91 protein-coding genes, 3 tRNA genes and 1 pseudogene (1 of these 95 running past the window's edge) are annotated in these 113,398 nt (G+C 53.6%); 37 read left to right on the top strand and 58 right to left on the bottom strand.

All coding sequences use genetic code 11. The features are described 5' to 3' along the window. Position 1 precedes the first annotated feature (1 nt). Positions 2–77: transfer RNA gene (locus C8D90_RS00720), tRNA-Asn, on the top strand. 63 nt (positions 78–140) lie between these two features. Here the strand turns inward: C8D90_RS00720 and C8D90_RS00715 are convergent. Both C8D90_RS00715 and C8D90_RS00710 read right to left on the bottom strand, forming a co-directional pair. Continuing rightward, on the bottom strand, positions 141–1,115 hold the full coding sequence (locus C8D90_RS00715; protein ID WP_115456510.1) for a cyclase family protein: 975 nt from the start codon (positions 1,113–1,115) through the stop codon (positions 141–143). A gap of 129 nt (positions 1,116–1,244) precedes the next feature. After that, the gene (locus C8D90_RS00710; protein ID WP_115456509.1) at positions 1,245–1,703 is read right to left on the bottom strand and encodes a GyrI-like domain-containing protein; all 459 of its coding nucleotides are present in this window, start codon (positions 1,701–1,703) and stop codon (positions 1,245–1,247) included. Positions 1,704–2,026: 323 nt separating this feature from the next. Here C8D90_RS00710 and C8D90_RS00705 point away from each other — a divergent pair. From C8D90_RS00705 to C8D90_RS00690, 3 genes and pseudogenes are all read left to right on the top strand, one after another. Next, positions 2,027–2,102 (top strand) — tRNA-Asn (locus C8D90_RS00705). Positions 2,103–2,267: 165 nt separating this feature from the next. Next, positions 2,268–2,360 (top strand): annotated as a pseudogene (locus tag C8D90_RS00695) (Arm DNA-binding domain-containing protein); the annotation flags it as partial. A gap of 385 nt (positions 2,361–2,745) precedes the next feature. After that, positions 2,746–3,159, top strand: a complete 414-nt coding sequence (locus C8D90_RS00690) for a lysozyme inhibitor LprI family protein (protein ID WP_115456508.1) — start codon at positions 2,746–2,748, stop codon at positions 3,157–3,159. A 158-nt stretch (positions 3,160–3,317) separates the two neighbouring features. Here the strand turns inward: C8D90_RS00690 and torD are convergent, their stop codons facing one another. The 3 genes from torD to torC are packed head-to-tail and all read right to left on the bottom strand — an operon-like array spanning position 3,318 to position 7,557. Beyond that, positions 3,318–3,920 (bottom strand): molecular chaperone TorD, encoded by a 603-nt coding sequence (gene torD / locus C8D90_RS00685; protein WP_115456507.1) that lies wholly within the window; start codon positions 3,918–3,920, stop codon positions 3,318–3,320. Further along, complete coding sequence (gene torA / locus C8D90_RS00680; RefSeq protein ID WP_115456506.1) at positions 3,910–6,414, bottom strand: trimethylamine-N-oxide reductase TorA; 2,505 nt, start codon at positions 6,412–6,414, stop codon at positions 3,910–3,912. The genes torD and torA overlap by 11 nt, the downstream gene beginning before the upstream one ends. Positions 6,415–6,420: 6 nt before the next feature. Beyond that, the gene (gene torC, locus C8D90_RS00675; protein WP_115456505.1) at positions 6,421–7,557 is read right to left on the bottom strand and encodes a pentaheme c-type cytochrome TorC; all 1,137 of its coding nucleotides are present in this window, start codon (positions 7,555–7,557) and stop codon (positions 6,421–6,423) included. A 174-nt stretch (positions 7,558–7,731) separates the two neighbouring features. On the opposite strand from torC, the gene pdxR reads away from it, so the two are divergent. Further along, positions 7,732–9,219 (top strand): MocR-like pyridoxine biosynthesis transcription factor PdxR, encoded by a 1,488-nt coding sequence (gene pdxR, locus C8D90_RS00670; RefSeq protein WP_115456504.1) that lies wholly within the window; start codon positions 7,732–7,734, stop codon positions 9,217–9,219. A gap of 146 nt (positions 9,220–9,365) precedes the next feature. On the opposite strand, the gene deoC is transcribed toward pdxR, so the two are convergent. Further along, a complete protein-coding gene (gene deoC, locus C8D90_RS00665; protein ID WP_221810630.1) occupies positions 9,366–10,100 on the bottom strand; it encodes a deoxyribose-phosphate aldolase in 735 nt (244 codons plus the stop codon). A 202-nt stretch (positions 10,101–10,302) separates the two neighbouring features. Next, positions 10,303–11,115, bottom strand: a complete 813-nt coding sequence (locus C8D90_RS00660; RefSeq protein ID WP_115456502.1) for a GntR family transcriptional regulator — start codon at positions 11,113–11,115, stop codon at positions 10,303–10,305. 167 nt (positions 11,116–11,282) lie between these two features. Between C8D90_RS00660 and C8D90_RS00655 the strand changes: the two genes are divergently transcribed. Continuing rightward, positions 11,283–12,131, top strand: a complete 849-nt coding sequence (locus tag C8D90_RS00655) for an HAD-IIB family hydrolase (protein WP_162844335.1) — start codon at positions 11,283–11,285, stop codon at positions 12,129–12,131. Positions 12,132–12,222: 91 nt separating this feature from the next. On the opposite strand, the gene tmaR is transcribed toward C8D90_RS00655, so the two are convergent. The 14 genes from tmaR to C8D90_RS00585 all read right to left on the bottom strand — a co-directional run bounded on the left by tmaR (position 12,223) and on the right by C8D90_RS00585 (position 27,905). Further along, positions 12,223–12,552, bottom strand: coding sequence for a PTS system regulator TmaR (gene tmaR / locus C8D90_RS00650; protein WP_115456500.1), 330 nt, complete (start codon positions 12,550–12,552; stop codon positions 12,223–12,225). 202 nt (positions 12,553–12,754) lie between these two features. Continuing rightward, complete coding sequence (gndA, locus tag C8D90_RS00645; RefSeq protein WP_115456499.1) at positions 12,755–14,167, bottom strand: NADP-dependent phosphogluconate dehydrogenase; 1,413 nt, start codon at positions 14,165–14,167, stop codon at positions 12,755–12,757. Positions 14,168–14,365: 198 nt separating this feature from the next. Then, entirely contained in the window at positions 14,366–15,532 is a 1,167-nt protein-coding gene (ugd, locus tag C8D90_RS00640; RefSeq protein ID WP_115456498.1) for a UDP-glucose 6-dehydrogenase, read from the bottom strand. Between the two features lie 179 nt (positions 15,533–15,711). Further along, positions 15,712–16,683 (bottom strand): acyltransferase family protein, encoded by a 972-nt coding sequence (locus C8D90_RS00635; protein WP_147291305.1) that lies wholly within the window; start codon positions 16,681–16,683, stop codon positions 15,712–15,714. 245 nt (positions 16,684–16,928) lie between these two features. Beyond that, positions 16,929–17,828 (bottom strand): sugar phosphate nucleotidyltransferase, encoded by a 900-nt coding sequence (locus C8D90_RS00630; RefSeq protein WP_115456496.1) that lies wholly within the window; start codon positions 17,826–17,828, stop codon positions 16,929–16,931. A gap of 7 nt (positions 17,829–17,835) precedes the next feature. Further along, complete coding sequence (gene cpsG, locus C8D90_RS00625) at positions 17,836–19,212, bottom strand: phosphomannomutase CpsG (protein ID WP_115456495.1); 1,377 nt, start codon at positions 19,210–19,212, stop codon at positions 17,836–17,838. Positions 19,213–19,214: 2 nt separating this feature from the next. Then, a complete protein-coding gene (locus C8D90_RS00620; protein WP_312026927.1) occupies positions 19,215–20,639 on the bottom strand; it encodes a mannose-1-phosphate guanylyltransferase/mannose-6-phosphate isomerase in 1,425 nt (474 codons plus the stop codon). 1 nt (position 20,640) lies between these two features. Next, on the bottom strand, positions 20,641–21,813 hold the full coding sequence (locus tag C8D90_RS00615) for a glycosyltransferase family 4 protein (RefSeq protein ID WP_147291304.1): 1,173 nt from the start codon (positions 21,811–21,813) through the stop codon (positions 20,641–20,643). Positions 21,814–21,825: 12 nt separating this feature from the next. After that, complete coding sequence (locus C8D90_RS00610) at positions 21,826–22,941, bottom strand: glycosyltransferase family 4 protein (protein WP_162844334.1); 1,116 nt, start codon at positions 22,939–22,941, stop codon at positions 21,826–21,828. Further along, a complete protein-coding gene (locus C8D90_RS00605) occupies positions 22,931–23,791 on the bottom strand; it encodes a glycosyltransferase family 2 protein (RefSeq protein WP_115456491.1) in 861 nt (286 codons plus the stop codon). The genes C8D90_RS00610 and C8D90_RS00605 overlap by 11 nt, the downstream gene beginning before the upstream one ends. Next, the gene (locus C8D90_RS00600; protein WP_115456490.1) at positions 23,791–25,014 is read right to left on the bottom strand and encodes a hypothetical protein; all 1,224 of its coding nucleotides are present in this window, start codon (positions 25,012–25,014) and stop codon (positions 23,791–23,793) included. Before C8D90_RS00600 ends, C8D90_RS00605 begins: the two co-directional genes overlap by 1 nt. A 2-nt stretch (positions 25,015–25,016) precedes the next feature. Continuing rightward, entirely contained in the window at positions 25,017–26,195 is a 1,179-nt protein-coding gene (locus C8D90_RS00595) for a CDP-glycerol glycerophosphotransferase family protein (protein ID WP_162844333.1), read from the bottom strand. Further along, positions 26,195–27,421 (bottom strand): oligosaccharide flippase family protein, encoded by a 1,227-nt coding sequence (locus tag C8D90_RS00590; RefSeq protein WP_115456488.1) that lies wholly within the window; start codon positions 27,419–27,421, stop codon positions 26,195–26,197. The genes C8D90_RS00595 and C8D90_RS00590 overlap by 1 nt, the downstream gene beginning before the upstream one ends. A 91-nt stretch (positions 27,422–27,512) precedes the next feature. Further along, positions 27,513–27,905, bottom strand: a complete 393-nt coding sequence (locus C8D90_RS00585) for an adenylyltransferase/cytidyltransferase family protein (RefSeq protein ID WP_115456487.1) — start codon at positions 27,903–27,905, stop codon at positions 27,513–27,515. Positions 27,906–28,427: 522 nt separating this feature from the next. On the opposite strand from C8D90_RS00585, the gene C8D90_RS00580 reads away from it, so the two are divergent. Continuing rightward, complete coding sequence (locus C8D90_RS00580) at positions 28,428–30,011, top strand: TerC family protein (protein ID WP_115456486.1); 1,584 nt, start codon at positions 28,428–28,430, stop codon at positions 30,009–30,011. Positions 30,012–30,065: 54 nt separating this feature from the next. Here the strand turns inward: C8D90_RS00580 and dcuC are convergent, their stop codons facing one another. From dcuC to apbC, 5 genes are all read right to left on the bottom strand, one after another. Then, positions 30,066–31,424, bottom strand: a complete 1,359-nt coding sequence (dcuC, locus tag C8D90_RS00575; RefSeq protein ID WP_115457211.1) for an anaerobic C4-dicarboxylate transporter DcuC — start codon at positions 31,422–31,424, stop codon at positions 30,066–30,068. A 298-nt stretch (positions 31,425–31,722) separates the two neighbouring features. Further along, positions 31,723–33,573, bottom strand: a complete 1,851-nt coding sequence (gene asmA, locus C8D90_RS00570; RefSeq protein ID WP_115456485.1) for an outer membrane assembly protein AsmA — start codon at positions 33,571–33,573, stop codon at positions 31,723–31,725. Between the two features lie 36 nt (positions 33,574–33,609). Further along, complete coding sequence (gene dcd / locus C8D90_RS00565) at positions 33,610–34,191, bottom strand: dCTP deaminase (RefSeq protein ID WP_115456484.1); 582 nt, start codon at positions 34,189–34,191, stop codon at positions 33,610–33,612. 222 nt (positions 34,192–34,413) lie between these two features. Further along, positions 34,414–35,055: a uridine kinase gene (udk, locus tag C8D90_RS00560; RefSeq protein WP_115456483.1), complete on the bottom strand. Its 642-nt coding sequence runs from the start codon at positions 35,053–35,055 to the stop codon at positions 34,414–34,416. Positions 35,056–35,181: 126 nt separating this feature from the next. Next, on the bottom strand, positions 35,182–36,294 hold the full coding sequence (gene apbC, locus C8D90_RS00555) for an iron-sulfur cluster carrier protein ApbC (protein WP_115456482.1): 1,113 nt from the start codon (positions 36,292–36,294) through the stop codon (positions 35,182–35,184). 157 nt (positions 36,295–36,451) lie between these two features. Between apbC and metG the strand changes: the two genes are divergently transcribed. Beyond that, on the top strand, positions 36,452–38,500 hold the full coding sequence (gene metG / locus C8D90_RS00550; protein ID WP_115456481.1) for a methionine--tRNA ligase: 2,049 nt from the start codon (positions 36,452–36,454) through the stop codon (positions 38,498–38,500). A 49-nt stretch (positions 38,501–38,549) separates the two neighbouring features. On the opposite strand, the gene C8D90_RS00545 is transcribed toward metG, so the two are convergent. Together C8D90_RS00545 and C8D90_RS00540 are read right to left on the bottom strand one after the other, a co-directional pair. Further along, positions 38,550–39,866, bottom strand: coding sequence for an MFS transporter (locus C8D90_RS00545; protein WP_115456480.1), 1,317 nt, complete (start codon positions 39,864–39,866; stop codon positions 38,550–38,552). Positions 39,867–39,928: 62 nt separating this feature from the next. Beyond that, complete coding sequence (locus C8D90_RS00540; protein WP_115456479.1) at positions 39,929–41,092, bottom strand: M20 aminoacylase family protein; 1,164 nt, start codon at positions 41,090–41,092, stop codon at positions 39,929–39,931. A gap of 550 nt (positions 41,093–41,642) precedes the next feature. On the opposite strand from C8D90_RS00540, the gene C8D90_RS00535 reads away from it, so the two are divergent. Next, the gene (locus C8D90_RS00535) at positions 41,643–43,628 is read left to right on the top strand and encodes a ligand-gated channel protein (protein ID WP_115456478.1); all 1,986 of its coding nucleotides are present in this window, start codon (positions 41,643–41,645) and stop codon (positions 43,626–43,628) included. A gap of 51 nt (positions 43,629–43,679) precedes the next feature. Here the strand turns inward: C8D90_RS00535 and bglX are convergent, their stop codons facing one another. The 8 genes from bglX to C8D90_RS00495 form a co-directional block, all read right to left on the bottom strand. Beyond that, a complete protein-coding gene (gene bglX / locus C8D90_RS00530) occupies positions 43,680–46,001 on the bottom strand; it encodes a beta-glucosidase BglX (RefSeq protein ID WP_115456477.1) in 2,322 nt (773 codons plus the stop codon). A gap of 160 nt (positions 46,002–46,161) precedes the next feature. Continuing rightward, on the bottom strand, positions 46,162–46,710 hold the full coding sequence (rimL, locus tag C8D90_RS00525) for a 50S ribosomal protein L7/L12-serine acetyltransferase (RefSeq protein WP_115456476.1): 549 nt from the start codon (positions 46,708–46,710) through the stop codon (positions 46,162–46,164). A gap of 304 nt (positions 46,711–47,014) precedes the next feature. Continuing rightward, complete coding sequence (locus C8D90_RS00520; RefSeq protein WP_115456475.1) at positions 47,015–47,803, bottom strand: ABC transporter ATP-binding protein; 789 nt, start codon at positions 47,801–47,803, stop codon at positions 47,015–47,017. Beyond that, entirely contained in the window at positions 47,800–48,882 is a 1,083-nt protein-coding gene (locus C8D90_RS00515; protein WP_115456474.1) for a FecCD family ABC transporter permease, read from the bottom strand. The genes C8D90_RS00520 and C8D90_RS00515 overlap by 4 nt, the downstream gene beginning before the upstream one ends. A 54-nt stretch (positions 48,883–48,936) precedes the next feature. Continuing rightward, complete coding sequence (locus C8D90_RS00510) at positions 48,937–50,007, bottom strand: ABC transporter substrate-binding protein (protein WP_115456473.1); 1,071 nt, start codon at positions 50,005–50,007, stop codon at positions 48,937–48,939. A 257-nt stretch (positions 50,008–50,264) separates the two neighbouring features. Next, positions 50,265–51,746 carry an amino acid permease gene (locus C8D90_RS00505; RefSeq protein ID WP_115456472.1) on the bottom strand — a complete coding sequence of 494 codons (1,482 nt, stop codon included), beginning with the start codon at positions 51,744–51,746 and terminating at the stop codon, positions 50,265–50,267. Between the two features lie 199 nt (positions 51,747–51,945). After that, positions 51,946–52,809: a DNA-binding transcriptional regulator YeiE gene (gene yieE, locus C8D90_RS00500; protein ID WP_115456471.1), complete on the bottom strand. Its 864-nt coding sequence runs from the start codon at positions 52,807–52,809 to the stop codon at positions 51,946–51,948. Between the two features lie 105 nt (positions 52,810–52,914). Continuing rightward, the gene (locus C8D90_RS00495; RefSeq protein WP_115456470.1) at positions 52,915–53,355 is read right to left on the bottom strand and encodes a universal stress protein; all 441 of its coding nucleotides are present in this window, start codon (positions 53,353–53,355) and stop codon (positions 52,915–52,917) included. Between the two features lie 271 nt (positions 53,356–53,626). On the opposite strand from C8D90_RS00495, the gene C8D90_RS00490 reads away from it, so the two are divergent. Both C8D90_RS00490 and nfo read left to right on the top strand, forming a co-directional pair. Next, positions 53,627–54,697, top strand: coding sequence for a YeiH family protein (locus C8D90_RS00490; RefSeq protein WP_115456469.1), 1,071 nt, complete (start codon positions 53,627–53,629; stop codon positions 54,695–54,697). A gap of 75 nt (positions 54,698–54,772) precedes the next feature. Continuing rightward, a complete protein-coding gene (gene nfo / locus C8D90_RS00485; RefSeq protein ID WP_115456468.1) occupies positions 54,773–55,630 on the top strand; it encodes a deoxyribonuclease IV in 858 nt (285 codons plus the stop codon). Between the two features lie 99 nt (positions 55,631–55,729). On the opposite strand, the gene fruA is transcribed toward nfo, so the two are convergent. From fruA to fruB, 3 genes are read right to left on the bottom strand one after another with little or no spacing between them, the layout of a single operon-like run. After that, positions 55,730–57,433, bottom strand: a complete 1,704-nt coding sequence (gene fruA, locus C8D90_RS00480) for a PTS fructose transporter subunit IIBC (RefSeq protein WP_115456467.1) — start codon at positions 57,431–57,433, stop codon at positions 55,730–55,732. 14 nt (positions 57,434–57,447) lie between these two features. Further along, positions 57,448–58,386 carry a 1-phosphofructokinase gene (gene fruK, locus C8D90_RS00475; protein ID WP_115456466.1) on the bottom strand — a complete coding sequence of 313 codons (939 nt, stop codon included), beginning with the start codon at positions 58,384–58,386 and terminating at the stop codon, positions 57,448–57,450. Then, positions 58,383–59,528 carry a fused PTS fructose transporter subunit IIA/HPr protein gene (gene fruB / locus C8D90_RS00470; RefSeq protein ID WP_115456465.1) on the bottom strand — a complete coding sequence of 382 codons (1,146 nt, stop codon included), beginning with the start codon at positions 59,526–59,528 and terminating at the stop codon, positions 58,383–58,385. The genes fruK and fruB overlap by 4 nt, the downstream gene beginning before the upstream one ends. 251 nt (positions 59,529–59,779) lie before the next feature. Between fruB and C8D90_RS00460 the strand changes: the two genes are divergently transcribed. The 4 genes from C8D90_RS00460 to glnQ all read left to right on the top strand — a co-directional run bounded on the left by C8D90_RS00460 (position 59,780) and on the right by glnQ (position 62,771). After that, positions 59,780–60,199, top strand: a complete 420-nt coding sequence (locus C8D90_RS00460) for a nucleotide triphosphate diphosphatase NUDT15 (protein WP_115456463.1) — start codon at positions 59,780–59,782, stop codon at positions 60,197–60,199. Between the two features lie 365 nt (positions 60,200–60,564). Beyond that, positions 60,565–61,311: a glutamine ABC transporter substrate-binding protein GlnH gene (gene glnH, locus C8D90_RS00455; protein ID WP_115456462.1), complete on the top strand. Its 747-nt coding sequence runs from the start codon at positions 60,565–60,567 to the stop codon at positions 61,309–61,311. A gap of 84 nt (positions 61,312–61,395) precedes the next feature. Next, entirely contained in the window at positions 61,396–62,052 is a 657-nt protein-coding gene (gene glnP, locus C8D90_RS00450; protein ID WP_115456461.1) for a glutamine ABC transporter permease GlnP, read from the top strand. Beyond that, a complete protein-coding gene (gene glnQ, locus C8D90_RS00445; protein WP_115456460.1) occupies positions 62,049–62,771 on the top strand; it encodes a glutamine ABC transporter ATP-binding protein GlnQ in 723 nt (240 codons plus the stop codon). Before glnP ends, glnQ begins: the two co-directional genes overlap by 4 nt. A gap of 44 nt (positions 62,772–62,815) precedes the next feature. Here the strand turns inward: glnQ and rlmF are convergent, their stop codons facing one another. Next, on the bottom strand, positions 62,816–63,760 hold the full coding sequence (gene rlmF, locus C8D90_RS00440; protein WP_115456459.1) for a 23S rRNA (adenine(1618)-N(6))-methyltransferase RlmF: 945 nt from the start codon (positions 63,758–63,760) through the stop codon (positions 62,816–62,818). A gap of 278 nt (positions 63,761–64,038) precedes the next feature. Between rlmF and C8D90_RS00435 the strand changes: the two genes are divergently transcribed. The 5 genes from C8D90_RS00435 to yejF all read left to right on the top strand — a co-directional run bounded on the left by C8D90_RS00435 (position 64,039) and on the right by yejF (position 71,368). After that, a complete protein-coding gene (locus C8D90_RS00435; protein ID WP_115456458.1) occupies positions 64,039–65,613 on the top strand; it encodes a cyclic di-GMP phosphodiesterase in 1,575 nt (524 codons plus the stop codon). 214 nt (positions 65,614–65,827) lie between these two features. Beyond that, entirely contained in the window at positions 65,828–67,639 is a 1,812-nt protein-coding gene (locus C8D90_RS00430; protein WP_115456457.1) for an extracellular solute-binding protein, read from the top strand. 15 nt (positions 67,640–67,654) lie between these two features. Further along, positions 67,655–68,755, top strand: a complete 1,101-nt coding sequence (locus C8D90_RS00425; protein WP_115456456.1) for a microcin C ABC transporter permease YejB — start codon at positions 67,655–67,657, stop codon at positions 68,753–68,755. Then, positions 68,752–69,777 carry an ABC transporter permease gene (locus C8D90_RS00420; RefSeq protein WP_230472944.1) on the top strand — a complete coding sequence of 342 codons (1,026 nt, stop codon included), beginning with the start codon at positions 68,752–68,754 and terminating at the stop codon, positions 69,775–69,777. Before C8D90_RS00425 ends, C8D90_RS00420 begins: the two co-directional genes overlap by 4 nt. A gap of 1 nt (position 69,778) precedes the next feature. Continuing rightward, entirely contained in the window at positions 69,779–71,368 is a 1,590-nt protein-coding gene (yejF, locus tag C8D90_RS00415) for a microcin C ABC transporter ATP-binding protein YejF (protein WP_115456454.1), read from the top strand. Between the two features lie 27 nt (positions 71,369–71,395). Here the strand turns inward: yejF and C8D90_RS00410 are convergent, their stop codons facing one another. The 3 genes from C8D90_RS00410 to rsuA all read right to left on the bottom strand — a co-directional run bounded on the left by C8D90_RS00410 (position 71,396) and on the right by rsuA (position 74,423). Further along, positions 71,396–71,743, bottom strand: coding sequence for a YejG family protein (locus C8D90_RS00410; protein ID WP_115456453.1), 348 nt, complete (start codon positions 71,741–71,743; stop codon positions 71,396–71,398). 754 nt (positions 71,744–72,497) lie between these two features. Further along, a complete protein-coding gene (locus C8D90_RS00405) occupies positions 72,498–73,703 on the bottom strand; it encodes a Bcr/CflA family multidrug efflux MFS transporter (RefSeq protein ID WP_115457210.1) in 1,206 nt (401 codons plus the stop codon). A 6-nt stretch (positions 73,704–73,709) separates the two neighbouring features. Further along, complete coding sequence (rsuA, locus tag C8D90_RS00400) at positions 73,710–74,423, bottom strand: 16S rRNA pseudouridine(516) synthase RsuA (protein ID WP_115456452.1); 714 nt, start codon at positions 74,421–74,423, stop codon at positions 73,710–73,712. 166 nt (positions 74,424–74,589) lie between these two features. Between rsuA and C8D90_RS00395 the strand changes: the two genes are divergently transcribed. Next, positions 74,590–76,350, top strand: a complete 1,761-nt coding sequence (locus C8D90_RS00395; protein WP_115456451.1) for a DEAD/DEAH box helicase — start codon at positions 74,590–74,592, stop codon at positions 76,348–76,350. A 137-nt stretch (positions 76,351–76,487) separates the two neighbouring features. Further along, positions 76,488–76,772 (top strand): 50S ribosomal protein L25, encoded by a 285-nt coding sequence (gene rplY / locus C8D90_RS00390; RefSeq protein WP_115456450.1) that lies wholly within the window; start codon positions 76,488–76,490, stop codon positions 76,770–76,772. Positions 76,773–76,834: 62 nt separating this feature from the next. On the opposite strand, the gene yejK is transcribed toward rplY, so the two are convergent. Next, a complete protein-coding gene (gene yejK, locus C8D90_RS00385) occupies positions 76,835–77,842 on the bottom strand; it encodes a nucleoid-associated protein YejK (RefSeq protein WP_115456449.1) in 1,008 nt (335 codons plus the stop codon). Between the two features lie 191 nt (positions 77,843–78,033). On the opposite strand from yejK, the gene C8D90_RS00380 reads away from it, so the two are divergent. The 3 genes from C8D90_RS00380 to C8D90_RS00370 all read left to right on the top strand — a co-directional run bounded on the left by C8D90_RS00380 (position 78,034) and on the right by C8D90_RS00370 (position 80,254). Next, entirely contained in the window at positions 78,034–78,261 is a 228-nt protein-coding gene (locus C8D90_RS00380; RefSeq protein WP_115456448.1) for a YejL family protein, read from the top strand. Between the two features lie 29 nt (positions 78,262–78,290). Beyond that, on the top strand, positions 78,291–80,069 hold the full coding sequence (gene yejM, locus C8D90_RS00375; RefSeq protein ID WP_115456447.1) for an LPS biosynthesis-modulating metalloenzyme YejM: 1,779 nt from the start codon (positions 78,291–78,293) through the stop codon (positions 80,067–80,069). Positions 80,070–80,177: 108 nt separating this feature from the next. Continuing rightward, positions 80,178–80,254: transfer RNA gene (locus C8D90_RS00370), tRNA-Pro, on the top strand. Between the two features lie 95 nt (positions 80,255–80,349). Here the strand turns inward: C8D90_RS00370 and C8D90_RS22355 are convergent. From C8D90_RS22355 to C8D90_RS00350, 5 genes are all read right to left on the bottom strand, one after another. After that, a complete protein-coding gene (locus C8D90_RS22355; RefSeq protein ID WP_268991098.1) occupies positions 80,350–80,478 on the bottom strand; it encodes a hypothetical protein in 129 nt (42 codons plus the stop codon). A 182-nt stretch (positions 80,479–80,660) separates the two neighbouring features. After that, positions 80,661–80,912, bottom strand: a complete 252-nt coding sequence (locus C8D90_RS00365) for a hypothetical protein (RefSeq protein WP_115456446.1) — start codon at positions 80,910–80,912, stop codon at positions 80,661–80,663. 532 nt (positions 80,913–81,444) lie between these two features. After that, positions 81,445–83,496: an AsmA family protein gene (locus C8D90_RS00360; protein ID WP_115456445.1), complete on the bottom strand. Its 2,052-nt coding sequence runs from the start codon at positions 83,494–83,496 to the stop codon at positions 81,445–81,447. 342 nt (positions 83,497–83,838) lie between these two features. Further along, a complete protein-coding gene (locus C8D90_RS00355; protein ID WP_115456444.1) occupies positions 83,839–84,396 on the bottom strand; it encodes a fimbrial protein in 558 nt (185 codons plus the stop codon). Positions 84,397–84,952: 556 nt separating this feature from the next. Next, entirely contained in the window at positions 84,953–85,408 is a 456-nt protein-coding gene (locus C8D90_RS00350) for a GyrI-like domain-containing protein (protein WP_115456443.1), read from the bottom strand. Between the two features lie 402 nt (positions 85,409–85,810). Here C8D90_RS00350 and rcsD point away from each other — a divergent pair, with 402 nt between their 5' ends. Both rcsD and rcsB read left to right on the top strand, forming a co-directional pair. Then, positions 85,811–88,501 carry a phosphotransferase RcsD gene (rcsD, locus tag C8D90_RS00345; RefSeq protein WP_115456442.1) on the top strand — a complete coding sequence of 897 codons (2,691 nt, stop codon included), beginning with the start codon at positions 85,811–85,813 and terminating at the stop codon, positions 88,499–88,501. Beyond that, entirely contained in the window at positions 88,494–89,147 is a 654-nt protein-coding gene (gene rcsB / locus C8D90_RS00340; RefSeq protein ID WP_115456441.1) for a response regulator transcription factor RcsB, read from the top strand. The genes rcsD and rcsB overlap by 8 nt, the downstream gene beginning before the upstream one ends. A gap of 47 nt (positions 89,148–89,194) precedes the next feature. Here the strand turns inward: rcsB and rcsC are convergent, their stop codons facing one another. Both rcsC and gyrA read right to left on the bottom strand, forming a co-directional pair. Then, positions 89,195–92,074 carry a two-component system sensor histidine kinase RcsC gene (gene rcsC, locus C8D90_RS00335; RefSeq protein ID WP_115456440.1) on the bottom strand — a complete coding sequence of 960 codons (2,880 nt, stop codon included), beginning with the start codon at positions 92,072–92,074 and terminating at the stop codon, positions 89,195–89,197. A gap of 134 nt (positions 92,075–92,208) precedes the next feature. Further along, positions 92,209–94,833, bottom strand: coding sequence for a DNA topoisomerase (ATP-hydrolyzing) subunit A (gene gyrA / locus C8D90_RS00330; protein WP_115456439.1), 2,625 nt, complete (start codon positions 94,831–94,833; stop codon positions 92,209–92,211). A gap of 279 nt (positions 94,834–95,112) precedes the next feature. Here gyrA and ubiG point away from each other — a divergent pair, with 279 nt between their 5' ends. The 4 genes from ubiG to yfaE all read left to right on the top strand — a co-directional run bounded on the left by ubiG (position 95,113) and on the right by yfaE (position 100,073). Further along, complete coding sequence (ubiG, locus tag C8D90_RS00325; RefSeq protein ID WP_115456438.1) at positions 95,113–95,844, top strand: bifunctional 2-polyprenyl-6-hydroxyphenol methylase/3-demethylubiquinol 3-O-methyltransferase UbiG; 732 nt, start codon at positions 95,113–95,115, stop codon at positions 95,842–95,844. Between the two features lie 495 nt (positions 95,845–96,339). Next, positions 96,340–98,625, top strand: a complete 2,286-nt coding sequence (gene nrdA, locus C8D90_RS00320) for a class 1a ribonucleoside-diphosphate reductase subunit alpha (protein ID WP_115456437.1) — start codon at positions 96,340–96,342, stop codon at positions 98,623–98,625. A gap of 51 nt (positions 98,626–98,676) precedes the next feature. After that, positions 98,677–99,807 (top strand): class Ia ribonucleoside-diphosphate reductase subunit beta, encoded by a 1,131-nt coding sequence (nrdB, locus tag C8D90_RS00315; RefSeq protein WP_115457209.1) that lies wholly within the window; start codon positions 98,677–98,679, stop codon positions 99,805–99,807. Positions 99,808–99,812: 5 nt separating this feature from the next. Then, positions 99,813–100,073 carry a class I ribonucleotide reductase maintenance protein YfaE gene (yfaE, locus tag C8D90_RS00310; RefSeq protein WP_115456436.1) on the top strand — a complete coding sequence of 87 codons (261 nt, stop codon included), beginning with the start codon at positions 99,813–99,815 and terminating at the stop codon, positions 100,071–100,073. Positions 100,074–101,075: 1,002 nt separating this feature from the next. Here the strand turns inward: yfaE and rhlE are convergent. Further along, a complete protein-coding gene (rhlE, locus tag C8D90_RS00305; protein ID WP_115456435.1) occupies positions 101,076–102,428 on the bottom strand; it encodes an ATP-dependent RNA helicase RhlE in 1,353 nt (450 codons plus the stop codon). A gap of 278 nt (positions 102,429–102,706) precedes the next feature. Here rhlE and cecR point away from each other — a divergent pair, with 278 nt between their 5' ends. The 6 genes from cecR (at position 102,707) to ampC (ending at position 109,629) form a co-directional block, all read left to right on the top strand. Continuing rightward, positions 102,707–103,429, top strand: a complete 723-nt coding sequence (cecR, locus tag C8D90_RS00300; protein WP_115456434.1) for a transcriptional regulator CecR — start codon at positions 102,707–102,709, stop codon at positions 103,427–103,429. Further along, complete coding sequence (gene hlyD / locus C8D90_RS00295) at positions 103,422–104,414, top strand: secretion protein HlyD (RefSeq protein WP_115456433.1); 993 nt, start codon at positions 103,422–103,424, stop codon at positions 104,412–104,414. The genes cecR and hlyD overlap by 8 nt, the downstream gene beginning before the upstream one ends. Positions 104,415–104,425: 11 nt before the next feature. Then, positions 104,426–106,165 (top strand): ATP-binding cassette domain-containing protein, encoded by a 1,740-nt coding sequence (locus C8D90_RS00290; RefSeq protein WP_115456432.1) that lies wholly within the window; start codon positions 104,426–104,428, stop codon positions 106,163–106,165. Next, positions 106,162–107,307 carry an ABC transporter permease gene (locus C8D90_RS00285; RefSeq protein WP_115456431.1) on the top strand — a complete coding sequence of 382 codons (1,146 nt, stop codon included), beginning with the start codon at positions 106,162–106,164 and terminating at the stop codon, positions 107,305–107,307. Before C8D90_RS00290 ends, C8D90_RS00285 begins: the two co-directional genes overlap by 4 nt. Positions 107,308–107,320: 13 nt before the next feature. Continuing rightward, the gene (locus C8D90_RS00280) at positions 107,321–108,427 is read left to right on the top strand and encodes an ABC transporter permease (protein ID WP_115456430.1); all 1,107 of its coding nucleotides are present in this window, start codon (positions 107,321–107,323) and stop codon (positions 108,425–108,427) included. Positions 108,428–108,492: 65 nt separating this feature from the next. Then, the gene (ampC, locus tag C8D90_RS00275; RefSeq protein WP_230472926.1) at positions 108,493–109,629 is read left to right on the top strand and encodes a class C beta-lactamase; all 1,137 of its coding nucleotides are present in this window, start codon (positions 108,493–108,495) and stop codon (positions 109,627–109,629) included. A gap of 48 nt (positions 109,630–109,677) precedes the next feature. Here ampC and C8D90_RS00270 read toward each other — a convergent pair whose 3' ends face one another. The 6 genes from C8D90_RS00270 to moaA form a co-directional block, all read right to left on the bottom strand. Continuing rightward, a complete protein-coding gene (locus C8D90_RS00270; protein ID WP_115457207.1) occupies positions 109,678–110,388 on the bottom strand; it encodes a Bax inhibitor-1/YccA family protein in 711 nt (236 codons plus the stop codon). 181 nt (positions 110,389–110,569) lie between these two features. After that, on the bottom strand, positions 110,570–111,145 hold the full coding sequence (locus C8D90_RS00265; protein ID WP_115456429.1) for a flavodoxin family protein: 576 nt from the start codon (positions 111,143–111,145) through the stop codon (positions 110,570–110,572). A gap of 182 nt (positions 111,146–111,327) precedes the next feature. Continuing rightward, positions 111,328–111,783, bottom strand: coding sequence for a molybdopterin synthase catalytic subunit MoaE (moaE, locus tag C8D90_RS00260; protein WP_115456428.1), 456 nt, complete (start codon positions 111,781–111,783; stop codon positions 111,328–111,330). 2 nt (positions 111,784–111,785) lie between these two features. Then, positions 111,786–112,028, bottom strand: coding sequence for a molybdopterin synthase sulfur carrier subunit (moaD, locus tag C8D90_RS00255; RefSeq protein WP_115456427.1), 243 nt, complete (start codon positions 112,026–112,028; stop codon positions 111,786–111,788). Further along, the gene (gene moaC / locus C8D90_RS00250) at positions 112,025–112,504 is read right to left on the bottom strand and encodes a cyclic pyranopterin monophosphate synthase MoaC (RefSeq protein WP_115456426.1); all 480 of its coding nucleotides are present in this window, start codon (positions 112,502–112,504) and stop codon (positions 112,025–112,027) included. Before moaC ends, moaD begins: the two co-directional genes overlap by 4 nt. Positions 112,505–112,558: 54 nt before the next feature. Continuing rightward, positions 112,559–113,398, bottom strand: partial view of a GTP 3',8-cyclase MoaA gene (gene moaA, locus C8D90_RS00245; protein WP_115456425.1) — the 3' portion only. Its footprint extends 147 nt past the window's final position; the window shows 840 of its 987 coding nt (coding positions 148–987); its start codon lies beyond the right edge, outside the window — the gene reads right to left on this strand; the stop codon is at positions 112,559–112,561.

Here is a 113,398-nt window from a genome sequence, read left to right as displayed (position 1 = left end):
CCCCTCTGTAGTTCAGTCGGTAGAACGGCGGACTGTTAATCCGTATGTCACTGGTTCGAGTCCAGTCAGAGGAGCCAAATTTTGAGAAGCCCGCCTTGTGCGGGCTTTTCGCTTTTCTGTATATCAATAATCCCCGCGCCTTACTTAATCACCAGCACATTCACCGGCGCGCCGCAGCCATCCACAATCTTCAATGGCGCGGCCGTATAGAGGAAATCCCACTGCCCGTCGTTGTGGCAATCCTCCGCAAGTTTTTCAAAGTTACACAGTTCATTGAAGCTGATGCCCAGGTTACGCAGCAGAGCGCCATGCAGCGGAATGCCCACCCCCACCGCGGGATCGTACTGTGTCTCATTAGAGATGGTGTCGGTGCACAATGCGGCGATTTCCATGTCGGAAAACCACTGCACCAGTTCCGGGCTGTAAGTCAGGCCCGGTTCGACAAAATCGCGGAAAAATTCCTCCGCCGGTTGGCGAAAGCGCAGTTGCAGAAAGCCAATTCGCAGGCACAGGATGTCACGCTTACGCAGCTCAACGCCCTGACGCTGTGCGGCGCCAAGGATATCGTCCAGGTGCAAGAGGTCGCCCTTTTCCAACGCGAACTTGCCTTTCCAGGCAGCCATGTCCAGCAATACGCCGCGCCCGGCGATGCCTTTCTCCGCGATAGGGAGAATCGAGCCGCGCCGCATTCCGCCGATGCTGTCGCCGGCCGGATAGCCGTTGTACATCTGATCGTCAAACCAGACGTGACCAATGGCATCGTATTGGGTCGAGCCCTGAAGGAACATGTCGATCTTGTCGTCGGAGAATTCCGCACCGCCCGCAAACGGCATCGCAGTGCCGGATTGGTAGTGGCTTTTGTCCTGGGTGTTGTAGCGGCGCGGTTGAGCGCGTCCCGGCCAGATTGGATCGCCCTCCGGGCTGCCAATCCGCTCGCCGCAGGTAATCACTTTGCCGCTGCGGATACAGGCGACGCCGGCCAGAACCTCCGCATTGCCCAGAAAGTTAAGCGCGCCAACCTCATCATCATCGCCCCAACGTCCCCAGTTACGGGGAGACGCCGCCAACAACGCGGCCATGCCAGACAAAGGGGACTTCGCGTGTTGCTGACACATGCATGAATCTCCTGAAAATAAGGGACAGATTCATTCAGCGTAGCGTTTTCTGCTAAATTGGCGAGAAAACCATCGGCATGGATTAATACATCCGGGAAAGCCCGGCTTGTGCGGGCTAACGCTATTCCGTCACTTCGCCTTCAGCGGCATATAGACGTCAAGCGCATCCTCCGGTTGCCAGCCGGTACGATACAACTCAATGCAGGCCTTTTTCTCGTCGAACGTATATTCATCCTGACTTTCCGGCCATCCACCATAGACATACATATAAACGTCCGCCAACTCATTCAGCGATGGCGCCGTGCATTTTGCATATTTGCCTGCCGGAATATCGATTCGCTCCATGCCCTCCGGCAGCGGAGACAGCGGCTCCCACTCAACGACGGCCCAATAGTAAAACTCTTCCTCATTAATCATCACGGAAACACCATAGCTTTCCCGGTTTCCTAACAGTTCACCGATGCGCGGCCCGAAATGCTGCCACAGCGCCGGGCAATCCTGATGCGAGTTTTTCATTGAGGTACGGACTTTCATACCGACTAACTGTTTGGATGGATAATCTGCTACGGTAACGTGATAGTTGCTCATCGTCGGCTCTCCATGTGACAAAGGGGGATTTATATGTATCCTAAATGATATATCCGGGAGCACTTATCTGAATTTCCTGCTTTTTGAGCAAGCATCATACTTTTTTCCTTCCCTGCATCCCGTTACCGGATTTACGGTAACAAATTTACTTTATGCAAGGTTACCCGCCTCAGATTTCCCTGGTGACTAAAAAAGTTGTTATAGGCGCTAATTTGCTAAAAAAATCAGCGGATTGATGTTTTGATAAGCAACCGATTCAATAATCAGATTTTGCTCTTTACAAGCCTGAGGCGCCCCGCTAATATTCGCCTCGTTCCAACGATTCCTCTGTAGTTCAGTCGGTAGAACGGCGGACTGTTAATCCGTATGTCACTGGTTCGAGTCCAGTCAGAGGAGCCAAATTTTAGTTTCGGGACATCCCAGCGAGTCCGGAGACGTTTAAAAAACAAGAAATTATCTTTACCCGGTTAGCCTGCGAAGGTCTACCGGGTTTATTGACATCCATAGTTTTTGGGGGATTACTCGGGAGCCTCACGGTTCGTTGAGAAAATAGAACCCCCACCTATGGCATTAACCGATACCGCTATCCGCAAGATCAAACCCACCGAGAAATCCTTCAAGATTACCGACAGTTCCGGACCCTACCTGCTGATCAAAACCCGGCCCTGCCCCTTGACGGAGTTTGTCCGATTGAATCGGGCGGGTATTGGGGAAATAACTGAACAGCAGCAGGCCGCACTGTTCAACCAAATCTACCCAGACTATGAAAGGCGCGCCGAAACTGTATACAACACACTGACGGCAAATATTCAAAATCGTACTGAGTGGGCATCACTGAATCCAGCTATCAGGGATATTGTGGTTGATATTATTTATAATGGCTTCCGGGGGCTTTCGACCATGCCGGCGGCGGCTGAAAATAATGTTGATAACTTCATAAACTATATTCAAAACAATGAAGAACTGAACCGAGGCGGGCAACGTGAGCGCTCCAGGCGCCGCGTGGAGTATTTGAACTCGAACAGGAACGGAAGATAACTAAATGAGAAAGATTCTTGCATTCGTTTTATTAGGGAATGCCTCGCTGGCTCTTGCTGCACCTGATGATATTCCAACAGTGAACTATCTGGAAAAGCTTCAGCCCACGGTGTGTGAGGGGATATCTTTGGAATATTGGGGGGCAAGTGAGTGCCTTAATAAGATGGTTGGGGACTCCGAGCAGCAGCTGAAGGTGCGGCTGATTGAAATCCGGAAAACCCTGGATGACTACGGCAGCAATTACAGGGCAGCTTTTGATGCTGAGCAAGCGTCTTGGGAGAAATACAAGAAAGACCACTGTGCCTACAAAGTCACGGAAATGGAACGGCAAGCATACTCAGATACATTAAGTTCGTGCCTGGCTACTGAGAACTATAGACGGCTCGATACTATCAGACATGAACCGTCTTTCCCTTGATGAATGGCCCCATAATGTGGGGCTTTTTAGTGGCAGCGAAAACAAGCCATGCGCAGATATGCGCAAATGAAAAGCCATTTTACATCATAACGTTATGTGACCTTATCCAAAAAACCCCAGCCAAACGAAAGCTGGCCCCCACCAGCCGGTTTATCCCTTTAATCGCCGCATACCAGCCACGCCTCATCCAGCGCAACAAAGCTCGTCATCAATTTCACTGCCGCAGCATAGAATCCCGTTTCATCACGCTCTGCACAGCAGTCACTGAACAGCGGTAGCCAGCTCATCAGATGTGCATGTACGAAGTGGTGCTGTGTTTCCCGGTCAGCGTTGTCCTCAATCAGCCGGGCCATCAGCGCCAACTGAATTGCCACATGGTCGGCTTCCTCATTGTTGCCTGGCGCCTGCTGACGCTGCGCCAGCAGGCGTCGCATATCCTGGCGCGCTCTGGCGGGCGAGGTATGCGGATAGTGCCCCTCATAAGGTGAGACGCCAGACGGCGGCCCGATCAGAAAAAGCGTGGCGTAATCCGCCGCCAGCTCCTGTTGACGCGCCTTACGGGCCAAAACGTACTCGCGACGGCGTTCAAACGTGGCGACGTTTTCAGGCAAACCGGGGAGCGCCGCCAGCGATGCCATCCACTGGCCGTGTTCCCGGTGACACAATGTCTGCAGTTGCTTATCGGTCAGCTCCCGGTAAAGCAACTGCGAGAACCACTGATACACCACAGCACGCTTATGTGACAAAGCGTCAGGCCGCATTATCCGCCTCCGCTTTCACTTCATGCGGGCCGCCAAACCCGGTAACGGCAGGCAACTCTCCCCGGTAACGTTCAACCTCCACCAGAACGCTGTGGGCTGATGGCCCCTGCGCCAGTTGCGATGTTCCGATATCCGCGCTCAAAACGTTAGGATCGCCATAGGTACACAGCGTTCCCGCTTTGCCCCCGTCTTTCGGGGAGTACCATGCGCCCTCATGAATTCGAATCACTCCCGGCGCATAGTCTGCGCTGATGACAACGCCCGCAAGGATCTGCCCGCGGGAATTGAATACCCGGGCGACATCCCCCGCTTTCAATCCACGCGCATCGGCATCTTTCTGACTCATATACAACGGCTCACGCTCAGCGACGGCATAGGTCTTGCGCCAGGCTTCACTGGAGCAAATTTGCGAGTGGAGGCGTTTATCCGGATGACATGACTGCAAATGCAGCGGATATTTCTGCGTCTTATCGTCCGTTTTTCTTAGCTCAAACGGTTCCATCCACACCGGATGTCCGGGGCAATCCTCATAGTTAAACCCCGCTATCGTTTTACTGTAAATTTCAATCAGCCCCGAAGGGGTCCCCAGCGGATTTAAATCAGGCTCCTCCCGGAAATCGCCGTGACGAACCCAGGGCTCGCCCGCCGGAAACTCAATGTACCCATCGCCATTCCAGAATGTGTCAAAGTCCGGCATGGCGACGCCATTCATTGCCCCCTGCTTCGCCCCCTCTTCATAAATTGCCCGGATCCACTGCATTTCATTGCGGCCTTCGCGGTACGCTTCCTCACGGCCAAAACGTTTACAAAGCCCGGCGAATACCTCGAAATCGTGACGCGCTTCAAATTGCGGAGGAACGATCTGACGAATCGCCATCAGCCCTTTATTGGAGTGTGTCCCAAACTGCTCTATATCATTGCGCTCGAAGCGGGTTGTGACCGGCAAGACAATATCCGCGAAGCGACAGGAGGCCGTCCACTGATGATCGAGGACAACAACCGTCTCCAGCTTCTTCCAGGCTTCAATCATCCGATTACGGTCTTGCTGGGCATGAAACGGATTCGCCGCGCTGAAAATCGCCATTTTGATATCCGGGAAGGTCAGCGTTTCCCCGTTAAAGGCAAGCTTTTTGCCCGGCGACAGCAGGCAGTCCACCATGCGGGAAACGGGGATATGCGCCGAAGCGCCGCGGAAATCCGCCGCATGGACAGGAGGCGGCGGGTTATTAATGCTGCCCAGCCCCGACAATACCGGTCCTTTAGACGTCACCGTACCGCCACCGTTATAGTGCCAGCCAAATCCTACGCCGCCGCCTGGCAGCCCGATCTGCCCAATCATGCTGGCCAGCACGACCAGCATCCAGGGGTACTGCTCACCGTGATGCATACGCTGTACGCACCAACCGCCCATAATCTGCGTGCGCCCTTTCACCAGCAAACGGGCAAACCCGCGGATCTGGTCAGCGCTCAAACCGCAAATCTCCGCCGCCCATTCGGCATTTTTCGGTTGCTTGTCCTTGTCGCCCAGCAGGTAAGGTAAAAATGCATCAAAACCGACGGTATAATCCCTGAGGAACGCCGTATCACAGAGCTTCTCTTCGTAAAGCGTATGAGCCAGCCCCAGCAGCAATGCCACGTCTGTCTGCGGGTGTAACGCCAACTGTTCGCCGTTGAGGTAGTTTTGTGTTTTACTGCGCACCGGATCGACGCTGATAATGCGTATTTTGCCCGCAGCGGCCTTCTCTTTTATCTGCTGCCAGTAACCGAAAGGCACGTGATCGGGAATGAGAAACTCAATCTGTAAGTTTTTAATCGGATCACAGCCCCACAGGACGATCGTATCCGTATGTTCTATCACCAGCGGTAACGATGTTTGCTGTTCATAGACTTCCAGCGAGCCGATCACGTGCGGCAACACAACCTGAGCCGCAGCCGCGGAATAATCGCCGACGGTTGTGACATAACTGCCGTGCAGCCCCAACCCTCTGTCCATTGCGCCGCCCGCTTTGTGATACTTGCCCACCATTTGCCAGTCGGCAAGACCCGTAAAGACGCCGGATGAACCATGCGTTTTCTGTACCCGCTCCAGCTCGGCATAAACGAGATCTAATGCCTGATCCCAACTGACACGCACAAAGCGGTTATCTCCCCGCTGGCTGCGGTCTGATTTTTCCCGCTTGCGCAACCAGTCGAGACGCACCATCGGATAGCGGGCGCGTGAAGGGTTATAGACGATTTCCCGTACGGCCTGCAGCATATCGCACGGGTATTTATCATGCCTGAAGGGACGGGTATCAACCCACTCACCGTTCACCACTTTCGCTTCAAACGCGCCAAAGTGAGAGCCGGACTGGACCCAACGTTCCGTACTTTCACCCGCAGCCCACACTTTCGGGATGAGAGGTCCGGGAGAAAGCATGCTGACGGTTCCCATCGCCATCATGCCGGTAACAAACCGTCGCCTGGAAAGGTTAATCTGCTGCTTATCCTTCATATTTCCTCACTTATTATTTTCTGTTTGCGGCACATCGCTGGCATGGGTCTGGAGGTACTTAAGCAAAATGCGTTCTTCTTCGTTGCTTAAGCGGTAGTAGGTCGACATCGCCTTCAGTCCGGCGATCCAACCATTTGCGCTATAACGGGTTGTCGCAGGCACACCGTGGCAGGCGCTGCAGGTGCTTTGCAGCATCTGCCCCGCGTATTGCCAGACAGGCCTGATGTCGCTGATAAAGCCGTCGCCGCGACTCCAGACCGGCACGCTTATCTGCTGCCACTCCTGGTGTGAATCCGGATCGACCTGAGTTTTCAGCACTTTTACCCCCTGCATCAGGGATTCATCCAGAACGGCGGAAAACACGCGTTTGCCGGGATACTGCGTAATGACCCGCCCACGCCCGGCACTCTCACGCCAGCCCACAATCTCCACCCGCACGTTATCTCCCTCCCGGCTCAGAACACGAACCTCCGTCGCCGGCATCAGCATGGCCCGGCCTTTAGCCCCGTCCGGCCCGGCATAAATCGATTTTTCCGTCAGCGTAAAGAGCGTTTTACCCACGACCGGCGGCGCGCTTTGCCTCACCAGTCTTTTGAATTCATCGCGAAAACCACTGCTCATATCGGGCATGCGATGCGCAATGCCTTTGTGACAATCAATGCAGTTGCTGTTTTTAGCCGCGGCCGCCGTCATCTGCGCCGCCGCATTGGGAGACTGCCTGGCATGATCCATCGCCTCATAGCGATGGCAGGATTTACACGTCGCCGATGCGCTGTCGCTCATGCGCTTCCATTCGCGCTGCGCCAGTTCGGCCCGTTTTTCTGCAAACTTTTCGGGGGTATCAATCGAAGGTGAAATAAACGTGCGGTACAGATCGTTAAGCGCCTGGGTTTTACGTACCAACATTGGAATGGCGCCGGGCGGAATGTGGCAATCACGGCACTCGGCGCGAACACCGGAGGCGTTTTTAAAATGGATACTTTGCTGGTATTCTTTTCCTGCGGTATTCATGGAATGACATGACAAACAAAATTCCGTGCTGCTGGTATAATGAACGCCCTGCCATGCGCCCAGAATGACTATAGCCGTAATTACCCCGCCGGCGACCGCCCACCATAATGCATGCCGTTTAATTAACGCCATTTTTTACTGTCCCATCCAATGCTAATCAACGCACATTAACCGATGCGTCTGAGTCACAATAGAGACACGCCTTTCGATTAATAGATACACCGGTTATCTATTGCGGGGAGTCAACGCCGGGGCATCCGACGTCCGGTATATTCGGTGAAAACAACGAATGAAAGGATAATGTTGATGGGAACGCTTCTCCTGAATAAACAGAGTGAAATACCCTTATACATTCAGATATTTCAACATTATTACCAGGCAATAGCGGAAGGCGATCTTCTTTGCGGCGATAAACTGCCGTCCATCCGCCAGCTTGCCCATCAGTTGCGGACAGCGCGGATTACCGTCGTCATGGCATATGAAAAACTTACCACCGGCGGATATATTAAAAGCCGCCCCGGCATAGGCTATGAGGTCATTTTCACCCGGCAGATAAAGCCTGTTGCCCGGCCTTTACTGCCAACCGAAGGGCCGGAGCCGCTCCGGGTCAGCCCGGCTGAACGCCCCGCGGATGTCTGGCGCGAGGCCGGCACAGAATATTACTGTTTGCTTGGCGTTCCCGACCCCCACGCTTTTCCCTGGTCAAGCTGGCGCAGATGGAATAATTCATCTTCCGTACTCAAAGAGCAATTAATAACGCGCTATCACTCGCCTTGCGGATTATTATCATTACGCAAAGAGCTGGCCCGCTATCTTCATTTCTCACGCGGGATCAATACTCCTGCGGAAAATATCATTATTACTAATGGCATTCAGGAAGGACTATCTTTATTAGGGCAACTATTTATATTGCACCGACAACATGCCTGTCAGCAAAAATGTCATATTGTTACGGAATCTCCCTGTTATTCCGGCGCATGGCATCTTTTTAATTATTATGGCGCGCAAATAACCGCCGTTGCGGTTGATAACCAGGGGCTGCGCGTTGATGACCTACCGGAAATGCCGGTTCAGCTCTGTTATGTTACTGCCGCCCATCAGTATCCGATGGGCAGTACGCTGTCGCTTGAGCGCCGTGAAGTTTTGTTGCAATGGGCGCAACGCGCCGGCTCTTATATTATTGAAGATGATTACGACGCCGTTTTTAACTACGCCGATAACCCCCTGCCTGCGCTTAAAGCCATGGACAGCCAGGACCGCGTTATTTATATGGGGACATTTTCCAAAAGCCTCGGTCCGGGGGCACGACTGGGTTACCTGATCTGCCCTGATGCGCTGCTGAGCGCCGTGCAAAACCTGAAAGCGCTCAGTAACAACGGCAGCCTGTGGCTATTGCAGCAGTTCCTTGCCGAACTGATGCAAAAGCAGCTTTTTTACGCTCATATCAGTAAGCTGACCTGCGAGTATGAGGCCCGCCAGCGGTTATTAGCGCAAGGCCTGGCTGCCATTTTCCCGGACAGTGAAATCTGGGGAACATCCGCCGGGCTACACCTGACGTTGCTCATGCCGCATTCTCACTCGGTCGTTGCGCAGTTTCGTCAGCGTTGCCTGCAGGCGGGGGTACGGTTTGACACGATGGCGGAACTGGCAAACGGTTCGGAAACCGCATGGAAAGCCGCCTTCAGCCGTTCAGCCCTGTTTTTTGGCTTCGGCGCCTTAAACATCTCTCAGTTGAAAACCGTACTCAACGTCATGCGCAAAACATGGGCGGAAATGCGCCATGCCGCGGTTTAAACACATCAGGCCGCAGCCGGTATTATGGCTGCCCTGCGGGCAAATTACCTGACAGATTCCATGTTGCCGGTATCGGCTGCAGCCGTCGCATATTTTCAGTTCGTCCAACCGGCTCATGATGTCATCCGGGCAAGAAGTTAATCAGGTCAGGAATCAGCAACGCGGCTTTGGGGGCTCAGGCCGAGCACTTCTGCGGTGGAGCGGTAGCCGATCCCCATGCGGTCGATACCCATGTCAATCAGTTGCAGGAAATGTTCGCGGGTACGGATGCAGCCGGAGCCTTTGACCTTACAGCGCCCTTGCGCCGCCGTCATCATTACGGCAATGATTTCAGGCGTTGCGCCCTTGCTCTCTGCGCCGGTAAAAAAGCCGGTTGAGGTCTTAACGAAGTCAACTCCGGCGCGGCAGGCATATTCCGTTGCCTGAGCAACCTGCTCCGTCGTCAGCGCATCGGTTTCAAAAATAACTTTAACCAACGAACCATAACGATGGGCAACATTGACCACCGCCCTGATATCCTGTTCAAACGCATCCCACAGGCCGCTGCGGATAAAGCCGTAGTTGGCGACGATATCCAGATCGTCTACATCGCCCTGGCTACAGATGATTTCTGCCTGCGCAACCTTAGACGCGGTTGACGACGTGCCAAAAGGGAAATCACACACCACGCAAATACCGGTGCCCGTTTCCTTGCACATCTCACGCGCAACGTCCAGATAGGCCGGGTTAATGCATACGGTTTTACATTGGTAATCAATCCCTTCCTGAATGTATTTACGTACCTCCTGTAACGTGAACCCCGGTTTCAGTACAGATTGATCGATGTATTGACCGAGCTCAGCGGGAGTCATTTCAGCGGCTTTTTTATTCGGTTTCATCATGTAATTCCTTTGACTTGTTAATTGTTATATTTGTATGATACATAATATGCAATGAAACGTGAGTCATCAGGGTTGATCCAGATCAGACGTTTTGCGCGATTGATACAGGAAATGAGTAACAATGCGGGTACGTCATTCAGCGTATAAATACGCGCTGAGGTGTTGCTGAAGTGAGTAACAACAAGAAAGGGCCTGGATGGCCCTAACGTTTTAACTGACGGGAAAAATCAATGCGCGATTTGAACTGATTGGTATTAAACAGATCGATCTTAAAGCTGCATTTATCCGCACGGGTCACGGAAGTTGTGTATTCAAAAACAAAACCGCTTTCGAGGAAGGAAACACGTTCTATCTGATACCCTGCCATGACTTTTTCAGGGCACTGTAAATGGTGAGCCGCCGACTTATTAATGATAATGGCATCAATACGTTCCGTGGCATGGGTGATATTCAGGCCGAACTGGTTTTTCAGCACATCGTACAACGACCTGACTTCAAAGTCGTACTGTTCTATGCCCTGGCAAAGGTTATAGGGGATCGCCGTGGTTTCAAGGAGTAAAGCCGTGTCATCGCCATAGCGCACGCGTTTAAGCAGAAATATTTTCCGTTGCCCTTCAGGGAGGTTCAGCTTTTGGGCCGCCATCTCATCCGCTTCAACAACGGCAGCCTGCAGCACCACCGAATGGGGTTTAATTCCCTGCTCGCGCATGCTGTCGGAAAAATTATACAGCGAGTTCAGCTTGCGGTTGATTTTCTTATCTGCGACAAACGAGCCTTTGCCCCGCTGGCGTACGATCAGTCCTTCTTCCAGAAGCTCATTCATGGCTAACCGGACGGTAGTTCTGCTGATTTTCAGAATGTCGCATAGCTCATTTTCAGTCACTATTTTGTCATTCACGTTGAATACGCCGAGCCGGACCTGATGCCGGATAAAGGAGGCCAGTTGAGAGTACATCGAAATACCGGTGTCATCATTAAAACGGAAGTTCTCTTTGATGTAGCGTCCTGTGTCCATAAGCGTCTTGTCAGATGAAAATACATATATGTATCATACAATACCTGACTCAGGCAGGAAACCGGGGCTACAGCGCTGAGAGGTTTGCAGGAGCAATAAAGGTGTATACATACAGCGGCGAAACTTGCCAAGACGGTTCTATCAATGATCAATGACGGATGACGCCGATGACTAAGATGAAAAGAACGCTTTATATCAGCGACCTGGACGGAACGCTGCTTAACAGCAAAGGCAAGATCTCGCCCTATTCCCTCGATGCGATTAATCGTTTCTCAGAGTCAGGGGTGTTGTTTACCTGCGCAACCGGCAGAACGTTAAGCTCCGTAAAAATGCTGCTTGGCGAAGCCAGGTTTACTTGCCCGGCCGTGTTGAGCGACGGGTTGTTAACGTTTGATATGATGAAAAATGAGGTGGTTAATGTTGTATCCCTGTCCAGGGATCTCATCATTCACGTTTCGGCGATTCTTGAAAATACCGATCAGGACGGCTTCCTCTACTGCATCAAAGGCAATGAATACGCGCTGTTCTATACCGCGGCGCGAAACGCACTGAGTCGGCGCTTTATTGAAAGAAAGAGGCCGTTTTTAAAGGATAATATCTTCAGGATTGATCATTTTTCGTGCCTGCCCGAAGGTTATCTTCCGCTTTACTATGTCCTGTACGATGAGGATGCCCGGCTAAAACAGTTACAGCAAACCATCAGCACGCTTCAGGGAGCACACTGCCTGTTGAACCGGGATGTTTATCATGACCGGGAGGACATTTACTTCATGAATATCCTCAGCGATACAACGTCCAAGCACTCGGCGATTAACACGCTCAGAGCCTGCCTCGATGTGGACGAAGTGGTTGCCTTCGGCGATAACTACAATGATTTGTCCATGCTGAAGCATGCCGATCGGAGCTATGTCCCCGAGCACGGCATCCGGGAAGCCAAACAGATTGCGACACAGGTCATTCCGTCCTGCGATCTGGATTCGGTCGTCAGATTCATCGAAGCGGATTCGGGCCGATAACGCGGCGTGGAGGGGGCTGAGACAGGATATACAAAACACGGCGGGCGCACATATCGCGTCCGCCGGTGTAACAATACTGCCTGAGAAGGGATTATTTGGCGGAGCTGTTGCTCTCGCCCATCGCTTTCAGCTTTTTGGACAGCTCGCGACGTTCCTTGGAGAGGTCGGCGTTCTTGATGATGTAATCATCCACGCGGTCCTCATAGTTGCCGCGCATGTCCGCAATAATGGCCTGAATGTCTTCAATGCTCATACCCGGCTTGATGTACTCACTCAGGTTGTCCAGCAGCAACACGCGCTTCTGGTTGTCACGGATTTTCTTCTCGTTATCCGTAATCTCACGTTGCAGTTTATTCTTCCGGCGGAACATACGCACAAACTCCAATACGTTCTGGAAAGTCGGCTTATTCACATTTTCCATATTGATACCTTTGCTGAAGTAAAAGATCCTGGATGTCGCTTCCCTTATCTTACCCAGTTTATCTGGCTGACAACATGACAAAAACGAGCTGAATCGTGAATAAGCGTGAGGATTCGCTGATAAATTGTGCAATTAGCGGCGCTACAGGCAAAAAAAATCCGGGCACGCATCACGTACCCGGAATTGTAGACCAAAAACAGGATTAGTCTTCCAGCCACTCGGTGTGGAACACGCCGTCCTTGTCAGTGCGCTTGTAGGTATGCGCGCCGAAGTAGTCACGCTGCGCCTGGATCAGGTTCGCCGGCAGCACCGCGGAGCGGTAGCTGTCGTAATAGGAGATCGCAGCCGAGAACGTCGGGGTCGGGATGCCGTTCTGTACGGCGTAGCTCACCACGTCACGCAGCGCCTGCTGGTAGTCGTCGGCAATCTTCTTGAAGTATGGCGCCAGCAGCAGGTTGGCGATATTCGCGTTTTCTGCATAAGCGTCGGTGATTTTTTGCAGGAACTGCGCGCGAATGATGCAACCGGCGCGGAAGATGCGCGCGATTTCACCGTACTGCAGATCCCAGTTGTACTCGTCAGAAGCGGACTTAAGCTGCTGGAAGCCCTGCGCATAAGAAACGATTTTGCCCAGGTACAGCGCGCGGCGGACTTTCTCGATGAACTCGGCTTTGTCGCCGCTGAAGGTTTTCACCTGCGGTCCGGTCAGCACTTTAGAAGCGGCAACGCGCTGATCTTTCAGTGAAGAAAGGTAGCGGGCGAAAACGGACTCGGTGATCAGCGTCAGCGGAATGCCGAGATCCAGCGAGCTTTGGCTGGTCCACTTGCCGGTGCCTTTGTTGGCGGCTTCGTCCAGAATGACGTCGACCAGATACTTACCGGCCTCATCTTTCTTCTTAAAGATGTCGGCGGTGATTTCAATCAGGTAGCTGCTCAGTTCGCCCTTGTTCCACTCGCCGAAGGTGCTGGCCAGCTCGTCGTTGCTCAGGTTCAGGGAGTGCTTCAGCAGAGAGTACGCTTCGGCAATCAGCTGCATATCGCCGTATTCAATGCCGTTATGCACCATCTTGACGTAATGGCCGGCGCCGTCCGGACCGATGTAGGTCACGCAGGCTTCGCCGTCTTCAGCCACAGCGGCGATTTTCTTCAGGATCGGCGCAACCAGCTCATAGGCGTGCTTCTGACCGCCAGGCATGATGGAAGGCCCTTTCAGCGCGCCCTCTTCGCCGCCGGAAACGCCGGTGCCGATAAAGTTAAAGCCTTCGGCAGAAAGTTCACGGTTGCGGCGGATGGTGTCCTGGAAGAAGGTGTTACCGCCGTCGATCAGGATATCGCCCTTCTCCAGATACGGCTTCAGGGATTCAATGGTCTTGTCCGTACCCTCACCCGCCTTCACCATCAGCAGGATGCGGCGCGGTTTCTCCAGCGACTCAACAAATTCCTGCACAGAGTAGTAAGGCACCAGTTTCTTGCCGGGATTCTCGGCAACCACTTCGTCGGTTTTGTCTTTGGAACGGTTAAAGATGGAAACGGTGTAACCGCGGCTTTCAATGTTCAGCGCCAGGTTGCGCCCCATCACAGCCATACCGACAACGCCGATCTGTTGTTTGGACATTAGAAACTCCTGTCTGAGGGATGATACATGCGGGCATTGAGTCGCCCACAGGACATGTGTGGCGACTATGTTAACTCAGCTTTACGGGAAGTGGATAGCGATTGATGCGATAGGCGGGAAGGAGAGGAATGTATTGCCTATTTTCAAGACAATAGCAGAAAGGCCCGCGAGCGGGCCTTATCTCATAACTGATATGAATCAGTCGCTGCCGAACAGGTCGCGGGTATAGACCTTGTCGATTACGTCGTCCAGCTCCGGCGACATGCGGTTAGAGACGATGACGTCAGAGACCTTTTTGAACTCTTCCAGGTCGCGCATTACCCGTGAATGGAAGAACTCATCCTCTTTCATCACCGGCTCATATATCACGACTTTGACACCCTTCGCCTTGATGCGCTTCATGATACCCTGAATGGAGGACGCACGGAAGTTGTCGGAACCGCTCTTCATGATCAGGCGGTACACGCCGACCACCTTCGGATTGCGGCTGAGGATGGAGTCCGCGATGAAATCTTTACGCGTGCGGTTGGTTTCAACGATGGCGGAAATCAGGTTATTCGGCACCGACTGGTAGTTCGCCAGCAGTTGCTTGGTGTCTTTGGGCAGGCAATAACCGCCGTAGCCGAATGACGGGTTGTTGTAATGATTGCCGATGCGCGGATCCAGGCAGACGCCGTCGATGATTTGACGCGTGTTCAGACCCAGCGCCTCAGCGTAGCTGTCCAGTTCGTTGAAATAGGCCACGCGCATCGCCAGGTAGGTGTTGGCGAACAGCTTGATGGCTTCGGCTTCGGTGGAGTCGGTGAACAGCACCGGGATGTCTTTTTTGATGGCGCCTTCGACCAGCAGGTCAGCAAAGACTTTGGCGCGCTCGGAGCGCTCGCCGATAACGATGCGGGAGGGGTGCAGGTTGTCGTACAACGCTCTGCCCTCGCGCAGGAACTCCGGTGAGAAGATGATGTTTTCGGAGCCGTATTTTTCCTTCACCTGCTGGGTGAAGCCAACCGGGATCGTGGACTTGATGACCATCACCGCGTTGGGGTTGATGGCGATGACGTCCTTAATGACTGATTCAACGGATGAGGTGTTGAAGTAGTTGGTTTTGGGATCGTAGTCGGTCGGGGTGGCGATGATGACGTAGTCGGCGCCGAGGTAGGCTTCTTGTTTGTTGGTGGTGGCTCGGAAGTTCAGTTGCTTGTTTTGCAGATAATCTTCAATTTCGGGATCGGAGATAGGAGAAACTTTCTTGTTCAGAAGATCAACTTTGTCCTGGATGATATCCAGTGCGACAACTTCATGATGTTGAGAAATCAAGATTCCGTTAGAAAGGCCGACATAGCCGGTTCCGCTAATTGCGATTTTCATAGTTTGCCTTTTTTAGGGGAAAGAACCAAATATTTTACTCATATAATAGTTAATTATACATGGTTATTTCAGCTTTTCATCCTATCTACAACATTGTTAGATAGTCCAAGAGAATGCTCAATAACTTCTCACTATGTGAGATTTTTTACTTTAAATCATCTAGTCGCATTTAACCTGAACTAATTCCATTTTGTCATTACTACATTTTTCACTATCCCCCTAGATACCATCCTTATAACACCATCAATATAATGACTTGATAGAACTTTCGTTATAATCAATGAAAATGCAATTACCACCAATAAAAACACAGCATCTCCATATCCAGAAAATAACTTATTAAGCATTTGCTGACCGCCTAGTTCTATTAGAAATGAATGAAGTAAATAAACTGACATACATCCAATCCCTATATCTGAAAGCAATGTCTTTTTATTCGGAATGATCATAATAAGGGTATAAACACAAATCGCACTTATAAAATAAAAAAATATCGATATTAATATATTACCATTCGAAATCTCAAAAAAATAGCTGCCAAAAAGAATATATTTATCGGCATGTAGATATAGAAACATTATTGACACCAAAATAACCGAAAAAATAAAAAACAAAGAGGATATTTTATATTTCGGAGTCCAATTCCTACCTAATTTATATCCTATTAAAAAAAATGGCAAAAAATGTATCGTCCGATGGAAACTAAAAATGCTGATATCACGAACAGAAAAATGTACTAACAATGCCATTATGACGGAAATTGTTATACATACATTCAGGTTAAATCGACATTTCTCGATAAAAAAAACTATTATATACCACCAAACAAGACTTACTAGAAACCATAATGTCCAGTATGGAAATAGCATTAATTTACCTACACCATAAAACAATGACATAGGGATTGTATGAAATAACTGGAATAAAATAAAAATCACAGCAACATTAATAATTTTATCAACAATATTCTTTGTAGAAAAAGTCATCCCAGCCAATAAAATAAAAGCGGGCATGTGAAAGGAGTAAATTACTGATAGTAATACTTTCCCAACACTACTATCCCACGTTAATGTTCTTTCTAATAGATGCCCAAATACAACAAAAAAGATAAGCAACCCTTTAGCATTATCTATAAAATAATTACGCCCCATAATGTTCATCTCATATTTATAAATAATAAAAGAGTTAAAATCAATCCATATTGACGCCAATAACTAGTGATTAGAACACATAATCAACACAAGCCTATCTACATTATATACATAATTATAATACTAGATTTAATAGAAAGTGAAACATGCGTACATGTTATAATACCATGCACGCAATTATAAAAACCAGAAATAGCCGTAAATACATAAGATATAAAACATTACTACATATACAGGATCACAGACTATAATGTTTTCTGTTTTTTAAGCAACCACTCCCTAAAAAATTTCCCTTGCACTGGGTGAGATACTCCTCCAGCTACAAATGCTTCAGCGTAACCTAATTTTTCACCACAATCATATGCAGTACCGACAAGATGATAAACTTCTACTGGCAAATGTTGCAATAATGTAGATATTGCATCAGAAAGTTGGATACGCTCCCAGGCCCCAAATCCTGTTGCAGCTAAAATAGGCCAAATTGATGCAGAAAGCATATAACGACCAACAGCTGAGAGATTAGAGCGATAAACCTTTGCATCATCGGGTTTTTCAATAATCGAAATCATTCGTGCTGTTTGTCCAGCCTTCAGATTTTCAACATCACAATTAACGACAGAATATTCGGAAAGATCTTCAATATTTTTAGGTTGTACCAAAACCTGACTACGACCATTCTCTCTAAAACGTTGAATCATCGCAGCCAGGTTCTGACTTCGAGAATCGTATGTTGAACTATCAAGTAAAATATCTGGCAACAAGACTACAAAAGGATTATCTCCAACTAGCGATTTTGCACATAAAATAGCGTGGCCTAGCCCCAATTGTTTATGCTGTCGAACACTCGTAATTGTTATGTTACGGGGACAAATAGATTGAATTTCTTCTAAAAGCTGTCTCTTAACTCTAGCCTCAAGTAGAGCCTCTAATTCATATGAAGTATCAAAATGGTTCTCAATAGTATTTTTAGATGAATTAGTAACCAAAATAATTTCTTTTATACCAGCATGAACACACTCATCAACTATTAATTGAATTAGCGGTTTATCTACTATTGGAAGCATTTCTTTAGGAATCGCCTTTGTAGCAGGTAACATTTTCATCCCTAACCCTGCCACAGGGATAATGGCTTTTAAATTGCTCATATATAAATCATTCCTGCCGTAATATATCTAATATCTCACGGGTTTTATCCTCCATTAATTTTCTATCTCCTTTTGTTTCTACATTTAAGCGGACTACAGGCTCTGTATTGGAAGTTCTCAAATTAAATCGCCATTTAGAAAATTCCAAACTAATTCCATCAGTAAAATCTTTTACTAAAGCATCTTCCTCATACATTTTAAGAATTTTACTAATAGACCGTGAAGGTTCAGTTAAATGACAATTAATCTCCCCTGACGAAGGATATGCGGCAATTCGATCATTCACCAATACACTCAACTTCTGCCTTTTTATGCTTAGTAACTCAGTGACAAGTAACCACGGAATCATACCACTATCGCAATAGAAGAAATCTCTAAAATAATGATGAGCACTCATCTCACCACCATATACAGCATCTTCTTGTCTCATTCTTTCCTTAATAAAGGCATGACCAGTCTTTGACTGTATAGCAACACCACCTGTATTCGAGACGATATCAACAGTATTCCAACAAAGCCTAGGGTCATGAATTATTTTAGAACCAGGATTTTTCTGTAAAAAAGATTCAGCAAGAAGCCCAACAATATAGTAACCCTCAATGAAATTACCATGCTCATCAAATAAAAAGCAACGGTCGAAATCTCCATCAAAGGCAATCCCCATATCGGCCTTATGCTCAATAACTGCATGTTGAGTATCAGAACGACATTCTGGTAACAGTGGGTTAGGAATCCCGTTGGGAAAGCTACCATCAGGGTTATTGTGGATCTTTATCAGTTCAATAGGAATATTTAATATCTTGAAACGACGCTCAATTTCATCAATAACATGACCAGCTGCACCATTACCACTATTAATAACCAACTTCAAAGGAGAAAGTCTAGGCAAAGAAATATAAGAGAGCAAATGATCCACATAAGGCTCTATTATAGATACCTCCTCATATTTCCCACGCAAATCTTCACAAGCAATAGGAGCGAAATTATTTTCCTCAGCAAGTCTCTGAATATCTCTTAATCCAGAGTCGCCACTGATTGGCTTGGAAGACTCCCGAACAAGTTTCATTCCATTGTAATTTATTGGGTTATGACTAGCAGTAACTTCAATACCACCATCACACATAAGATATGATGTAGCAAAATAAATTTCTTCAGTACCCGATAACCCTATATCTAATATATCAACACCAGCGTCGCGTAAACCATTACTTAAAGCTATCTTTAGTGCTTTGCTAGTAAGACGAACATCTCCTCCTACAACAACTTTTTCCGGTCTTATATACTCCCCAAAAGCTCTACCAATTCGATAAGCAATATCTTCATTTAGCTCTTCTCCCAATTTTCCACGGATATCATAAGCTTTAAAACAGGTTAATTTAGTCATTACTATCTTCCATAACGATCATTTAAGCGAATAACGTCATCATCTTGAATGTAAGACCCAGTTTGGATCTCGATCATTTCAAGCATAATTCTCCCTGGATTTTCTATTGTATGTGGGATACCAACGTCAATATTGATAGCATGATTTGTTGTTAAAAGTTTCTCCTCTCCACCAACAATCACACGAGCAGTACCAGACAGAACTATCCAATGCTCACTTCTATTATAATGAACTTGCATTGACATTCCCTCTCCAGGGCGAATGTGAAGTTTCTTAACGGAATAGCCATTACCATCTGATAACGCAGAAATTGTCCCCCAAGGTCTAAAAAGCGTCTTATGTGTTTTAAACTCACGCCTTTCATTGATCTTTAGTGTATTTACAATATCTTTCACTCGTTGTACATTGCTTTGCTCAGCAACAAGAACAGCATCTTCTGTTTGCACAATAACTAAATTCTCAACACCAATTGTTGTAACCAAAGCATTACTTGAAAAAATATAGTTATTGTTTGAATTTAAAGTAATTACATCACCATGGCGGACATTGTTATGTTCATCTTTATCTTGAATATCCCATAAAGATGACCAAGAACCAACATCGCTCCAACCAACACTCATAGGGATGACTAGACCATTTTTTGTTTTTTCCATAACAGCATAGTCAATAGATTCTGCAGGACAATGTAGAAACTCATCACAGCCAACGCGCAAAAAGTCAGAATCATTATTTGACGTTTCATATGCTTTTAAACAACAATCGTATATATCAGGCCGGTATTCTTTAAGCTCGTTTAAATAAGAAGATGCTTGAAATAAAAACATGCCACTGTTCCAATAGTAGCCGCCTTCATTCAAATAACACTCTGCACTTATTCGATTTGGTTTTTCAATAAAGCGCTCAATTTCAAAAACATTATCTCCTTTCGCCATTCCAGATTTAATGTATCCGTATCCAGTTTCAGGAGAATCGGGAACGATACCAAAAGTAACAAGATGTTTATCTGCAGCATATTTGGTACCCATCATGACAGCATCAAGAAAAATGTCTTCTTTGAGAATTACATGGTCTGCTGCCAAAACCAACATCAAAGGATCGTTACCATTACTAGTTTTCAGGCAATGGAGCGCGGCTAAAGCAACAGCAGGAGCTGTATTGCGTCCTGATGGTTCTAAAATAATATTTTGCTCTAATTTGTTCTTTTTTCTTAACTGCTCAGCCACAATAAATCGATGAGACTCATTGCATATAACAATTGGATTACTAATAGACTCAGAATGTAGTCTGTCTAGTGTATTTTCTAACATACTAGACCCAGAACCATCAATAGATAAAAACTGCTTTGGAAATGAGTCTCTTGATAAAGGCCACAAACGACTACCAGACCCACCGGCCATAATCACTGGTATAATATTCATTTTGTTCACTTTACTTAACGATTAACATATCAATTTTACTAAGGAACGGAGTTAAACTGGAAGACCAAGACTGATTGTTTTCTACAAATTTACGACCATTTTTAGATAGTGTATTAAATAACTCACTACTATCATTTAGCTTTATTATGCTATTCACATACTCGTCTGGAGTATCCACTACTATAAAATCTACTCCAGGTCGAGCTGGTATTCCTTCAGCCCCTACAGACGAGACAATAGCAGGAATACCTAAGGCCATATACTCCAGAACTTTATTCTGAACCCCAGCTCCTAATCTGACAGAACATATCCCTGCTAATGCTGGTTGGGCATGAGATGAAACACAGTCTACCTCCCCAGTAGCATATACACCCTTATAAGAATTGAATTTTAGTTTCATTGACTCAGAAATTCTTCCGATGATTTTAAATCGAAAGTCACCATGTTGCTCAAGTTTGGGCAATACATGATCAATAAACCATTGGGCCGCATCAATATTTTGAACAGACAGCATATTACCAATAAAGACTAAATCTTTAGATGGTACATTGGATACGGGAAATCTATCAAATTCAACACCATTGGATGCAATAACAACATTAGAGGGAGTATTATTCTCAAACAAATAATCACTATCTACTTGTGAAATCAGGCATACTACATCAAATTTTTTAGGCATCATTTTTTCATATTCATGAAGTTTTTTATACTCTAAGCTATATATATGATCAAGTAATCCCTTGTTTGACTTTAATTTTACTCGAGAGTAATTTAATGATATAGCATCAGTCATATCGATTATTTTTATTCCATCAAAATCTGGAATGCTATCACTTGTCCGGACTAGATGACAAAAGACCGCATCATAGTCGTTTATCATACGTCTTATTTTATTTTTATAATCAGATGATGAATAATAAGCTAATTGCATTGGTTTCTTAGAAAATGAAATTAGAGATAGTATAACATTCAGATAAGATTTCCACTTTGGCAAGTAAACAGTCTCAACGTGACTAAAGACCCTATCATTGTTATCAACACAATTTTTCTTACTGTCGCTTAAACTCAATAAATGTAGCTCATAATGTTCTGAGAGCGCTTTACACATTTGATATATACGAAGGCGATCACCACCAATAACAGGAAATGGAAATCTGGATGTTAATACAAGAATTTTCTTCAAAATAACGCCCTCTCAATCTTTCCCTGGTTCTAGCATAAACGACCAAAAATTTTCAATATCTTTTCTTACTTTCAACTCTTGAAAATCTAATGCCCTTTTAAATCCTTTATCCACCATTCTAACTTTTAGCTTCTCATCTAAATAAAATAGCTGCGATATAGCCTCGGCAATCGAAGGCATATCATAAGGATTGAAACTAATTCCGCAGTCTGCTGCAATTTCAGGTAGTGATGTAACATTACTAAATGCAACTGGCGTTCGCGACGCTAATGCTTCAATTAAAGGAATACCGAATCCTTCAAAAAGAGAGGCAAAAATAAATCCATAAGAATTCACATATAAACTTTTGAGTTCATTAGTTGAGATATAACCTAAAAACTCAACATAGCTATCTATCCCTAGTAACTTGCAATGCTGTAAATATTTGTGATGGTATTCACTTTTTACACCAGCAATCGTCAACTTAAGACCATGTATATTATATTTTGATAAAGCCAATGCAAAGGCATCCAGCAGTGTTGTCAAGTTTTTACTTGGAGCTTCACCTGCAACGGTAAATAGATATTTATCTGATACGGTATCTTTTGGCAGAGTTTGATACCAATGCTCAGGAAGTGAATTGGGTATCACTGTTATCTTACTTTCATTTAATCCATACTCTTTAATAAGCTCAGACTTTGTAAATTGGGATACAGTTACTATATAATCTGCATTTTTTATATTTATACCAAGAAAAAACTTACGATACAAGCGCCCAAGGTTTTGGTACATTGATGCTGAATATGGTAATTCCTTTTTGCTTTTTAAAAAAATCAAATCATGAATTATTGATATTCTTTTCCCTTCTACTTTTCTAAAAGCTCCTGTATTATACGGATAAATCATATATTCGACTTTATTTTTCTTAACAGCACAAGGGATTGATAGTTGCTCCCATAGTAAAAACATTTTTTTAGATAATTTTTGATATTTATTATTTACTATTTTTAGTTTCGATGAATTATCAGGAATAAAAACAGAACACTTATCCGCTAGAGGTTCAATGAGTTGCCATGCAAAACTTCCCATTCCCCTATAATCATCAATCATCCAATAACCATCAATTCCAACTTGAATATTACTTTCCATAATTAAAAAACCCTTGCCATCTTGAAGAGAAAACCCCATATGCTAGTCCAAGTTTTCTTTTATTGCATGTGATAGCAGCAATAGCAATCTTAGCTAATGGTGCAACAAGCATTAGCCTCATAAAAAACGCTAGGTAAATTAATGATATGCTAGCATGCTTTTTCACAAAAGCACCAACACCAGTATTATAGTAACACGTTCTATCTAATGAAATTTGGCTATCTTTATCAGGATGAAATATGAGCAAATCAGACACAACCATGCAAATTACATTTGTATTTTTTGATGATATTTGCCTAAATATAAAATCAGTTTCCTCAGTAGAACCAAATTTACTTCCAACACCTAACTCTTCATCGAAATAGCACTCAGTGCTATCTACTCTTTCTTTTTTCAAGAAAATAGTGTATGAAATTAAATTACCAAACATGTTTAGCATGTTAATAGATTTTATATTTTCACACACATGTTGATCACTAAATGATAGCTCGCTAATAGATTGACCACTAATTATGCCAACAGTGTTATTGCTCTTAAAATATGTAACAACCTTTTCTAAAGCATCTGCTGGATATATACAATCGTCATCAGGAAATGCAACAATATCTCCTGTTACTTCCTTCAATCCAAAATTCCTTGATTTAGACAATCCTTTAAACTGAACTCGATGATATTTTAGCGAACTTAGTTTATCGGTATATCTATTACAGATTTCCTCAATTTTTGAGTGACTATTTTGGTCTACAACTATTAGCTCATAGTTAACATATGACTGTTCGCATAATGAGCGAATAAATAACTCAACTTCTTCAAGTCTCCCCAAGGTACACATAATAAGCGATATTTTCATTATACTTTTCCACTAATAAATTTTGCCGTTGAGGAGTATTTAATTATGTGATAAAAAATGACTAATATAATAAAATACATAATATAGCTAAGCATATCAGAAATGATTGTACTTCCGATTTTCCCTAAAGAAAAACATAGTACAGGCAACATTGATAATAAATAGAAGAATGATCTTCTTATTGAGCTTCTTGTCGAATACATTTTTAGCAAAAGATATCCATTAAGCAGTCCCAGTAACAAGCTACCTAAAATGACGCCCAATGTACCAAAATTTAAATATAAATGAGCAGCCCCTGGCGAAACAATTTCAAACATATAGTCAGGATTATTATAATAATACCTGGCAACAAACATTCCTGTTGTTTCAGCACTTCCTTCGTATAAGCCTAGCTTACCTAGAGTGCCAGACATTTCATTCATAATTGTTGTTCCCCAATATAAGCCATGCCTAGGAACTATATCCTCATAAATTATTTGTAGGCCATCAATATGAGCAAAACGAAATACTATGTAAGAAGTAAAACTACCAAATTGTTCTCCGACCAAAATATGTATTAAAACAGCAACCCAAATAGCAACAAATACAAGAAGCAACTTATAATTTATCTCGATTTTTACATGATTAATTTTAACAAAAATTATGAAAACAATCATAAAGGTCATTGCTAACCCTTTATGGCCAACCAAAGCGACAAAAATAAGACATAATGTTATATAAAAATATAATCTAAATTTTCTTTGCTCAAGCAGAATAAAAGACAGCAATAGCAATGGAAGCATATATTTGATAAAACGAAGGAAAATGCCATGTTGCTCGCCAAAAGCAATTTTGGCCAAGTCAGGATTAGAACTTAATAGTGGCGTACCATATATCAAATAGAATAGAGATATTCCGGTCAGCATGGATAAAAAAAGAAATGAGATTGTTTTCTTTTCTAAGAATCGATAATATCCATTGTAGCTATCAAAAGAGCCATTAATTCTTTTTGTTTTTATTTGAAAAGCAAATACACAAAATCCAATTAAAAATGACATAATACTTAATGATAAAGATATAGCTATCGTATTATTATCTTTTTCAATTCCATAATATATGGAATTAAGATATACAGGGAGCCACCAAATTAATATAAATATACTTTGATTTATATAAGTCCCTGTTGATCTTTTATATATCAATACTAAAGCAAATATAAAAAACAGCATAAATATATATAGCATAATTATTTCCCGATTATCTTCTCTACTGCTAGCATTAATCGCCTACAACTATCGCCATCTTGATATTTATAAAATCTGTTTAATACGAAGCTTATTTCTGGCAAATTATAATATGTTTCAAAATTTTTAATTAACTCAGGCCAGTTCTTTGACAATGCATAAGGAAATAACTCTTCGATAGAAAAATATAGCTGTCGATCATTGCTTAAATATGATTCTAAACCAAAGGGAGCAATAATTGTTTTAATACCGACCGATATTGCATCAAAATATATACTGGAAAAGTCAGTTATTACATACTGGTATTGATTTAAAATCTCATATATATCTGGATAACTAACAACTTGAATTCGCTCAGTTTTATTTATTTTTTGTAAAAAATCGTTGGGTAATCTATTTGCTGGATGCAGTTGAATCTCTAGATAATAGTCTTTTCCTCTTAGCCATACATCTATATCATCAATTACAAATCCATATTCTACCAGGATATTACATTCACTATCATATTCGCCTCGATATGTTGGAGCATAAAAGATTTTAGCTTTCTTATTTTGATTGCTATTTCTTGTTTTTATCAAATGGTCCAACTTAGGATACCCAAGCGATAAAATATCTTGTTCTTCTTTTTTAAATGCTCCACACAGAATTTTCGATATTTCATCTGAAGGAGATAGTATATAAGTTTTTTTCTCTACAAACTTTTTCAATGGGCTATAGAAATATTGTCTTAACAATTTCTCCAATGCATTTTTATTATCTTTTAGCCCCATCGTAGATATTCCTACCCCCGAGGAAATACAATCAAACCCAATTTTTTTCATTGGGGTACCATGCCAAAGATTAAATACAATTGTTTTATTATTTAACGCTACTCCTAGTAAATCCTGTTTAGGTGAACAAGAACAAAAAACAGCGGAAGCTCGTAGATGCATTATGATAGATTTAATGCTATTACCATATAATACTGGAAGTCCTTCTAACCGCATTTCATTATAAAGTAGCCTATCTCTTGTATACCAGTAAATGGTTTTCTGTTCTTGACTATCAAGCACATATTTATAGAAATATTTAGGGTTATCAGAGAATTTCCTTCCAAACCATGAACCTGCTATATATAAATTTTTATTAACAGGCACAAAATATGATATGCATGTCAAAATTATTGATACTATATAATACACTATACCTGTCTCCTCATGCCTCTATAGAATCCTATGCACCGAATTGTGGCCACAAGCAGTTCACAAGCAACCACAGAATATGCTATTGTTTTACCTATGACAGTCATTCCAGAATAATATATCGAACATAAAACTATTATTTGGAACAATCCAGCAATGATAACACTATTATTGGCAATCTTCGATAATCCGATAGGAACTAAAGCAGGATACCCCATTAAACTTCCCAATGTATTTATTACAATTGCTATCATAAAAACAGAAAGAATATTACTCGCCGCAATAAACTCTTTGCCATATATTAGCTCCAGAATATCCGCCCCCCAAAAAACACCAAATAATGCTCCTAATACAGCAACAAGTAGGGCTACAAATATAACCTTATAAAATAATTTATAATTTTTTGTCCGTACCATATAAGGATAAATCGCCTGATTTATAGGCCAAAATACTTGCTGTCCCGCTTTGTAAAGCTGCTCAGCTGCATTATAGTATGCAACCTGTATTGGCGTTGAACAATAACCCAACATTATTAGGCAAAGAGACGAATATAAAGCCGCAGAAGCTCGGGAGAGAAAAAAAGTAGTTGATATTTTAAAAGTACATTTAACATCCTCAAATGCCACATAAACAATCTTTATATTGTATTTTTTCTTAGCCAAGAGCAATAATATTAAAAGAGATAAAATAGCTTGAATAATATATATATAGCCAAAAACATTCAAATCATCAACGGACTTTACAAAAAAATAAATAAGAATTAAGGATATTAGTTTAGTGGTGATAATTACACGACTATAATAATATAATTGCTCCATTCCAATAAAAAGCCATACGGGTATAAAACCATTAGCAATTATCACAAATGAAAAAAGCAAAAAGTAATGAGAATACCCTTTGTAATTTGAGTTAGTATAAATAATAGCGAAAAATATTAAGAGAGTAATAATAAGTAGAAAAAACTTGATTATTATACTTTCAGTAAAGATTCTTGATATTTTATATGTGGAGTTTTCCCCTGATGCAATTCTCTGTGGTAAATATAAATTAAGGCCATAATCAGTAATTATATTTGCCAACAACATCAAAGACAAAGAATATGCTATAACACCAAATATCTCTACTCCTAAAACTCTTGTCAGATACGGAAATTGCAGAAGAGGAACTACATATACACACAATTGAACAATTGTTAGTGAAACAACATTTTTCTTTAATGACGACATATTATTTTCACTGTGCCAAACCAACTTTATGATAGGCGTTGAGGATATTTTAATACTTAAACTCACCTTCAATATTCAGCAACATTAGTAATTATGTCATCTTTACAATTTCAATAATCTCTGTCGTCGAAATCGATGGTGTCCTAGGTAGATATATAACTTCACAAGCAGGCTTAACCCAATCAAAACGGCCAGCCCAATCATCCCCCATAACTAACACATCTGCATTATATTTTTTAATATAATCGAGTTTTAACTCCAAAGATTCCTCAACAAAAACCTCATTAACAAATTTTAATGAGGATATAATTTTCATCCGATCGCTTTGATTGTATATTGGATAACGTTTCTTTTTGCTAAAATTTAAAGCGTCAGAAGATACCCCAACTATCAGATACTCACCAAGCTCAGCAGCTCTCTCCAATATATTTATATGCCCAACATGAAACACATCAAAAGTTCCAAATGTTATTACTTTTTTCATAATTCCCTATCCATTAAAAAAACAACACACGCTACCGCCCTTGGCTCCCCAGCTACCAATGCACTGCCACATCCATGTTTTGCCTGCAGGGGATTACTTTTCTCTATCCATCCACCACAAATTTTCTAAAAAAACAATCAGCTAACTGCCAGTCCGATGAGTTTTTCAGATAAAAATGTCTATATAATACACATATACCTTAGTACTAACAGGTCACCGATTCTCATACTATTGGCATCAGGAAACAAGTGGAATAACCCGATAATGCGCCTGAATCGGTGGTTTCTGTGACATAGTCAGAATATACTCATATTTGTAACATTACGGAAAATATGCCAGGTTCATTTATTAGCATTTCTACAGCATTTGCCTGACGCCCTAATCTTTTTTGGCATATTTCGGAAAGCAATAATCGCTATACTAAACATTATCTGATTTTGTGCAATACTTGAATTTTCCACACGTTACGCTCATCATTTCCATGCGGGTTTCTCCGCGCAAATCAAGGGTAAAATGTAGCCTATGGAATGGATCGTTGATCCAACAATCTGGGTCGGACTGGCTACGCTGGTCGTGCTCGAAATCGTCCTCGGTATCGATAATCTCGTCTTCATCGCCATCCTGGCAGAGAAACTGCCCCGTCAGCAGCGCGACAGAGCGCGTGTCACCGGCCTGTTGCTGGCGCTCGTTATGCGTCTCATTCTGCTGGCGTCAATCTCCTGGCTGGTTACGTTAACCAAACCGCTGGTCACGCTTTACGGGCACCCTTTCAGCGCCCGTGATCTGATTATGCTAATGGGCGGGCTATTCCTGCTCTTTAAAGCCACGGTAGAACTTAACGAGCGTCTGGAAGGCAAAGACCACGAGAATAAAGAGCAGCGTAAAGGCGCGCGTTTCTGGCCCGTGGTTGCGCAAATCGTCGTACTCGACGCCATATTCTCTCTCGACTCCGTCATCACCGCCGTCGGCATGGTGGATCACCTGGCCGTCATGATGGCCGCCGTCTGTATCGCCATCGGGCTGATGCTGTTGGCCAGCAAACCGCTCACGCAGTTCGTCAACGCCCACCCGACCATCGTCATTCTCTGCCTCAGCTTCTTGCTGATGATTGGCTTCAGCCTGATCGCGGAAGGGTTCGGCTACCCGATCCCCAAAGGCTATCTGTATGCCGCAATCGGGTTCTCGGTCATGATTGAGTTCCTCAACCAGCTGGCGCAGTTTAACCGGCGGCGTTTTCTCACCGCGTCGCGTCCGCTGCGTGAACGCACCGCCGAAGCCGTATTGCGTCTGCTCAGCGGTAAGCATGAAGAAGCCGCGATGGATCACGACACCTCCGGACTGGTTTCTGATAACACCGCAGAAGAAGCCGTGTTCAACCCTCAGGAACGTATGATGATCGAACGGGTGCTGGGCATGGCGCAGCGTACCGTCAGCAGCATCATGACCTCACGGCATGATATCGAACAGTTGGACCTGAGCGAACCCGCGGAAAAAATCGACCTTCTGCTGCAAAAGAATCTGCATACCCGCATCGTGGTAACCGACAATAATGAAACCGACGAACCGCTCGGCGTCATTCACGTTATCGATCTGCTGCGTCAGCAGTTGCATAAAACGCCGCTTGATCTTAAAGCCCTGGTAAAGCAACCGCTCATCTTCCCGGAAGGATTATCGCTGTTGATGGCGCTGGAACAGTTTCGTCAGGCCCAAACGCATTTTGCCTTCGTGGTCGATGAGTTTGGTTCCGTAGAAGGCGTCGTCACACTGACGGACGTGATGGAAACCATCGCCGGGAATTTACCGGTCGCCGGTGAAGAACTGGACCCGCGCCACGATATTCAGCAAAACGACGACGGCAGTTGGATCGTCAACGGCTATATGCCGCTGGAAGACCTGGTGCTCTATTTACCGCTGAAGCTGGATGAAAAGCGGGAGTATCACACGCTGGCCGGATTGTTGATGGAAGAATTGCAAAGAATTCCGCGTGAAGGGGAGCATATCCGCATCGGCGATTATGTGTTTGAGCCACTGGAAATAAACAGTCACCGGATACAGAAAATAAAGATTACGCCGTTACAGGCGCCTGAAGATGATTATGAGGTGTAATTTTTAGTATCGGATAAAGAGAGGCGGTCTTAAAAGACCGCCTCTCCTGCTTTCTTATCTGTGCAACGGAACCAGAATCTCCGTTGCCACAATAACCACAACCAGTCCTACTAATACCGGAACTGACGTTCTCTTCACCACTTCAAACGGCGAAATCTTCGCCATACCAGCAACGGCCACGACCACGCCGGAAACCGGAGAAAGCGTACGGCCCAGGTTAGAGGCCTGAAGCATCGGAATCGTCAGGTACGCCGGGTTAATCCCCATCTGACCGGAAAGCTTGGGAATCAGCTCCACGAAGGCGTAGAACGGCGCGTTGCCGGAGCCCGTAGTCATCGCCGCCAGCATGGTGATAATTACCAGTACCATCATCATCACCAGGCCGCCGGTGCCGAAGGATTGCGCCAGGTCAATCAGGCCGCTGATAAAGCCGACCGTACTCAGCCCCTGCGCAAAAACACCCGCGGCCACCAACAGCATGACCACGCTGGCAAAGGCATCCGCCATCCCGCGATAGGCAACTTCCAGGCCGCTGAACACTTTCTGGGCGTCAAAGCAGCGAATAAACTCAATGATCGCGGCCAGCAGCATGCAGATAACCAGCACGGTAATGATGTGCAGTTCCGGCCCCCACTTACCGTCAAACACCAGCACCCCGAGAATCGGCGTAAACGGCAGAATCGCATAGTAAGCCGGCGCAGTGGTGGTGATTTCGCTAACATCCAGCATCTCGTGGGAAACGTTTTCTTTCTTGTCCAGATAGCGCTGCCAGAAGAAGTGCGCCACGGCCATACAAATAATCGCCGCGATGGAGATCGGCAACGTCGTTTTGAACGCGAAGTCAATCAGCGGCATTTCAGAAGCCTTCGCCGCCAGCACCACGTCGCCGGAGGTCGGCGCCAGAATAATCGCCGCCGGGGAAGCACAGATTGCCGCCGCCGCGCCGCGGCTGATGCCGACGTTAACCATCACCGGGAACAGCGTCGCCATCAGCAACACACCCAGGCCGGTCGCGGAGGACACCGCCAGCGACATCAGGCAGGCAACGAAATAGGCCGCAATCATCAACAGGTAGGGCGAGTTAATGTATTGCAGCGGGCGCGAGGCCAGTTTTACCACCATGTCGTTAGCGCCGATGTGGGTCATATAAGCAGCAAACCCGCACAGCACCATAATCATCATGCCCAGATCGCCGCCGCGGCTCATCAGCAGAACTTTGACGTATTCTACGATGTCCGTCGCGCTCCAGCCGGTAGGCTTGGCGCTGCCGGGCAGCAGTGAATGCCCCATAATTGCGCTGATGATCAGCAGCAGCAGCCCCCCCACCATCAGTACACCGGTAGCAGAATAGCCCTTAATAATGTAGCGACCGACGCCGGCAGCAACCACTATCCCTATAATTAGCTCAATCATATAATCCTCTGTGGTAACCATGCATTCCATCCTGCCTAACGCAGGAATTATGGCATTTCATCACACCATTACTTTCTTCCGGCACAGAAAATGCCATTAAACGAAACAACCGCACTCTGCCGAAATGGGGAAGGTTTTTTACTGATTTTGGTCAACGAATGGCGGAGTTTACGCTCCGGAGAACGAGATTGTGAGTTATGCGGGAACCGGCGGAAGCACGTTGTCATTCAAATAATTACTTAACTCAAATAAAAAGACCGGCCCTGAAGAAAGGCCGGTCCCAAATAATGCATATCAATCACAACCGATTAAGTAATTGCTCCAGCTTTTTCTTTCCTTTATCTTCCGGTTGCTTATTCAGCCAATTATTAATCGCGTCCTTCGCCCGCTGCTGCAACTGATCTTTCAGAATGTCATCGACACGCAACGTATAGTTCAGGTTATCCCAGGGGCCGTAAACCCGCAGCGGAATCACCGACTGCTGCAACGCCTTCACCACCTCCGTTTTGCCGTTCCAGCCCTGCAACACCCGCACGCGCAGGTTCATGTCACAGGTTTGCCGGTTCAGATCGGCATTGCCGGTGCCGCCGACCGTCAGTAAATCGGAGTCGCCATAAAGCTGGGTGATCTTCAGCGCGCCGTTTTTAAGCACCGTATCCGCCTTCAGGGTACGGATACGCGTGTAAGTGTCGTAATTATCCGCCCCATGCACATCTTTCTGGCTGCGCTCAACAGCCTGCTGAATCAATTGCTGAATGTTCAGGCCGTGCACTTTCATTTCATTCATCGCCACGTGCGCGCTGCCGCTCCAGTGGCGGGTAAAGTCGCTGCCGCCCAGGCCGCTGCCGTTGAAATTACCGCTCAGCGAAAGAATGCCCTCCAGAATCTGCGGCGCTTCCAGCGCGCGCATTACCGGCGCGACGGCAACGTGCTCAACCCGCGGCGTAATGCGGATTTTCGCCGCACCGGGTCCGGTCGCGTCGATGTCGCCGGTCAGCGCGAAAGTACCGCCGGAAACCTTACCGTTCAGAGTGCTAATCCGCGCCTTACCGCGCTGGTTATCGGCCTCCAGCGCAACGCCGCTCACTTCCAGGCCGTGATAGATGACTTTATCCGCCTGCAAATGCAGGCTCGCGATGAAATCACGCAAGTAAGCCATATCATCCGGCGGCGCTTCCGCGACTGGCTGCGACGTTACCGGCATCGGCACCGAAGGCGTATGCTGCGCCGCCGCTTTGCCCTGCCCTGGTTGCCAGCCGTTGAGGCTGTCAAGGTTCAGCACCGGCGATTTCAGGTCTGCGCTAAACTGCGGAACCGCTTCGCCCAGCACCGCACGCAGTTGCCCGGTCAGCTGGCTCTCATTGGCGCTGAACTGCAACTGGGTCAGATCGATCTGCTGGTTCTGAGACTGAAGCTCCAACGCCAGGCTCCCCTGCCCCTTCACGCCATTCCCCGGAACGCCGGCGCCGGTCAGTTGGTAATCAAAATTCGTTACCGTCGCACGGTACACGCGCGGGGAATCGCTCAGATCCGCCGTTCCCGACAGGCTGAAGGCTAAATCACGCTGATTACGGTTGATACGGCTGGAGAATTCCAGCGTCGCCTGACGTTTTTCATCCTGATCGACGGACAGATTAATATCGCGCATATTGATCTGATCGTCCGGCCCGCGTTGCCAGATCAGCAGGCTGTCCTGTACGCGCACCTTATTGATGTTCAGTTTCCACGGGACGTCTGCTACCGGTTCCTGCACGTCGCCCGGCGCTTCCGGCGTGCCCTGCTGACGCTGCACCGGATCGCTGCCCGGCGTCAGGCGGATAACCGCGCCTTTCAGCATCACCTGCTTCACGGAAAGCTGATGCGAAAACAGCGGCCACAGCCGCACGTCAAGACGCATATTGTCCGCCGAAATCACCGGCGCCTGCGCACCGGGCGCCGTCAGCGACATACGTCCGGCCAGAATGCTCAGCTGCGGCCAGACGTGCCAGCGTAAATCGCCGTCCAGCGTAAGCTGATAGCCCGTGCGCTGCTGAACCTGCTGGGTCATATAGCTGCGGAAGTCATTCGGGTTTATCAGCACCACCAGCGCCGTCATCCCCGCCGCCAGCACCACCAGTAAAATAACCAGCGTTGTCAGAAATCGTCTCATGCCATCCTCATATCAAACAGCATAACGTGTGGCCCGTCAGTCTTTGTCTATCCGGCTGGCGACCGCGCCCTGTTGATCTTTATATTTCGCATCTTCACGGCGATTGTAGGGCCGCGCCGCCGGGCCGGAAAGCGGCTCAAAGCTCAGCGCGCCGATCAGCATGCCGGGGCGCAACGCCAGCGGCAGCTTACCGGAATTATAAAACTCCAGCACAATTTTGCCCTGCCAGCCCGGATCAATGCGGTGCGCCGTCACGTGGACCATCAGCCCCAGGCGCGCCAGCGAAGAACGCCCGTCCAGCCAGCCCACCAGATCATCGGGCAGCTTCACCGACTCATAGGTCACCGCCAGCGCCAGTTCGCCGGGATGCAGAAAGAAAGCGTCTGGCTCGGCGATGATGATTTCATCGCTCATCACCCGCTCCAGCGCCGCCGTGACTTCGTCTTTGGGGCCGCTGAGGTCAATATAAGGCGCGGTATGATCGCGGAATACGCGGAATTTATTCCCCAGGCGAACGTCCACCGTCGCGCCGCTGATACGCTCAACCGGAGGGCGCGGTGAAATTTCCAGTTTGCCGGAATCCAGCCAGGCTTCTATGTCGCGATCGCACAGTCTCATTCTCATATTCTCCGTAAACAACATCAGCCACTCCGTATCCTGCGTGCTCCGGGCCGGGCCCGAACCCCGCGGATATCCACCTCCGGGTCGGTTCTCATACTACCTGAACATGGTTATTTCCCGAAATAATTCAGGAAGATTGTCCAGAATACCTGTGAATAAATAAAAAAGACGGGAGAATCCGGCGCTTTTGCCCCGTCACCCGTCATTAATCTGACGCAATCACTCAAAAAACTGACTGATCTTCGCTTTCAGAATATCAATGGCGATACGGTTCTTCCCGCCGCGCGGCACGATAATGTCGGCGTATTGTTTGGAAGGCTCGATAAATTGCAGGAACATCGGGCGCACGGTTTTCTGGTATTGCTCAATCACCGAGTCCAGGGAACGGCCGCGTTCGTTCACGTCGCGGCGGATACGGCGCATCAGGCAGATGTCCAGCGGCGTATCAACGAAGATAGAAAAATTCATCTCCGTGCGCAGGCGGGAGTCGGTCAGCAGCAGGATGCCTTCCAGAATGATGACCTTTTTCGGCTCCAGATGGATGGTCTCCTGCTTGCGCGTATGCTCAACGTAGCTGTACTGCGGCAGCTCAATGGCCTTACCGCCTTTCAGCATCTGAATATGCTGGAACAGCAGGTTATGGTCCATGGCGTTGGGATGGTCATAGTTGGTTTTAACCCGCTCTTCCATGGTCAGGTCGCTTTGGTCTTTATAGTAACAATCTTCCGGAATGACACCGATATGCGCCTCGCCCACCTGATCGCGCAGTTCACGATACAGGGTGCTGGCAATCAAACTTTTACCTGAGGCGGATGCGCCCGTAATGCCGATAATGACGCATTGGTGGGGGTTGTCAGTCATAGTGCGTAAGACCTGATTATAGAAATTGGACGGGAATAACGGCGCAATTATAGGGAGTTAACCGGCCTGATGCCAGCGCTTCCGGGGGGAGAAATACGGGCGCCGCAGCAGCGCCCGCAAAACAAATTAAACCGCGCGGAAGGCGATCTCGCCGGGAATGGTTTTCCCCTGCCAGTACAGACGTGCCGCCACGTCGGCCGCCAGCTGACGGTAGATGGCGGTGAATTCGCTGTCCGGGCGGCTGACGACGGTCGGCTCGCCGCGATCCAGATCTTCACGCAGGCTGATGTGCAGCGGCAGCTGGGCCAGCAGGCGGGTCTGGTATTTTTCCGCCAGTTTCTGCGCGCCACCGGTGCCGAAAATCGGCTCGTGGAATCCGCAGTTGCTGCAAATATGAATGCTCATATTTTCCACCACGCCCACCACCGGTACGTGTACCTTTTCAAACATGGTGATGCCTTTCATGGCGTCCAGCAGCGCGATGTCCTGCGGCGTAGTGACCACCAGCGCGCCGGTCACCGGAATATTTTGCGCCAGCGTCAGCTGAATGTCGCCGGTGCCGGGCGGCATGTCGAGCACCAGGTAGTCCAGATCCGGCCACAGGGTGTCCTGCAACAGTTGCAGCAGCGCTTTGCTGGCCATCGGCCCGCGCCACACCATGGCGTTGTCGTCGGTTACCAGGTAGCCGATGGAGTTGCTCGCCAGGCCGTGCGCCGCAATCGGCGCCATGTGCTCGCCGTCCGGCGAAGTCGGACGTTCCTGCTCCGTACCGAGCATCATGGGGACAGAGGGGCCGTAGATGTCCGCATCCAGAATACCAACCTTCGCCCCTTCGGCCGCCAGCGCCAGCGCCAGGTTCACCGCGGTGCTCGATTTCCCCACCCCGCCCTTGCCGGAACTGACGGCGATAATGTTCTTCACGCCCTTAACGCCCGCCTGGTCGTTGGCGCGCTTCAGCGTAGCGATCTGGCAGTTCAGCTTCCATTCAACCGCTTTCGCTCCCGTATCCCGCAGCAGTTGCGCCTCCGTCGCCGCTTTCAGGGCATCAAGCCCCGACCGCCAGGCGAACGGCATCGTCAGTTCCACATGCAGCACATTGTCGAGCAGCGCGCAGTGGTGCAGCGCCTTCAGCGTACTCAGGGGATTATCCAGCGTCGGATGGGTGAAGGTATCAAGAATCTCCGCCACCTGCGCCCGCAGGGCTTCAGGGGAAGCGTTTTCATGGGATTTGTTGCTCATCCCGGCTCCTTTCTTTTTTTCGTTATTGACACGTTAAGCATACCAGAACTCAAAAGCCGTCGCGCCGTCCGGCGTAAAAGAATCGGTTTGGCAGCGGCGCGCGCAATCGGGTAACATCCGTTAACCGTTCCATGTTAAATGAGAAAATAAATCCACTATGACTTCAGACACCTCCGCAGCAGGCGCTAGAAAAATCCTGGTAACGTGTGCACTTCCGTACGCCAACGGCTCAATCCATCTCGGTCATATGCTCGAGCATATTCAGGCGGATGTGTGGGTCCGCTACCAGCGAATGCGCGGCAACGAGGTGCATTTCATCTGCGCGGATGACGCCCACGGCACCCCGATCATGCTGAAAGCCCAGCAGATGGGCGTGGCGCCGGAGCAGATGATTGCCGAAGTCAGCCTGGAACACCAGAAAGACTTCGCTGATTTCAACATCAGCTTCGACAACTATCACTCTACGCACAGCGAAGAGAGCCGCGAGCTGTCCGAGCTGATTTACGACCGCCTGAAAGAGAACGGTTTTATCAAAAACCGCACCATCTCTCAGCTGTACGACCCGGAAAAAGGCATGTTCCTGCCTGACCGTTTCGTAAAGGGCACCTGCCCGCGCTGTAAATCCCCGGACCAGTACGGCGATAACTGCGAAGTCTGCGGCGCTACGTACAGCCCGACCGAGCTGATCAACCCGAAATCCGTGGTTTCCGGCGCGACGCCGATCATGCGCGAATCGGAGCACTTCTTCTTCGATCTGCCGTCATTCTCCGGAATGCTGCAGGCGTGGACCCGTTCCGGCGCATTGCAGGAGCAGGTCGCCAACAAGATGCAGGAGTGGTTCGACGCCGGTCTGCAACAGTGGGACATCACCCGCGACGCCCCCTATTTCGGTTTCGAAATCCCCAACGCGCCGGGCAAATATTTCTACGTCTGGCTCGACGCCCCCATCGGCTACATGAGTTCTTTCCAGAACCTGTGCGCCAAACGTCCGGGCCTGAGCTTCGACGAATACTGGCAGAAAGACTCAACCGCCGAGCTGTATCATTTCATCGGCAAGGACATCGTCTACTTCCACAGCCTGTTCTGGCCGGCCATGCTGGAAGGCAGCCAGTTCCGCAAACCGAGCAACATTTACGTTCACGGCTATGTAACGGTGAACGGCGCCAAAATGTCCAAATCGCGCGGCACCTTCATCCAGGCGCGTAACTACCTGGATCACCTGGACGCCGACTGCCTGCGCTACTACTACTCCGCCAAGCTGTCGTCGCGCATTGATGACATCGACCTGAACCTCGAAGACTTCGTTCAGCGCGTCAACGCCGACATCGTGAACAAAGTGGTTAACCTGGCGTCGCGTAACGCCGGCTTTATCAACAAACGTTTCGGCGGCAAGCTGGCCGACACGCTGGCCGATCCGGCGCTGTACCAGACCTTTACCGATGCCGCGCAGGAAATCGCGCAGGCTTACGAGCAGCGTGAATTCGGCAAGGCGATCCGTGAAATCATGGCGCTGGCCGATCTGGCTAACCGTTACGTTGACGAACAGGCGCCGTGGGTCGTGGCGAAAGAAGAAGGCCGCGACGCCGATCTTCAGGCTATCTGCTCAATGGGCATTAACCTGTTCCGCGTGCTGATGACCTACCTGAAGCCGGTATTGCCGTCGCTGACCGAACGCAGCGAAGCGTTCCTTAACACCACGCTGACCTGGGACGGCATCCAACAGCCGCTGCTCGGCCACGGCATCAGCGCCTTTAAAGCGCTGTTTAACCGCATCGAGATGGCGACGGTGGAAACCATGGTTGAAAAAGGCAAGCAGGCGATGGCCGCTGCGAGCGCCAAACCGGTCAGCGGCCCGCTGGCGGACGACCCGATTCAGGATGTCATCAGCTTTGACGACTTCGCCAAGGTGGACATGCGTATTGCGCTGATCAAGAGTGCGGAATTCGTCGAAGGCTCAGACAAGTTGCTGAAACTGCAACTCGACCTCGGCGGCGAAACCCGTCAGGTATTCTCCGGCATTCGCTCCGCCTATCCGGACCCGAAAGCGCTGGAAGGCCGCCTGACGGTGATGGTCGCTAACCTGGCGCCGCGTAAAATGCGCTTCGGCATGTCGGAAGGCATGGTGATGGCCGCCGGCCCGGGCGGGAAAGACATTTTCCTGCTCAGCCCGGACAGCGGCGCTCAGCCGGGCATGCAGGTGAAATAAAACGCACATCCCCCGCTTCATGCGGGGGATTTTTTATCCGTCGTTTGCGCTAACTCAGCGTTTCCTTACCGGTTTCACGCAGGTGCGGCATCGCCAGCAATGAAACCAGCGTCGCCAGAATCAGGTAGCCCGACGGCGCCAGCAGCGATCCGGTAAGCTCAATCGACTGCGACGCGAAATACTGCGCAAAGCCGCCGAAAATCGCCACGCCCAGGCTGTACACCACCGCAAACCCCACCGCGCGGATCCGCTTCGGAAACAGCTCGGAAATCACCAGCATCGTCGGCACCGACCCCAGCGTCGTCAGGCTGATCATCACCAGCACCACGGCCATCAGCAGATACGGATGCGGGAAATTGACCAACAGCCAGAAGGCCGGGAACGCCAGCACCAAAATAGCAATGCGTGACCAGAGGATCAGCGGCAAACGCCCGATGCGGTCACACCAGTGCCCCACCAGCAACGCGCCGCCGAAGGTCACCAGCCCGGCGATCAGCATGGCGGCATAAGCATAAGGCTGCGCCATGTTCAGGTATTTCACGCCGTATGTGCCGAGGTAGTACATCGAAATATAGGTCGCCACGGTGGAACCGACCGTCAGCAGCACACCGGTGGCAACCACGCGCCCGTGCCCGCGCAGGGAGTGCGACTGCGCCGCCTTCTGCGCTTTTGCCGGAGATGACGCCGGATGTTCGTTCTCCAGGCTGATGCGCAGCCAGCACCCCAGCGGCGCCAGCGCCACGCCGATAAAGAACGGCACGCGCCATCCCCAGTCAGACATCACGTCCGGATCGCCGCTGACAACCGGCAACAGCGCGCTCAGTGAAAGCGCCGTCACCCCGCCGAGAATGGTGGCGATCCCCTGCGTGGCCAGCGCCCAGCTGGAGTAAAAGCCGCGCCGGTTAGCCGGCGCCGATTCCACCAGCATTGACGCCCCGACTTCACCGCCCGCCGCCAGCCCCTGAATCAGGCGCGCCGCCACCAGCGTAATGGTTCCCCAATAACCGGCCGTGGCGTAGGTGGGCGCGAAACCGATCATTGCGGTTCCGAGGCTCATCAATGAGATGGTAAGAATCATCGCCGGCTTACGGCCGTGGCGATCGGCATAAGCGCCGATTAAAATACCGCCCAGCGGACGCATAAAGAAACTCACGCCAAATGTGGCGAACGCCAGCAGTAATCCCAGATGTGGATCGCTGGACGGCGGGAAGAACAATACGCCGATATAGATAACGAAAAAGTTATAAATACCGAAATCAAAAAATTCGAGCGCATTTCCGAACGATGCGGCAAAAATAACTTTCTTGCCGCTCTGGCGCTTTACCGGCGCTATTTCTCCGGCCATCGTAAGCTCTGCTTTAGACATATTTTCTCTCTGAATAAGGCCGGAATGAGGATATTTCCTGATACGGCTTATCAATTTCTGCGTTATTTAAGATAAGATTCAACCAGCGCACACCAATATTCACTGCCCGGCGCCAGACATTCATCATTAAAGTCATAACCGGGGTTATGCACCATGCAGCTTCCTTCCCCGTCTCCGTTGCCGATAATCAGGTAACATCCCTGCGGATGCGCATCGAGCATAAAGGCAAAGTCCTCGCTTCCCATCAGCGGCTGCGCGCCATAGTGCGCCCGCTCTGTGCCAAACTGGCGGCTGGCGACGTCACAGGCAAACCGGGTCATCGCTTCGTCATTCATCAGCACCGGCGTGCCGTTGACATGCACCACCCTGGCGCTGGCGCCGAAGCTTTCCGCCTGTGCCTGCGCCACTTCCGGGATACGTTTAAGCAGAACATCGCGCGCATCGCGGCTCAGCGCCCGCACGCTCAGCTTCATTTCCGCGATGTCCGGAATCACGTTGGGCGCCTCCCCGGCGCGGATGCTGCCAACGGTGATCACCGCTGCGTCCAGCGGGTTAATATTGCGCGACACGATGCTTTGCAACGCCACGGTGATATGGGAGGCCACCAGCACCGGGTCAACCGCCAGATGCGGGATCGCCCCGTGGCCGCCGCGCCCGTTGACCTCAATGGTGAATTGATCCATCGACGCCATAAACGCGCCGTGGCGGAAGAAAAAATGCCCGGTCGGCATGCCCGGCATGTTGTGCATGGCGAAAATGGCGTCACAGGGGAATTGCTCAAACAGCCCTTGCTCAACCATCACCGCGCCGCCGTTAAGCATCTCTTCCGCCGGCTGAAAAATCAGGTGTACGGTGCCGTTGAAGTTACGGGTTTGCGCCAGATAACGCGCTGCGCCCAGCAGCATCGTGGTATGGCCGTCATGACCACAGGCATGCATACGATGAGGAATGGCGCTTTGCCAGGGTTTGCCGTTATTTTCCTGAATCGGCAAGGCGTCCATGTCGGCACGCAGCCCGATGCGCCGGTTGCCGTTTCCCGCCCGCAGCGTTCCGACCACGCCAGTTCCGGCTAATCCGCAGTGAACCTCGTAGCCCCACTCCGTCAGTTTTTGCACCACTAAATCGCGGGTTCGCTGCTCTTCAAAACCCAATTCAGGATGGCGATGAATATCGTGACGAATGGCTTCCAACTGGGGTAAATACGTCGCAATCGTTTCTTTTATCATAATTATGTCCTTGTGGTTTTCTTCTCGCTCCGGCAATACCTGTATCAAAGCCGAACACAAGGATATAACATATTTAATACAACCAAACCCAGCCCTTATATCGCCGGCACGGAATTAAGCCCGAATATGTTCAGCCGCCACAGTTCAGCATTATAATTATCCGCGTGATTTTTATTTGGCAGTGAGTTTAATAGCAGACAATCAAAAAATACGGAATTATTTACCGGCCTGTGTGCGTTACGAACCAAACTAATAAAACACATTCCCGCCTTAGGATTATTCAGCGCTAATTATTCCCCGAGAATTTATTCACCATAAAGATATATCCCCCCTTTATCCCTTCTGTTTGTCTGGTTTAATACCAAAAAATCATCAAATGATACTCATTATCATTTACATTCATTTTCATTTCATTACAATGGCCCCCGTTGTAAGTGCAGACCTGGCTTACCGGGCCGGAGCGCTCACCTCACCTGCATGACGTCGTTACAACACTTAAGTGACTACAACACATTGAATTCCATCACTATCAATACCAATGGGAACGGGAATGTTCAATTACATCGCACGACAATACGTCGTACTCCACAAGAAAAAAACGACCCTCGCACTCATCCTTTCCGCCTCGCTTCCGTCTGCGTTCAGCCAGGCAGAAGAACAAAATACCATGGTGGTTACAGCCTCCGGTTTTCAGCAGAAAATCGAAGACTCGCCGGCCACTATCTCCGTCGTAACACGTAAGCAACTGGAGGAAAAAGCCTACCGGGATATTACCGACGCGCTGAAAGACGTCCCCGGCGTCGTGATTACCGGCGGCGGCAGTAAGAGCGACATCAGCATCCGCGGCATGGGGTCCAAATACACGCTGATCCTGGTCGACGGCAAGCGGGTTGATACCCGTGGCACCCGCCCCAACAGCGACAACTCAGGAATCGAGCAAGGCTGGTTGCCGCCGCTGGAAACGATCGAACGCATTGAAGTCGTACGCGGCCCCATGTCGTCGCTTTACGGCTCCGACGCCATGGGCGGCGTTATCAACGTCATCACGCGCAAAACGGGCAACAGCCAACCCTGGCAGGGATCGCTGCACGGCGACGCGACGTTCCAGGAGAACAGCAACTCCGGCGATCTGTTCCAGACCAACGCCTACGCCTCCGGCCCGCTTATCGAAGGCTTGCTCGGGCTGCGGCTCAGCGGCGTACTGTCGCGCCGGGCGGAAGATCAGATCGTCGGCGGTTATGCCAAGCAGGAAATCAAGAACGGCAGCGCCGTTTTCAGCCTGACGCCCGATGAAAGCAATGAGCTGGAGTTTGAAGCCGGCCGTTCGTTGCAGGATCGTGACACCACGCCGGGCAAATCAACGGAGCAAAGCAGTCAGCCAAGCAACAGCCGTTACGAACGGACCAACTACGCCATTACCCACAGCGGAAATTATGGCTTTGGCTCCAGCACCAGCTACATCCAGCGGGAAGAGAATAAAAACCCTGGCCGCAGCATGCAGATGAATAACACCATCGCCAACACCCAAACCCAGTTTGAATTCAGTGACCATCACCTGAGCGTAGGCGGTCAGTATCGCTATGAAGATCTGAAGGACAGCGGCAACCAGCTGGCAGGCAGCAACACCGATAACCTGACGCGCTGGAGCTGGGCGTTGTTTGCCGAAGACGAATGGTCCCTCACCAATGACGTCGCTCTGACGGGCGGCGTCCGGATGGATCGCGACGAAAACTTCGGCACTCACTGGACGCCGCGCCTGTACGCCGTATGGCATCCGGCGGAACAATGGACGCTGAAAGGCGGCGTCTCCACCGGTTACCGCTCGCCGGATCTGCGCCAGACCGCCGCCAATTGGGGCCAGGCCACCGGCGGCGGACGGAGCAACGGCATGATCGTCGGCAACCCGGACCTGAAGCCGGAAAAAAGCGTCAGTGAAGAGATCGGCGTCATGTGGGACAGCGGTAGCGGCATCACCGCCGGGCTGACGCTGTTCAATACTGATTTTAAAGACAAAATCACCGAGGTCAGACGCTGCAGCAGCGCCAGCGACCCGGCATGTACCCTGAACGGCGAAACGTACGACTTCATCAGCGATCGCATCAACGTCGACAAAGCCAACATGCGTGGCGTGGAAACCAACGTCGGCTGGGATATCACCAAAGACTGGTCGCTGACGGCCAACTATACCTACACCGAGTCCGAACAAAAGAGCGGCCCGCTGAGCGGGCAGCCGCTTAACCAGATGCCCAAACATATGGTAAATACCACGCTGGACTGGAAAGCCACCCAGGACGTCTCCCTGTGGTCGCGGCTGAACTTCCGCGGGCGCACCTCGGACTACCTGAGCCGCACCAGTATGGCAACGGGTACGCCGTCCTATACTTTTGTGGATGTCGGCGCGGTCTACCAGGCCAATAAACGGCTGGATATTACCGCGGGGGTTTATAACGTGTTTGATAAGCAGGTTAAGAACGACGTCTATGGAACAGTGCTGGACGGAAGGCGCTACACGGTAGGGATGACGTACAACTTCTGAGAAATACGGGAAGCGGCCGGCGCAGCGCCGCTTCCCTGTTGTAAACCGGCCTTACTGAAGCGTAAATTTGCCGTTTTTCACCCGTTGCGAGTCCAGCCCGATAAAGACGTTGAACTCACCCGGCTCAACCACCTGCTGCATGCCGGCATTCCAGAACGTCAGCTGACCGGCATCAATCGGGAAGCTGATCGTCTTATGCTCGCCCGCTTTCAGCATCACCTTCTCAAACCCTTTCAGTTCCTTGACCGGACGGCTGATGCTGGCGGTCACGTCCTGAATGTACATCTGCACCACCGTGGCGCCGTCGCGTTTTCCGGTGTTAGTGACGTCAACGCTGGCGGTGATTTTGCCGTCGCGCGCTAACGTGCCGGACGACAGTTTGACGTCGGAAACGCTGAACGTGGTGTAACTCAGCCCGTAACCGAAGGGATACAGCGGCCCGTTGGCGGCATCAAAGTAGTGCGAGGTGTATTTGCCCGGATTTTCCCAGGTGTAGGGACGTCCCGTATTCAGGTGATTGAAATAAATCGGGATCTGCCCAACCGAACGCGGAAACGACATCGGCAGCTTGCCGGACGGATTAGCGTCGCCGAACAGCACGTCGGCGATCGCGTTGCCGCCTTCGGTGCCGCTGAACCAGGTTTCCAGCATGGCATCCGCCTGCTGATCTTCCTGCACCAGCGCCAGCGGGCGGCCGTTCATCAGCACCAGCACCAGCGGCTTGCCGGTGGCCTTCAGCGCCTGAAGCAAATCGCGCTGACTCTGCGGCAGGGTGATGTCCGCGCGACTGGACGCTTCATGCGCCATCCCCTGTGCTTCGCCCACCACGGCAACCACCACATCGGCCTTACGCGCCGTCGCCACCGCTTCATCAATCATGGCCTGTGGCGAACGCGGATCGGTAATGACGGCTTTTTCATATTCGTTGAGGAAATCGATGATGCCCTTATCGTTGCTGACGTTAGCGCCTTTGGCATAAAGCAGGGTCGCCTTGCCTTCCAGCGCGCTGCGCATCCCCTCCAGCACCGTCACCGACTGCTGCGCCACGCCGGCGGCAGACCAGCTGCCCATAATGTCGCGTTTGCTGTCGGCCAACGGCCCGATAAGTGCAATTGTCCCCTGCTTTTTCAGCGGCAGCAGGTCCAGCCGGTTTTTCAGCAGAACCATACTTTGACGCGCTACCTCACGCGCATCCGCGCGGTGCAGGCGGCTTTCGGCATTGGTATCCTGCGGATCTGAACCGGCCGGACCGAGATGGCTGTAGGCATCGCGGAACAGCCCCATGTCATACTTCACGTTCAGCACGTGGCGGCAGGCATCGTCAATTTCCTGCTCGCTGAGCTTGCCGCTCTTCACCAACTGCGGCAGATACTGCATGAAGTATTCGTCGTTCATGCTCATATTGACGCCCGACTCCAGCGCAATGCGCACCGCGTCCTGCGGATCGGCGGCTACGCCGTGTTTCATCAGCTCTTTGATGGCGCCGTGATCGCTGATGGTAATGCCCTTAAAGCCCCATTGATCACGCAATACATCTTTCAGCAACCAACGGTCCGCCGTAGCGGGCGTGCCGTTGAGCGAATTGAGCGCTACCATCACGCCGCCGCTGCCCGCGTCCAGCGCGGCTTTAAACGGCGGAAGATAATCCTGGAACAAACGCTGCGGGCTCATATCCACGGTGTTGTAATCGCGCCCGCCCTCCACTGCGCCATAGGCGGCGAAATGCTTGACGCTGGTCATCAGCGCATGGCGCGCGGCCGGATCGTCGCCCTGCAAGGCCTTGACCAGCACCCGCCCCATTTCGGCGGTCAGGTACGTATCTTCGCCAAACCCTTCGGACACCCGGCCCCAGCGCGGGTCGCGGCTGACGTCCACCATCGGCGCCCAGGTCATGTTCAGGCCGTCTTCGCTGGCCTCGAAGGCGGAAACCTTGCCAACGCGGGCCAGCACGTTCCGATCCCAACTGGCGGCCAGCCCCAGCGGAATGGGGAACACGGTGCGCTGACCATGCACCACGTCGTAGGCGAAGAACAACGGTATTTTCAGCCGGCTGAGCTGCATCACCTGATCCTGCATCGCCCGGATGTCCGGCCGGGTAACGGTGTTGAAAATCGCCCCCACCTGACCGTGCTTAATCATCTCGCGGATCACTTCTTTCGGGGTTTCTGTTCCCACGGTAATCAGGCGCAGCTGACCAACCTTCTCCTCCAGCGTCATCTTTTGCAGCAAGTCGCTCACGTAAGCATCCCGCGCCTGCGTATCGGTCTTGACCACCGCCGGCGCCGTTTCCTGCACGGCAAATGCCGGATTCAGGGCTAACGTTACCGCGAGGCTGACCGCGCTCAGCCACTTTGTTGCGCCATGCTTTTTCATTATGTTTTCTCCGGGGAAACTTCCGCCCAATGCCGGGCGGCCTGAAATCGTCAGCACAGTTTGCCATAAGGCGATTGGCTGACAACCGGAAAAAAGAAAAAACGGGGAGGAATAGAAACCCGGCGGCAGTCCGCCGGGTAATAATAACGAAAAGGAATAATCAGGCCGGGGACGAAATCAGCGCATAGAGATTTTGGTCATGGTAGACCCCGTTAATGTATTCCGCGCTTTTCAATACACCTTCATGTTGAAAGCCTGCGCGCTTCGCCACTGCATTACTGTCCTGATTGGTGGTAATACATTTAATAACGAAGCGGCGGATCATACCGCTTTGCGCATAACGCTCCGTCAGACATTTCAGCGCACAGGAAATAATGCCTTTCTTCTGCATATCACGATCAAGCCAGTAGCCGACGGTCGCCGTCTTATTCAGCAGATCGATTTCATTGAATGACAATACCCCAACAGGCTCACCGCCATACAGGATAATATAGGTTTTACCCCTGTCTTCCCGATAAGCGAGATAACTGTCGGCCAAAAAGCTCATCGTATCCGCCGGGCAGAGTACGGCGGAAGGCCACGACATATATTGGCTCAGATACGCCCGGTTCCTGTCGATAACGTCATACAATGCCTCCGCATATTGCTGATAAGGCAGGCTGAGGCTGATTTTCTCGGAAACTGTAAGTTGTGTATGATCACTCACCATTCCTGTTCTCCGCGCAGGCAAATATATCGTGATGACACGCCCGGATGTCAGTTCAATACACGTAACGCAATGCGTGCCAGTCAAAAATTTATATTATTTGTTATAGGATAAACAAATATCAAAAAATACGGACGATTACTATGCCTATACAGAATTTACTACAAAAATAAGGGATATTCTTTATCAGGAATGAACGGCCCTCACATTATTAATACGATCGGATTTTCTCTCATAGACAACCTTAATACGAAAAGCCCCGGCTTATCCCGGGGCTTTTCATTCGTTTGTACACTCTGCAGACCGGTTACATGACCGGTTCAACCAGGCCGTCAATCACCACCTGCGGTGTACCGCGTGAGCAGCGCTCGATTCGCCCGCGTACGCCGTAAACCCGCGCCAGGCTATCGGGCGTAATAACCGCTTCGGGCGCGCCGTCGGCGATCAGCGAGCCGTTTTCCAGCATCAGAACGTGATCGCCGTGCCGCAGGGCGATGTTGATGTCATGCACCACCACCACGGTCACGATATTACGGCGGCGCGTTTCCCGGCGCACCAGATCCATCACATGAAACTGGTAGTTCAGGTCAAGCGCGCTGAGCGGTTCATCCAGCAACAATAAAGAGGGGTGCCGCACCAGCGACTGCGCCAGCCCGACCAACTGTTTCTGACCACCGGAGAGCTGATCCAGGTAGCTGAGCGCCAGGTGCGAAATGCCCAGTTGCTCCAGCAGATGCATCACCTCGTTCTCATCACCGTGAGCATGATACCGGCTTCCCGAGGCGCGCTGCGCCACGATGATGGACTCCAGCACGTGCAGATGCACCCCGGCCGGCAATGACTGCGGCAGGTACACCACCTGGCTGGCGCGTTGGGCGAACGGCAGACGCATCAGATCCTCGCCGTCGAGCAACAACTGCCCGGAGGCCTTATTCAGCCCGGCCAGCGAACGCAGCAACGTAGACTTACCGCAGCCGTTCGGCCCCAGCAGCACGGTGATTTTGCCGCGCGGCAGCATCGGCACGGAAAGGTTCTCGATAACCGGACGTTTGGGATAACCGGCGTCGAAATGTTTAATCTCCAGCCCCTGGCTCATACATTCCCCCTGTGGCGCAAAATAATGCTCAGGAAGAACGGCACGCCGACCAGCGAAGTGACGATCCCGACGGGAATGATCACGCCCGGAATCAGGTTTTTCGACGCGACGGAGGCCAGAGACAACACCAGTGCGCCGGTCAGCGCGCTGGCCGGCAGATAAAAGCGGTGATCCTCGCCAAACATCAGGCGCGCGATATGCGGCGCCACCAGCCCGATAAAGGCGATAGGCCCGACGAACGCCACTGCCAGCGCCGACAGAATACTGATGCGCAACAACGTACCCAGCCGCAGGCGGCGCACGTCAATGCCGAAGCTGACCGCACGGTCCTCCCCCAGACGCATCGCCGTCAGTTTCCAGGCGCTTTTCATCGAAACCGGCAGCAATACGGCAAACACCGCCAGCAGAATACCTAACTTCTCCCAGGAGGCGCGCGCCAGGCTGCCCATGGTCCAGAAAACCAGCCCTTGCAGGGTGTCTTCCGTCGCGATGAACTGCATCATAGAAACCAGCGCGTTAAAGGTGAACACCAGCGCGATGCCGAACAGCACCACCCCGGACGTCGCGACCCGCGTCCAGCGCGTGACCACGTCCAGCATCATCGCGGCCAGCAGGGCGAAGATGAACGCGTTGGCGGAGATAAACCACTGATCGGGTACGCCCGGAATACCAATTCCCAAAACGATAGCCAGCGCGGCGCCGAACGCCGCAGCGTTAGACACCCCCAGCGTAAACGGGCTGGCGAGCGGGTTGTTCAGGATAGTTTGCATCTCGGCCCCGGCCAGCCCCAGCGACAGGCCGACCACGATCGCCATCAGCGCATAAGGTAGGCGGATGTCCCAGACGATGACGCGCGTTCCGGCGTCGGCCAGTTCGGGCCGCCACAGCGTGTCCCATAATACAGAAAGCGAGAGACCGGACGGCCCCATCGTGAAGTCCAGCAGCAACGACGCCAGAATGGCGGCGACCAGCCCTGCCATCATCAGCAGACGCTGCCGGATAATACGCTGGTAATTCCCCCGTACGCCCGCGGCGTCGTAACGACCGGCGGAATTCAGCGGTTCGGTGGTCAAATTCATACTTTACCCGTTACGCGTCCCGCTGGCGGCGGCTGGCGGGACGAAGAGTGACGATTACTTAGCTTGTGCATCAACCCAATAGGTGCCGCTGGGTTCGATAGCCAGGAACTGACTGTACAGTTTATTCATTGTTTGCTGAGGATCCAAAGAGGCGAATTTCTCCGGATAGAACCATTTGGCGAAGGCCTGTACCGCCAGCACGTTATACGGGGAGTTGTAGTAGTTATGCCAGATGGCGTGCGTATTGCCGTTCTTCACCGCGCTCAGGCTGCTGATGCCTTTGCGCTGGGTGACGACGTTCAGGCTGTCACGCGCCTGCTGCTCCGTCACCAGTGCGCCCAGCTTCACGCCGCCGTCTTTGGCTTCCGGCGCCTTACCGCCGCTGGCGATGTACACCTGCGGATCGGCGGCCAGCACCTTCTCCAAGTTTACCGTGCCCAACGTGCCGGGCAGCAGCCCTTTCGCGATATTTTTACCGCCGGCCATGTCAATGAAGTCGCCCATGTTGCCGTTGCCCGCAGTGCCGCAACAGTCTTCGCTGCTGGCCGCGCGCAGTTCGATAAATACGCTGGTTTTCTGATCTTCCGGGATTTTATCCGCGATTTCCGTCACCAGACGGACATTTTCCTGATAAAAATTGGCGTAGTCTTCCGCCTGTTTTTCACGGTGCAGCACTTTCCCCAGCAGCTTCATGCTGGGCAGGGTGTTTTTCAGCGGATGGTTACGGAAGTCAACAAAAACGACCGGCACGCCCGCGCTTTCAAGCTGGCTCACCAGTTCGCTGTTGCGCCCCGGCCCGTGCCCGGACAAGCCGAAAATCGCGATGTCCGGATTCAGCGTCAGCACTTTTTCCGGGCTGATGCTGTCGGCCGTGGTATTGCCGATGAGCGGAATTTTATCGACTTCGGGGAATTTCGCCTGATAGCGGGAATAGGTTTGCGGGTCGAGCTTGCGCAGATCGCCCTGCCAGCCGACGATGCGATCGAACGGTTTCTGCCCTTCCAGCAGGGAAACCGCGAAGAACAAGCGCCCCTCACCCAACAAAATGCGATCGACCTTGGCCGGTACTTCTACACTGCGGCCGGCGATATCGGTTACCGTCTCAGCCCAGGCGCCCGCGCTCATCGTGAGCGTTGCGGCCGTAAGTAATGTGAGCCCCCAGCGGCGCACTTTCTTATTTGAGGATTGATTCACCTTAATATCCCTTCGTCATCCATTGTTATGGTGTGCAAAGAGTAAAGCAAATGATAATCCTTATCAATGCCATTATTAAGAATGCGTGGCGAATATCACTTGTGTTTGAACGGGATATACAACGGTATCCGTGCCGGAAAAAGCAAAGGGCGCCGTATATGGCGCCCTTTCGCTGCAGTTATCTGCGCTTAGTCGGTATGGGTTTTGGGAAACTCCATTTCCGCATAGCGCACAAAACGCGTACCTTTGGTGAGCTTGTAGCCGAACCAGATAATCAGGAACAGCGGCAGGCCGATGTAGGTTGCCGTTGCGCCGTACCAGTCAATGCGATCCTGCAGGAACGCCTCGTAGTTCTGCCCCAGCGTGATAATCAGGCACAGAATAAAGGCAAAAATCGGCCCGAGCGGGAAGAAGCTCGACTGGTAAGGCAGGTCATTCAGATCCAGCCCCGCTTTCACGTAGCCGCGGCGGAAGCGGTAATGGCTGATGGCAATGCCCAGCCAGGCGATAAAGCCCGTCATGCCGGAGGTGTTCAGCAGCCACAGATACACTTCCTGATTACCGAACATCGAGCTCAGGAAACACAGCGCGGCGATCACCGTAGTGGCATACAGCGCGTTACGCGGCACGCCGCCTTTGGACAGCTTCGCGAAAATACGCGGCGCCTTGCCCTCGCAGGCCAGGGTATACAGCATGCGGGTTGAGGCATACATACCGGAGTTACCGGCCGACAGCACCGCCGTCAGAATAACGGCGTTCATCACCGCCGCCGCAGACAGCAGGCCGGCGTGTTCAAACACCAGGGTGAACGGGCTGACGGAGATATCTTTTACGTCATTGCGCAGCAGGTTGGGATCGGTATACGGAATCAGCATGCTGATAACAAAGATGGCAAACACGTAAAACAGCAGGATACGCCAGAACACCTGACGCACCGCCATCGGAATGTTTTTACCCGGATCTTTGGATTCGCCCGCCGCGATGCCGATCAGTTCGGTTCCCTGGAACGAGAAGCCGACGATCATCGCGACGCCGATCATCGCCGCGAATCCGCCGGCGAACGGCGCCTCCCCGACGGTCCAGTTATGGAAACCGGCACCCTCTCCGCCTTTCATAATGCCGATGATCATCAGGATACCCACGGCGATAAAGATAATGATCGTCGTGACCTTAATCAGCGAGAACCAATACTCCGCTTCACCGAAGCCCTTCACCGAAATGTAGTTCAGCAGGAACATCAGGCCAAGGAACAGGGCGCTCCAGATCCAGCCCGGCGTATCCGGGAACCAATAGCCCATAACCAGCTGGGCGGCCACCAGGTCAACGGCGATGGTCACCGCCCAGTTGTACCAGTAGTTCCAGCCCAGCGCAAAGCCGAAGCCTTCTTCTACATAGCGCGAGCCGTAGGTGGAAAACGAGCCGGAAACCGGCATGAACGCCGCCAGTTCGCCCAGGCTGGTCATCAGAAAGTAGACCATCAGGCCGATTAGCATATAAGAAAGCAACGCGCCGCCGGGGCCGGCCTGCGAGATCGTCGCTCCCGACGCCACGAACAGCCCGGTACCGATAGAACCACCGATGGCAATCATCGACAGATGGCGCGCTTTCAGTTCCCTGCGCAGTGAAGTACCGCGCCCTGATTCGGCGCTGGTGGAATTAGTCTGAGCCATTATTAACCTATTGATTCTTTGCTCTTACAAAATAAGCGCGGATTGTAACAAATCCTGCACCATCATGAAGCATCTATCCGGTGATATAAGAGAGCTTCATGATGGCTGAGTGATTATTAGTTTCAGGCACACTTCCCCCGCTCCGGGGAGACGGAAAGTTCAGTGTAAGTGTAGCGGGGATCCGGCATCCTGCCGGATATCAGCGGCAATAGCTCAGAAAACGCGACAGCGCCTGCGAAATATGCTTCTGGCGGTGATGGATAAGGTACAGGGTGCGCATCAGCGGCGGCAGCGGCGTTACCACTTCACGCAGTATGCCGGCCTCTATCTGTTCCTCGACCACCCGGCGCGACAGGCAGCTGATGCCAATGCCGTAGCGCACCGCATGTTTGATGGCTTCGGAGTTGCCAAGCTCCATGATCAGGTTAAAGTGCGGCAGATGGGAAAACAGCAGGTGCTCCAGCACTTCCCGCGTTCCCGACCCTTTCTCACGCAGGATCCAGGGCGCCGCGGCCAGCGCTTCTAACGTGACCGGCGCCTGTAAAACCGGATGGTCCGGCGCGGCGAACACGATCAGCTCATCCTGCATCCAGGACTGCGTCAGCAGCTCAGGCATATAGCACGGCCCTTCAATCAGCCCCAGATCCACCCGGAAGTCCGCGACGGCGGCAATTACGTCGGCGCTGTTGCCGACGTTCAGGTCCAGCGGCATCTCCGGAAAGTCGCGGCGGTAAGCGGCGATCATGCGCGGCAGAATATAGTTGCCGATGGTGGTGCTGGCGGCGATGCGCAACGCCCCGGCGCCGTCGTGAAACAACTGCTCGATCTCACCCGCCTGTTCCAGCAGCGCCATGGCGCGCGGATACAGCAGCCGCCCGTGCTCATTGACCACCAACCGCTTACCGACCCGGTCAAACAGCTTCACCGCCAGCTGATTCTCCAGATCGGACAATGCCGCGCTGACCGCCGATTGTGAAAGCGCCAGCGTAGCTGACGCCTGCGTGGTGGAGCCGCTTTTCAGCACTTCGGTAAAGACTTCGAGTTGGCGCAGCGTGATATGCATGGCGATCGTCCGGATTCAGGCGTTATGGCGGGAAATTATAGGAAGTCCGGGGGGCGCTGACCAGCCTCCCGTAAAATGATGCCCGCCGGCGGCGGGCATCGGGCGTTATCTGACGACCAGTACGGACGTGGTGGCATGACGCACCACGCGCGAGGCGTTCGACCCCAGTAAATAGGTCGACATACTGGGGCGGCGCGAACCGACGACGATCAGGTCTGCCCGGCAGGTTTCCGCCTCTTTGAGGATTTCATCGTAAATCGTTCCCCAGAGCACCACGTACGAGGTTTTCTCCGCCGGTACATCCAGCGCCGCCGTCAGTTCCGCCAGTTGGGCCTCGACCTGATGGGTCACCTCATCCTTCATCTGGAAAATCTGTTGGGGGCGCTCTCCCATGAAAAAAGGAGGAACGGCCGTTTTAACGCTGACCACCCGGATCGCAGCGCCCGTGAGTTTTGCCAGATATTCAGCCTGCTTCAGCGCCGTTTCCGTCAGCTGAGGCTCTTCCGTATCTACCGGGACGAGAATCACTTTGTATCCGTTTTCCATCGTTCATTCTCCTTCGTCATGTAGAGAGAGGTTCACTATAAGATTAATACATTGTTTTAGTATGGATTATTTGTTTAAGACATGATCTGTGGCAATTAAGCGCCGGTTTGGTCAAAAAGGTCGTATGCGTTCGCGGCAGGGGTATTTTCTCTCACTTACCACTTATAGCGATTAATTATAAATATATAATCAATTTCTCTTTTATAGCGCGAGTCGTTAACGTATCCGCATGTTTTCAATACGTTCATTTACGACATCGTGGTACACACCTATGCAAACAATTGCGACTTCACAACCCGAACGCACTTCAGGCTTGCCGCTCGCCCTGCTGCCGGGACTGCTCCTGACCGGCGTGATTACCGCCGTCGCCATGTGGGCCGGCGCCATTCCTCAGGTAGAAGCGCTGGGCTTTGGCGCGCTGACGCTGGCTATCGTGTTCGGCATTTTGGTCGGCAACACGCTTTATCCGCGTTTGGCGGTCGCCTGCAACCCCGGCGTTAACCTGGCTAAACAGAAACTGCTGCGCCTGGGGATCATTCTCTACGGCTTCAGGTTGACGTTTCAGCAAATCGCGGACGTCGGCGTCAGCGGGATCGTGATTGACATGCTGACGCTGTCCTCCACGTTTCTGCTGGCGCTGTGGCTCGGCCGCAAGGTATTCGGGCTGGATGGGCAGACCGTGATGCTGATCGGCGCCGGCAGCAGCATCTGCGGCGCGGCGGCGGTGATGGCGACCGAGCCGGTAGTGCGGGCCGATGCCAGCAAAGTCGCGGTGGCGGTTTCCACCGTGGTGGTTTTCGGCACCCTCGCCATCTTTCTCTACCCCTGGCTGTATCAGCTAAACCTGCATCACCACTGGGTCACGCTTTCGGATCAGGGTTTCGGCGTTTATATCGGTTCTACCGTGCATGAAGTGGCGCAGGTCGTTGCCGCCGGCCGGGCAATCAGCGACGACGCCGGAAACGCGGCGGTGATCGCCAAGATGCTGCGCGTAATGATGCTGGCTCCGTTCCTGCTGATTTTGTCCGGCTTCCTGAGCCGCCGCGCACCGGCAGGCGCAGAGAAACAAAAATCACCGATTACCATTCCCTGGTTTGCGCTGATTTTCATTCTGGTCGCCGGCTTTAACTCCTTCAGCCTGTTGCCGGAAAGCGTCGTTCATCAATTGATCACGCTGGACACCGTTCTGCTGGCAATGGCCATGGCCGCGCTGGGGCTGACGACCCATATCAGCGCCGTACGGCAAGCGGGCCTGAAGCCTATCGTGCTGGCGGCATTGTTGTTCGTCTGGCTGATCGCCGGCGGCGGGTTGATCAATCATTTAATCAGCGCATGGCTGTAACGCCGGCGCGGTAATGAAAAAGCACGAACGCATTTTAAATGTCATAATGAGGGGCGATCACAGAGGAGAATGATAATGAAATATGTCGGAGCCCACGTCAGCGCCTCCGGAGGCGTTGACCAGGCGGTAATCCGGGCGCATGAGCTGAACGCCACCGCCTTTGCTCTGTTCACCAAGAACCAGCGTCAGTGGAAAGCCGCGCCGTTAACCGCCGACGTAACCGATAAGTTTAAGCGGGCATGCCAGGAATACGGCTACGGCCCGCAGCAGATCCTTCCCCATGACAGCTACCTGATTAACCTGGGCCACCCGGTCCCGGACGCGCTGGAAAAATCCCGCGAGGCGTTTATTGACGAAATGGAGCGCTGCGGGGAGCTGGGGCTGACGCTGCTGAACTTTCATCCCGGCAGCCATCTGATGCAAATAGAGGAAGAGCGCTGTTTAGCCCTGATCGCTGAATCCATTAATATCGCGCTCGACAAAACGCAGGGCGTCACGGCGGTTATCGAAAATACCGCCGGTCAGGGCAGCAACCTGGGTTTTCGTTTTGAGCACCTGGCGGCGATCATCGACGGCGTGGAGGATAAATCCCGCGTCGGCGTCTGCATCGACACCTGCCACGCCTTCGCCGCCGGTTACGACCTGCGCACGGAAGAAGAATGCGCCAAAACCTTCGCCGACTTTGAGCGCACCGTCGGTTTCAGCTACCTGCGCGGCATGCACCTCAACGACGCCAAAAGCGCCTTCAACAGCCACGTTGACCGCCACCACAGCCTGGGTGAAGGCAACATCGGCAAAACTGCGTTCAGCTGGATTATGCGCGACCCGCGCTTCGACGGCATTCCGCTGATTCTGGAGACCGTGAATCCGGATATCTGGGCCGAAGAGATCGCCTGGCTGAAGTCGCAGGAGCGGGCGGAAGAAGCAGCCTGACGCTGAGATAAAGAAAAAACCGGCAATACGCCGGTTTTTTTATTGAGTAAGTTACGCCCCGCATCCCTGATGAACCGGTTACGGGGCGCCTGCTTTATATTACGCAGCGTTACCTTGTTCTGCCGGCGCCGCGCCTTTCTCACTCCGCTTCAGCACGGCATACATTCCACCCGCCACAACGGTGCCGATCACGATCGCCAGCAGGTAATGCAGCACCGGCGTAATCGCACCGGGGATCAACAGCACGAACAACCCGCCGTGCGGCGCCATCAGCTTCGCTCCGAAGTACATCGACAGCGCGCCGGTCAGCGCCCCACCAATAATGCAGCTGGGCAGCACGCGCAACGGGTCGCGCGCGGCGAACGGAATCGCACCTTCGGAGATGAAGCACAGGCCCAGTACCAGCGCGGCCTTGCCCCCTTCCCGTTCACTCTGCTCGAACTTGCTGCGCGCCAGCAGCGTCGCCAGCCCCATCGCCAGCGGCGGAACCATCCCCGCAGCCATCACCGCCGCCATCGGCGCGTAAACCTGCGTACTCAGCAACGCCACGCCGAAAGAGTAAGCCGCTTTGTTCACCGGCCCGCCCATGTCGGTACACATCATGCCGCCGAGGATCGCCCCGAGGATAACCGCGTTGGCCGTGCCCATCGCCTGCAGCCAGTGCGTCAGCATTTCCATGATTTTCGCAACCGGCGTGCCCACCACGTAAATCATGATCAGGCCTGTCACCAGGCTGGCGAGCAGCGGGATAATCAGAATCGGCTTCAGCGATTCCATGCTTTGCGGCAGAGGAAACTTATTGCTGATAAATTTCGCGACATAGCCGGCCAGGAAACCGGCGATGATACCGCCGAGGAACCCCGCGCCGGTGCTGACCGCCAGCATCCCGCCGATCAGGCCAGGCGTCAGGCCGGGACGGTCAGCGATCGAGAAGGCGATATACCCCGCCAGCACCGGCACCATCAGCGCAAACGCGCTGCCGCCGCCGATAGTCATCAGCGCCGCCGCCAGCGTGCCTTCCTGTTTGAATGCTTCGATACCGAACACGAACGACAGCGCAATGCACAGGCCGCCCGCCACCACCATCGGCAGCATGTAGGAAACACCGGTCAGCAGGTGGCGATAGGCGCCCGCGCTTTCTTTCTTCTTCGCCGCGCCCGCGCCAGGCTTGGCCTGTGCCTGGGGCTGATACACTTCAGCTTCCGTCAGCGCCTTATCCAGTTCCTGCGCGGTTTTCTTCAGCGCCAGGCCGGTAGAGGTACGGTACATCGCCTTACCGGCGAATTTATTGAGATCGACTTCAATGTCCGCAGCCACGACAACCAGGTCCGCAGCGGCAACTTCTTCCGGCGTAATCGCGTTGCCAGCGCCAACCGAGCCACGGGTTTCTACCTTCACCCACCAGCCGCGTTTGCGCGCTTCGGCCTCAATGGCCTCCGCCGCCATAAACGTATGCGCCACGCCGGTCGGGCAGGCAGTGATCGCCACCACCCGCAGCGGGCCTTGCTCCCCCGCGGAGGAAAGCTGCGCCGGAGCCTGATAAGGCGTCGCATCTTCCCGGGCGCGGCTCAGGAAAAGTTCCGGCGCGCGAATGGCATCGTCAATGCTGCCGCGGAACAAACGCTTGCCGTTCAGTTCAGCATTATCAGGATCGACAGCGCCGGCCACCACGATCAGTTCAGCCTGCTGTACGGAATCCACCAGCTCCATCTGTTGTCCGGAAGCCGCGGCCTCCAGCATACGCCGGGCCAGGAAGCTGCGTGCCTGCCCCGTCGCGCCTTCTGTAATCAGTAGGGTTTTCATAGAACCGTCCTGTCTCAGTTAAAAGGTTTCAAATCAACGCGCGCCATCATGGAAGCCAGTTGAGTTCGATCGGTGATGCCCACGTTGCTCTGGCTGACGGCCAGCGCGGCTACCGCCGTCGCCAGGCGCAGGGTATGTTCGCTGGATTCGCGCATCATCAGGCCGTAAATCAGGCCGCCGACCATGGAATCCCCGGCGCCGACCGTACTGACCACGTCACAGGCCGGCGGCTTCGCCAGCCAGGCGCCCGATGCATTGACCCACAGCGCGCCCTCCGCGCCGAGTGAGATCACAACGTGCGCGATGCCCTGATCGCGCAGCGCGTGCGCTGCGCCGACCACGTCTTCCAGCGTCGGCAATTCGCGTCCGGCCCAGATCTCCAGCTCGCGGCGGTTCGGCTTCACCAGCCAGGGCGCGGCTTTCAGGCCCGCCACCAGCGCTTCGCGGCTGCTGTCGAAAATAATGCACGGGCACTGGGTACGCAGACGGCGCATCCAATCGGTAAAATCATCCGGATTCAGCCCGGCGGGCAGGCTGCCGCTGACGCATACCATGTCGAACTGGCCCAGCCAGCTCAGGGAATCGTTAACAAAACGCTCCCAGTCCTGACGGGTAACGTCAAAACCGGAGAAGTTGAAATCGGTAACCGCGCCGTCTTTCTCCGTCAGCTTGACGTTAATGCGCGTACGGCCGTTCACCACCTGAAAACGGTTGGCGATACCCAGCTCGCTGAACAGTTGCTGAAATCCCTCCTGGTTCTCTTTACCCAGAAAGCCGCCGACGGTGACGTCGATGCCCAGGTCCTTCAGCACCTTTGCAACGTTAATCCCTTTCCCCGCCGCGTGAAGACCCGCGGTCTGCACGCGGTTAACCTCTCCGCGCTCGATTTCAGCGCAGTACCCCACCAGGTCGTAAGCCGGGTTCAGTGTGATTGTTGCAACTCTTCTGCTCATGCTACCCCCTCGCCCAGACCTTCACTGATGGCCTGGCCAATTGTTTCTAATGCCTGTTTCGCATCACTGCCCTGAGCGGTAAACCGCAGGCGGTGACCTTTCTTAATCCCCAGCGCCACCACCTTCATCAGGCTGCGGCCGTTCGCGGGAACGCCGGTGCCGTCGAGGTTGGTGATGGTTATCTGGCTTTCAAACTGTTTAATCGTATTGACCAGAACGGTGCCGGGGCGGGCATGCAGCCCGTGCTCGTTACGCAGCACAAACTCCGCGCTCAGCACGCCGTCGTCCGCATCATCCGCGGCCGTTTCGCTGGTCAGCAGCGCCACGATCGCCGCGGCGTCCTGCGCCTTCAGCAAACGTTCAGCTTGCTGGTGCTGAAGCAAGTTACCGAGGTGCCCCAACAAGCCTTCCGGCTGTTCATCCGCCATAGCAACCGTCAGCAGCAGGCCGACCGGCTCCCCGTGGTACAAAAACGGCGTCTGCGGACGCGCCACTGCGGCGGCGCTGGCCTGATTGCCCAATGCGCTGTCGCTCAGCCAGATCCCCTGCCCCAGATTAAGCGGCTCGCGGGAAATCACGTCGCTGACGAACTCCGCATTAACTGCGCCGAACTGCTGTAAACGCCCGGCGTTCAGCGCCTGTAGCGTGACCAGATCGGCAGCGGGAACGTTCAGGGAAATCATGGTGGCGTCAAAGCGGAATTCTGCCACCAGACGCTCGCCCATCAGCAGGCTGCGCAGTTCTTCCGCCGACGTGGTATTCGCCATCAGGCCTGCGACGCTGTCATCGCCCAGCACGCGGGTCAGCTGACGCAGCAGCGCCAGATGCTCGTCCGAACGCGCCGCAATACCGATCACCACGTAAGCTTTTTGCCCGTCGCCCCACTCAATTCCCTGGGGGAACTGAAATACCTGTACCCCGGTGTTCAGCACCTGGTCGCGGGTTTCGGTCGTGCCGTGAGGAATGGCGATGCCGTTCCCCAGATAGGTGGACGTTTGCAGCTCCCGGTTCAGCATCCCCTGCACATACCCTTCGCCGACATAGCCAGCCTGAGTCAGCGCCGCGGCAACCTGCCGGATTGCATCGTCTTTATCCCCGGCGTTCGCCGCCAGATGGATATCCTGTAAGGAAAGATGAAACATATGTTCTCCTTGCCCAGTGAAATTGAATCGTTTCAGCTCAATGGGGAAAAATTGACGCTGTTTCGGGGAAAGACAAGATCCGCAACAGCGCTGAATCGTTTCGTGAGTTTGGTCTTCGTCTTTAAAATAAGCAAGGGGTACGGAAAAGCTGATAGCATTTTTTTGAGCGTCAGCACACTTTTCCTGCATACGCCCGTCCGTCATAATAGTGTTTACCATTATTTTGCTGAAGTTTGCTGACGGAGTTAATCATGCCAATTATGGTTGGTGTCGGAGTCATCATCGTTAACGATAAAAACCAAATCCTGATGGGAAAACGCTGCGGCGGCTATGCCCCCTATTGGTCCATTCCCGGCGGGCGCGTTGAAGAGGGAGAAACCTTTGAGCAAACCGCCGTACGCGAGACGGAAGAAGAAACCGGCCTGATCGTAAAAAATCCGCGCACGATCGGCGTGGTGAATAACCTGAAAACCTGGCTCAGCGAAGGCATTCACTCGATTTCACTGATCGTAGTAGCAGATTATGCCGGCGGCGAACCCCAGCGCCGCGAACCGGAAAAGTGCGAAGGCTGGGGTTGGTATTCCCCGCATGACATGCCCACGCCAACTTTTGAAGGCTGCCTGGAGGGCGTCGGGCTATGGCTCAACGGCCGCTTCTATCAGCCAAACTGAGTTTTCCACCCTCTCTTTTCTTCACACAACCTGCGGCTTTTGCACCAATTACGTGCAGAAGTCACCGCACCCCGTTAAAAAGTTAGATTCAGTTGGCATTTATGAAACACAAATGTTAACCAACGATTGTTTACCCGGTGTTTTTGGCTTAAACCTAAGAGGATGCACCACAAAAACCAATAAGCACCATTATTGGGCACCAAAATGGTGCATCAGGCCAGACAAATGTGGCCCTGCATCCAGACATTCAGTCTAATCCCTTGAATTTACTAAGAGGAGTAAACTGGCACGATTTTTTCATTCAGGATAAGGGTAGTTAATTACGGGTAGTAAAAACAGGTCATACACAGAAGGAAATTCTGCTCATGAAATCTATTTTAAAAGCATCCATTGCAGCACTGACTCTGGCGCTTTCCCTGAGCGCACAGGCGGCTGACAAACCGCTGATTGTGGCAACGGATACGGCGTTTGTTCCTTTCGAATTTAAGCAGGGTGATAAGTATGTCGGGTTTGACATCGATCTGTGGGATGCCATCGCCAAAGAGCTGAAGCTCGACTATACCCTGAAACCAATGGATTTCAGCGGCATCATCCCCGCTCTGCAAACCAAAAACATTGACCTGGCGCTGGCCGGCATCACCATCACCGACGAGCGTAAGAAAGCCATCGAGTTTTCCGACGGTTATTACAAAAGCGGTTTGCTGGTCATGGTGAAATCCAACAACGACGAAATCAAAGACGTTAAAGACCTTAACGGTAAAGTGCTGGCGGTGAAAAGCGGCACCGGCTCCGTAGACTATGCCAAGGCCAACATCAAAACCAAGGACCTGCGTCAGTTCCCCAATATCGATAACGCCTACATGGAATTGGGCACCGGCCGCGCCGACGCCGTGCTGCACGACACGCCCAACATCCTGTACTTCATCAAAACCGCCGGCAACGGTCAGTTCAAAGCCGTAGGGGATTCCCTCGAAGCACAGCAATACGGCGTCGCCTTCCCGAAAGGCAGCGACGAACTGCGTGAAAAAGTTAACGGCGCGCTGAAAACCCTGCGTGACAACGGCACCTATGCCGAAATTTATAAGAAGTGGTTCGGTACTGAACCCAAATAATCAACGCCAGTGCGCTTTTCATCCCGGCCGTGGCGTTTGCCGCGCCGGGATATTTATTTTCATTAAGTTTCCAGGAGATATTCCATGCAGTTTGAATGGAGCGCCGTTTGGTCCGCCCTCCCCATTCTGCTCGAAGGCGCCAAACTGACCCTGTGGATTTCCATCCTCGGGTTATGCGGCGGCCTGATTATCGGTGTGATTGCCGGCCTGGCCCGCGCAATCGGCGACTGGTTCAGCAGCCACGTCGCGCTGGTTTTCATCGAGTTAATCCGCGGCACGCCGATCGTCGTGCAGGTCATGTTCATCTACTTCGCGCTGCCGTTGATGGTTCCGGTGCGTATCGAACCGGTCACTGCCGCGGTAGTGACCATCATGATCAACTCCGGCGCCTACATCGCCGAAATCACCCGCGGCGCGGTGCAGTCAATTCACAGCGGTTTTCGCGAGGCCGGTCTGGCCCTTGGTCTGTCGCGCCGCGAAACCCTGCGCTACGTGATCATGCCGCTGGCCCTGCGCCGCATGCTGCCGCCGCTGGGCAACCAGTGGATTATCAGCATTAAAGATACCTCGCTGTTCATCGTTATCGGCGTGGCCGAGCTGACCCGCCAGGGGCAGGAGATCATCGCCGGTAACTTCCGCGCCATGGAAACCTGGACCGCGGTCGCCGTCGTGTATCTGGTCATCACCCAGGCGTTGAGCTTCGTGATGCGTCGCCTTGAGAAAAGAATGAAAATATTATGATTGAATTCAAACACGTTGATAAAAACTTCGGTCAGACGGAAGTCCTGCACGACATCAACCTGAAGATCAATCAGGGCGAGGTCGTGGTGATTATCGGGCCGTCCGGCTCCGGCAAATCCACGCTGTTACGCTGCATCAACAAGCTGGAAGAGATTACCCGCGGTGAGTTAATCGTCGATGGCCTGATGGTCAACGACCCGAAAGTGGACGAACGCCTGATCCGCCAGGAAGCCGGTATGGTGTTCCAGCAGTTTTACCTGTTCCCACACCTGACGGCGCTGGAAAACGTGATGTTCGGGCCGATCCGCGTACGCCACATGAGCAAGGCCGAGGCGGAAAAGCGCGCCCGGGCGCTGCTGGAGAAGGTCGGGCTTTCCGAACGCGCGCATCATTATCCGTCCGAACTTTCCGGCGGTCAGCAGCAGCGCGTGGCGATCGCCCGCGCCCTGGCGGTGAAACCGAAAATGATGCTGTTTGACGAGCCGACGTCCGCGCTCGACCCGGAACTGCGCCACGAAGTGCTGAAGGTCATGCAGGATCTGGCCGAAGAAGGCATGACGATGGTGATCGTCACGCACGAAATCGGCTTTGCGCAGAAGGTGGCGTCACGCCTGATTTTCGTTGATAAAGGACGGATTGCCGAGGACGGCGAGCCGGATGCGCTGATCACGGCGCCGCCGAGCGAACGGTTGAGGGAGTTCCTGCAACACGTTTCGTAATTGCCGCCCGCAGCCCCTTCACCGGGGCTGCGGCTTACCCGTTCTTATTTACGCTTTTCCGCCGGTAAAAACGTCCAGGCGATGAAGCGGCTGACTTTCTGGCCCTGCGCCATTTCCACCGTTTTGACTTCCCGCGCACCGACGTCCCTTAACGCCTGATAGAGCGGTTTCAGGTTTTCTTTACGCGACACCAGGCTGGTGAACCAGTTGACCTGGCTGGCGAATTCCGCGCTCTCTTTGATCATCCGGGTGATGAAGCCCGTCTCACCGCCTTCACACCATAACTCCCCGGCGGTGCCGCCGAAGTTCAGCGCCGGCTTATCCTCCAAACCGAGATTGCGGCGCTTACGCTGCGCGCCTTCGCCAGCCTGTTGCTCAGAGGCATGAAACGGCGGGTTGCACAGTGTCGCGGTGTAGCGTTCGCCTTTTTTGATCACGCCGCGGAAAATGTGCAGCGGATCTGGCTGGGTACGCAGGCGGATCGCGGTCGACAGCCCCGGATTGGCGCTGACGATCGCCGCCGCGGCTTTGACCGAGGCCGGATCGGTTTCCGTACCGGTAAAACGCCAACCGTATTCCGCCTGACCGATCAGCGGGTAAATGCAGCTCGCGCCCGTACCGATATCAAGTACGCTGACCTGCGGCCCGCGGGGAATAACGTTCTGGCCGTCGGCGGCCAACAAATCCGCCAGGTAATGAATATAATCCGCACGCCCCGGAACCGGCGGACATAACGCGCCCGGCGGTATCTGCCAGTGCGCCACGTTATAATGCTGGCTCAGCAAAGCCCGGTTAAGGCAAATTACCGCCCGGGGATCGGCGAAATCCACGCTCAAATCGCCCCATTCATTGCGCCGCACGAATTCGTTCAGTTCGGGCAACGCCGCGCACAACGCCGGAAAATCGTACCGCCCGCGATGGCGGCTGCGCGGGTGTAAATTATTTTTTACCGCCGGAGAAGCTCCGCCGGAAGATAAGGGCTTTTTCATAGTCATATCACACAAATTACAATAAAATTTCTGGCTGCTGTTCCGATATCCCCCAGTATACCCGCATCAGATTCGCCCCGCAGCGGAACTGAACAGGAGGCTTCGCGCTAACTGGCTGATTTAGGCTATAGTTGATTCAATTTCATCCGCCAAAACGTTCAACCGGATACCCACAATACAATTAATGAGAAAACCTGTATTTTTCATCCGAAATGTCTTACTTTCTGGCGCCTGAATATGTCATACGCCAATACAGCACCGACCGGGGCAATAATATAATGGGATTACAGGCAACGCTTTATAATAAAACAGCGCCTTCGCGTTTTCGTATTTTGCTCCCTACCCTGGTTGCCCTGCTTGTCACCTGCCTGTTTTTCTTCGTGGTCGGACATTCCCTGTACAACTACCGCAAAGTCCAGCAGCGGGACGTCGCGCGCAGCGACGTCGCTTACGCCGCCAGGTTTGCCGACGACATGCAAAAGCGCATAGAAAACCTGCTGCCGCTGTCGCGCCTGCCCTGCAAGGACGTTTACGACAATCTCTCCAGTTCGGCGGCGTTTGCCCCCGGTGTGCGGACATATCTGCTGGTTCGGCACGGCGTCGCCTACTGCTCCTCCGCCACGCGCACGATGTTTATTCCGGTCAAGCATATTTATCCGGAACTGAATTTGAGTCAGCCGTCGGATATCCGTTTACAGCAAGGTACGCCGATTATCCACGACAAACCCGTCCTGGCAGCCTGGATGGCGTCCGGGCCGGGAGCCGACACCGGCGTCATCATGACCCTGGATATCGACCCTGCGCCGTATATGCTGTTTTTCGCCCGCGAGCGCACCGCCTCCGGGCTGGCCCTGATTGTACAGGACAGAGCCATCAGCACCTTCGCCCCCGGCATCATCAAAGCATCGGCATTACCCAACAACCCGTCGGTTTCGCTCTCCGATCCCGAACGCAACCGCTTTTCTTTCCGGCTCTATGGACGTCCGCTGAGCAGCGGCGACATCAGCTGGCTGACCTCGCTGACCGCGCTGTTTTTCGCCCTGGCCTGGATGACCACCTATTACATCCTCTCCCAGCGCACCAGGGCCGACCGCGACATTCTGCGCGGCATCAAAAACCGTGAGTTTTTCCTGGTTTACCAACCGGTTATTCATGCTGATGACATGAGCATCGGCGGCATCGAAATCCTGATCCGCTGGAAGCACCCCCGCCTGGGGCTGATCCCGCCGGACCAGTTCATTCCTTACTGCGAAGCGCAGGGGCTTATCATCCCTCTCACCCGCTACATTCTGGCGCAGGTCGCGCGCGAAGCGCATCAGCTGACGTCGCTGCTGTCGGCCGACGTCAAGCTCGGCATCAATATCGCGCCGTCGCAGCTCACCGATCCCGACTTTCGCGGCGACGTCCTGGAATTTCTCTCTCAACTGCCGCCCGCGCACTTTCAGGCGGTGTTTGAAATCACCGAACGCAGCATGGTGCAACACGGCGATGCGGAGGAGATTTTCGACTGGCTGCACCAGCAAAACGTCGCCATTTCCATTGACGACTTCGGCACCGGGCACAGCGCGCTCATCTACCTGGAGCGCTACAAAATCGATTATCTGAAAATCGACCGGGGCTTCATTCACTCCATCGGCATGGACACCGTAACCGCGCCGGTACTGGACGCCGTGCTTTCGCTGGCGGAAAAACTTCAGCTCCGCGTAGTCGCGGAGGGCGTAGAGAACGAAGAGCAGGCGGAATACCTGCGTAAACGCGGCGTACACTATTTTCAGGGGTTTCTCTATTGCCGGCCGATTCCCCTGGCGCAACTGCAGGATTTCATACGTCACTGGCAGCGCCCCGCCGTGTAAATCGGATAAAAGAAAGGCAAAAAAACGTCACTTAATAAACTTTTATCCCGCAAAAGCCATTATATTGATATTATTGGTATATCCGCAGGAGTGCGGTGACGGGAGGCGTTTGGCCGGTCTTACCTTTCCGCAGGAAGCAAATGGTTCATGTGGGAACAACGCGGTGTGACGGCATCACCCTTTGTCTGTTTTCTGAGCGGGAGCTTATTGGTCTATGTATGCGCGCGTGTTGATCGCACTGTTTTTTTCGTTGCTGAGCCTGAACGTCCGGGCGGATACCATCAATGAGAGCTATGCCCTGTCCATCCTCGGCGAGCCTAAATACACCAGCGACTTTACGCACTTCGATTACGTAAACCCCGCCGCGCCCAAAGGCGGCGACATCACGCTTGCCGCCATCGGCACCTACGACAGCTTCAACCGTTACTCGATGCGCGGTAACCCGGCCGCCCGCAGCGGCGAAATGTACGATACCCTGTTTGCCTCCTCTGCCGATGAAATCGGCAGCTATTATCCGCTGATCGGCGAGTCCGTGCGTTACGACAGCCAGTATCGCTGGGCCGAAGTCAACCTGAACGCCAATGCCCGTTTTCAGGACAATACCCCGATCACCGCAAAAGACGTCGAGTTCAGTTTTAATAAATTCACGACCGAAGGGGTTCCCCAGTTCCGCAGCTTTTATCGCGGCGTAAAGGTGAAGGCCATTTCCCGCCTGACGGTCCGCTTCGAGCTTCCCGAACCGGACAAAGAGATGATGCTCAGCCTGATCGGCGGCCTGAAGATCATGCCCGCCAGTTACTGGCAGCACCACAAACTTTCCGATCCGCTGAGCACCCCGCCGCTGGGCAGCGGCCCGTACCGGGTTTCCGACTATCGTCTGGGGCAATACGTGACCTATGCGCGGGTGCGTGATTATTGGGCGGCAAACCTGCCGGTCAACCGCGGGCGCTTTAACTTCGACACCATCCGCTACGATTACTATCAGGACGACAAAGTCTCGCTGGAAGCCTTTAAGGCCGGCGCTTACGACTTCCGTATTGAAACGTCGCCGAAAAACTGGGCGACGCAGTATAAAGGCGGCAACTTTGCGCGCAAATACATCGTTACCCAGGATGACATCAACCAGGCAGCGCAGGACACCCGTTGGCTGGCCTTCAACATCAAACGCCCTATCTTCGCCGACCGGCGGGTGCGCGAAGCCATCACCCTGGCGTTTGATTTCAACTGGATGAACAAAGCGCTGTATTACGGTGCTTATCAGCGCACCGACAGCTACTTCCAGAATACCCCGTACGCCGCACGCAGCTACCCCGATGCGGCAGAACTGGGCTGGCTGGCGCCGCTGAAGGATAAAATTCCGGCGGAGACGCTCAGCCAAATCTATCAGCCGCCGCAGACCGACGGCAGCGGCAACGATCGGGAAAACCTGCTTAAAGCGGCCAGGCTGCTGGAAGAAGCCGGCTGGGAAGTGAAGGATCAGCGCCTGGTCAATAAGCAGACCGGCAAGCCGTTCGTTTTCGAACTTTTGCTGCTCTCCGGCAGTAATTTCCAGTACGTTCAGCCATTCCAGCACAATCTGGCGCGGCTGGGCATTACCATGGAAATCCGCCAGATCGACACGTCGCAGTACCTCAACCGCATGCGTAAGCGGGACTACGACATGATGCCGACGGTTTATCAGGGCATGAACTATCCGGAAACCTCGCTGAAAATCCTGTGGGACTCCCACTACCTGGATTCGTCGTGGAACGCACCCGGCGTGCAGGACCCCGCCGTTGATACGCTGGTGGCCGAAATCATCGCCAATCAGGGCAAACCTGATGCCCTGCGTGCGCTCGGACGGGCGTTGGACCGGGTGCTGACCTGGAACTACTACATGCTGCCGATGTGGTATTCCAATCACGACCGTCTGGCCTACTGGGATAAGTTCTCCATGCCCGCACTGCGCCCGACTTACAGCCTGGGCTTCGATACCTGGTGGTACGACGTGAACCGCGCGTCGCGCCTGCCTGAACAACGGCGTTGAAACTAAGGAGAATCCGTGACTGCCTACCTGATACGCCGTTTACTGCTGATTATTCCCACGCTGTGGGCAATTATTACCATTAACTTTTTTATCGTCCAAATCGCTCCCGGCGGGCCGGTCGATCAGGCCATCGCCGCCATCGAATTCGGTCGCGGCAGCGGGCTTAACGCGGGCGGCGGAGCTGAGTATTCCAGCGCGGCCTCCGCCGGTTTGGGTTCCGCGAACCTCGGCGACGGCCAGTACCGTGGCTCGCGCGGGCTTGACCCGGAAGTGATTGCCGAGATCAAACACCGTTTCGGCTTTGATAAACCGCTGCACGAGCGCTATTTCACCATGCTGTGGAACTACATCCGCTTCGATTTCGGCGACAGCCTGTTCCGCGGCGGTTCGGTAATGTCGCTGATCACAAGCAGCATGCCGGTTTCCATTTCCCTCGGCCTGTGGAGCACGCTGATTATTTACCTGGTGTCGATTCCGCTGGGCATCCGCAAGGCGGTGTATAACGGCAGCGCATTTGACACCTGGAGCAGTACGCTGATTATCATCGGCTACGCCATTCCTGCGTTTCTTTTCGCCATGGTGCTGATCGTGTTGTTTGCCGGCGGCAGCTACTGGGATCTCTTTCCGTTGCGCGGGCTGGTGTCCAGCAACTTCGATACCCTGCCCTGGTATCAGAAAGTGACCGATTACCTGTGGCATATCACGCTGCCGGTACTCGCAACGGTGATCGGCGGCTTCGCCACGCTGACCATGCTGACCAAAAACTCATTTCTCGACGAAGTGCGTAAGCAGTACGTCACCACCGCCCGCGCCAAAGGGCTGGATGATAAAAAAATCCTTTACCGCCACGTATTCCGCAACGCGATGCTACTGGTGATCGCCGGTTTCCCGGCCACGTTCATCAGCATGTTTTTTACCGGCTCGCTGCTGATTGAGGTCATCTTCTCCCTTAACGGCCTCGGCCTGTTGGGGTACGACGCCACGTTGCAACGCGATTACCCGGTAATGTTCGGCACGTTGTACATTTTCACGCTGATCGGCCTGTTGCTGAACATCGTCAGCGATATCACCTACACCCTCGTCGATCCCCGTATTGATTTCGAGGCGCGCAACTGATGAGACTCAATGCTATCAATCAGGCCCGCTGGGAAAGATTCAAGGCCAACCGCCGCGGTTACTGGTCACTGAAGTTATTCGTCGTTATTTTTATCCTCAGCTTGGCGGCGGAGCTCATCGCCAATGACAAGCCGCTGCTGGTCAGTTACCAAAATCAGCTGTACACGCCGTTTCTGGTGAACTACAGCGAAACCACCTTCGGCGGCGAGTTCCGCACCGCGGCGGATTATCAGGACCCGGTGCTGCTGAAAAATATCGAAGACAACGGCTGGGCCATCTGGGCGCCGGTTCGCTACAGCTATAACAGCATCAATTTCACTACCGACGTTCCTTTCCCCGCGCCCCCCTCCTTCCAGCACTGGCTGGGAACGGACGAAAACGGCAGCGACGTGCTTGCCCAGGTGCTGTACGGCCTGCGCATCTCCATCCTGTTCGGGCTGATGCTGACGCTTCTTGCCAGCATCATCGGTATTACCGTGGGCGCCACGCAGGGATATTACGGCGGCAAGGTCGACCTGATCGGCCAGCGCATTATTGAAGTGTGGTCGGGCATGCCGACGCTGTTTTTGATTATCCTGCTTTCCAGCGTGGTACAGCCCAACTTCTGGTGGCTGCTGGCGATTACCGTGACGTTCGGCTGGATGAGCCTGGTCGGCGTGGTGCGCGCTGAGTTCCTGCGTACGCGTAACTTCGACTATATCCGCGCAGCGCGGGCGATGGGCGTGCGCGACGGCACCATTATGCGCCGCCATATGCTGCCCAATGCGATGGTCGCGACGCTGACCTTCCTGCCGTTTATTCTGTGCGGTTCTATCACCACCCTGACGTCGCTGGACTTCCTCGGCTTCGGCCTGCCGATCGGTTCGCCTTCGCTGGGCAGCCTGCTGTTGCAGGGGAAAAATAACCTCCAGGCGCCCTGGCTGGGGATTACCGCCTTTCTCGTGCTGGCTTCCCTGCTGTCGCTGCTGATTTTCATCGGCGAAGCGGTACGCGACGCCTTCGACCCGTCAAAGGTATATTGATATGACGACGCCATTACTTTCCATCCGGGATCTCAGTATCGCCTTCCGCCGCGGCGAAGAGGTGCGTCAGGTCGTCGACGGGCTGTCGTTATCCGTAGCCGAAGGAGAAACCCTGGCGCTGGTGGGGGAGTCCGGCTCAGGCAAAAGCGTCACCGCGCTTTCCGTGCTGCGCCTGCTGCCCTCTCCGCCGGTAGTGTACCCTCAGGGCGAGATCCTGTTTGCCGGTAAATCCCTGCTGGATGCGCCGGAAAGCGCGCTGCGTAAAGTGCGTGGTAACGACATCGCCATGATTTTTCAGGAGCCGATGGTTTCCCTGAACCCGCTGCACACTATCGAAAAACAGCTGGCGGAAGTGCTGTCTTTGCATCGCGGCATGCGCAGCGAGCAGGCGCGCGGGGAAATCATCAGTTGTCTGGACCGCGTGGGCATCCGCAATGCCAAAAACCGCCTGCGCGACTACCCGCACCAGCTGTCCGGCGGAGAGCGCCAGCGCGTGATGATCGCCATGGCGTTGCTGACTCATCCGCGCCTGCTGATTGCCGATGAGCCGACCACCGCTCTGGACGTCTCCGTACAGGCCCAAATCCTGACGCTGCTGAAAGAGCTGCGCCAGGAGCTGAACATGGCGATGCTGTTTATCACCCACAACCTGAATATCGTGCGTCGTCTGGCAGACAATGTCGCCGTGATGCGGCAGGGCAAACGGGTTGAATACGCCCCCTGCGCAACCTTGTTCAGCACGCCGCAGCATGAATACACCCAGGCGCTGCTTAACGCAGAGCCGCATGGCCAGCCTGCCCCGTTGCCCCAGCCCGAGCAGGATCTGTTAAAGGTCAGGGAGCTCAACGTCAGCTTTGCGGTAAAAAAAGGCCTGCTACGCCGTACCACCGGCTACAACACCATTGTGAATAACGTCAGCTTTACCCTGCGCCGCGGGGAAAGCCTGGGGCTGGTCGGAGAGTCGGGTTCCGGCAAGAGCACCACCGGGCTGGCGCTGCTGCGCCTGCTGCCCTCGCAGGGTGAGATTTGGTTTGACGGCCAGCCCCTGCATCAGTTCAACAACAAGCAGCTGCTACCGTTTCGCAGCCGCATTCAGGTGGTATTCCAGGACCCGTTTTCCGCACTGAATCCGCGCCTTAACGTAGAGCAGATCATTGCCGAAGGGTTGCTGGTGCATCAAAAGCTGACGCCGCAGGCGCGTGAAGAGCGGGTTATTGCGGCCATGCAGGAAGTCGGCCTTGATCCGGAAAACCGCTCGCGTTATCCGTCCGAATTCTCCGGCGGGCAACGGCAACGCATCGCCATCGCGCGGGCGCTGATTTTGCAGCCTCAGTTGCTGATACTGGATGAGCCTACATCGTCATTGGACCGCTCAGTGCAGGCACAGATTCTGACCTTGCTGAAAACGCTTCAGCAACGTCATCAGTTGGCTTATCTGTTCATCAGTCACGATTTGCAGGTGGTGCGATCCCTGTGTCATCAGGTGATCGTACTGAAAGGCGGAAATGTCATCGAACAAGGAGAGTGTGAGCGTATTTTTTCCGCGCCCGCGCAGGATTACACCCGCCAGTTGCTGTCGTTTGCAGATTAAGCAGACACCCGGTTTGATCGCCGGGCGTCAGAAAGGATAGTGTGCGGCTACGGGTTCTGCGATGGCGACGCCAACGTTTTTCAGGCGGCACATCACGGCGCTTTCATCCCTGAGATGCACAAAAAGGCAAGGCTCCCCTTCATACTCAACAATAAAGCAGTCTATCTGCATCTCAAGCAGCGACTGCTCCAGATAGCGCATGATCTGACGCGCCACCGCGCCCTCATGGCTAAGCAACTTAAGGCCTATCAGATTATTGTCGGTGTCCGCGGTCGTTACCGCTGTGACGGGTTCAACCTTGACGCCGGTAAAACCCGATGACCAACGATAACTTTGTGGCAATCGGTGGACGATCGAAAGTTGGAAACTGTTCACTTTTTTACCCTAGCTGAAAATATAAAACAATTTTTTCACAAAAAACTCACATCGTAAATAAGATAACGCACAAAACTCCCTTTATAGGGGGCATTTTTTCTTATTTCGTTATTAATTATCTTTCCCGCTTACCGGATTTTCCCCCGCTGAAGCGTCATCACTCCCCTGCTCCACCGGGTGCTTGTTCTCTATTGTGTCCGCGGAATCATTGTTCTTGCGGGGTATATGTATACCTTTCTTCCGTTTATCTCAACCATTTTTGTTTCATTTTAATTACGCGAGCATATTTTTAATTTCACATAGTACAAACATACATTGTTTTTGACTTACCACTTAAGGGTTAACTGCCATTGAAAAATCAATAAATTCAAAATGATAAGAACCATTTATTAAGCGCATCGCCGCCAGTTTCGGATATTTCTTCATATGGCACAAATAATGCACAATTTACTGCCAACGTCTGAGCATCTTTTGCCAAGTATATTGATAATTTTATTGTCTAATTCTGAGTAATTCTCCAGATAAATGAATGAGTCTTACTCAGGTAAAGAATATCGTTGCGATATAGCAGGCAGGATAAAGAAAGTAATAAGTATCTTATTATTGAGGTTGTATGGCGCGTTATTTAGACCGGTAATGCGGACAAGCCTTAACGCTGTGATGACGTGTCCGCACCGGTGAATAATAAATAACAATTCCCTAACAAACAATCAGATAACGGAGAGCCTGATTGCAGGAACGCGTGTGGCGGCGATCACGCCGCCTGCGTTTTGCGCTTCACTCCCCGGCTGGCATACAGGAACAACAGCATCGCGACGATGATGCACAGCGCCATGGAGCAAATCATCGGCCAGGCGCTGCGGGCCGGGGCCAGCGCCAACAGGGAGCCGACCGCCGAACCCAGGCTGAAGCGCAGCGTTCCCGCCAGCGAAGACGCCGTTCCCGCCATATGCGGAAAATCATCGAGAATCACCGCCATCGCATTGGATGAGATCATCGCGATACACCCTACGTAGGCGGCCACGCCAATCACCAGCGCCCAGAACCCCAGCCCCATCAATGCGGAGAGTACCAGCCAGATCCCCATCACCAGTTGCACCATCAGCCCGAAACGCATCATGCGGGTTGCGCCGAAGCGCCTGACGTTACGGCTGTTAATCAGGGTCATCAGGAACAGGAAGACGATATTCAGTGCAAAGTAATAACCGAAATGCTGCGGCGACACGCCGTTGAGATCGATGTAGACGAACGGGCCGGCGCTGAGGAATGAAAACATGCCGGCAAACGAAAAACCGCTGGCCAGCATATAGCACAGCACCCGCTTATGGCGAAACAGCGAAGCAAAATTTCCGGCCGTGTTGCGCAGCCGGAACGGCTGACGTTTCTCTTTCGGCAGGGTTTCGCGGATGTTGACGGCCACCAGGATCGTACCCAGCAGCGCGGCGGCGGCCATGGTCCAGAAAATCGCATGCCAGCTGAACCAAACAAGCAGCGCGCCGCCCAGTATCGGCGCCAGCAAAGGCGCGATGGTCATGACCAGCACCACGAAAGACATCATGCGCGAGAACTCGTCCTTGGTGAACATATCGCGCATCAGGGCATTAATCACCACGCTGGCGGCCGCAGCGGCGAGCCCGTGCAGCAGACGCATCCAAATCAGTTGATCAATGCTTTGCGACAGCGCGCAGGCGGCGCCGGCCAGCGCGAACGCCAGCGTGCCGTACATGATGATCGGCTTACGCCCCAGGCTGTCCGCCATCGGGCCGTATATCAACTGACCAAAGGCGAAACCCAGCGTGTAGCTGGTCAGCGTCATCTGAACCTGACCGCCCGGCACGCCGAACTGTTCGGCAATGACGGGCATACCGGGCAGATACATATCTATCGCCAGCGGCATCAGCATGGAAAGCAGGCCGAGGATGAAAATCAGCCCCAGATGGGAAGTACGGGATTGTTGCACGCGCACTTACCCCTTGTTGCCGGGAACGGCGATGCTGGCGATTTCCTCCGCCGTCAACGGGCGGTATTCACCCGGCTCAAGCGTTTCGTCCAACACGATTGCGCCGATTCGCTCCCGGTGCAGCGCGGTAACACGGTTTTCCACCGCGGCAAACATCCGTTTGACCTGATGATAGCGCCCTTCGCTGATGGTCAGGCGAACGTTATGTTCGTCAATCACCTCCAACTGTGCGGGCTTGGTCAGGCTTTTCTCGCCGTGCAGTTGCACGCCGTCGGTAAAGCGTTGCGCCGTATCCGCCGCCAGCGGGTGTTCCAGCGTCACCCGGTAAGTTTTCTCGCAGTGATGCTTGGGGGACGTAATGCGGTGCGACCACTGCCCGTCGTCGGTCAGCAACACCAGCCCGGTGGTATCGATGTCCAGCCGCCCTGCCGCATGCAGTTTTTCCGCCAACGGCTCGTCGATGAAATAGAGAATAGTCGGATGGTCCGGATCGTCGGTAGAACAGACATAACCTTCGGGCTTGTTCAGCATGAAATAGCGCGGACCGTTGATTTGCTCCAGCACGTTGCCGTCGTAAGCCACCTGATGTTCCGGCAGCACTTTAAACGCCCCGCTTTTTACCACCTCGTCGTCCACCGTCACGCGCTGAGCGCGTAATTCGCGCGCCACCAGCGAACGGCTGATCCCTAACTGTTGGGATAAAAACTTATCAAGTCGCATGAAACCTGCTTATTTCCGGTGTAAAGAATAGAGTTAAAAATGGGAAGCCCATTGAAACAAAGCCGCCTAGTATAACGATGCTCTGCGATCAAGCGTAGTCAAATTGCCATCGGCCGGCCGTTGCTTCATGCTATGGGGTGAAATAAGCAGGATACCGGGCAACATTATGGGATTTACTTTACGTCCTTATCAACGCGAAGCCGTAGACGCGACCATCAACTACTTTCGTCATCACCGTGAGCCGGCCGTCATCGTGCTGCCTACCGGCGCGGGGAAAAGCCTGGTCATCGCGGAACTGGCGCGCCTGGCGCGCGGGCGGGTGCTGGTTCTGGCGCACGTGAAGGAGCTGGTTGCGCAAAATCACGCCAAATACCGCGCTTACGGCCTGGAGGCCGATATTTTTTCTGCGGGTCTGCAACAGAAAGAGAGCGAGGGAAAAGTGGTATTCGGCAGTGTGCAGTCGGTGGCGCGCAATCTGGATCGTTTCGGCGACGGCTTTTCGTTGCTGATCGTGGATGAATGCCACCGTATCGGCGACGGTGACGACGGTCAGTATCAGCAGATTTTACAGCACCTGCGCGCGCGGAATCCGAACCTGCGTTTGCTGGGGCTGACCGCTACGCCCTACCGGCTGGGAAAAGGCTGGATCTATCAGTTCCATTACCACGGCATCGTACGCGGCGACGCCAACACGCTGTTCCGCGACTGTATTTATGAGCTTCCCCTGCGCTATATGATCAAAAACGGTTTTCTGGTGCCGCCGGAACGCCTCGACATGCCGGTGGTGCAGTATGACTTCAGCCGCCTGGAGCCGGGCAGCAACGGGCTTTTCCGCGAGGTGGATCTCAACCGCGAGCTGAAACAGCAGCAACGCATTACGCCGCATATCGTCAGCCAGATTGAAGAGTACGCACGCGATCGCCAGGGCGTCATGATTTTCGCTGCCACGGTAGAGCACGCCAGAGAGATCCTCAGCCTGCTGCCCGCCGGACGCGCCGCACTGGTCAGCGCCGATACCCCGGGAAAAGAGCGCGACGCGATCATTACCGCTTTCAAGGCCCGGCAGTTGCACTACCTGGTTAACGTCGCCGTGCTGACCACCGGCTTTGACGCTCCGCATGTCGACCTGATCGCCATTCTGCGCCCGACGGAGTCCGTCAGCCTGTATCAGCAAATCGTCGGCCGCGGCCTACGCCTCTCGCCGGACAAAACGGACTGCCTGATTCTGGACTATGCCGGCAACCCGCACGATCTCTACACCCCGGAAGTCGGCAACAGTAAACCGCACGGCGACAGCCAGCCGGTACAGGTTTTCTGCCCCGGCTGCGGCTTCGCCAACACGTTCTGGGGGAAATGCGACGAAAACGGCAACGTCATCGAGCATTATGGCCGCCGCTGTCAGGGCTGGCTGGAAGACGACGACGGCGCGCGCGAACAGTGCGATTACCGCTTCCGCTTCAAAAACTGCCCGCAGTGCGGCGCGGAAAACGACATCGCTGCGCGCCGCTGCCATCAGTGCGACGCCATACTGGTCGACCCCGACGACATGCTGAAAGAGGCGCTGAAGCTGAAGGATGCCCTGGTGCTGCGCTGCGCGGGCATGCGCCTGCGTCACGGGCAGGACGATAAAGGGGAATGGCTGGGCATCACCTACTACGACGAGGACGGCGCCGACGCCGGCGAACGTTTCCGCCTGCGCACCCCGGCCCAGCTCACCGCGTTTCGCCAACTGTTTCTGCGTCCGCACCTGCGTGCGCCCGGTACGGAGCTGGTTTGGCGCAACGCCGCGGACATCGTGGCCCAGCAGGACAAGCTGCGCCACCCCGATTTTGTGGTGGCGCGCCGCCGCGGGCAGTTCTGGCAAATCCGCGAAAAGATCTTCGATTATCAGGGCCGCTACCGCAAAGCCAACGAGCTGCGCGGCTAAGAACAACACGGATTTATTTGCCGTTGGCGCCGTATTCCGTTAGAATGCCGCCCGCTTTTATTCATAAAAGCAGAATCGTCTGCCTGTTGCTGGGTCGCCTGTAACAGGCTTAATTTTTCTGAAAAAGAGACAGATTAATGTTTACTCTTAATGCAACTGTACGTACTGAGCAGGGTAAGGGTGCGAGCCGCCGCCTGCGTTCCGCCAGCAAATTCCCGGCCATCGTTTACGGTGGTAAAGAAGAGCCGGTTTCCATCGTTCTGGATCACGACAGCACCTGGAACATGCAGGCTAAAGAAGGCTTCTACGGCGAAGTTATCGCGCTGGTTATCGATGGTAAAGAAACCAAAGTCAAAGTTCAGGCTGTTCAGCGTCACCCGTTCAAGCCGAAACTGACTCACATCGACTTCGTACGCGCTTAATCGCTTACGTCGATGGAACGAAAAAACGCCGCGATTTCGCGGCGTTTTTTTATGCTTCACGTTTAGCTGCCGCTTTTGGTGTAGCGTTGCAGCTGATCGCGCAGGTTGGGCGGCGTGCCCTTGATGGTCAGGGTATCGGTCGCCGGGTCCCAGAAAATACGTTCTCCCAGCAGCAACGCGTCGAAGTTGAGCGTCAGGCCGCCGCCACTGCCCGCCAGCTTGGTCAACTGACGCAGCGTACCGCGATCTGCCGGGAAGCTTTCCGCCAGATCGTACCCCTGCTCGGCGGTGAACTCGCGGAAGTTTTTCTCACCGACGGCGGGTAACTCTTCGGCCAGCGCGTCCAGCTCGATTTCTTCCCCGGCCTGCAGTTGCCCGTTGCAGTAGGTGTAAACCTGTTGCCGGTAGGACTGGCGCTCGTTCTTGTCCAGCTGAGCTTCGGCGCAGTAATCATCCACAGCCTGCAACAGCCCGCGATTTTGCACCTTGGCGTTAAGCCCCTCGCTGGCCGCCAGGAAATCCATAAAGAAATCGGAGACCTTACGCCCAACCCGGCCTTTCAGGAAGGTCAGGTAACGCTGCGACTCCGGGTTGGTTTCCCATTCGGTGAGATCGATACGCGCGACGATGTCGGCATGCATGATATCCAGATAATGCGTACTGCTGATATCCAGTTGTTCGTTGACGCGCATGCTGTTGCAGCTGTTGAGTACCGCGATCAGCAGATACTCCACCGCCAGGTAGCGATACTGGCAAAACAGCACGATGCCGCCGTCTGCGAAGGGGTACTTCGCCAGCTCATCACGCAGCCGGCCGGTAGCGGCGCGGCTGAACGCCAGGAAGTCTTCATCTCCGCGGCGGCAGGCCCGCAACGCGTCCGCCAGTTCGCTGCCTTCGTCGAAGGTGCCGTAGGCCTTATTTTTGGCGCTGTAAACACGATGCAGTTCCGCCATCATTTCGTCGACGGTGCTGTTATTGGTCAGCAGTGAATCGCGCAATATTACGTCCAGTTGTTGCTCATCACGCTTGATCAACTGGTGCAGGGCAATCTGGTCGATATCCAGGCTCATGCTAAAAATTCTCCCCTTTTTACGGCCCGCTGGCAGATTATGACGGCGTATTCAAACACCCTTGCGCCCTCATCGCAAGCGGCTTCCCACCCGGGAATGAATGCAAATGATAATAGATGTATAAAAGAGCGGAAAAAACTGACTTCATACGTTAAAATAGGCGACTTTGTCAGTCCACAAAGTAAGAATTTATGCCACAATCATCCCGTTACAGCGACGAGCAGGTAGAACAGCTGCTTACCAAACTGGTTCAGGTTCTGGAACACGATCAGACGCCCACCGATCTTTCATTGATGGTGCTGGGTAATATGGTGACTAATCTGATCAACACCAGCATTGCGCCTGCTCAACGTCATGCAATTGCCCGCTCGTTTGCGGAAGCTCTGCAGGCTTCCATTCGGGAAGACAGAGCCCACTAATTTTCAGCCCGGACTAACAGACAGAATTTATGGTGAACAACCCTCAGCGCTATCGTGACAAAGTATCCCAGATGGTGAGTTGGGGTCACTGGTTCGCCCTGTTTAACATTCTGCTGGGGTTAGTGCTGGGCAGCCGCTATCTGTTCGTCGCCGACTGGCCCGCATCGCTCGCGGGGCGGATATACGCTATCGTCAGTTGGCTTGGGCATTTCAGTTTTATCGGCTTCTCCGCCTATATCCTGATCATTTTCCCGCTGACGTTCATCGTGGTTTCCCAGCGTCTGCTGCGTTTCATTTCCGCCATACTGGCCACCGCCGGGCTGACGCTGCTGCTGGTCGACAGTGAAGTATTTACCCGCTTCCACCTGCACCTGAATCCGGTGGTTTGGGAGCTGGTCATTAACCCGGACCAGGGCGAGCTTTCACGCGACTGGCAGTTGATGTTTATCAGCGTGCCGGTGATCTTTCTGATTGAGATGCTGTTCGGCACCTGGAGCTGGCAAAAACTGCGCAGCCTGAACCGGCAGAAGTTCGGTAAACCACTGGCTGGGGTGTTCATCTCCGCGTTCGTCGCATCGCATTTGATTTATATCTGGGCCGACGCCAATTTTTACCGTCAGATCACCATGCAGCGCGCCAACCTGCCGCTCTCCTATCCCATGACGGCACGGCGTTTCCTGGAAAAACACGGGCTGCTTAACGCGCAGGAATACCAGCAGCGGCTGATTCAGCAGGGTAATCCGGAGGCGGTTACGGTGGAGTATCCGCTCAGCAGCCTGAGTTACCATGACAATGGCGCAGGCTACAACCTGCTGTTGGTGGTGGTCGACGGCCTGCGTGCCGACGATCTGAAAAAAGATATGCCTTCGCTGGCCGGTTTCGCCGACGAGAATCTGGACTTCACCAATCACTACAGTTCGGGTAACCGTACTGACAGCGGTCTGTTTGGGCTGTTTTACGGCATTTCGCCCACCTACCTGGACGGCGTGCTGGCCGGGCGGAAATCCTCCGCGCTGATCACCGCTTTGACGCGGCAGAATTATCAGTTTGGCCTGTTCTCATCCGGCGGGTTCAGCGCCCCGCTCTACCGCCAGGCGCTGCTGAGCGATTTCACCCTGCCTGCGGCGGCGAAACAGAGCGACGCTAATACCGTGAGCCAATGGCAGCGCTGGCTGACTATGCGTTCGGCCAATTCCCCCTGGTTCGCTTACGTGAATCTGGACGGCAGCAGCATGACGATGGCGAACGGCGAACAGCCCGATCGCTTCATTACCCGCTATCAACAAAGCGCGGGCGATGTCGACCGGCAAATCGCCACGATGCTGGACACGCTTGAATCCCGTGATGCGCTGAAGAATACCGTGGTCGTGATTACCGCCAGCCACGGCGTTGAATTCAATGACAGCGGCAAAGGCGACTGGGGCAACGGCACCAACTACAGCCGCTATCAGTTGCAGGTGCCGCTGGTCATTCACTGGCCCGGCACGCCGGCGCAGTCCATCAGTCGCCTGACCAGCCATGAAGACGTTATGGCGACGCTGATGCAGCGCCTGCTGCACGTTGATACCCGTGCCGGAGATTACACTCAGGGTGAAGATTTGTTCCGGATACAGCGGCGCAATAACTGGCTGGCGCTGGGCGACAATAACCAGCTGGTGATTGTTACGCCGGAGCAGACCATCATTTTGAACCAGAACGGCCACTACCGCACGTATGACGGCGACAATGAAGAAATACGCGGCGAGAAGCCCCAGCTGGCGCTGCTGCTGCAGGTTCTGACTGAAGTAAAACGCTTTATTGCCAATTAGCGATTCAACGGCGTGAACGTTGTTCCGTCGGATCGTTTAAAACTAAAGCAGTCGTGATATCAGGGGGTTGCAAATCACCACGGAACCGGTAGTATACACCCACTGTTTCGGCACGTAGCGCAGCCTGGTAGCGCACTGTCATGGGGTGTCAGGGGTCGGAGGTTCAAATCCTCTCGTGCCGACCAAAATTCCCAAAGAAAACCAGCCTGTTACGGCTGGTTTTTTCTTTTCTGCCATTTGCTCATGGTAAAACCCTGACAGCTCGCTAACGATTTGCGGGCTATTTCTGTGCTTCCTGCAGATCGGTTTCACCGTCAGGCAGCGTGTCATTTTCTGCCGGTTGCGACTCAACGGGTTCCAGTCCCCCTTCAAATACCACTGCTTTGCCTGCCGAGCAGGATGTAATCATCTCCCGGAGAAGCCGCCCGTCACTTATCTTGACTTTTATTTGAGCGTGAATATATTTGTATTTCGCTGGGGCATCTTATATTGCAGAGTGTGTATGTTGAGGGTTGAACAACTCGCGATGCCCCAGCATTTCCAATAAACCCCGGCTCTGGGCTTGAGCAGGTTATAATTTTTAGAGGAGGGTTAAACGCCCGTAAATATATATAAATTCCCGATCACATCAGAAAAACTCGCATTAATAGCATGATCTTCATCACCGATAATAAATTTGAACTTACTGCCATGAATTACATCTGAGAACAACGAGTCAGATTCAGCATTTTTTACAATGTGAATACTCGTTTCTGTTTTTGCATAGATGCCATCACCTACTGTATTAGATGTAACTATTCCTCTTAAAATAGTTTCAGGATATCCATAAACAACCATATTCATTTATCAACCTCCTGTTGGTAAAAGGCTTAACATAAAAAACTCATCAGAACATATCCCATGAACGGGATGGGTTACCTATAAAGTAAGAAAGGAAATCGCTCATGCAACATCAGTCCGTCCATGACTCTGATTGCGTCACCAACACACGTTCTTCAGCAGCCAGAGGCATCTGTCAAATTTAGTCTCTATATTGGGATAGAAAGCGCATGAGATCGCTTCCTTGTACTGATGCTGTTGACTCACCTCATTCTCGCTCTGGTTGCATGCTTACCGATTAAACACCTGGCTTACAAATTCAAAAAGATACCCCCTAAACCACAGGGGGTTATAAATATAAGGGAAAGCGTATAGGTATGGCTTTCATATTATTTATACAGGAACGTTCCTTCCAGTTGGAATGCAATTATTAGGAAAAACGAACAGGCATTACTCTGCATCACCCGGACTACCCCATCCCAACAGAAGACCCGGAAAGCGGATTCATGACAACAAAAACGGCTGAGTTTCCTCAGCCGTTTTGCATTTCAGCCCCTTAATGATGGAGCTGGGAGAGAATGGCTCGGCACTGATTATCATTGTCCTCGGAGGGCGAAATCAGCGCCAGCAGAGCCGCTGCCGGAGTCACCAGAGTTGCCAGGGCTGCCGCCACGGCACCGCGTACAATCAGTGGGCCGGGTTTCACGCCATAGTCGGGATGTTTAAACGTCCCGCGAACATAGAGCGGCGAACGCAGGGTGATAATACGGATCCCCTTGCTCTCCGGCGAGATAGTTAAGTCCATGATCTCCTGGGCCAGGCTGAGATTTCCGGTAACGTTGATAATGGCATTGTCGGTATCTACCGCAAAAATGTTCGGCCGGACCAAACCATTGGTCAACGTGAGGCTCGCTGCCGCACAGTTGATGTGCACCTCCTCATCGCCAAAAATGGTGCCGACAATAAAGTTACCCACATTAAGGCCCAAAATCTCCATCAGGTTACGGCTGACCAGGCCATCGTTCATCAGTAGCTTAAGCTGACCATTACTGCTGCCCAACAAGGCGGCGACGGAGTTACCCGTGCCACGGATTTCGGCATCCCCGTTAAGCTCACCGAGCGTCTTGCGCATCGATTCGATGTCAGGCATCAGTTGCCTGAGCTGCAGCCGGCGCGCCCGGACATCCATATTGCCCCGTAATGGCCGCGCCTGGCCTGCCAGATGAATATTGCCATCGATGGTTCCCCCCGCCATGCCAAAGCGCAGCGGTTGCAGGCGCAGGTCGCCATTGTTGAGGATCACATGCGTATCAAGGTTGCTGAGCGGCAGTGTCGCGCTGTGCTCAATACGGCCGCCTTTAAAGCGAACGTCAGCATCCATCACATTCCACTTGTCGGTTTCAAAGCGGTCATAGGGTAAGACTTTATTGGCTGGCTGAATGGTGCGCTCGCCCCGGCGTTGTTCGGCCTGGCGGGTCTTCTGCGCCCCCTTCCCGGAATCCACCCCAATCAGCGGCCCCAGGTCGGCCAAGCGCAGTTGCTTCGATTCCATCACCCCGGTGAGTTTGGGACGCGGTTTACCCATTAGGTAGGTCAGAGAGCCATGAATGTCACTGTCGCCGATACGGCCATTGAAGTTGTTATAACGGAACTCGGAGCCTTTATCAGCATCAATTTTGGCGAGCAGGTGACCATCGGTTTCAAATGGTGGCGTATCGGGCAGCAACACACCGGTAAGTGGGTAGAGGTCGCCCAAGGTGTCACCGGCAAAACGCAGCCGCAAATCGACTCCACCCATCTTCATGGGGTCACTCACTACGCCTTCAAACGCGACCCGGATATTGCCGGAACGAACATCCGCCTGCACCGGGAACGGCGTGTCATTACGCAAGGCCAGCATGCCGCCGATTTTTCCGCGCCCGGTTATCTCCTGCTCTTTGTAGCGCCCATGCACGGTTAAGCCAAAAATGTAACTGCCGGCATCTTTGACCTTACCCTTGGCATCCCCCGTTACCTGGTTAAAGGGCAGCGCCTTACCCAGAGGGTCCACCAGGATCTCCATTTGCGCGTTGGTCACGCTATCATTGATAGCCACTCGCCCCTGGTCGAACAAAATATTGTCCAGCCGGAAGCGCCACGGGGAGGGTTGATTGGCCGTTTTACTGCCGTCATCACCCAGATCAAAAGTCCAGTTGTTAGTCTTCCCGGAAATCCGGATCAAGCGGGCGTCCGGCTTCTCCAGCTTAATCCACGGCAGGTAGATAGTTTTGGTTAACAGCGCAAGGGGAGCCAGAGTGGCGTCCACTCGTTGCAGATGGATCATGGTAATATCAGGAATGGTTGGCGGATTGCCGAGCAAAATATCCTCGGCATGGACGTGCGGCCAGGGAACCCAGCTCCGCCAGCCGACTTCCTCTTTATTGCGCTCCCACTGCACCCCAAGGTCACCGCGGATTGCAAATTGGCGATGCAGCGCCTCAGAAACTTTTTGGTTGATGGTCGGCTTTAGCCGGTTCCAGTCAAAGGTAGCAATAAAAATGATGGCGGCAGTCAATAATGCTACCAGGACTGCCCCTACCCAGCTAAAAGCCTTTGCCGTGCGCGTCATAATCCCTCCTTTTCTGGGTCACCCGCTTTAAAGATAGCTGAAGACCAGGGTTTCGCCGCGCGCAGCGGTCAGTTTGGCGGGCCAGATTGGTATAGCCAACAGCAGGTTAGGATGAGGTCGCGGGCAGGCAGCGTGTCATTTTCTGTCGGTTGCGGTTCTACCGTGTCCATTTTTCGCCATCATTACGGTTAAGGCCGTTCATATAGCCTCCGATGGTCCGGCTGAAAATCAGATTCTCAATCAGCAAAAGGCCGCCCGGAGGCGGCCTTAGTGCGTCAATGAATACCGTCTGGAGCAGAGTTGCTTGTTAATAATCAAGCGCTCTGTTTTCTAATTAAACGTTTAATTATAAACAATGGTAAAACTCGCGGTACCGTCAGCAGGCCCCGCCGTCACATTGTCAGAAAGCGCAATGTATTGAACGCCGAAATCGAAAACATTACGGCCAGCCTGCAACGTTTTCGCGGCAGATGCCTGATGAAGCGGAATAACGGTGCTTGGATTCCCGGATGAATAAGCCTCAAGAAATTGAATCCCGACACCGGTAGCAGTACCGAAAGGCCCCTCTGAGAGAGCCAAAACAGAGTTGTCCTCCGGCGCGGGTGTTCCGTCAAATTTCACGTGTGCGTTAGTCCCAATCAACGACTCAGGGCAATCCGTTAACTCTATAGAGAATCGGGTCGGAGCCGCAATAGTTCCTTTTCCTCTGTTAACCGCGGCGCGAGCCACAAACCCGATAACCACTCGCAAAGGGTTATTCATATTATTTGTGACAGTACATGCGTTCTCAATAATTTCGCCAGTATAATTAACCAGACCATCGCTGGCTAACACATTGGCTGAAACTGAATACATCACCAGGCAAAAAATACTTTTTTTTACATACGGCATCATCATCATCAAAATTTCCCTTCCTTGTTATTATACTTGAGCATTACTAAATCAGTTAATTCTCACTCACAGAGGATTAAGAAAACAATAGCATTTTTTCTGATACGTTCCGTTTAATGACATATTGCATGTTAATAAGTCTTTTTTAATAAAGTCTGCCATGCTTCAGATTGTGAGTCCGTTAGCTCCCAGCCGACTGGCGGTCTAACACCCTGAGAATTTATGCATTTCCAGTCTCTCTGTTGTTTGAGCTATTTAAAGCATGAATAATCCACTTTAAAATATCGCACACAGAAATACTGGTCAGCTGATCCATCACCTCGCTGATTCTATCCGTTACGCTGCGCGTTACCATATGCCACGAAAATAGAAGTATTGAGACATTCTTTTGACTTTATGATTTATTTTTCCATCCCTACTATTTTCGAATCACAATTTTAACCACACTTCACAACACATTCATTTCATTTCTCTTTTTCAGGAAATCAGGAATAAATACCCAGCCTCAAACATATAGCTTAAAACACTATCCTTATATTACGATGAAAGCATAACAACGGATTCATCATCGAATAAAAAACTGCAACTCAATATTATTCTCTTCAGAACCAGCACCAAACCAATTGTGATAAACCTCCCTGCTTTCGCCAGTAACCGGAATTCGATTTCCCTTCAGATAACGCACAACAGGTGCATATCCCCGGGTAAACAAGCTTCTCAAATTCCCCGTATAGCAAGATGAAATACACGTTCCCCCAGGCAATATCCCCGACTTCACCTCCCCGCTGTCGTTTATTCCCTCAGAAACGGGTAAGCAGAACCTCATAGTGAACAGAGTTTTACCATCATGCGGCAAATTATTGGCAACAAAAATCCAGGGGCCGGTAACCGAAATATCCTGCCGGCGCAATTCAGTTTCTATCAGCTTACCGCACACCATACTGAGGATTTTGATATCAGGGATTGTCAGCACCCGCTCAACATAAGCGACCGTAAGAGGTTCAATCAATTTCCTTTCCATGCTTACCTACCCTGATATCTGATTGACGAAAATACGCCCCTGAGATTTCCCCCAATAGTAGATCGTGCCGATAACAGAACACAATCATCCAAACATTCCCCACTCGCAGTCCCAAAAGCCGTTGCTCACCAACGCCACAAGCCTTATCCGGCGAAAAAGAGCGGTATGCGGCCGAGAATCGGACTAATCTGTTTCGATTGATGCGGAGAAATGCGTATTATCCGTTTACAGCGGGAGAGGACATCAGCGGTCCGGCTTTATTGGTGTTTTCTCCCCGCTGTGACTGTGATCAGTTTCTTGCATACGGGCTGATTACGGTCCTTCAGCTGATGCCTGACCTCCTTCCCCCTGTTATACTCCGACGATAATTCAACCATTTCAGACAGGATCGGCCTCTGCTTTATGGAATCATCAACCCGCTCGCTTACTTCATCCGGTGTTACGCGCAGCTATCTGTTGTTCTTCTTGTTGCTGATCCTGGCTAACCTGCTGTATGGCTACAACTACGTCAATTCGTATCTCAGCAACCGTCAGGAGATGCTTTCCGGCGTAGCGACCCGGTTACAGGAGCGGATTGAGGAGTACCGTTACGTTACGTACCAAATTTACGAAAACCTGACCGACGACGGAGTCGCTGCCCCACAGTCGCCGGTTGCGGAAACGCGGTTACGCCCCGATACCTACCTGCTCGATAAGCCCCGGAACAAAACCGACACCGTCATTTTCGGTCTCCACGAGCCCGGCACCAGCAACCTGGCCCTGCGAATCTCCGACTATCTTGATCTGCTGTGGGGGCCATCGACACAAACTTATTCGCTCTATTATCTGAACGGGCAGGACAACAGCCTGATCATGGTATCCACCCTGTCGATGAGGGATTTGTCTGCGCATAATAAAGAGAGTTATTTAAGCAACGCAGTGGATACCCGTAAAACCGAAATGCTGCAACAATCCAACGCCCTGGACGAGCGGGAGGGGTTTTCCGACTTCCGCAAATCGCGCTACCTGAATGCCTACTACTTCACGCTGCGGACAACCTTTAATAATCCGGGCCATCTGGCGACCATCATCGCCTTTGACCTGCCGACGGGAGACATCTTTCCGGCCAATCTGCCCGCGCATCGCTTCCAGTTGGTCAGCCGTCAGGACAGACTTTTTGAACAGAACGCCAGTGACGAACGTTACGAAAGCTACAGCGAAGCCAAGTGGCCGTGGCTGACAATCAATGCGCCGCTCAATAATTCCCCGCTGAAGGTTCAGTTCAACATTCCGATGATGACGCTGATCCTGGATATCACGCGCAATAACTTCTGGCTGCTGCTGGTCAACCTGGTGCTGCTGATCGCCTCGCTTTCCAGCTTCTATTTCATCCGCCACCAATATATCCGCCCCGGTAAACGCATGGCCGTTCAACTGGCGTCTTTGCAGCAGATGAACCATGAAATTGTAACGCACCTTCCCATGGGGCTGCTGATTTACAGGTTCGACAATAATACGGTCACCACCAGCAACAAAGCCGCCGACCACCTGTTGCCGCACCTCAGCCTGACCAAAATCGCCAGCATTGCCGATGAGCATCAGGGGCAGGTTCAGGTCACCGTAAATAATGAAGTGTATGAAATCCATATGGTGCGCAGCCGCCAGTACCCGACATCGGCCTTATTTCTGATTCGCGATCTCAATAAAGAGATGATGGTCAGCAAAAAATTGCAGCAGGCGCAGCGGGAGTACGAAAAAAATCTGCTGGCGCGGAAAATCATGACCGATAACCTGAGCCTGGAGCTGAATTCGCCCCTCTCCAGCCTGCAAGAGCTGGCCGATAAGCTGAAAAACGGCGCTGAGAGTACAGATACCGCTGACGCAATCTGGAATGAAGCGTATTATGCGCGGCGCATTATTGATGAAATCATCCTGCTCACAAAGCTGGAGAATCACGACTGGGCGCCGGAGCCGGAAGCGTTCCGTCTTGATACGCAATTAGCCAGCGCAGTTAAAGAAATTCTGCCCGGCATTCGCCGTAAAGGTCTGAGCATTCTGGTGCATAACGACCAGGACCCGGAACTTTGCCTTAATGGCGACGTCAAAACGCTGAATATGATTTTGTCGATGCTATTGCACTACGCCGTCACTACGACCGCATACGGGAAACTTACCCTGCGGATATCGCGCAGCACCACGGAGCAGGAGCATTTCCTGTTCGAGCTGGGCGACACCGGCAGCGGCGTACCGGCGGAGGAAATTGCGGGGCTGGACTACCCATGGCAGATCCAGCCTCAGCGCGACCGTTTTTCCCGCGGCTCGGGGCTAACGTATTACTTATGCAATCAACTGTGTAAAAGGCTGGGAGGACAACTGGAAGTTCACAGCAAACCGGATATCGGCACCCGTTATCTCTTCAGCGCCGCTTTTCAGATTTTGGCTCGTGACGAAGAGGAACATGAAAAGCTGCTCGACGGCACCACGGCTTACCTGCAAATTACGTCCGACGAAATCCGGACGCTGGTAACCCACAAGCTGTCGGCATTCGGCGCTTCGGCGGTCATCGCCGGGGAACGCGACGCCGACACGCAATACGATATCCGGCTGACCGATGACCCCAATTGTGCAGGCGATGACACGCTGTTACTGATTTCCGACACCGACGGTTATGAAGAGTACGCACCGAACCGCATCCGGGCGAACTTTAACCTGACGGAGTCACTGATTGACGCCATCTTGCTCTTGCTCGAACGCAAAATGGCGACGGAAAACGGCACCAATGAAAGTGAACTTACGGAAAAGGACGGTTTATTTCCGGACGATAGTCCATTTACCTCAGAAGATTACTACTCTTTGTTCGTCGAGACAGTACCCGAGGATGTACAGAAACTGTATACTGAGGCGGAAAATCGTGATTTTTCTGCACTTTCGCTGACCGCTCACCGCCTGAAAGGCGTTTTTGCCATGTTGGAAATTTCCGCCGGTAAAGTTCTTTGTGAACAACTGGAACAGGCAATACGCGAGAGCAACACAGATGTTATAGATACTTTAATCAGGCAGATTGATTACTTTGTCAGTAGACTGCTTCAACTAGGTAGCCAACAATATGAATAACCTGAACGTAATTATCGCTGACGACCACCCGATTGTCCTGTTCGGCATCCGTAAATCGCTGGAACAGATCGAATGGGTTAACGTCGTGGGCGAGTTTGAAGACTCAACATCGTTAATAAATAATCTTTCCAAACTCGATGCCAACGTGTTGATCACCGATCTTTCCATGCCGGGTGACAAATATGGCGATGGCATCACGCTGATCAAATACATCAAGCGCCATTTCCCTCACCTGTCGATTATTGTCCTGACGATGAACAATAACCCGGCTATTCTCAGCGCGGTGCTGGAGCTGGACATCGAAGGCATCGTTCTGAAGCAGGGCGCGCCGACTGACCTGCCCAAGGCTTTGGCCGCACTGCAAAAAGGGAAAAAATTCACCCCGGAAAGCGTTTCCAAACTACTGGAAAAAATCAGCGCCAGCGGCTACGGCGACAAACGTCTGTCACCGAAAGAAAGCGAAGTATTGCGTCTGTTTGCTGAAGGGTTCCTGGTGACTGAAATCGCCAAGAAGCTGAACCGCAGCATTAAAACCATCAGCAGCCAGAAAAAGTCCGCCATGCTGAAGCTCGGCGTAGACAACGACATCGCTCTGCTGAACTACCTTTCGTCCGTGAACGTCATGCAGATCGACAAAGACGAATAACTGCATTTATGCGTTATCACACCCGGCGCCGGAAAGGCGCCCGGGTGTCAGTCCTTTTCTTCCGCCGCGCGGGCCTTGTCGGCACGTGTCTTTTCCGCATAATACTTCAGCGACTGACGCAGTATGTCCAGCGTTACCGGCTTGGATAAACAGCTGTCCATACCGGCCTGAATACAGCGTTCCCGCTCCTCCGCCATGGCATTGGCGGTCACGCCGATAACCGGCGCCACCCTTCCCTGTTCGCGCAAACGCATCGTCAGCTGGTAGCCGTCCATGTTGGGCATATTCACATCCGTCAACACGATATCAATTTCATGCTTGGACAGAACACCCAGCGCATCCAGGCCGTCGCTGGCGGTTATCGAGTCATAGCCCAGCGACGCCAGCTGATCCGCCAGCAAACGACGGTTAATCGGGTGGTCATCGACGATCAGAATGCTGATGTCGCTGTTATCCTGCACCGCGGCCTCCACGCGCGCGGCTTCCGCCTGCTCCGGCACCGTCACGGCGTCATTGGAGCATATACGACACAGCGTGGCATACAACTCAAGCGGCGCTGCCGTACTCAGAACCCAAGCGTTTTCGCCCTCTTTCTGCACGTGTCCCAGGTAGGTGGTGGATAAATGAATCAGCGCGCGCGCCTTCTCCTGCTGTTCGGCCTCATAGTCCGTAATCACGATCGCGTTGTCAGGGCAGGCGTGCCCGGAGCGGTACAGATGAACGATCATGCCGGCCCTGTCAAGCCAGGACTGCAAATCCCCTTCCAGCATCGCATTATGTATATCCAGGCATACCGACTGCCCCTGCAGCGCCGGCGGCGCAGGATCGGCGGCAATCGCCTGATAAAGCGGAATACGGACGGTGAAGATGCTGCCCAATCCCGGTTCGGAATCTACGGCGATATCACCGTCCATCAGGCTGATCAGCTTTTCACAAATCGCCAGCCCCAGTCCGGTTCCCTGGAAATGGCGCTGCACGCCGGTTCCCACCTGGAAGAACGGGTCGAACAACCGGGTAACGTCCTTGGACGGGATCCCCACGCCGGTATCCCTGACGCGGAACTCCAGATAATCTCCGCGCACCCGCACCTGCAAAATGATGCAGCCGGTGTCGGTAAACTTGATGGCGTTATTCAGGATGTTCGACAGCACCTGCTGCACGCGCATGACGTCACCGGACAGCGAGCGCGGCACGTCAGGCTCAATAAAGCAATACAACGCCAGCCGCTTGCGCACCACCAGCGGCAGATAGTTTCCGACGATATGCGGAATCACCTCGCGCGGCACGAACGTGCCCGGCTCAATCTTCAGCTGCTCGGACTCAATTTTAGAGAAGTCGAGAATGTCGCTGATGATTTTCAGCAACAGACCGGAAGAGTTACTCATCGCCCCCAGCAAACGCTGGGTCTCCTCCGGCAGGGATTTGGTTTGCAGCAGATCGAGGTTACCGATGATGCCGTACAGCGGCGTACGCAGCTCATGGCTTACCGTCGCCAGGAACATTGACTTCGACTGGCTGGCCTGTTCCGCCGCTGCCGCCATCTCCTGCAATGACTCTTCCATTTTCGCGCGCGCACTGATGTCCACCATGACGCAAATCGCCACGTCTTCGTTGCGGTAACGGGAATGCACGAAGCTGATTTGCAGGTTCTCATTGCGGCGGGTCGTGACATCAACGACGCTGGTGGACTGCTCGCGGATAATTTGGGTAAGACGCTGGCGATCCTCGGCGGTAAACAGAGTGATATAGTCATGCGCCAGCTCGTTACTGAGGATATTGCTGCCGTCGCTGATGCGCAGAATACAGATGCCGACCGGCGCGGAAGCCACGATCTTATGATTAAACTGCTCATTTTCCTCAAGCCGCAGCGCATTGTTTTCCGCCGGCTGGAAAATTTTCCGCTCAAACAGCCAGGTGAGAATAAACAACACCAGCGCGCTCAGCAGGTTAAACACCACCGCCTTAATCAACAGCAGGTTAAAGTGTTCCAGCAGCGCACGCGTCGGCACCGAATAAACGATGCTCATCCCGGAAGGGGATAATTTTTTCTTCAGCAACAACGTGTCGTAGCTGCTGTTATAGCCGAAATAGCTGTCTTCGGTCGGTAAATGGGCGATCAGTGACGATTCGCGGTTATTTTCAGAAAAACGCAGGATCACTTCATTGTCGGCGTTCAGCAAAACCACGCTTATCGGCAGGGAAAATGACTGGGTGAAATCCTCCAGCCGCAGAGTCTGTTCCGTCCCCAGCAGCGCTTCAAACTTGTTGGCGACGTATACCGGCGTCACCACATACAAATCGCCGACGTCGCCCTGCCGGCCCGGCACCACCCAAAACAGCGAGTTATCTTTTTGTTCGCCGCTGCCGCGCTGGTATTTCAGGATCTGCCGGTGCAGATCGCGGAACGCGTTTTTGGCGTCCAGCGGCATGTCGCGCTCACGGATGCCGAAATCTGCCAGGCACAGGCTCTCGCCGCCGATAAAGAAAATACGGTTCAAATCGTAAGCGGCGACGAAGTTATCTTTCCAATAATTGATGAAGCTGCTCAACACTCCCAGGGATTCACGGTAGTCGCCGTTCAGACGCTGGCAGTCCGATTCCGGAAACAACGGCGTCAGTTCAGGTATGGCCACGGTGGGAGTGAAGACGCGGTTTGCCGCATCCATGCCGTTTGCCGCCCAGTTCAGGCGGTTTTCAGCGATATAGCGGATATCGCGCATGGTATCGGTGGCATGGCGGATATAGCCCTGAGCCTGATCGAAGCTCAGGTTAAAGTCCTGACGCAGTCCGGACTCTTTTTCATGGAAGACATTCAGGATGTAAAACGCGGTGGACAATGCCCCCAGGATCCAAAGCATCAGCGCCAGCGTCCTGAAGAGGTAGCGGGAGATGCGCAGGGTTGTGCGGAATGAGGTTAAGTATTTCAAGTCTTTTCCAGAAAGATTTGTCCTGCCCATCCCCCGCCAGTCCCTGCGTCCATGCAGGGCGTACTGGCCTGAGCCGTTTACCGACGGGGCGGAGGCCGGCGTTTTTCAGCGGCGGCCTCGCTTACGGAAAGGAATTATTCTTCCCCGCCGTCATCTCCTGAGTCAGCAACATCGCCGGACTCCGGGAGATTTTCCCCCTCTTCGCCATCCATATCGGACTCATCGTCGTCTTCCGGCTCCGCAACGCGTTGCAGGCCAACCACGTGTTCCTCTTCCGCCGTGCGGATCAGGGTAACACCCTGGGTGTTACGGCCCACCACGCTGACTTCGGAAACGCGGGTGCGCACCAGGGTGCCGGCATCGGTGATCATCATGATCTGGTCGCATTCATCGACCTGCACCGCGCCGACCACGTTGCCGTTACGCTCGCTGACCTTGATGGAGATAACGCCCTGCGTCGCACGCGACTTGGTCGGGTATTCCGTTACGGCAGTACGTTTGCCGTAGCCGTTTTCCGTCACCGTCAGGATGTCGCCATCGCCGCGCGGGATGATCAAAGACACCACGCGATCGCTTTCCTGCAGGTTGATGCCGCGCACGCCGGTCGCAGTACGTCCCATAGAACGCACCTGACCTTCCGGGAAACGCACCACTTTACCTTCGGCGGAGAACAGCATCACTTCGTTGCTGCCGTCGGTCAGATCGACGCCGATCAGCTCATCGCCCTCGTTCAGGTTGATAGCGATAATCCCGGCGCTGCGCGGACGGCTGAACTCAGTCAGCCCGGTTTTCTTCACCGTGCCGCTGGAGGTCGCCATAAAGATGTGACGTCCTTCCTCATACTCGCGCACCGGCAGGATCGCCGTGATACGCTCGTTTTCTTCCAGCGGAAGCAGGTTGACGATCGGGCGGCCACGCGCTCCGCGGCTGGCTTCCGGCAGTTGATAGACTTTCATCCAGTAGAGGCGGCCACGGCTGGAGAAGCACAGAATGGTGTCGTGGGTATTCGCCACCAGCAGACGTTCGATGAAGTCTTCTTCTTTAATACGCGCGGCGGATTTACCTTTACCGCCACGGCGCTGCGCTTCGTAATCACTCAGCGGCTGATACTTCACGTAGCCCTGATGCGACAGCGTCACGACCACGTCTTCCTGAGTAATCAGGTCTTCGATATTGATATCGGCGCTGTTGGCGGTGATTTCGGTGCGGCGCGCATCGCCGAACTGCTCGCGGATAGCAACCAGCTCTTCGCGGATCACTTCCATCAGCCGCTCCGGGCTTTCCAGGATGAAAATCAGCGCGGCGATCTGTTCCAGCAGCTCTTTATATTCGTCCAGCAGTTTTTCATGCTCAAGGCCGGTCAGTTTCTGCAGACGCAGATCCAGGATCGCCTGAGCCTGCTGCTCGGTCAGATAGTAATGACCGTCGCGGATACCGAACTCCGGTTCCAGCCATTCCGGACGCGCGGCGTTGTCTCCGGCGCGTTCCAGCATGGCGGCGACGCTGCCCAGCTCCCAGCCGCGGGCAACCAGTTGCGCCTTGGCTTCGCCCGGCGTCGGCGCACGGCGGATGAGCTCGATAATCGGATCGATATTCGACAGCGCAATCGCCAGGCCTTCCAAAATATGGGCGCGTTCGCGGGCTTTACGCAGTTCGAAAATAGTACGGCGGGTCACGACTTCGCGACGGTGGCGAACGAACGCTTCCAGGCAATCTTTCAGCGTCAGCAGCTTCGGCTGGCCCTGATGCAGCGCCACCATGTTGATGCCGAAGGAGGTCTGCAGCTGGGTCTGGGAGTAGAGGTTGTTCAGCACCACCTCACCCACCGCGTCGCGTTTGATTTCAATCACGATACGCATGCCGTCTTTGTCGGACTCATCACGCAGGGCGCTGATGCCCTCGATGCGTTTGTCCTTGACCAGCTCGGCGATTTTTTCAATCAGGCGCGCTTTGTTCACCTGATACGGAATTTCGTGAACGATGATGGTTTCACGCCCGTTTTTGGCGTCGACTTCCACTTCGGCTCTGGCGCGGATGTACACTTTGCCGCGCCCGGTGCGGTAAGCTTCTTCGATACCGCGGCGGCCGTTGATGATGGCCGCGGTCGGAAAGTCCGGGCCGGGAATGTGTTCCATCAGCCCTTCGACGGAGATGTTCTCGTCGTCGATATAGGCCAGGCAACCATTGATCACTTCAGTCAGGTTATGGGGCGGAATGTTGGTCGCCATCCCCACCGCGATGCCGGAAGAACCGTTCACCAGCAGGTTGGGAACTTTGGTCGGCAGCACGTCAGGAATCTGCTCCGTGCCATCGTAGTTCGGCACGAAATCGACGGTTTCTTTTTCCAGATCCGCCAGCAGTTCGTGGGCGATTTTCGACATACGCACTTCGGTATAACGCATCGCCGCGGCGGAGTCGCCGTCGATGGAACCGAAGTTGCCCTGCCCGTCCACCAGCATGTAACGCAGTGAAAAAGGCTGGGCCAGACGGACAATCGTGTCATAAACCGCGCTGTCGCCGTGCGGGTGATACTTACCGATCACATCCCCGACCACACGCGCCGACTTTTTATAGGGTTTGTTCCAGTCATTACCCAGTACGTTCATCGCGAACAAGACGCGACGGTGAACCGGTTTCAGTCCATCACGGACATCCGGCAATGCGCGTCCGACGATAACGGACATGGCATAATCCAGATACGAGCTTTTCAGCTCTTCCTCGATGTTAACCGGTGTGATTTCTCTGGCAAGGTCGCTCATGGAGCTGCTATCCCTCTACTGATGATTTACTGCCCACTGCCCATAGCGGCAAAGTCGTAAACTATACCACAAAGCCAGCTGCGCGGGTAAATAACCTGCTGTTGTCGTGTATAAAAAACGACGTAAGAATGATAAATCCGCCTTGCGGTTTCACGGGCGTGCAACGGAAGGGCATTACGCCCTTTTGGCCGTTACGGCCGGATATCGCGTTATTGATCTGCGCGCCCCGCCAGAACATGTATAATCCCGGCATCGTCCAATAAGGAGTGAACATTCCCCATGAGCGCAGAATCCCTTACCCGCATCCCCAACGTCGATCAGCAGGAAATCGCCAAGTTTGAAGCGATGGCTTCACGCTGGTGGGATCCGGAGGGCGAGTTCAGGCCCCTGCACCGCATCAACCCCCTGCGCCTGGCTTATATCCAGCAGCACGCCGGCGGAGTGTTCGGTAAAAAGGTGCTGGACGTCGGCTGCGGCGGCGGAATTCTGGCGGAAAGCATGGCGCGGGAAGGCGCGCAGGTCACCGGGCTGGACATGGGGAGCGAACCGCTGCAGGTCGCCCGGCTGCATGCGCTGGAAAGCGGCGTATCCGTCACCTACGTTCAGGAAACCGTGGAACAGCATGCGCTGGCGCACGCGGGAAGCTACGACGTCGTCACCTGCATGGAAATGCTGGAACACGTTCCTGACCCGTCCTCAGTGGTGCGGGCCTGCGCCCAACTGGTTAAACCCGGCGGCCACGTTTTCTTCTCCACCATCAACCGCAACAGTAAGGCCTGGCTGATGCTGATCGTCGGCGCAGAGTACGTGGCGAAGATGGTGCCGAAGGGAACGCACGACATCAAAAAGTTCATCCGCCCCGCGGAGCTGCTTGGTTGGGTGGACACCACCGAACTGCGCGAACGCCATATGATCGGCCTGCATTATAACCCGCTGACCGACCGCTTTAAGCTCGGGCCTAACGTCGACGTTAACTATATGGTGTACACCCAGCGCGACGCCGGTGAATAATCTTCTTTGTGCATAATAACGGCGGCACGCTACGTCCTGCGCACGGGCATGCCGCTTTAACAATTCCGGCAAAATGTTGATTTTTTCGGCACAGATCGGATTTTTCATCTCAAGCGTGCATTTCCTGCATCTTTGTCCGTGATCAAAAGCGCAATTTGCATTAATGAGTAAGAAACCGGCAGTCGATCAATTTATTTATTTTTTCAGTGTTGTCTTATCCCAAAGCCATCCCCTCCTCTCACTCCAGTGATGACGGTGGATAGCGCGCCGTCTTAACATTTCACCCCCAAGTTATCCACAACTGCCTCCCTTTTTGTTCACTTGCAAAGTCCGGCTAACAACACTATCTTGTTATCACATTGTCACCCACACCCTATATGTTGTGTTTTACCCATCCTCCTCAACACTATTTGCAAAGAACATGCAACAATAATTTGCATGTTTTTTACATGGATGGGGCAAGCCAACGGGATCAAACGGACAGGTATTCGTACTATGAACCAAAGTCTGCTCGTCACGAAACGCGACGGCCGTAAAGAACGCATCAATCTTGATAAAATCCACCGTGTCCTCGACTGGGCCGCCGAAGGCTTACATAATGTCTCGGTTTCTCAGGTGGAACTGCGTTCCCATATTCAGTTTTATGATGGCATCCGTACCGCGGACATCCATGAAACCATTATAAAAGCCGCCGCTGACCTGATCTCTCGTGAATCGCCGGACTACCAGTACCTGGCCGCCCGCCTGGCCATCTTCCACCTGCGTAAGAAAGCCTACGATCAGTTTGAACCGCCCAAATTGTACGATCACGTTTCCAGACTGGTGGAAATGGGCAAGTACGACCGGCATCTGCTGGAAGACTACACGGAAGAAGAGTTCGCACAGATGGACGGATTTATCGACCACTGGCGCGACATGAATTTCTCCTATGCGGCGGTTAAGCAACTGGAAGGCAAATACCTGGTGCAGAACCGCGTCACCGGCGAAATCTACGAAAGCGCCCAGTTCTTGTATATCCTGGTCGCCGCCTGCCTGTTCTCCGGCTATCCGCGCGAAACCCGTCTCGACTACGTGAAGCGCTTCTATGATGCGGTCTCCACCTTTAAGATTTCGCTGCCGACGCCGATCATGTCCGGCGTGCGCACCCCGACCCGCCAGTTCAGCTCCTGCGTGCTGATCGAGTGCGGCGACAGCCTGGACTCTATCAACGCCACCTCCAGCGCCATCGTGAAATACGTTTCCCAGCGCGCCGGCATCGGCATCAACGCCGGACGTATCCGTGCGCTGGGCAGCCCGATCCGCGGCGGCGAGGCGTTCCATACCGGCTGTATTCCGTTCTACAAACATTTCCAGACCGCGGTGAAATCCTGCTCTCAGGGCGGCGTACGCGGCGGCGCAGCCACCCTGTTCTACCCGATGTGGCATCTGGAAGTGGAAAGCCTGCTGGTGCTGAAAAACAACCGCGGCGTGGAAGGCAACCGCGTGCGTCACATGGACTACGGCGTGCAGATCAACCGCCTGATGTATCAGCGCCTGATCAAAGGGGGCGACATCACCCTGTTCAGCCCGTCCGACGTTCCGGGGCTGTATGATGCGTTTTTCAACGATCAGGACGAGTTTGAACGCCTGTATGTGAAATACGAAGCCGAACCGTCCATCCGCAAACAAAGCGTGAAGGCGGTAGACCTGTTCTCGCTGATGATGCAGGAGCGCGCCTCCACCGGCCGTATCTACATTCAGAACGTCGATCACTGCAACACCCACAGCCCGTTCGATCCCGTCATCGCGCCGGTGCGCCAGTCCAACCTGTGCCTGGAAGTGGCGCTGCCCACCAAGCCGCTGGAAGACGTTAACGACGAAAGCGGTGAAATCGCGCTGTGTACGCTGTCTGCGTTTAACCTGGGCGCCATCGAGAGCCTGGACGACCTGGAAGAGCTGGCAACGCTGGCGGTCCGCGCCCTGGATGCGCTGCTCGACTATCAGGACTACCCGATCCCGGCGGCCCGTCGCGGCGCAATGGGACGTCGTACCCTCGGCATCGGCGTGATCAATTTCGCCTACTATCTGGCGAAAAACGGCGTGCGCTACTCCGACGGCAGCGCCAACGGCCTGACCCACAGAACGTTTGAAGCCATTCAGTATTATTTGCTCAAGGCCTCCAACGAACTGGCCAAAGAGCAAGGCGCCTGCCCGTGGTTCAGCGAAACCACTTACGCGCAGGGCATCATGCCGATCGATACCTACAAAAAAGATCTCGACACCATTTGCGACGAACCGCTGCATATGGACTGGGACGGCCTGCGCGCCGCCATCAAACAGCACGGCCTGCGCAACTCAACGCTTTCCGCCCTGATGCCGTCTGAAACCTCGTCGCAGATTTCCAACGCCACCAACGGCATTGAACCGCCGCGCGGTTACGTCAGCATCAAAGCGTCGAAGGACGGCATCCTGCGTCAGGTCGTGCCGGAATATGAGCGCCTGCATGATGCTTACGAACTGCTGTGGGACATGCCGGGCAACGATGGCTACCTGCACCTGGTCGGCCTGATGCAGAAGTTCGTCGATCAGGCGATCTCTGCCAATACCAACTACGACCCGGCACGTTTCCCGTCAGGAAAAGTACCGATGAAGCAGTTGCTGAAAGATTTGCTGACGGCTTACAAATTCGGTCTGAAAACCCTTTATTACCAAAACACCCGCGATGGCGCAGAAGACGCACAAGACGATCTGCAACCCGGCCAGCAGGATGATGGCTGCGAAAGCGGCGCTTGTAAGATTTAACCATGCGTGACCGCCGCGTCCGGCTCCGGGCGCGGCGGCGGTGAGGACTCTATGGCTTATACGACATTTTCCCAGACTAAAAACGACCAACTGCTTGAACCCATGTTTTTCGGCCAGCCGGTTAACGTGGCGCGTTACGATCAACAGAAATATGAAATCTTTGAAAAACTGATCGAAAAACAGCTCTCTTTCTTCTGGCGTCCGGAAGAAGTGGACGTGTCACGCGACCGCATCGACTTTCAGGGGCTGCCGGAGCATGAGAAGCACATCTTCCTCAGCAACCTGAAATACCAGACCCTGCTGGACTCCATTCAGGGCCGCAGCCCCAACGTGGCGCTGCTGCCGATCATCTCGATTCCGGAGCTGGAAACCTGGGTGGAAACCTGGGCGTTTTCCGAAACCATCCACTCCCGCTCCTACACCCATATCATCCGTAATATCGTCAACGATCCGGCGCTGGTGTTCGACGATATCGTCACCAACGAGGAAATCCTCAAGCGGGCGAAAGGCATTTCGGGTTATTACGACGACCTGATCGAATATACCGGCTATTACCATCTGCTGGGCGAAGGCAGCCATCAGGTAAACGGCAAAACCATTACCGTCAGCCTGCGCGATCTGAAGAAAAAGCTTTATCTGTGCCTGATGAGCGTCAACGTGCTGGAAGCCATCCGTTTCTACGTCAGCTTCGCCTGTTCGTTCGCCTTTGCTGAGCGTGAGCTGATGGAAGGGAACGCCAAAATTATCCGCCTGATCGCCCGCGACGAAGCCCTGCACCTGACCGGCACCCAGCATATGCTGAACCTGATGCGCTCCGGGCAGGACGACCCGGAAATGGCGGAAATCGCCGCCGAGTGCGAGCAACAATGCTATGACCTGTTCGTACTGGCCGCGCAGCAGGAGAAAGAGTGGGCGGACTACCTGTTCCGTGACGGTTCGATGATCGGGCTGAATAAAGACATTCTGTGTCAGTACGTTGAGTACATCACTAACATCCGCATGCAGGCGGTGGGGTTGACGCTGCCGTTTGAAACCCGCTCCAACCCGATTCCGTGGATCAACGCCTGGCTGGTGTCGGACAACGTACAGGTGGCGCCGCAGGAAGTTGAGGTCAGTTCCTATCTGATTGGTCAGATTGACGCTGAGGTCAGCGCTGACGATCTGAGTGATTTTCAGCTCTGATTGCTATGAACAGGCCGATTGTGACGTTGCGCGCCTCCGGGGCGCAGCTGGAATATCCGGACGGGAAGCCTACCCTGCTTGAAGCCCTGGAGTTGCACCGGGTGCCGGTGGAATATCAGTGCCGTTCCGGGTATTGCGGGGCGTGTCGTTGCCGGTTGCTGAAGGGGCGCGTGGCGTATCGGCAGCAGCCGTTGGCGTGTGTGAATGAAGGGGAGATTTTGCCTTGCTGTTGTGAGGTGATGGGGGATGTGGAGATAGAGATTTAGATCCTGGGGGGGATCTGGTAGGGGAGTGGGTTCCGTACGCCGGTGGCTCCGGTGTGTTATGTCGCCCCGCTGCGGGCGTCCGGGCAGAGGGCGGTAGCGACCGCCCTCTGCACTCCCGCGCTTTGGGTGCGGGCCGCATTCCCCGCCGGCTGCGCCGGTTCCCTCCTTCACCCATCGGGTCTTGACGCACCGGCACGGGAAGGAGTCCCTCCCCCCGCGCCTCTCGCCGCATCCCTGCGGCTCGTGCTGACCCGATGGCCTCGTCGGCGGGGAATGAGGCCGGAGGCTATGGGGTGGGGAGATTCTTTTTTCTGGTATGTGATTTGGATTGAGCGCTTTTGGGGCGGTTGATTTGGGGTTGATCTGAATGGGGGGTGGGTTCCGTACGCCGGTGGCTCCGGTGTGTTATGTCGCCCCGCTGCGGGCGTCCGGGCAGAGGGCGGTGGCGACCGCCCTCTGCACTCCCGCGCTTTGGGTGCGGGCCGCATTCCCCGCCGGCTGCGCCGGTTCCCTCCTTCGTCCATCGGGTCTTGACGCACCGGCACGGGAAGGAGTCCCTCCCCCCGTGCCTCTCGCCGCATCCCTGCGGCTCGTGCTGACCCGATGGCCTCGTCGGCGGGGAATGAGGCCGGAGGCTATGGGGAGGGGAGATTCTTTTTTTCTGGTATGTGATTTGGATTGAGCGCTTTTGGGGCGGTTGATTTGGGGGTGATCTGGATGGGGGGGGTCCGTACGCCGGTGGCTCCGGTGTGTTATGTCGCCCCGCTGCGGGCGTCCGGGCAAAGGGCGGTGGCGACCGCCCTCTGCACTCCCGCGCTTTGGGTGCGGGCCGCATTCCCCGCCGGCTACGCCGGTTCCCTCCTTCACCCATCGGGTCTTGACGCACCAGCACGGGAAGGAATCCCTCCCCCCGAGCCTCTCGCCGCATCCCTGCGGCTCGTGCTGACCCGATGGCCTCGTCGGCAGGGAATGAGGCCGGAGGCTATGGTATATGTGGTTTTATTATTGCGATGTACTTCTGTTTGGTTTGCCGCCGCTTCTTCTGCGCGGGGCGCCATCTCTTCTTTGTCCGCCTTCTTTGCGTTGGCCGCCTTCACGGGCCGGTTGGCCTTCGCGTTTCGGGGCGTTGCTGCGGCGTTGTCCGTTGTCTCTTCCGCCGCCGTTGCCACCGCGGCCCTGACGGCCGTTTTGGATCGGTTCGGCTTTGATCGTCGGATCAGGGTCGTAGCCCGGCAGGGCAATGCGCGGAATTTCACGTTTCAGTAAGCGTTCGATGTCGCGCAGCAGTTTGTGTTCGTCAACGCAGACCAGCGACAGTGCTTCGCCGGTCGCTTCCGCACGGCCGGTACGCCCGATGCGGTGGACGTAGTCTTCAGGAACGTTGGGCAGTTCGTAGTTGACGACGTGCGGCAGTTGGTCGATATCCAGACCACGCGCCGCAATGTCCGTCGCCACCAGTACGCGGATGCTGCCGGACTTGAAGTCCGCCAGCGCCCGGGTTCGCGCGCCCTGGCTTTTGTTGCCGTGGATCGCCGCCGCCGTGATGCCGTCTTTGTTCAACTGTTCCGCCAGATGGTTGGCGCCGTGCTTGGTGCGGGTAAAAACCAGCACCTGTTGCCAGTTGCCGCTGCCGATAATGTGGGACAGCAGTTCGCGTTTGCGCTTCTTATCAACGAAGTGCACTTTCTGATCGACCAGCTCAGAGGCCGTGTTACGCGGCGCGACCTCCACCGATGCCGGGTTGTTCAGCAGTTTACCGGCCAACGCTTTGATTTCGTCAGAGAAAGTGGCGGAAAACAGCAGGTTCTGGCGTTTGGGCGGCAGTTTGGACAATACGCGGCGGATGTCGTGGATAAAGCCCATGTCCAGCATGCGGTCCGCTTCGTCCAGTACCAGAATTTCAATCTTGGACAAATCCACCGCGTTCTGGTGTTCCAGATCGAGCAGACGACCCGGCGTAGCGATCAAAATGTCTACGCCGCCGCGCAGTTTCATCATCTGCGGGTTAATGCTCACGCCGCCAAACACCACCAGCGAACGCATACGCAGATATTTACTGTAATCACGTACGTTTTCACCGATCTGCGCCGCCAGTTCGCGCGTCGGCGTCAGGATCAGCGCCCGCACCGGGCGGCGCCCTTCCCGCGATTGGCGCGGGTTGCTGTTCAGCAGTTGTAACAGCGGCAGCGTAAATCCGGCGGTTTTGCCAGTGCCGGTCTGGGCGCTGGCCATCAGGTCACGGCCTTCCAGCACCACGGGAATCGCCTGACGCTGGATCGGCGTAGGCTCACGATAGCCCTGCTCTTCCACAGCGCGTAACAGTTCGGCACTCAGACCGAGAGAATCAAAAGACATAGAATATTCAAACTCCTGCGCCGCCGTTGCCTGTTGTTTTCAGGCGCAGTTTCCGGGCGGGCAATCAGACGAGGCAAAGATAGGACAATCACCACGAGGATAAGCACAAACTGCAAGTGCGATAATTAGGGATGAAGTGTACCAGAACCTTCCCCTATTGCGCACCCTTAATAAAATTCCCGCCTCAGCGCGCCAAAACGGCGCACAAATATGCCCTTTACATCTTTTTCATCGTATCCTAAAGTTAATCAATCATATGATTAACTTTAGGGGCTGTCATGAATACGGAATCTACTCCCCCACCAACCCAGCGGGGTGAGCAGGCGCGGCAAAACCTGCTGCACGCCGCGCTCATCCTGTTTGGTGAAAAAGGCGTGGAAGGCGCCACCACGCGGGATATCGCCACCAAAGCCGGGCAGAACATCGCCGCCATCACTTACTATTTCGGTTCAAAAGAAGGGCTGTATCTGGCCGTCGCGCAATGGATCGCGGATACCATTTCCGCCAACTTCATCCCTTTCCGGGAGGAGTGTACGCGCCTTCTGGCAGAGGAATCGCCCGATGCCGAGCGCTGTTTGAACTGTATCCGGAAAGGGCTGGATTCACTGCTTCGCGTTCTGATGCACCCCGAATCGCTCAGTCTGAGTAAAATCATGTCGCGCGAACAGCTGGCCCCTACCGCGGCCTATCAGCTTGTTCACCAGAGCGTCATCGCGCCGTTGCACGGGCTGATGACGCAGTTGCTCGCCATCTATACAGGAATGTCGCCCGACGACCCCAGGGCCGTGCTGCATACCCATGCCTGCCTGGGCAACGTACTCGCCTTCCTGATTGCGCGTGAAACCATCCGTATTCAGGCCGGCTGGGAAAGTATCGGCGAAGAACAGGTCAACATCATTTCCGCCGTATTGCACGAACGTAACGACATTCTGATGAAAAATCTGCGGGAGCATTACTATTCCGGCGCCCCCTCTTCTTCATGCGGAGAACACCATGAATAAAAAGGCATTGGGCGGCGTGCTCGCCCTGTTATTGGTCGCCGGGCTTGGCGGCGGCGCGTATTACTATCAGACGCAGCAGGAACAAACGCTGAAGCTCTACGGCAACGTGGATATCCGCACGGTAAATCTCGGGTTCCGCGTCGGCGGACGTCTGGCGTCGCTCAATGTTGATGAAGGCGACGCCATCAAGCCCGGGATGCTGCTCGGAAAACTGGATGACGCGCCCTACCTCAATGCCCTGAATGAGGCCAACGCCAATGTGCTGGCGGCCAAAGCCCAGCTCGACCTGCTGGAAGCGGGCTACCGCGACGAGGAAATCGCTCAGGCGCGCGCCGCCGTGGATCAAATGCAGGCGGCTTACAGCTACTCAGAGAGTTTCTTAAAACGCCAGCAGGGGTTGTGGGCCAACCGCGCAGTTTCCGCCAACGATCTGGAGAATGCCCGGACGGCACGCAATCAGGCGCAGGCCAATCTCCAGGCTGCGAAAGACAAACTGGCGCAGTACCGCAACGGGAATCGTCCGCAAGAAATTGAACAGGCTAAAGCCAGCCTGGCGCAGGCACAGGCCGCCGCTGCGCAGGCAGCGCTGAACCTGAAAGATGCCGAGCTGTATGCCCCTTCCGCCGGCACCATTCTGACGCGCGCCGTTGAACCGGGCACCATGTTGTCTGCCGGCGGCACGGTGTTCAGCGTATCGCTGACCCGTCCGGTCTGGATCCGCGCCTACGTCAGCGAAACCGAGCTGAACCGGACCGTCCCCGGCACGCAGGTCGAGGTATACACCGACGGCAGGCCGGACAAGCCTTACCACGGCAAAATCGGCTTTGTGTCCCCCACGGCGGAATTCACGCCGAAAAGCGTCGAAACGCCGGAGTTACGCACCGATCTGGTATATCGCCTGCGCATTATCGTCACCGATCCCGACGACAGCCTGCGTCAGGGAATGCCGGTCACGCTGCGCTTTTCCGATGCCGGGCAACACTGAGGACGTGCGGCATGAGCGGAGCGCATGAAATCATTCTCGACGGCGTGGTAAAAAGCTTTCCCGGCATGCAGCGGCCTGCGGTCGCCAGCCTGAGCACCCGTATTCAGAGCGGCGCGGTGATGGGGCTGGTCGGCCCGGACGGCGCGGGAAAGACCACGCTGCTGCGTATGCTGGCCGGGCTGCTGAAGCCGACCGACGGCAGCCTGCGCGTCGTCGGGCTTGATCCGGTCAGTCAGGATCGCGAACTGCATGCCATTCTCGGCTATATGCCGCAGAAATTCGGCCTGTACGAAGATCTGACGGTGATGGAAAACCTGACGCTGTATGCCGACCTGCGCGGGGTGACCGGCACGGTACGCCAGCAAACCTTCGAGCGGCTGCTGACGTTTACCGATCTGACCCGCTTCACCGAACGGCTGGCCGGCAAACTTTCCGGCGGCATGAAGCAGAAATTGGGGCTGGCCTGTACCCTGGTCGGGCAACCTCAGGTGTTGTTGCTCGATGAGCCGGGCGTCGGGGTCGATCCCATCTCGCGCCGCGAGCTGTGGCGCATGGTGCATGAACTGGCGGATGAAGGCATGCTGATCCTGTGGAGCACCTCCTATCTGGATGAAGCGGAGCAATGCCGCGAAGTCTTGCTGATGAACGAGGGAGAACTGCTGTACAGCGGCGCGCCGCAGACGCTGACGCAACACATGGCGGGACGTTCGGTGCTGATCCGCGCCACCCGCGGCGGCAACCGTAAGCTGCTGCAACGCGCCATTTGCCGGCCGGAAGTGAGCGACGGCGTCATTCAGGGTAAATACCTGCGTCTGATCCTGAAGCAGGACGCCGACCGTCATACCCTGCTCGATGCGCTTGAACAGCCGGGTGCCGGGTTTACCGATGCCCAGCCCCGCTTCGAGGATGCCTTTATCGACTTACTCGGCGGCGGGCCGGATCACGAATCCGAACTGGCGAAAATCATGCCGCAAGTACCTGCGAATCCGGAAGAAACCGTCATTGAAGCGCGCCGGCTGACGAAAAAATTCGGCGACTTCGCCGCCACCGATCACGTTGATTTTCAGGTAAAACGGGGCGAAATTTTCGGCCTGCTCGGCCCGAACGGCGCAGGAAAGTCCACTACGTTTAAAATGATGTGCGGCCTGCTGGTGCCGAGCGACGGCAACGCGCTGGTGCTGGGCATGGACCTGAAAACCGACTCCGGCCGCGCGCGCCAGCACCTCGGCTACATGGCGCAGAAGTTCTCCCTGTACGGCAACCTGACCGTGCTGCAAAACCTGAAGTTTTTCTCTGGCGTCTACGGGCTGAAAGGCCAAAAGCAGCGTGACAAAATCGATGACATGGTTGCCGCTTTCAACTTTTCGCCGATCCTTAATCAGGCGCCCGACGCGCTGCCGCTCGGCTTTAAGCAGCGTCTGGCGCTGGCCTGCGCGCTGATGCATGAGCCGGATATCCTGTTTCTCGACGAACCGACCTCCGGTGTCGATCCATTAACACGGCGTGAATTCTGGCTGCATATCAACGGGATGGTGGATAAAGGCGTTACGGTCATGGTGACCACCCACTTTATGGATGAAGCCGAGTATTGCGACCGTATCGGCCTGGTCTACCGGGGAAAAATCATCGCCGCCGGTTCGCCGGATTCCCTGAAGCAGAGCATCGCCAGCCCGGAAAATCCCAACCCGACGATGGAGCAGGCGTTTATCGAACTGGTACAGGATTATGACAAACGGGAGGAAGCCTCATGAGTACGCCGGATACAAGCGTCGGTTTCTCCTGGCGCCGGCTGCGGGCATTGTGCCGTAAGGAAACCGCGCAGATTTTGCGTGACCCGAGCAGCGGCCTGATTGCCTTCATCATCCCCCTGATGCTGCTGTTTATCTTTGGCTACGGCATAAACCTGGACTCCAGCCAGCTGCGCGTCGGTATTCTGATGGAACAGCAGAGCGAAGAAGCGCGCGATCTGGCGCAGGCGTTTATCGGCTCGCCTTATATCGATGCAACCGTCAGCGACGATCGCCAGGCGCTGATTAGCCGGCTTCAGGCAGGAAAAATTCGCGGCCTGATCGTAATTCCGGTTAACTTTTCCCAGCAGATGGCGCGACCGCTGGAACAGGCGCCGATACAGGTAATTACCGACGGCAGCGAACCGAATACCGCCAACTTCGTACAGGGCTATGCGCAGGGAGTGTGGCAGATCTGGATGCAGCAACGCGCGTCCGATCAGGGCGGGGATTTCAGGCCGCTGATCGACGTTCAGTTGCGTTACTGGTTCAACCCGGCCGCCATCAGCCAGCACTTCATCATCCCCGGCGCGATAACCATCATCATGACGGTCATCGGCGCGATCCTGACCTCGCTGGTGATTGCCCGCGAATGGGAACGCGGCACCATGGAAGCGCTGCTTTCCACCCAGGTGACCCGCACCGAACTGCTGCTCTCCAAGCTGATCCCGTATTACTTCCTCGGCATGGCCGCCATGCTGCTGTGCATGGTGGTGTCGGTGTTCGTCATGGGCGTGCCTTATCGTGGTTCGCCGCTGATTTTATTCGCCATTTCCAGCCTGTTTCTGGCCAGCACCCTGGGCATGGGGCTGTTGATCTCCACCCTCACCCGTAACCAGTTCAACGCGGCGATGGTGGCCCTCAACGCCGCGTTTCTGCCCGCCGTCATGCTGTCAGGCTTCATTTTCGAAATTGACAGCATGCCTGCCGTGGTGCGGGCGGTGACCTACATCATCCCGGCGCGCTACTTCGTCAGCACGCTGCAAACGCTGTTTCTGGCCGGCAACATCAGCAGCGTGCTGTTGATTAACCTGATGTTTTTGATCGCCTCGGCCGTGCTGTTTATCGGCCTGACGGCCTGGAAAACCAGCCGCAGGCTGGACTGAACGGGAGCGCAACGTGTTTCATCGCTTACTGACGCTGATTATCAAAGAGCTGCAATCTCTGCTGCGTGACCCGCAGACCCGGGTGATTTTGGTGGCGCCGGTCCTGTTCCAGGTGCTGCTGTTCCCTTTCGCCGCCACGCTGGAGGTCACCAACGCCACCATTGCGGTTTACAGCGAAGATAACGGCCCCGCCTCGGTGGAACTGACCCAGCGTTTCGCCCGCGCCAAAGCGTTCTCGCACGTGTTGCAGTTACGCAGCCCGCAGGAGGTTCAGCCGACTATCGATAATCAGCGGGCATTGCTGCTGATCCGTTTTCCCGCCAATTTCTCGCGTGATTTACTCAACGGGCAAAGCGCGCCGCTGCAAATCATCCTTGACGGACGTAACTCCAACAGCGCCCAGATTGCCGCCAACTACGTGCAGGAAATCGTGCGTGATTATCAGCAGGAGCTGGTGCGCGGGCAGCCGCAGCCCAATAACAGCCAGTTGGTGATCCGCAACTGGTACAACCCCAATCTGGACTATAAGTGGTTCGTGGTGCCCTCGCTGATCGCCATGATCACCACCATCGGCGTGCTGATTGTCACGTCGCTTTCCGTGGCGCGCGAGCGCGAACAGGGAACGCTGGAGCAGTTGCTGGTTTCGCCGCTGAATACCGGGCAAATTTTTATCGGCAAAGCGGTGCCGGCGATGATCGTAGCCACGTTTCAGGCCACCATTGTGCTGCTGATCGGCATTTTCGGTTATCAGATCCCGTTCGCCGGCTCCCTGCCGCTGTTTTATTTCGCCATGCTGATCTACGGTCTGTCGCTGGTCGGGTTCGGGTTGTTGATCTCTTCCCTGTGCGCCACGCAGCAGCAGGCATTTATCGGGGCATTTGTCTTTATGATGCCGGCGATCCTGCTCTCCGGCTATGTTTCCCCGGTGGAAAACATGCCGGTGTGGCTACAGCACCTGACCTGGATTAACCCGATCCGGCACTTTACGGACATCACCAAAGAGCTATACCTGAAGGATGTCAGCTTCGCGATCGTCTGGCGCAGCCTATGGCCGTTGCTGGCCATTACGCTCTCAACGGGCAGCCTGGCCTACGCCATGTTCCGGCGCAAAATCGCCTGATAGGAAACTGGCCCACCGCCCGCTATGATAGCCGGCATTAATGCTCATTTATCAGGATATCCACCGTGATAAAATCAACATCCGCCCTGACCTTCGGGCTTTTTATCGCCGGCTTGCCGGCCTTTGCCGCCGACATGCCCGCGCCGCCGGATGACGTCGTCAACCAAACCATCCGCCCGCTGATGCAGGAATACGCGATTCCCGGTATGGCGGTCGCCATCAGCCGCGACGGAAAGCATTACTTTTACAGCTTTGGCCTGGCGTCGAAAGAGGATGCGATACCGGTCACCCAAAAAACGCTGTTTGAACTGGGTTCCGTCAGCAAAACGTTCGCGGCTACGCTGGCGGCCTATGCGCAGGCAACCGGCGTGTTTTCCCTGAATGACAAAGCCAGCCGTTTTTTCCCGCCGTTGGCCGGCAGCAGCTTTGACAACATCAGCCTGCTGAACCTGGGAACTTACACGGCTGGCGGATTGCCGCTCCAGATCCCCGATGACGTCGATAATCAGGAGAAGCTGAATGACTACTACCGCAACTGGCAGCCCGCCTATGCGCCCGGCGCTTACCGCCAATATTCCAACGCCAGCCTCGGCCTGTTCGGGTTTCTGACCGCAAAAGCCATGGGTTGGTCTTACGAAGCGCTGGTGGAGAAGCACGTGTTGCTTCCGTTCAGCATGCGCCACACCTACTTCAGCGTGGCGCCGAAAGACATGCAGAATTATGCCTGGGGTTATTCGAAGCAGGATAAACCCATCCGCGTGAGCCCCGGCATGCTTGATGCCGAAGCCTATGGCCTGAAATCAAGCGCAGAGGATATGATTCGCTACGTAGACGCCAATATGAATCCCGCCGGCTTCGGTGAAGCAATGCAGAAAGCGGTACAGACAACGCAGACCGGCTACTTTAGCGTTGGAGAGATGACGCAGGGCCTCGGCTGGGAACTTTACCGCTACCCGGTTACGCTGGAGTCGCTGCTGGCGGGGAACTCTGCCCAGGTAGCGTATCAGGCGAATAAAGCAACGGCGCTGACGCCGCCGCAGGAAAACCGTTTCGTCAACAAAACCGGTTCAACCAACGGCTTCGGCGCCTATGTCGCTTTCATTCCCGGCAAGCAGACCGGCATCGTGCTGCTGGCGAATAAAAACTATCCCAACGACGCGCGCATTAAAGCCGCCTACCGGATATTGAGCGCGCTGGAATAATTCTTCGCGCCCTGACGTAACGGGCCGGCATTACGCCGGCCCGTTTTTTTATCTGCGGTTGCCAAAAATTCTCAGCAGCATCAGGAACAGGTTGATAAAGTCCAGATACAGCGTCAGCGCACCAACGATAGAGTATTTACGGAAACTATCGCGATCGTTCGCATCCAGGTTCTCCCCCATGTTCTTCAGCTTCTGGGTATCGTACGCCGTCAGGCCAACGAAGATGATCACGCCGGCATAGGTGATAACCCACATCAGCGCCGGGCTTTTCAGCCACAGATTAACCAGCGAAGCCAGAATCAGGCCAATCAGCGCCATAAACAGCATGGAACCGATGCCGCTCAGATCGCGCTTGGTGGTGTAACCGTACAAACTCATCGCCCCGAACATCCCCGCCGTGACCACGAAGGTGCTGGCAATGGAGGAGTAAGTGTAAACGATGAAAATGCTGGACAGCGTCAGTCCGGTCAGCGCCGAGTAGAGCATGAACAACCCGGTGGCAACGCCGCCGCTCAGCTTGTGCACCATTCCCGAAATAACGAAGACCAGGCCGAGCTGAACGATGATCAACCCGAAGAACGTAATATTGCTGGAAAAGATGAATTGCAAAATTGCCGGCGTATGCGCCGCATACCAGGCGACAAACGCCGTCAGAATCAGACCGCAGGCCATCCAGCCGTAAACCTGAGCCATATATGCCTGAATTCCGCTGTTGGCGCGCTCGACGATAGAGCCGCCCTGACGAGGGAATCGATCCATGATGTTTACCTTTATGAGTGAAAATAAAACGTATTTGGCCGGCCATCCGTACAGAAACCGGGCCGCCATACCGTAAAGCCTATCACAAACCGCCGTATCCGCATCATCGTGCGCCACAAGAATTGTTACCACAAACAAAAAAGCCGCGGTTTTTACCGCGGCCCGTCAGGCACAGGCAAGTCTATTTTTTCCAGCGCACAACCGTCTGCGCCACGCGCTCCCCGAAGTGGCGGGCGGTTTCCAGATCGCCCGGCAGCGGCGCCTCTTCCGGCGACGCATCGGAAGGAGAAACGGTCATTAATCCGGAAAAGCCGGCGATATAGTTCAGATCGTTGCGGGTCGCCGCTTTGGTGTTGGACGGCAGCAGCCCCACGCCGACCCAGATCCCGCCGTGCTGCTGGGAAAGGTGGAACAGATAATCCAGCGTACCCAGCTTATCCCCGTTCATACTGGCGGAGTTGGTGAAACCGGCGAACACTTTGTCTTTCCAGGCCTGGCCGAACCAGGGCTTGGAGGAAGCATCGGCAAACTTTTTGAACTGCCATGAAGGCCCGCCCATGTACGTTGGACTACCGAAAACGATACCGTCAGCCGCCTGCAATTTTTCCCAGGCCTGCTCCGGCAGGTTGCCTTCGCTGTCGATAGCCAGTAACTCAGCGTTAACGCCGGCCACGTTCTTGATGCCTTCCACCACGGCAGCGGCAGCTTTCGCGGTATGCCCATATCCACTATGAAAAACAACGGCAATGGTTGTCATGTATAGCGCTCCTTTCGGGGGGTTAATAAAGACAATCTGATATATATACGCCGCGGAGGTTCCGGAGTCCAGAAGTGACGAAAGCATACGCTGGTCTGGCCGTACGCTTGCGGCAGGCGTCCGGTTAACCAGCAAGAACGCGGATCGGGAAACCCGCGCTTTTCATAAGCAGAATTAAGGCGTTACCAGCGTCCGGCAGCCTGTTTGTCGCTGTCGCGGGCATCAACCCAACGGTCGCCCTGCTCCGTAGCTTCACGCTTCCAGAACGGCGCGCGGGTCTTCAGGTAATCCATGATGAACTGCGCCGCGTCAAAGGCTGTCGCACGGTGAGCGCCGGTTACGCCGACAAACACGATTTCGTCGCCGGGGAACAGCTCCCCGATGCGGTGAATGACGCTGACCCTTTGCAGCGGCCAACGCTCCCGGGCCTGTTCAACGATTTCGGCCAACGCCTTTTCCGTCATGCCCGGATAGTGCTCCAGCGTCAGGGCGCTGACGCCGTCGCCGAGGTTATGGTTGCGCACTTTGCCGGTAAACGTAACGACCGCGCCGTCATCATCGCACGCCGCCAGCCACTGATATTCCTGGCCGACGTCGAAATTGTCATGCCCAACGCGGATGCGCGTTTGCTGTTCCATCATCAGCCTCCGGTAACCGGCGGGAAAAAGGCGACCTCATCGCCGTCACGCAGCGGATGGCTAAACTCCGCCAGCGACTGATTCACCGCCGCCAGCAGCTTACCCGGCTCCAGCGCCAGCGCCCATTTCTCTCCGCGCCCGGCCAGGGCGGCCCGCAGCGTTTCCACATCGGCGCAGGCTTCGCACTCCAGCGCGTCGGTTCCCACCAACTCGCGCACCTGGGCGAAAAACAGTACCTTAATCATGATTCCACCTTAAAGTCGCCGGATTTTCCCCCGCTTTTCGCCAGCAGGCGCACCGGGCCGATTACCATGTCCTTTTGCACGGCTTTGCACATATCGTAAATCGTCAGCGCGGCCACCGACGCGGCCGTCAGCGCTTCCATCTCCACGCCGGTTTTACCGGTCAGGCGACAGCACGACTCAATGCGCACCCGGTTGTTTTCCGGCTGGGCTTCAAGCTGTACTTCTACATTGCTCAACAGCAGCGGATGGCACAGTGGGATCAGCTCCCAGGTACGTTTCGCCGCCTGAATGCCGGCAATACGCGCGGTGGCGAAAACGTCGCCCTTGTGGTGTTTACCGTCGATAATCATCGCCAGCGTCTCAGGGCGCATTTCGACATAAGCTTCGGCACGGGCCTCACGTACGGTTTCCGCCTTGGCGGAAACATCCACCATATGCGCTTCCCCGGCCGCATTAATATGGGTCAGTTTAGTCATCGTTTTTATTCGTGAAAAAGCATCGTAAATAAGGTTAAGCGGCTGAACGCTTCATCAGCCGCCGATAAATGACAGATTTTGCGTAATACCGCTGTCGCCCTGATGCAGGAAGTGGGTTTCCCGCTTACCGCGCAGGCCGCCCTGAATACGCATCTGCAAATCATCCAGTTGGCCGTCGTCCGCCAGCAGATCGCGCAGCGGAATACCGCTCTCGCCGAACAGGCAGAGATGCAGGTTGCCGATGGCGGAAACGCGCAGGCGGTTGCAGGATGCGCAGAAGTCTTTCTCGTAAGGCATGATCAGCCCCACTTCGCCCAGATAATCCGGATGGCTGAACACCTGAGCCGGACCGTCGCTGCGCGCGCGCGCCTGAAGTTGCCAGCCCTGACGCAACAACTGCTCGCGGATAACTTCACCGGAAACATGGTGACGCTGGAACAGCCCGCCGCCCTCGCCCGTTTGCATCAGTTCGATGAAACGCATCTGAATCGGACGGTGTTTGATCCAGTTGAGGAAGCTGTTCAGGCTGGTGTCGTTAACCCCGCGCATCAGCACCGTGTTGACTTTGATTTTCTCAAAGCCGGCCTCAAAGGCGGCATCGATTCCCGCCATCACCTGAGTGAACTTGTCTTCGCCGGTAATAGCGTAAAATTGGCGGGCGTCGAGGCTGTCGACGCTGACGTTAATGGCGGTCAGTCCGGCGTCGCGCCAGGCGGCGACGTCACGGGCCAGGCGGTAGCCGTTGGTCGTGACGGCCAGCGTGCGGATTTCCGGATTCTCACGCACGGCGGCGATAATATCGGTAAAATCCCGGCGCAGCGTAGGTTCGCCGCCGGTCAGGCGCACTTTTTCCGTGCCCAGCGAGGCAAACGCCCGGCTGATCCGGCGGATTTC

The sequence above is a fragment of the Enterobacillus tribolii genome (assembly GCF_003363015.1).
Taxonomy (GTDB): domain Bacteria; phylum Pseudomonadota; class Gammaproteobacteria; order Enterobacterales; family Enterobacteriaceae; genus Enterobacillus; species Enterobacillus tribolii.
Note: the sequence above shows the minus strand (reverse complement) of the source record. Positions and strands in the feature narration are given on the sequence as shown.

Bases quoted from the DNA above. Each gene is read 5' to 3' on its own strand.
- C8D90_RS00715 (WP_115456510.1), bottom strand. From the start codon at position 1,115: ATGTGTCAGCAACACGCGAAGTCCCCTTTGTCTGGCATGGCCGCGTTG.
- C8D90_RS00710 (WP_115456509.1), bottom strand. From the start codon at position 1,703: ATGAGCAACTATCACGTTACCGTAGCAGATTATCCATCCAAACAGTTA.
- C8D90_RS00690 (WP_115456508.1), top strand. From the start codon at position 2,746: ATGAGAAAGATTCTTGCATTCGTTTTATTAGGGAATGCCTCGCTGGCT.
- torD (WP_115456507.1), bottom strand. From the start codon at position 3,920: ATGCGGCCTGACGCTTTGTCACATAAGCGTGCTGTGGTGTATCAGTGG.
- torA (WP_115456506.1), bottom strand. From the start codon at position 6,414: ATGAAGGATAAGCAGCAGATTAACCTTTCCAGGCGACGGTTTGTTACC.
- torC (WP_115456505.1), bottom strand. From the start codon at position 7,557: ATGGCGTTAATTAAACGGCATGCATTATGGTGGGCGGTCGCCGGCGGG.
- pdxR (WP_115456504.1), top strand. From the start codon at position 7,732: ATGGGAACGCTTCTCCTGAATAAACAGAGTGAAATACCCTTATACATT.
- deoC (WP_221810630.1), bottom strand. From the start codon at position 10,100: ATGATGAAACCGAATAAAAAAGCCGCTGAAATGACTCCCGCTGAGCTC.
- C8D90_RS00660 (WP_115456502.1), bottom strand. From the start codon at position 11,115: ATGGACACAGGACGCTACATCAAAGAGAACTTCCGTTTTAATGATGAC.
- C8D90_RS00655 (WP_162844335.1), top strand. From the start codon at position 11,283: ATGACTAAGATGAAAAGAACGCTTTATATCAGCGACCTGGACGGAACG.
- tmaR (WP_115456500.1), bottom strand. From the start codon at position 12,552: ATGGAAAATGTGAATAAGCCGACTTTCCAGAACGTATTGGAGTTTGTG.
- gndA (WP_115456499.1), bottom strand. From the start codon at position 14,167: ATGTCCAAACAACAGATCGGCGTTGTCGGTATGGCTGTGATGGGGCGC.
- ugd (WP_115456498.1), bottom strand. From the start codon at position 15,532: ATGAAAATCGCAATTAGCGGAACCGGCTATGTCGGCCTTTCTAACGGA.
- C8D90_RS00635 (WP_147291305.1), bottom strand. From the start codon at position 16,683: ATGGGGCGTAATTATTTTATAGATAATGCTAAAGGGTTGCTTATCTTT.
- C8D90_RS00630 (WP_115456496.1), bottom strand. From the start codon at position 17,828: ATGAGCAATTTAAAAGCCATTATCCCTGTGGCAGGGTTAGGGATGAAA.
- cpsG (WP_115456495.1), bottom strand. From the start codon at position 19,212: ATGACTAAATTAACCTGTTTTAAAGCTTATGATATCCGTGGAAAATTG.
- C8D90_RS00610 (WP_162844334.1), bottom strand. From the start codon at position 22,941: ATGGAAAGTAATATTCAAGTTGGAATTGATGGTTATTGGATGATTGAT.
- C8D90_RS00605 (WP_115456491.1), bottom strand. From the start codon at position 23,791: ATGAAAATATCGCTTATTATGTGTACCTTGGGGAGACTTGAAGAAGTT.
- C8D90_RS00600 (WP_115456490.1), bottom strand. From the start codon at position 25,014: ATGCTATATATATTTATGCTGTTTTTTATATTTGCTTTAGTATTGATA.
- C8D90_RS00590 (WP_115456488.1), bottom strand. From the start codon at position 27,421: ATGTCGTCATTAAAGAAAAATGTTGTTTCACTAACAATTGTTCAATTG.
- C8D90_RS00585 (WP_115456487.1), bottom strand. From the start codon at position 27,905: ATGAAAAAAGTAATAACATTTGGAACTTTTGATGTGTTTCATGTTGGG.
- C8D90_RS00580 (WP_115456486.1), top strand. From the start codon at position 28,428: ATGGAATGGATCGTTGATCCAACAATCTGGGTCGGACTGGCTACGCTG.
- dcuC (WP_115457211.1), bottom strand. From the start codon at position 31,424: ATGATTGAGCTAATTATAGGGATAGTGGTTGCTGCCGGCGTCGGTCGC.
- asmA (WP_115456485.1), bottom strand. From the start codon at position 33,573: ATGAGACGATTTCTGACAACGCTGGTTATTTTACTGGTGGTGCTGGCG.
- dcd (WP_115456484.1), bottom strand. From the start codon at position 34,191: ATGAGACTGTGCGATCGCGACATAGAAGCCTGGCTGGATTCCGGCAAA.
- udk (WP_115456483.1), bottom strand. From the start codon at position 35,055: ATGACTGACAACCCCCACCAATGCGTCATTATCGGCATTACGGGCGCA.
- apbC (WP_115456482.1), bottom strand. From the start codon at position 36,294: ATGAGCAACAAATCCCATGAAAACGCTTCCCCTGAAGCCCTGCGGGCG.
- metG (WP_115456481.1), top strand. From the start codon at position 36,452: ATGACTTCAGACACCTCCGCAGCAGGCGCTAGAAAAATCCTGGTAACG.
- C8D90_RS00545 (WP_115456480.1), bottom strand. From the start codon at position 39,866: ATGTCTAAAGCAGAGCTTACGATGGCCGGAGAAATAGCGCCGGTAAAG.
- C8D90_RS00540 (WP_115456479.1), bottom strand. From the start codon at position 41,092: ATGATAAAAGAAACGATTGCGACGTATTTACCCCAGTTGGAAGCCATT.
- C8D90_RS00535 (WP_115456478.1), top strand. From the start codon at position 41,643: ATGTTCAATTACATCGCACGACAATACGTCGTACTCCACAAGAAAAAA.
- bglX (WP_115456477.1), bottom strand. From the start codon at position 46,001: ATGAAAAAGCATGGCGCAACAAAGTGGCTGAGCGCGGTCAGCCTCGCG.
- rimL (WP_115456476.1), bottom strand. From the start codon at position 46,710: ATGGTGAGTGATCATACACAACTTACAGTTTCCGAGAAAATCAGCCTC.
- C8D90_RS00520 (WP_115456475.1), bottom strand. From the start codon at position 47,803: ATGAGCCAGGGGCTGGAGATTAAACATTTCGACGCCGGTTATCCCAAA.
- C8D90_RS00515 (WP_115456474.1), bottom strand. From the start codon at position 48,882: ATGAATTTGACCACCGAACCGCTGAATTCCGCCGGTCGTTACGACGCC.
- C8D90_RS00510 (WP_115456473.1), bottom strand. From the start codon at position 50,007: ATGAGCGCGGGCGCCTGGGCTGAGACGGTAACCGATATCGCCGGCCGC.
- C8D90_RS00505 (WP_115456472.1), bottom strand. From the start codon at position 51,746: ATGGCTCAGACTAATTCCACCAGCGCCGAATCAGGGCGCGGTACTTCA.
- yieE (WP_115456471.1), bottom strand. From the start codon at position 52,809: ATGCATATCACGCTGCGCCAACTCGAAGTCTTTACCGAAGTGCTGAAA.
- C8D90_RS00495 (WP_115456470.1), bottom strand. From the start codon at position 53,355: ATGGAAAACGGATACAAAGTGATTCTCGTCCCGGTAGATACGGAAGAG.
- C8D90_RS00490 (WP_115456469.1), top strand. From the start codon at position 53,627: ATGCAAACAATTGCGACTTCACAACCCGAACGCACTTCAGGCTTGCCG.
- nfo (WP_115456468.1), top strand. From the start codon at position 54,773: ATGAAATATGTCGGAGCCCACGTCAGCGCCTCCGGAGGCGTTGACCAG.
- fruA (WP_115456467.1), bottom strand. From the start codon at position 57,433: ATGAAAACCCTACTGATTACAGAAGGCGCGACGGGGCAGGCACGCAGC.
- fruK (WP_115456466.1), bottom strand. From the start codon at position 58,386: ATGAGCAGAAGAGTTGCAACAATCACACTGAACCCGGCTTACGACCTG.
- fruB (WP_115456465.1), bottom strand. From the start codon at position 59,528: ATGTTTCATCTTTCCTTACAGGATATCCATCTGGCGGCGAACGCCGGG.
- C8D90_RS00460 (WP_115456463.1), top strand. From the start codon at position 59,780: ATGCCAATTATGGTTGGTGTCGGAGTCATCATCGTTAACGATAAAAAC.
- glnH (WP_115456462.1), top strand. From the start codon at position 60,565: ATGAAATCTATTTTAAAAGCATCCATTGCAGCACTGACTCTGGCGCTT.
- glnP (WP_115456461.1), top strand. From the start codon at position 61,396: ATGCAGTTTGAATGGAGCGCCGTTTGGTCCGCCCTCCCCATTCTGCTC.
- glnQ (WP_115456460.1), top strand. From the start codon at position 62,049: ATGATTGAATTCAAACACGTTGATAAAAACTTCGGTCAGACGGAAGTC.
- rlmF (WP_115456459.1), bottom strand. From the start codon at position 63,760: ATGAAAAAGCCCTTATCTTCCGGCGGAGCTTCTCCGGCGGTAAAAAAT.
- C8D90_RS00435 (WP_115456458.1), top strand. From the start codon at position 64,039: ATGGGATTACAGGCAACGCTTTATAATAAAACAGCGCCTTCGCGTTTT.
- C8D90_RS00430 (WP_115456457.1), top strand. From the start codon at position 65,828: ATGTATGCGCGCGTGTTGATCGCACTGTTTTTTTCGTTGCTGAGCCTG.
- yejF (WP_115456454.1), top strand. From the start codon at position 69,779: ATGACGACGCCATTACTTTCCATCCGGGATCTCAGTATCGCCTTCCGC.
- rsuA (WP_115456452.1), bottom strand. From the start codon at position 74,423: ATGCGACTTGATAAGTTTTTATCCCAACAGTTAGGGATCAGCCGTTCG.
- C8D90_RS00395 (WP_115456451.1), top strand. From the start codon at position 74,590: ATGGGATTTACTTTACGTCCTTATCAACGCGAAGCCGTAGACGCGACC.
- rplY (WP_115456450.1), top strand. From the start codon at position 76,488: ATGTTTACTCTTAATGCAACTGTACGTACTGAGCAGGGTAAGGGTGCG.
- yejK (WP_115456449.1), bottom strand. From the start codon at position 77,842: ATGAGCCTGGATATCGACCAGATTGCCCTGCACCAGTTGATCAAGCGT.
- C8D90_RS00380 (WP_115456448.1), top strand. From the start codon at position 78,034: ATGCCACAATCATCCCGTTACAGCGACGAGCAGGTAGAACAGCTGCTT.
- yejM (WP_115456447.1), top strand. From the start codon at position 78,291: ATGGTGAACAACCCTCAGCGCTATCGTGACAAAGTATCCCAGATGGTG.
- C8D90_RS22355 (WP_268991098.1), bottom strand. From the start codon at position 80,478: ATGATTACATCCTGCTCGGCAGGCAAAGCAGTGGTATTTGAAGGGGGA.
- C8D90_RS00365 (WP_115456446.1), bottom strand. From the start codon at position 80,912: ATGAATATGGTTGTTTATGGATATCCTGAAACTATTTTAAGAGGAATA.
- C8D90_RS00360 (WP_115456445.1), bottom strand. From the start codon at position 83,496: ATGACGCGCACGGCAAAGGCTTTTAGCTGGGTAGGGGCAGTCCTGGTA.
- C8D90_RS00355 (WP_115456444.1), bottom strand. From the start codon at position 84,396: ATGATGATGATGCCGTATGTAAAAAAAAGTATTTTTTGCCTGGTGATG.
- C8D90_RS00350 (WP_115456443.1), bottom strand. From the start codon at position 85,408: ATGGAAAGGAAATTGATTGAACCTCTTACGGTCGCTTATGTTGAGCGG.
- rcsD (WP_115456442.1), top strand. From the start codon at position 85,811: ATGGAATCATCAACCCGCTCGCTTACTTCATCCGGTGTTACGCGCAGC.
- rcsB (WP_115456441.1), top strand. From the start codon at position 88,494: ATGAATAACCTGAACGTAATTATCGCTGACGACCACCCGATTGTCCTG.
- gyrA (WP_115456439.1), bottom strand. From the start codon at position 94,833: ATGAGCGACCTTGCCAGAGAAATCACACCGGTTAACATCGAGGAAGAG.
- ubiG (WP_115456438.1), top strand. From the start codon at position 95,113: ATGAGCGCAGAATCCCTTACCCGCATCCCCAACGTCGATCAGCAGGAA.
- nrdA (WP_115456437.1), top strand. From the start codon at position 96,340: ATGAACCAAAGTCTGCTCGTCACGAAACGCGACGGCCGTAAAGAACGC.
- nrdB (WP_115457209.1), top strand. From the start codon at position 98,677: ATGGCTTATACGACATTTTCCCAGACTAAAAACGACCAACTGCTTGAA.
- yfaE (WP_115456436.1), top strand. From the start codon at position 99,813: ATGAACAGGCCGATTGTGACGTTGCGCGCCTCCGGGGCGCAGCTGGAA.
- rhlE (WP_115456435.1), bottom strand. From the start codon at position 102,428: ATGTCTTTTGATTCTCTCGGTCTGAGTGCCGAACTGTTACGCGCTGTG.
- cecR (WP_115456434.1), top strand. From the start codon at position 102,707: ATGAATACGGAATCTACTCCCCCACCAACCCAGCGGGGTGAGCAGGCG.
- hlyD (WP_115456433.1), top strand. From the start codon at position 103,422: ATGAATAAAAAGGCATTGGGCGGCGTGCTCGCCCTGTTATTGGTCGCC.
- C8D90_RS00290 (WP_115456432.1), top strand. From the start codon at position 104,426: ATGAGCGGAGCGCATGAAATCATTCTCGACGGCGTGGTAAAAAGCTTT.
- C8D90_RS00285 (WP_115456431.1), top strand. From the start codon at position 106,162: ATGAGTACGCCGGATACAAGCGTCGGTTTCTCCTGGCGCCGGCTGCGG.
- C8D90_RS00270 (WP_115457207.1), bottom strand. From the start codon at position 110,388: ATGGATCGATTCCCTCGTCAGGGCGGCTCTATCGTCGAGCGCGCCAAC.
- C8D90_RS00265 (WP_115456429.1), bottom strand. From the start codon at position 111,145: ATGACAACCATTGCCGTTGTTTTTCATAGTGGATATGGGCATACCGCG.
- moaE (WP_115456428.1), bottom strand. From the start codon at position 111,783: ATGGAACAGCAAACGCGCATCCGCGTTGGGCATGACAATTTCGACGTC.
- moaD (WP_115456427.1), bottom strand. From the start codon at position 112,028: ATGATTAAGGTACTGTTTTTCGCCCAGGTGCGCGAGTTGGTGGGAACC.
- moaC (WP_115456426.1), bottom strand. From the start codon at position 112,504: ATGACTAAACTGACCCATATTAATGCGGCCGGGGAAGCGCATATGGTG.